92 protein-coding genes, 2 tRNA genes, 1 pseudogene and 2 other annotated features (1 of these 97 only partly in view) are annotated in these 100960 nt (G+C 38.6%); of the genes and pseudogenes, 27 read left to right on the plus strand and 68 right to left on the minus strand.

Annotation, left to right across the window (positions count from 1 at the left end; translation table 11 throughout):
- The 11 genes from RU93_RS03560 to RU93_RS03610 all read right to left on the minus strand — a co-directional run.
- Window positions 1-716, minus strand: partial view of a F0F1 ATP synthase subunit gamma gene (locus RU93_RS03560; protein WP_071874234.1) — the 5' portion only. The gene continues 196 nt to the left of window position 1, outside the view; the window shows 716 of its 912 coding nt (coding positions 1-716); the start codon lies at window positions 714-716; its stop codon lies beyond the left edge, outside the window.
- Window positions 717-731: 15 nt separating this feature from the next.
- Window positions 732-2288, minus strand: coding sequence for a F0F1 ATP synthase subunit alpha (gene atpA, locus RU93_RS03565; protein ID WP_071874235.1), 1557 nt, complete (start codon window positions 2286-2288; stop codon window positions 732-734).
- A gap of 24 nt (window positions 2289-2312) precedes the next feature.
- On the minus strand, window positions 2313-2855 hold the full coding sequence (atpH, locus tag RU93_RS03570) for an ATP synthase F1 subunit delta (protein WP_071874236.1): 543 nt from the start codon (window positions 2853-2855) through the stop codon (window positions 2313-2315).
- The gene (gene atpF / locus RU93_RS03575) at window positions 2842-3372 is read right to left on the minus strand and encodes a F0F1 ATP synthase subunit B (protein ID WP_071874237.1); all 531 of its coding nucleotides are present in this window, start codon (window positions 3370-3372) and stop codon (window positions 2842-2844) included. Before atpF ends, atpH begins: the two co-directional genes overlap by 14 nt.
- A 121-nt stretch (window positions 3373-3493) precedes the next feature.
- Complete coding sequence (gene atpE / locus RU93_RS03580; RefSeq protein ID WP_071874238.1) at window positions 3494-3706, minus strand: F0F1 ATP synthase subunit C; 213 nt, start codon at window positions 3704-3706, stop codon at window positions 3494-3496.
- A 33-nt stretch (window positions 3707-3739) separates the two neighbouring features.
- On the minus strand, window positions 3740-4462 hold the full coding sequence (gene atpB / locus RU93_RS03585) for a F0F1 ATP synthase subunit A (RefSeq protein WP_071874239.1): 723 nt from the start codon (window positions 4460-4462) through the stop codon (window positions 3740-3742).
- A 266-nt stretch (window positions 4463-4728) separates the two neighbouring features.
- Window positions 4729-5187, minus strand: a complete 459-nt coding sequence (gene smpB, locus RU93_RS03590; protein ID WP_071874240.1) for an SsrA-binding protein SmpB — start codon at window positions 5185-5187, stop codon at window positions 4729-4731.
- Window positions 5188-5214: 27 nt separating this feature from the next.
- On the minus strand, window positions 5215-7584 hold the full coding sequence (rnr, locus tag RU93_RS03595) for a ribonuclease R (RefSeq protein ID WP_211272549.1): 2370 nt from the start codon (window positions 7582-7584) through the stop codon (window positions 5215-5217).
- Window positions 7574-8314, minus strand: coding sequence for an alpha/beta hydrolase (locus tag RU93_RS03600; protein WP_071874242.1), 741 nt, complete (start codon window positions 8312-8314; stop codon window positions 7574-7576). The genes rnr and RU93_RS03600 overlap by 11 nt, the downstream gene beginning before the upstream one ends.
- Window positions 8315-8422: 108 nt before the next feature.
- The gene (secG, locus tag RU93_RS03605) at window positions 8423-8662 is read right to left on the minus strand and encodes a preprotein translocase subunit SecG (protein WP_071874243.1); all 240 of its coding nucleotides are present in this window, start codon (window positions 8660-8662) and stop codon (window positions 8423-8425) included.
- A gap of 124 nt (window positions 8663-8786) precedes the next feature.
- A complete protein-coding gene (locus RU93_RS03610) occupies window positions 8787-9806 on the minus strand; it encodes a Gfo/Idh/MocA family oxidoreductase (protein ID WP_071874244.1) in 1020 nt (339 codons plus the stop codon).
- 193 nt (window positions 9807-9999) lie between these two features.
- Between RU93_RS03610 and RU93_RS03615 the strand changes: the two genes are divergently transcribed.
- From RU93_RS03615 to RU93_RS03625, 3 genes are all read left to right on the plus strand, one after another.
- Window positions 10000-10884: a MurR/RpiR family transcriptional regulator gene (locus RU93_RS03615; protein WP_379952761.1), complete on the plus strand. Its 885-nt coding sequence runs from the start codon at window positions 10000-10002 to the stop codon at window positions 10882-10884.
- 183 nt (window positions 10885-11067) lie between these two features.
- Window positions 11068-12564, plus strand: coding sequence for a YfcC family protein (locus RU93_RS03620; protein WP_071874245.1), 1497 nt, complete (start codon window positions 11068-11070; stop codon window positions 12562-12564).
- A 32-nt stretch (window positions 12565-12596) separates the two neighbouring features.
- On the plus strand, window positions 12597-13931 hold the full coding sequence (locus RU93_RS03625; protein ID WP_071874246.1) for a M20 family metallopeptidase: 1335 nt from the start codon (window positions 12597-12599) through the stop codon (window positions 13929-13931).
- Window positions 13932-14450: 519 nt separating this feature from the next.
- Here the strand turns inward: RU93_RS03625 and eno are convergent.
- The 6 genes from eno to rpoN form a co-directional block, all read right to left on the minus strand.
- Window positions 14451-15752, minus strand: coding sequence for a phosphopyruvate hydratase (gene eno, locus RU93_RS03630; RefSeq protein WP_071874247.1), 1302 nt, complete (start codon window positions 15750-15752; stop codon window positions 14451-14453).
- A 100-nt stretch (window positions 15753-15852) separates the two neighbouring features.
- Complete coding sequence (tpiA, locus tag RU93_RS03635) at window positions 15853-16608, minus strand: triose-phosphate isomerase (protein ID WP_071874248.1); 756 nt, start codon at window positions 16606-16608, stop codon at window positions 15853-15855.
- A gap of 18 nt (window positions 16609-16626) precedes the next feature.
- A complete protein-coding gene (locus tag RU93_RS03640; protein ID WP_071874249.1) occupies window positions 16627-17817 on the minus strand; it encodes a phosphoglycerate kinase in 1191 nt (396 codons plus the stop codon).
- A 114-nt stretch (window positions 17818-17931) separates the two neighbouring features.
- Window positions 17932-18933 carry a type I glyceraldehyde-3-phosphate dehydrogenase gene (gene gap, locus RU93_RS03645; RefSeq protein WP_071874250.1) on the minus strand — a complete coding sequence of 334 codons (1002 nt, stop codon included), beginning with the start codon at window positions 18931-18933 and terminating at the stop codon, window positions 17932-17934.
- A 43-nt stretch (window positions 18934-18976) separates the two neighbouring features.
- Window positions 18977-20014 (minus strand): sugar-binding transcriptional regulator, encoded by a 1038-nt coding sequence (locus RU93_RS03650; RefSeq protein ID WP_071874251.1) that lies wholly within the window; start codon window positions 20012-20014, stop codon window positions 18977-18979.
- A gap of 188 nt (window positions 20015-20202) precedes the next feature.
- Entirely contained in the window at window positions 20203-21537 is a 1335-nt protein-coding gene (rpoN, locus tag RU93_RS03655; RefSeq protein ID WP_071874252.1) for an RNA polymerase factor sigma-54, read from the minus strand.
- A gap of 54 nt (window positions 21538-21591) precedes the next feature.
- On the opposite strand from rpoN, the gene RU93_RS03660 reads away from it, so the two are divergent.
- Window positions 21592-21663, plus strand: a tRNA-Arg gene (locus RU93_RS03660).
- A gap of 126 nt (window positions 21664-21789) precedes the next feature.
- Here RU93_RS03660 and rpoE read toward each other — a convergent pair.
- Window positions 21790-22401, minus strand: coding sequence for a DNA-directed RNA polymerase subunit delta (gene rpoE, locus RU93_RS03665; RefSeq protein ID WP_071874253.1), 612 nt, complete (start codon window positions 22399-22401; stop codon window positions 21790-21792).
- Between the two features lie 86 nt (window positions 22402-22487).
- Window positions 22488-22925 (minus strand): YwiB family protein, encoded by a 438-nt coding sequence (locus tag RU93_RS03670; protein WP_071874254.1) that lies wholly within the window; start codon window positions 22923-22925, stop codon window positions 22488-22490.
- Between the two features lie 104 nt (window positions 22926-23029).
- Here RU93_RS03670 and RU93_RS03675 point away from each other — a divergent pair, with 104 nt between their 5' ends.
- The 3 genes from RU93_RS03675 to yidA are packed head-to-tail and all read left to right on the plus strand — an operon-like array spanning window position 23030 to window position 26036.
- Complete coding sequence (locus RU93_RS03675) at window positions 23030-23851, plus strand: lipoate--protein ligase family protein (protein WP_071874255.1); 822 nt, start codon at window positions 23030-23032, stop codon at window positions 23849-23851.
- Window positions 23835-25196 (plus strand): HD domain-containing protein, encoded by a 1362-nt coding sequence (locus RU93_RS03680; RefSeq protein WP_071874256.1) that lies wholly within the window; start codon window positions 23835-23837, stop codon window positions 25194-25196. The genes RU93_RS03675 and RU93_RS03680 overlap by 17 nt, the downstream gene beginning before the upstream one ends.
- Before the next feature lie 24 nt (window positions 25197-25220).
- Window positions 25221-26036, plus strand: a complete 816-nt coding sequence (gene yidA / locus RU93_RS03685) for a sugar-phosphatase (RefSeq protein WP_071874257.1) — start codon at window positions 25221-25223, stop codon at window positions 26034-26036.
- Window positions 26037-26120: 84 nt separating this feature from the next.
- Here yidA and RU93_RS03690 read toward each other — a convergent pair whose 3' ends face one another.
- Window positions 26121-26567, minus strand: coding sequence for an NUDIX hydrolase (locus RU93_RS03690; protein WP_071874258.1), 447 nt, complete (start codon window positions 26565-26567; stop codon window positions 26121-26123).
- A 163-nt stretch (window positions 26568-26730) separates the two neighbouring features.
- On the opposite strand from RU93_RS03690, the gene gloA reads away from it, so the two are divergent.
- The gene (gene gloA / locus RU93_RS03695; RefSeq protein WP_071874259.1) at window positions 26731-27105 is read left to right on the plus strand and encodes a lactoylglutathione lyase; all 375 of its coding nucleotides are present in this window, start codon (window positions 26731-26733) and stop codon (window positions 27103-27105) included.
- Between the two features lie 162 nt (window positions 27106-27267).
- Window positions 27268-27978: a gamma-glutamyl-gamma-aminobutyrate hydrolase family protein gene (locus tag RU93_RS03700; protein ID WP_071874260.1), complete on the plus strand. Its 711-nt coding sequence runs from the start codon at window positions 27268-27270 to the stop codon at window positions 27976-27978.
- A gap of 132 nt (window positions 27979-28110) precedes the next feature.
- On the opposite strand, the gene RU93_RS03705 is transcribed toward RU93_RS03700, so the two are convergent.
- The 8 genes from RU93_RS03705 to zapA all read right to left on the minus strand — a co-directional run bounded on the left by RU93_RS03705 (window position 28111) and on the right by zapA (window position 37128).
- The gene (locus RU93_RS03705; RefSeq protein WP_084131161.1) at window positions 28111-29142 is read right to left on the minus strand and encodes an alpha/beta fold hydrolase; all 1032 of its coding nucleotides are present in this window, start codon (window positions 29140-29142) and stop codon (window positions 28111-28113) included.
- Complete coding sequence (locus RU93_RS03710; protein ID WP_071874261.1) at window positions 29135-30412, minus strand: ABC transporter permease; 1278 nt, start codon at window positions 30410-30412, stop codon at window positions 29135-29137. The genes RU93_RS03705 and RU93_RS03710 overlap by 8 nt, the downstream gene beginning before the upstream one ends.
- Window positions 30405-31304: an ABC transporter ATP-binding protein gene (locus RU93_RS03715; protein WP_071874262.1), complete on the minus strand. Its 900-nt coding sequence runs from the start codon at window positions 31302-31304 to the stop codon at window positions 30405-30407. Before RU93_RS03715 ends, RU93_RS03710 begins: the two co-directional genes overlap by 8 nt.
- Window positions 31305-31356: 52 nt before the next feature.
- On the minus strand, window positions 31357-33177 hold the full coding sequence (uvrC, locus tag RU93_RS03720; RefSeq protein ID WP_071874263.1) for an excinuclease ABC subunit UvrC: 1821 nt from the start codon (window positions 33175-33177) through the stop codon (window positions 31357-31359).
- A 111-nt stretch (window positions 33178-33288) separates the two neighbouring features.
- Window positions 33289-33603 (minus strand): thioredoxin, encoded by a 315-nt coding sequence (trxA, locus tag RU93_RS03725; protein ID WP_071874264.1) that lies wholly within the window; start codon window positions 33601-33603, stop codon window positions 33289-33291.
- Window positions 33604-33676: 73 nt separating this feature from the next.
- Window positions 33677-36043 (minus strand): endonuclease MutS2, encoded by a 2367-nt coding sequence (locus RU93_RS03730; protein ID WP_071874326.1) that lies wholly within the window; start codon window positions 36041-36043, stop codon window positions 33677-33679.
- A gap of 80 nt (window positions 36044-36123) precedes the next feature.
- Window positions 36124-36669, minus strand: a complete 546-nt coding sequence (locus tag RU93_RS03735; RefSeq protein WP_071874265.1) for a CvpA family protein — start codon at window positions 36667-36669, stop codon at window positions 36124-36126.
- A gap of 18 nt (window positions 36670-36687) precedes the next feature.
- Window positions 36688-37128: a cell division protein ZapA gene (zapA, locus tag RU93_RS03740; protein WP_071874266.1), complete on the minus strand. Its 441-nt coding sequence runs from the start codon at window positions 37126-37128 to the stop codon at window positions 36688-36690.
- A gap of 139 nt (window positions 37129-37267) precedes the next feature.
- Here zapA and rnhC point away from each other — a divergent pair, with 139 nt between their 5' ends.
- A complete protein-coding gene (rnhC, locus tag RU93_RS03745; protein WP_071874267.1) occupies window positions 37268-38194 on the plus strand; it encodes a ribonuclease HIII in 927 nt (308 codons plus the stop codon).
- Window positions 38191-39300 carry an NAD(P)/FAD-dependent oxidoreductase gene (locus tag RU93_RS03750; RefSeq protein ID WP_071874268.1) on the plus strand — a complete coding sequence of 370 codons (1110 nt, stop codon included), beginning with the start codon at window positions 38191-38193 and terminating at the stop codon, window positions 39298-39300. The genes rnhC and RU93_RS03750 overlap by 4 nt, the downstream gene beginning before the upstream one ends.
- Before the next feature lie 54 nt (window positions 39301-39354).
- Here RU93_RS03750 and RU93_RS03755 read toward each other — a convergent pair whose 3' ends face one another.
- The 6 genes and pseudogenes from RU93_RS03755 to RU93_RS03780 form a co-directional block, all read right to left on the minus strand.
- Window positions 39355-39834 carry a hypothetical protein gene (locus tag RU93_RS03755; RefSeq protein WP_143139412.1) on the minus strand — a complete coding sequence of 160 codons (480 nt, stop codon included), beginning with the start codon at window positions 39832-39834 and terminating at the stop codon, window positions 39355-39357.
- A 140-nt stretch (window positions 39835-39974) separates the two neighbouring features.
- Window positions 39975-40817 (minus strand): MetQ/NlpA family ABC transporter substrate-binding protein, encoded by an 843-nt coding sequence (locus RU93_RS03760; protein WP_071874270.1) that lies wholly within the window; start codon window positions 40815-40817, stop codon window positions 39975-39977.
- An 85-nt stretch (window positions 40818-40902) separates the two neighbouring features.
- Window positions 40903-41138 (minus strand) — a binding site (T-box leader).
- Between the two features lie 184 nt (window positions 41139-41322).
- A pseudogene (locus RU93_RS03765) lies at window positions 41323-41472 on the minus strand (UTRA domain-containing protein); the annotation flags it as partial.
- A 148-nt stretch (window positions 41473-41620) separates the two neighbouring features.
- Window positions 41621-41920, minus strand: a complete 300-nt coding sequence (locus RU93_RS03770) for a DUF1292 domain-containing protein (protein WP_071874271.1) — start codon at window positions 41918-41920, stop codon at window positions 41621-41623.
- A gap of 35 nt (window positions 41921-41955) precedes the next feature.
- Window positions 41956-42387 (minus strand): Holliday junction resolvase RuvX, encoded by a 432-nt coding sequence (gene ruvX / locus RU93_RS03775; protein ID WP_071874272.1) that lies wholly within the window; start codon window positions 42385-42387, stop codon window positions 41956-41958.
- Window positions 42384-42653, minus strand: a complete 270-nt coding sequence (locus RU93_RS03780) for an IreB family regulatory phosphoprotein (RefSeq protein ID WP_071874273.1) — start codon at window positions 42651-42653, stop codon at window positions 42384-42386. The genes ruvX and RU93_RS03780 overlap by 4 nt, the downstream gene beginning before the upstream one ends.
- Window positions 42654-42858: 205 nt before the next feature.
- Between RU93_RS03780 and RU93_RS03785 the strand changes: the two genes are divergently transcribed.
- Window positions 42859-43206, plus strand: coding sequence for a thioredoxin family protein (locus tag RU93_RS03785; RefSeq protein WP_071874274.1), 348 nt, complete (start codon window positions 42859-42861; stop codon window positions 43204-43206).
- 46 nt (window positions 43207-43252) lie between these two features.
- Here the strand turns inward: RU93_RS03785 and RU93_RS03790 are convergent, their stop codons facing one another.
- Window positions 43253-43897 (minus strand): redox-sensing transcriptional repressor Rex, encoded by a 645-nt coding sequence (locus tag RU93_RS03790; RefSeq protein WP_071874275.1) that lies wholly within the window; start codon window positions 43895-43897, stop codon window positions 43253-43255.
- A 195-nt stretch (window positions 43898-44092) separates the two neighbouring features.
- On the opposite strand from RU93_RS03790, the gene RU93_RS03795 reads away from it, so the two are divergent.
- The 3 genes from RU93_RS03795 (at window position 44093) to RU93_RS03805 (ending at window position 48297) form a co-directional block, all read left to right on the plus strand.
- Entirely contained in the window at window positions 44093-46027 is a 1935-nt protein-coding gene (locus RU93_RS03795) for an ABC-F family ATP-binding cassette domain-containing protein (RefSeq protein WP_071874276.1), read from the plus strand.
- A gap of 180 nt (window positions 46028-46207) precedes the next feature.
- Window positions 46208-47320, plus strand: a complete 1113-nt coding sequence (ald, locus tag RU93_RS03800) for an alanine dehydrogenase (protein WP_071874277.1) — start codon at window positions 46208-46210, stop codon at window positions 47318-47320.
- Between the two features lie 224 nt (window positions 47321-47544).
- Complete coding sequence (locus RU93_RS03805) at window positions 47545-48297, plus strand: hypothetical protein (RefSeq protein WP_071874278.1); 753 nt, start codon at window positions 47545-47547, stop codon at window positions 48295-48297.
- 101 nt (window positions 48298-48398) lie between these two features.
- On the opposite strand, the gene RU93_RS03810 is transcribed toward RU93_RS03805, so the two are convergent.
- The 7 genes from RU93_RS03810 to RU93_RS03840 all read right to left on the minus strand — a co-directional run bounded on the left by RU93_RS03810 (window position 48399) and on the right by RU93_RS03840 (window position 55575).
- A complete protein-coding gene (locus tag RU93_RS03810; RefSeq protein WP_071874279.1) occupies window positions 48399-49205 on the minus strand; it encodes an MBL fold metallo-hydrolase in 807 nt (268 codons plus the stop codon).
- Window positions 49206-49238: 33 nt separating this feature from the next.
- A complete protein-coding gene (gene yycI, locus RU93_RS03815) occupies window positions 49239-50105 on the minus strand; it encodes a two-component system regulatory protein YycI (RefSeq protein WP_071874280.1) in 867 nt (288 codons plus the stop codon).
- Window positions 50095-51420, minus strand: coding sequence for a YycH family regulatory protein (locus RU93_RS03820; RefSeq protein WP_071874281.1), 1326 nt, complete (start codon window positions 51418-51420; stop codon window positions 50095-50097). Before RU93_RS03820 ends, yycI begins: the two co-directional genes overlap by 11 nt.
- Window positions 51417-53249 (minus strand): cell wall metabolism sensor histidine kinase WalK, encoded by a 1833-nt coding sequence (walK, locus tag RU93_RS03825; protein WP_071874282.1) that lies wholly within the window; start codon window positions 53247-53249, stop codon window positions 51417-51419. The genes RU93_RS03820 and walK overlap by 4 nt, the downstream gene beginning before the upstream one ends.
- 5 nt (window positions 53250-53254) lie before the next feature.
- Window positions 53255-53959, minus strand: a complete 705-nt coding sequence (gene yycF / locus RU93_RS03830; protein WP_071874283.1) for a response regulator YycF — start codon at window positions 53957-53959, stop codon at window positions 53255-53257.
- A 202-nt stretch (window positions 53960-54161) separates the two neighbouring features.
- Window positions 54162-55019, minus strand: a complete 858-nt coding sequence (locus RU93_RS03835) for a DegV family protein (RefSeq protein ID WP_071874284.1) — start codon at window positions 55017-55019, stop codon at window positions 54162-54164.
- The gene (locus RU93_RS03840) at window positions 55012-55575 is read right to left on the minus strand and encodes a DUF1836 domain-containing protein (RefSeq protein ID WP_071874285.1); all 564 of its coding nucleotides are present in this window, start codon (window positions 55573-55575) and stop codon (window positions 55012-55014) included. Before RU93_RS03840 ends, RU93_RS03835 begins: the two co-directional genes overlap by 8 nt.
- 282 nt (window positions 55576-55857) lie before the next feature.
- Between RU93_RS03840 and RU93_RS03845 the strand changes: the two genes are divergently transcribed.
- Window positions 55858-56202, plus strand: coding sequence for a DUF898 family protein (locus tag RU93_RS03845; RefSeq protein WP_071874286.1), 345 nt, complete (start codon window positions 55858-55860; stop codon window positions 56200-56202).
- Between the two features lie 175 nt (window positions 56203-56377).
- Here the strand turns inward: RU93_RS03845 and RU93_RS03850 are convergent.
- A tRNA-Lys gene (locus RU93_RS03850) sits at window positions 56378-56450 on the minus strand.
- A 313-nt stretch (window positions 56451-56763) separates the two neighbouring features.
- Here RU93_RS03850 and nrdH point away from each other — a divergent pair.
- From nrdH to nrdF, 3 genes are all read left to right on the plus strand, one after another.
- Entirely contained in the window at window positions 56764-56988 is a 225-nt protein-coding gene (gene nrdH / locus RU93_RS03855; RefSeq protein ID WP_071874287.1) for a glutaredoxin-like protein NrdH, read from the plus strand.
- Window positions 56989-57111: 123 nt separating this feature from the next.
- Window positions 57112-59271 (plus strand): class 1b ribonucleoside-diphosphate reductase subunit alpha, encoded by a 2160-nt coding sequence (nrdE, locus tag RU93_RS03860; RefSeq protein ID WP_071874288.1) that lies wholly within the window; start codon window positions 57112-57114, stop codon window positions 59269-59271.
- A gap of 83 nt (window positions 59272-59354) precedes the next feature.
- Complete coding sequence (gene nrdF, locus RU93_RS03865) at window positions 59355-60320, plus strand: class 1b ribonucleoside-diphosphate reductase subunit beta (protein WP_071874289.1); 966 nt, start codon at window positions 59355-59357, stop codon at window positions 60318-60320.
- A 55-nt stretch (window positions 60321-60375) separates the two neighbouring features.
- On the opposite strand, the gene RU93_RS03870 is transcribed toward nrdF, so the two are convergent.
- Both RU93_RS03870 and RU93_RS03875 read right to left on the minus strand, forming a co-directional pair.
- A complete protein-coding gene (locus RU93_RS03870; protein WP_071874290.1) occupies window positions 60376-61356 on the minus strand; it encodes an aldo/keto reductase in 981 nt (326 codons plus the stop codon).
- Between the two features lie 219 nt (window positions 61357-61575).
- Window positions 61576-61848 carry a hypothetical protein gene (locus tag RU93_RS03875; RefSeq protein ID WP_071874291.1) on the minus strand — a complete coding sequence of 91 codons (273 nt, stop codon included), beginning with the start codon at window positions 61846-61848 and terminating at the stop codon, window positions 61576-61578.
- A 467-nt stretch (window positions 61849-62315) separates the two neighbouring features.
- Here RU93_RS03875 and RU93_RS03880 point away from each other — a divergent pair, with 467 nt between their 5' ends.
- From RU93_RS03880 to RU93_RS03890, 3 genes are read left to right on the plus strand one after another with little or no spacing between them, the layout of a single operon-like run.
- The gene (locus RU93_RS03880; RefSeq protein WP_071874292.1) at window positions 62316-64058 is read left to right on the plus strand and encodes an ABC transporter ATP-binding protein; all 1743 of its coding nucleotides are present in this window, start codon (window positions 62316-62318) and stop codon (window positions 64056-64058) included.
- Window positions 64045-65796, plus strand: coding sequence for an ABC transporter ATP-binding protein (locus RU93_RS03885; RefSeq protein WP_071874293.1), 1752 nt, complete (start codon window positions 64045-64047; stop codon window positions 65794-65796). Before RU93_RS03880 ends, RU93_RS03885 begins: the two co-directional genes overlap by 14 nt.
- Window positions 65797-65810: 14 nt before the next feature.
- Window positions 65811-66386 (plus strand): GNAT family N-acetyltransferase, encoded by a 576-nt coding sequence (locus tag RU93_RS03890; RefSeq protein ID WP_071874294.1) that lies wholly within the window; start codon window positions 65811-65813, stop codon window positions 66384-66386.
- A gap of 188 nt (window positions 66387-66574) precedes the next feature.
- On the opposite strand, the gene RU93_RS03895 is transcribed toward RU93_RS03890, so the two are convergent.
- From RU93_RS03895 to RU93_RS03935, 9 genes are all read right to left on the minus strand, one after another.
- Entirely contained in the window at window positions 66575-66838 is a 264-nt protein-coding gene (locus tag RU93_RS03895) for a type B 50S ribosomal protein L31 (protein WP_071874295.1), read from the minus strand.
- 97 nt (window positions 66839-66935) lie between these two features.
- Window positions 66936-68231, minus strand: coding sequence for a transcription termination factor Rho (gene rho / locus RU93_RS03900; protein WP_071874296.1), 1296 nt, complete (start codon window positions 68229-68231; stop codon window positions 66936-66938).
- A gap of 3 nt (window positions 68232-68234) precedes the next feature.
- Complete coding sequence (locus tag RU93_RS03905; RefSeq protein WP_071874297.1) at window positions 68235-69491, minus strand: UDP-N-acetylglucosamine 1-carboxyvinyltransferase; 1257 nt, start codon at window positions 69489-69491, stop codon at window positions 68235-68237.
- 192 nt (window positions 69492-69683) lie between these two features.
- A complete protein-coding gene (locus RU93_RS03910) occupies window positions 69684-70553 on the minus strand; it encodes a class II fructose-bisphosphate aldolase (protein WP_071874298.1) in 870 nt (289 codons plus the stop codon).
- Between the two features lie 267 nt (window positions 70554-70820).
- A complete protein-coding gene (glnA, locus tag RU93_RS03915; protein WP_071874299.1) occupies window positions 70821-72161 on the minus strand; it encodes a type I glutamate--ammonia ligase in 1341 nt (446 codons plus the stop codon).
- 31 nt (window positions 72162-72192) lie between these two features.
- Window positions 72193-72567 (minus strand): MerR family transcriptional regulator, encoded by a 375-nt coding sequence (locus RU93_RS03920; protein ID WP_071874300.1) that lies wholly within the window; start codon window positions 72565-72567, stop codon window positions 72193-72195.
- A gap of 274 nt (window positions 72568-72841) precedes the next feature.
- Complete coding sequence (gene hflX / locus RU93_RS03925) at window positions 72842-74095, minus strand: GTPase HflX (RefSeq protein WP_071874301.1); 1254 nt, start codon at window positions 74093-74095, stop codon at window positions 72842-72844.
- On the minus strand, window positions 74088-75020 hold the full coding sequence (gene miaA, locus RU93_RS03930) for a tRNA (adenosine(37)-N6)-dimethylallyltransferase MiaA (protein ID WP_071874302.1): 933 nt from the start codon (window positions 75018-75020) through the stop codon (window positions 74088-74090). The genes hflX and miaA overlap by 8 nt, the downstream gene beginning before the upstream one ends.
- Before the next feature lie 31 nt (window positions 75021-75051).
- The gene (locus RU93_RS03935) at window positions 75052-75570 is read right to left on the minus strand and encodes a hypothetical protein (RefSeq protein WP_071874303.1); all 519 of its coding nucleotides are present in this window, start codon (window positions 75568-75570) and stop codon (window positions 75052-75054) included.
- Window positions 75571-75770: 200 nt separating this feature from the next.
- Between RU93_RS03935 and clpP the strand changes: the two genes are divergently transcribed.
- Entirely contained in the window at window positions 75771-76352 is a 582-nt protein-coding gene (clpP, locus tag RU93_RS03940; RefSeq protein ID WP_071874304.1) for an ATP-dependent Clp endopeptidase proteolytic subunit ClpP, read from the plus strand.
- Between the two features lie 117 nt (window positions 76353-76469).
- Here clpP and RU93_RS03945 read toward each other — a convergent pair whose 3' ends face one another.
- Window positions 76470-78227 (minus strand): ABC transporter ATP-binding protein, encoded by a 1758-nt coding sequence (locus RU93_RS03945; RefSeq protein ID WP_071874305.1) that lies wholly within the window; start codon window positions 78225-78227, stop codon window positions 76470-76472.
- Window positions 78224-79957, minus strand: a complete 1734-nt coding sequence (locus RU93_RS03950) for an ABC transporter ATP-binding protein (protein WP_071874306.1) — start codon at window positions 79955-79957, stop codon at window positions 78224-78226. Before RU93_RS03950 ends, RU93_RS03945 begins: the two co-directional genes overlap by 4 nt.
- Before the next feature lie 447 nt (window positions 79958-80404).
- Here RU93_RS03950 and RU93_RS03955 point away from each other — a divergent pair, with 447 nt between their 5' ends.
- Together RU93_RS03955 and rnjA are read left to right on the plus strand one after the other, a co-directional pair.
- Window positions 80405-80617: a DNA-directed RNA polymerase subunit epsilon gene (locus tag RU93_RS03955; RefSeq protein WP_071874307.1), complete on the plus strand. Its 213-nt coding sequence runs from the start codon at window positions 80405-80407 to the stop codon at window positions 80615-80617.
- Window position 80618: 1 nt separating this feature from the next.
- Window positions 80619-82298 carry a ribonuclease J1 gene (rnjA, locus tag RU93_RS03960; protein ID WP_071874308.1) on the plus strand — a complete coding sequence of 560 codons (1680 nt, stop codon included), beginning with the start codon at window positions 80619-80621 and terminating at the stop codon, window positions 82296-82298.
- A gap of 297 nt (window positions 82299-82595) precedes the next feature.
- Here rnjA and RU93_RS03965 read toward each other — a convergent pair whose 3' ends face one another.
- From RU93_RS03965 to RU93_RS04010, 10 genes are all read right to left on the minus strand, one after another.
- The gene (locus tag RU93_RS03965) at window positions 82596-82796 is read right to left on the minus strand and encodes a cold-shock protein (protein WP_071874309.1); all 201 of its coding nucleotides are present in this window, start codon (window positions 82794-82796) and stop codon (window positions 82596-82598) included.
- A gap of 158 nt (window positions 82797-82954) precedes the next feature.
- Window positions 82955-83647, minus strand: a complete 693-nt coding sequence (radC, locus tag RU93_RS03970; RefSeq protein WP_071874310.1) for a RadC family protein — start codon at window positions 83645-83647, stop codon at window positions 82955-82957.
- A gap of 50 nt (window positions 83648-83697) precedes the next feature.
- Window positions 83698-84360, minus strand: coding sequence for an HAD family hydrolase (locus tag RU93_RS03975; RefSeq protein ID WP_071874311.1), 663 nt, complete (start codon window positions 84358-84360; stop codon window positions 83698-83700).
- A 12-nt stretch (window positions 84361-84372) separates the two neighbouring features.
- Window positions 84373-85620, minus strand: a complete 1248-nt coding sequence (locus tag RU93_RS03980) for a bifunctional folylpolyglutamate synthase/dihydrofolate synthase (protein WP_211272551.1) — start codon at window positions 85618-85620, stop codon at window positions 84373-84375.
- Window positions 85621-85824: 204 nt separating this feature from the next.
- The gene (locus RU93_RS03985; protein ID WP_071874312.1) at window positions 85825-87129 is read right to left on the minus strand and encodes a coiled-coil domain-containing protein; all 1305 of its coding nucleotides are present in this window, start codon (window positions 87127-87129) and stop codon (window positions 85825-85827) included.
- A gap of 399 nt (window positions 87130-87528) precedes the next feature.
- The gene (locus RU93_RS03990; RefSeq protein ID WP_071874313.1) at window positions 87529-90171 is read right to left on the minus strand and encodes a valine--tRNA ligase; all 2643 of its coding nucleotides are present in this window, start codon (window positions 90169-90171) and stop codon (window positions 87529-87531) included.
- A gap of 50 nt (window positions 90172-90221) precedes the next feature.
- Window positions 90222-90434: a binding site (T-box leader), on the minus strand.
- Between the two features lie 47 nt (window positions 90435-90481).
- A complete protein-coding gene (locus RU93_RS03995; RefSeq protein ID WP_071874314.1) occupies window positions 90482-91153 on the minus strand; it encodes a redox-sensing transcriptional repressor Rex in 672 nt (223 codons plus the stop codon).
- 342 nt (window positions 91154-91495) lie between these two features.
- Complete coding sequence (gene thiI, locus RU93_RS04000) at window positions 91496-92698, minus strand: tRNA uracil 4-sulfurtransferase ThiI (RefSeq protein ID WP_071874315.1); 1203 nt, start codon at window positions 92696-92698, stop codon at window positions 91496-91498.
- A gap of 11 nt (window positions 92699-92709) precedes the next feature.
- On the minus strand, window positions 92710-93852 hold the full coding sequence (locus tag RU93_RS04005) for a cysteine desulfurase family protein (RefSeq protein ID WP_071874328.1): 1143 nt from the start codon (window positions 93850-93852) through the stop codon (window positions 92710-92712).
- Between the two features lie 142 nt (window positions 93853-93994).
- Window positions 93995-95716: a septation ring formation regulator EzrA gene (locus RU93_RS04010; protein ID WP_071874316.1), complete on the minus strand. Its 1722-nt coding sequence runs from the start codon at window positions 95714-95716 to the stop codon at window positions 93995-93997.
- A gap of 292 nt (window positions 95717-96008) precedes the next feature.
- Between RU93_RS04010 and RU93_RS04015 the strand changes: the two genes are divergently transcribed.
- Complete coding sequence (locus RU93_RS04015) at window positions 96009-97358, plus strand: aspartate kinase (protein ID WP_071874317.1); 1350 nt, start codon at window positions 96009-96011, stop codon at window positions 97356-97358.
- A gap of 128 nt (window positions 97359-97486) precedes the next feature.
- Here the strand turns inward: RU93_RS04015 and RU93_RS04020 are convergent, their stop codons facing one another.
- Entirely contained in the window at window positions 97487-98329 is an 843-nt protein-coding gene (locus RU93_RS04020; RefSeq protein ID WP_071874318.1) for a Cof-type HAD-IIB family hydrolase, read from the minus strand.
- Between the two features lie 164 nt (window positions 98330-98493).
- Here RU93_RS04020 and RU93_RS04025 point away from each other — a divergent pair, with 164 nt between their 5' ends.
- Entirely contained in the window at window positions 98494-99462 is a 969-nt protein-coding gene (locus RU93_RS04025; protein ID WP_071874319.1) for an asparaginase, read from the plus strand.
- Window positions 99463-99495: 33 nt separating this feature from the next.
- On the opposite strand, the gene RU93_RS04030 is transcribed toward RU93_RS04025, so the two are convergent.
- The gene (locus RU93_RS04030) at window positions 99496-100245 is read right to left on the minus strand and encodes an acyl-ACP thioesterase domain-containing protein (RefSeq protein WP_071874320.1); all 750 of its coding nucleotides are present in this window, start codon (window positions 100243-100245) and stop codon (window positions 99496-99498) included.
- Window positions 100246-100960 lie beyond the last annotated feature (715 nt).

The raw sequence follows: 100960 nt of genomic DNA on the forward strand, positions 1-100960 counted from the left end.
GCATATTGTGGTAATAATTGCTTCAAAATTGTTTCTCTGGACGGTTCAAAAATATATTCTTGCTCGTATGAAACGGCCTCATCATGATTAATATCAATAATCGGTAACATTTTTTCAACCCGAAATTGACTAGTTAATGAGTTAACGTGATGATTATAGCAAACATAGAGTTCATCAAAGACTTCATTTTTAAACATTGTCGTTGTGAGTGAGACAATCTTACGAACTTCATCAAAACTTGGTTGATCCGACAAATGTCTTAATTCGTAAGCAACATTCACTCCTCTTGCTTTAAAGAAGTCCGCTCCAGTACCCCCAATTGCTAAAATAACGTACTCTTCTGGCGTGGAATGATCTTCTTCAAATATCGTCATCATTTGTTTTAAAATCGCACTATTATACCCACCAACTAAGCCTCCATCAGAAGTGATCACAATGTAAGCTGTCCGCTTTACCGGTCGATGAGCAAGCATACTTTGATAATTGATTTCCGTATCGTTGTATTCGCCCATTTGATACATCAATTCTTCTGGAAGTGTTGCCGTGATATGAGTGACGAGTTCTCTCACCTTTGAGGCGTAAATTTGAAAATTATTGGAATGTTCTTCTGATCGAGTCAATTTAGAAGCCGATACCATTTGCATCGCACGGGTAATTTGACTTGTTTTTTTCGTTGAAACAATTCGCTGTTTAATTTCATTTAAGGATGCACCCATTAACACTCACCTCTTTTATACATTTTCCAATGCAGCTAATTTTGCTTGTGTGGAACCCGCATTAATACTCGCTGCTAAAAATTGATTGCTACAAGTTTGAATCGCTTCATCTAACAATTCTAAGGACGGTAAATCTTTTGTTGTCCGAATCGTTGTGAGTAACTCTGCATGTTGGCTTTCAATAAAATCAAATAAACTTGTCTCAAATTCTAAAATACGATTGACAGGAATGGTATCTAAAAATCCATGTGTTAGTGCATATAAAATTAAAACTTGTTTTTCAACGGGCAATGGTGCATGTAATTTTTGTTTTAAGATTTCTACTGTTCTACGACCACGATTGAGTTTCGCTTGAGTCGCGGTATCTAAGTCTGAACCAAATTGAGTAAAGGCCTCTAATTCACGATAACTCGCTAAATCTAAACGGAGTGTTCCAGCTACTTTCTTCATCGCTTTAATTTGTGCAGATCCACCTACCCGTGAAACTGAAAGTCCTGCTGCAACCGCTGGACGAACTCCTGAGTAGAATAAATCACTTTCTAAGAAAATTTGACCATCCGTAATCGAAATCACGTTTGTTGGAATATATGCAGAGATATCTCCTGCTTGTGTTTCAACGAATGGTAAAGCCGTCATTGAACCGCCTCCTAAAGCATCACTCAACTTCGCAGCACGTTCTAATAAACGAGAGTGTAAATAAAAGACATCTCCAGGATACGCTTCGCGACCTGGCGGACGACGTAGTAACAATGATAATTCACGATAAGCAACTGCTTGTTTGGATAAATCATCAAAGACAATCAGGACATGTTTCCCATTGTACATAAATTCTTCTCCCATAGCTGTTCCCGCGTAAGGCGCAATGTACAGCAACGGTGCGGGTTGTGACGCACCGGCAGCAACCACAATCGTATAATCTAACGCGCCGTGTTGACGTAAGGTTTCTACTTGTGAACGGACAGTCGAATCTTTTTGACCGATAGCAACATAAATACAAATCATGTCTTGACCTTTTTGATTAATAATCGTATCAATGGCGATAGACGTTTTCCCTGTTTTACGGTCACCGATAATCAATTCCCGTTGTCCACGTCCAATTGGTACTAATGCGTCAATCGCTTTAGAGCCTGTTTGCATTGGTTCTGTCACCGATTGTCGTTGCATCACACCTGGAGCAGCTGCTTCTACTGGTCGAAATTTATCCGTTTTAATCGGGCCTAAACCATCAATTGGTTGACCTAGCGGATTGACAACACGTCCAATGAGGGCCTCACCAACGGGAACATCCATGATTTTCCCCGTTCTCTTCACGTGATCGCCTTCGCGAATGGTTTCAAAATCACCTAAAACAATAATCCCAACATCATTTGATTCTAAGTTTTGAGCCATTCCAAAAGCACCATTTGAAAATTCCAGCAATTCTCCACTCATCGCATTTTCTAAGCCATGTGCACGCGCAATTCCGTCACCCACATATGTCACAGTTCCAATTTCTTCTACTGATAATTTAATGTTATAATTTTTAATTTGTTCCTTAATTAAAGAACTAATCTCTTCTGCTTTAATGGACATTCACTTCACCTCTTCTACCCAGTCCTATTTACTTAGTGCTTTTTTTAACGTTTCTAATCGTGTTTTCACACTACCATCAATAATTTGATGCTTCATTTCTAGAATAACTCCGCCTAATATGCTCGAATCAATTTGCTCGTGAAACGCAACTGTCTCATAACCAAATTGCTGTGTAAGCTTCTTAGACAGTTGTTCTTTTTGTTTGCTTGTTAAAGGAACAACCGTTGTGACTGTCGCTTTTAAAATTCTTTTAGATTCGTAATATGCTTCTTCAAATGCATCAAAAATAAACGGTAATTCTAACAAGCGATGATTTTCCGTAATGACTAAAAGTGAATGACGAGTGACTTCTTCCATCTCTTGAAGCAATGAATGCAATAGTTGTTGTTTCTCGACTGTCGGAACATTCGGGTTATTCAAAATAAGGCTTAATTCAGGGACACCAACGATTACTTCTCGGAGGGTTTGGACATCGTGAAAAACGCTATCTAGCACTTGTTCTTCTTCCGCCAATTCAAACAATGCTTTACCATAACGTTTTCCAACGGTATATTTATCGAGTTTCATAATCTGAACCTAATCCATCAATATACTGATCGATTAACATTTCTTGATTTTCCAAAGAAAGCTCATGACTTAGAATTTTTTCTGCTAATTGAATCGATAGTTGAGCCACTTCTTGTTTTACTTCAACAAGCGCTTGCTCTTTTTCGTTTAATAGCGCTGCTTGGGCTTTTTCTTTCATCCGAGCAACTTCTTCTTTTGTTTCGTTTAAGATGACTTGGCGGTTAAACTCTCCCACTTGCTTGGCCTCTTTGACAATGGTCGCCGCTTCTAGTTGAGAAGCAGACAATCGTTGCATCATGATTTCTTCGTGTTTTTTCGCCTTCACACGCGATTCTTCAGCAGAATCTAAGTCGTGGTTAATTTGGTCTGCACGCTTTTGGAACACTTCCACAATCTGCTCCCAAGCAAATTTCTTAATCAACACTAATAGTAAAATAAAGGATCCTGTCACGACTACAATACTACTAATAGTGGTCTGATAGCCAACAGCATTCAATAATACTAACTGATTTAGCATCTGCTAGACACTCCTATCTCTATGCTTCTCCTTTTAATCAAATAAAAAAAAGAGACGCCGATTTTATATTTAAAAAAGCAGAAGGATTTTTTAAACCAATCGCTTCTGCTTTTCTTGTCTCTTAATTTAAAACAAGAAGTAAGGCAACCACTACTCCTAAAATGGGCACTGCCTCGATGAAGGCCATTCCAAGAATCATTGTTGAACGTAACTCACTTGAAAGTTCTGGTTGGCGAGCCATTGATTCTAATGTGGTTGAAACCACTTTAGAGTTCCCGTATGCTGCACCTAATGCCGATCCGACAATTGCTAACCCTGCTGCGATAAAATTCATAATATTTTCCTCCTATTAATAGTTCCTATTATTTTAATGATCAATTGCAATTTTATGACTTAAGAAAACCATGGTTAAAGTAACAAATACATAGGCTTGGATGGCACCAATGAATAGTGAGAAACCAATCCAAATCATTTCAAGTGGGACGGCTAGCGGTAAGGCAACCCAACCAATCGATGTAACCAATGAAACGATTAATCCTAAAAGAACCTCCCCTGCAAAAATATTACCATATAAACGTAATCCTAGACTAATAACATTCGTAAATTCTTCTAGCAATTTAATTGGCAAAATAAAGCTTACAGGCTTCAAATACGAATTAACAAAATAATTCTTTAATCCAAATCGTTGAATACCCATATAATGGGTAAACACAATGACTGTCATCGCTAATCCTAAGGTCACAATGGGATCGGCGGTTGGACTTTTCCAAAGTGAAATCTCACTTGGTGTCACAATTTTTGTGATTAATCCTATTTCATTTGAAACTAAAATAAATAAAAATAACGTAAAACCTAACAAATGATAATGATTCACTTCTTTTTTGTTTGGTAATTGACTACTTAATATTCCTCTAACAAAATCAACAATGTATTCCAGCACATTTTGTTTTCCTTTGGGTCGAATTTGTAAATTCCGACTGCAAATGAATACAAATGAAAAAATGAGAATACATGTCAACAATGTCATAATAATAATCGTCCCATCAAACCAAATCGGACCTATTTGAAACAGGAGTGAACGTTCTTCCAAAATCTTCACCTCTTTTCTCAAGTATCTTAAAACGAGCCTGTGGTTTGTTCGTTTTTTCTCATACTTATGATGACAATTGGTATCATACCACCATGATAGAAAAATTTCAAAACATTTTCAGCAAAACCCTACTATTATCCATTTAAAATTGTAATCGTAAATTTAAAAAGACACAATTTTGCTAATGATAAGTAAAATACCTACTACAAATCGAGATTTTTTCGTCGACGAACTCGGATTTTGTGCAAAAATTTCATTTACGATAACTAGCGGTTTTTCAGAACGCGTTGAATTTGACGATCTTGATCTTTGCGTTTCAAAGATTCTCGCTTATCGTAGTCCTTCTTCCCTTTCGCAAGTCCAATTAAAACTTTTGCATAACCATCTTTCAAATAGACTTTTAAGGGAACAATCGTCATCCCCGCATTTTTTGCTTCCGTTTCAAGTTTACGGATTTGACGTTTATGAAGAAGGAGTTTTCGTGTGCGCAACGGATCATGATTAAAAATATTCCCTTGTTCATACGGACTAATATGAACATTGAATAAATACGCTTCTCCGTTACGGATTCTCACAAAACCATCTTTCAAATTAATCCGACTATTGCGGATCGATTTAATTTCTGTTCCTTTTAAGACCACACCTGCTTCGATTGCTTCGACAATGGTGTAATCATGGCTTGCTTTTCTATTTTGCGCGATTACATTTCCTTTACCTTTTGGCATTTCGGACCCTCCAAGAGGTATTCAACCTCATTTCTTTTTATCGGTTTTTTTATGTTTCTTTTTAAGTGCAGAAGCGTAAAAAGGTTTCTTTTTCCCTTTTTTCTTCCCTGTTTTCTTTTTGCCTGCACCCTCCACTCGTTCTGGGGCTGTTTTGATTTCAAACTTAGGCTTCGCATTTGTTCGTGTACCCTTTTTTTCCTTGTTGCGATTTTTCATAAGAATCGGGGCAACTTCTGCTGCTTCAATTAATTCAAAATCAATTTCTCTTGTTTCTGGATCAGCTTTTCTTACCTTGATTCGAACTTTTTGTCCGATTTTAAAGGTCTGACCTGTTCGTTCACCGACTAATGCAAGATGATTTTCAACATAATGGAAGTAATCTTGGTGAAGAGTCGACATATGAATTAATCCTTCAATTGTATTTGGTAATTCAACGAAGAAGCCAAATTTCATGACTGAACTGATAACGCCATCAAATTCTTCATCAATATGATCTGCCATAAATTCTGCTTTCTTCAATGCATCGACTTCTCGTTCCGCATTGACCGCGCGACGTTCCATTTGCGAACTATGAAAGGCGATTTCAGGTAAATTTTCTTCCCAATAGCCTTGATTATCCAATGAATCATCCGTTTGATATGAACGAATTAAGCGATGAACAATTAAATCCGGATAACGACGAATTGGAGAAGTAAAGTGAGTATAATACTCTGCCGCTAAGCCATAATGGCCATAATTCTCTTCGCTATATTTTGCTTGCTGCATACTTCTTAACAACATCGTATTAATCACCATTGCTTCGGGCTTGTCTGCGACTTCTTCCACAATAGCTTGTAAGTCTTTTGGCGATACGGATCCTTTATTATTTTTAACAACAATTCCTAAAATAGAAGCAAAATCCATAAAACGTCGCATTTTTTCTTCTTTCGGTTCTTCGTGAATCCGATAAATGAACGGAAAGTTTTTTTGATTAAAATGCTTGGCTACCGTTTCATTAGCTGCTAACATAAAGGATTCGATTAAGCGTTCACCTACGCCTCTTTTACGAAACTCAATTTCTAACGGATGGCCGTCTTCATCAACGATCACTTTCGCTTCATTATCTTCAAAAGTAACTGCTCCACGGCGTTTACGCATTGCCTCTAATAAATGGTGTAAATTAGCCATCTCCTCAAACATTGGGACAAGTGTTTGGTACTGCTTGATAATTTCGGGATTTTCAGCTTCTAAAATTTCGTTGACTGCGCTATACGTCATGCGGGCAACTGATTGAATAACACTCTCATATATATCATACGTCAAGATATTCCCAAGTGAATCAATCTCCATCTCACAACTCATCGCAAGGCGTGGGACGTTTGGATTCAATGAGCAAATACCATTAGATAAGCGCTGCGGCAACATCGGAATCACTCGATCCGTTAAATATACACTCGTTCCACGCTCAAAAGCTTCTCTATCTAGCGGACTCTCTTGCGTCACATAATACGAAACGTCCGCAATGTGCACCCCTAGATAGTAGTTTCCATTTTCTAACTTTCGAACACTAATGGCGTCATCTAAATCTTTGGCATCTTCGCCATCAATCGTGACAATTTGCTCACCAATTAAGTTTCGACGATCAGGAAAATCTGCTGGATTAATCGTATCAGGGACTTGATTGGCTTGTTCTAAGACATCTTCCGCAAATTTTGTTGGAATACCATTCGCAACAACAATCGATAAAATATCCATTCCAGGTTCATCTTTATAACCAATTACTTGTTTAACTAACCCTTCAAAAGTCGTTGGATACTCTTCGTCAGGATAGTGAGTAATTTCCACAATTACAATACTGCCATCCATGGGCCGGATACCTTCAGCTGCAACAAAGACTTTAAACCCGGTTAATTTTTTATCTTTTGGTTTCACGACACCATATAAATCTGACTCTTTGATTTCTTCGTCCGAAAATAAGGTGAACTCCCCAACCACTTGGGTGAGTTTTCGTTCACGAATCTCAACGACTTGTCCTTCTGCCCCTTTTTCTTTAAAAGGATCTGCTGGATGCGTGATATCAATCGCTACGGTATCTCCTTCAAGTGCCATGAGAGTCTGTTCTTTTGCAATATAAATATCATCTTCTTCAGGGTCAACGTTGACAAAACCAAAGCCTCGTTCGTTTCGACGAAAGATTCCTTCAAGTAAGACTTCTTTTTGCGGAAGTTTAATTTTGCCTTTTTTCGTAAATATGACACTTTTTTCTTGTTCCAAGGTCGCAACCGTCTGAACTAAGACTTTAAAGTCAGCTCCTTTTTGCATCTCTACCCCTGTTGCTATTTCTTCGATTGAAAAACTTTTTTTCTTACTTTGTGCCATAAAGTGTAATACCTTTATTTTAATTGTTTCATTCATTATTTTCCTCATTCCAAGACAATCCTTCAACAAAATGAAGCACGTCTTTTTCAAATTCTTTTCGGTCAGGTCCCACTGTAATCACATGACCACTCTTAGGATACCACTGGACACTACAACGCGTTTGAGTGAACTTTTGTGCAGCGTGATAGACCGTGCTTGGTGTAATTAATTGATCGTTTCCAGCTTGTGCTAAAAATACAGGAACACGAATATCGGCTAGCTGTTGTTGGATACGAGCGGAATAGTGCTCAATCGCTGAGAGTTGTTTCAACGAAGCCGCTTTGATTTCTTCTAAATGATGCACTTCGGTTACATAATGACGCGCGTAAAGCATAAAATTCGCATGAATCGTCGTAGGCATCGGCGCTAATGGCGAACAAAATGCCCCACCACCAATGACATTTTCTTCTTGGAGCGCAGCCATCGCGTAGAGTCCACCCATTGATAACCCAAAAACAGCGATTTGTTGATAGCCAAGATTTCTTAAGAACGTTAATGCTTGCGTCGTATCCTCCCACCACGTTGATGGGTGCTCTGCTAAAATATCAGCCGGATTTTTTGTGCCATGTCCTGTAAATAATGGTGCATAAACCGTATATCCCTTACTTTCTAACATTCGCGCGAGCATACGAACATCATTATAACTCCCTGTATACGCATGCAATAGCAAAATCGCCTTGCTCCCTTTTGGAAAAAAAAGCGCTTCTGGAAATTGTTTTGATTGTTCCATTGAATGATCACCTCGCTTTATATTTTAACATAGAAGCCGCGGAATTACTCTTGCTAGGCTATATTGAAGATAAAAAAAGAACTTAGGACCTCGCCTAAGCTCTCGTTCTTATTTTCCGGATGATAACAACACTAATACAAAAAGTAAAATAATCCATACCGCACTTAAAACAGCGGTCGCACGTTGCATCACGGCTTCAAATCCCCGTGCTTTTTGCTTCCCAAAAAGTTGATCTGCACCGCCCGAAAAGGCACTTGCTGCACTATTTTGTTTGCTTGGTTGCATCAAAATGGCAATAATTAAGACAATGGACAGCACAATGACTGTTCCTAAAATAAAACTATACACTTGAAATCCCCCTTTACCTTAGTATCCGTCTTCTATACTTTAGCACAAGTTTTTTTTTTTGACTAGAGGAAATCCTATACACTCTTAAAAAGAAAACCTTTCAGCTCGTTTCATCCATCAATGATTACGCTTGATTCAATTGACTTCCTGTTTCTAAAATTTCTAATTGGCGAATGGTTTCTTCGTCTTTCACTAATTTATCTTTTCCTTCAATGATTGTTGCATAGAGCGCGTCATAAAAGCGACTATAATCGCCTACTTCAGAGACCACTTTCTCCTCGTGGTAGACACCTTGATCATCCATATATGTTAACGTGCCGTAATGTTCCGGTAAATCCACCCCAAAATCAGCATTTTCTGGCATATGGAAAAGTTTTAAGTGCTCTTCTTGCCGATCTTTTGTCGCTTTGACAAAACAGCCTTTTTTGCCATACACAACAAAACTTGGTCGTTCTTTCAAACGAAAGTAACTTGATTTGATCGAAACTTTCATCCCGCCGTAATTAAAATCTAAATCAAAGTAATCATTCATGCGCCCTTTTCCAAGTAATTGACGCACGTCATAATGAATCTCATCTGGGTCCCCAAAATAGGACAAGACTTGATCGATAGTATGACAACCGTGCGCATATAAATAACTGTCCATTTGCGAATACGTATGAGTATTCTCCGGTATTTCAGGACGGAAATAATCAAAGTGCATCTCTACTTCTAGAATATCTCCCAAAACACCACTTTCAATTACTTTTTGAACCGTTAGAAAATCGGAGTCAAAGCGACGGTTTTGATAACATTGAAGAAATAAGCCTTTTTCTTTAGCTAGCGCAAAGAGTTCTTTTGCTTGTGCTGCAGTTTCTGTAAAAGGTTTTTCAATTAAGGCGTTTTTACCATGTTCTAATAATAATCTTGCATAGTCATAGTGCATCTTTCCTGGTGTTGTCACAACGACTAATTGGATCTCTTCATCCTGTAAAATATCATCTAAATCCGTCGTATAATGAACGCCTTCAATGGGTGCCCATTCGTCTTTATGCGTCCGAGAATAAATCGTTTTGACGTTAATTTTATCCGCTAATTTCGTTGAAAAAGGTAAATGATAGCGATTTGTACTTTTTCCATTGGCAATATAAGCAATTGTTAACATATTAATTCCTCCCAGAATGAATGATTGTCTCTTTATTATAAGCGAGATTACTTGAAGTACAAGCCTTGGCCCCAATCTAGGTCTTCGTTATCAATTGTTTTGAAAAAAAGCCTTCTAGTTTAAACATTATGTTCAGAAACATAGCCTTTTTGTAGAGTCTCCGTTAAAATATAGAATGCGAGGAGGAAAACATATGATTACTATTTTAGACCAATTAAAAGAACAAGCACACTTTACCCAAACAGAAAAACGAATTGCCGACTATATCTTACAACATTTAGACGCCATTCCCGCTATCTATATTGAGGATTTAGCAAAAGCCACTTATACTTCGCACTCCGCGATTATTCGCCTCTGCAAAAAATTGGATGTTAGCGGTTTTCGCGAATTTAAAATAGCCATCTCAAGCATTGTGCATAGTCAGTTGCATGTCGCTGGTGAGGTCAATGCGAATTTTCCTTTTGATGAAAAGGATTCATCTCTCACAATTGCCAAAAAAATGGCGGATTTAACGATGGATACTGTCCAAAAAACATTCTTACAATTAGACGAAACAACCTTAGATCAAATCGTCAGCCAATTGGCCAGTGCCAACCGTGTCTTTCTTTTTGCTCGCGGAGATTCGCAAATCCGCGCGCGTGGCTTTCAAGCCAAACTCGTCAAATTAAATCGCTTCTTCATCCTAGCAGAAGATTACGCTGATCCATATTGGAATGCCGCAAGTTTGTCTTCTGATGATTGTGCGCTATTTATTTCGTACAGCGGCATTGTCGCTCAGTACCAACCAATTATGGAACATTTTCACAAAGAACATGTCCCAGCAATTTTGCTAACTGGTAATCGACATTCCGAATTAATACCATTTGCCTCTACGACTTTAGTGACAAGCCAAGAAGAATATGGTTTTGAAAAAATTAGTACCTTCTCTTCCCAAATTGCATTTGATTATCTTTTAAATACGATTTTTGCGGCCTTGTATGCAAAAGAATATCAAAAAAACATCTTAAACTTGAAGAAAAAGCAAGAATTATTTCGCCATAATCTCTTATCCGATGAGTCGCTTAAAATTGATGACTAAAGGCAAGTTTTTAAAAATCTGACGTTTTTTGAGGAAAAATGAGTAACTCTTTGACTAATTTCTTCTAAAAAAACCGATTAAAAAATTTCATTATGAAAAATGTCAAATTTCTGATACACTTTCGCTTTTTTTGTTATAAAATAGAGATGGAAGGGTTTTCAAAAATAGTTAGGAGGAGTTTTTATGAAGAAAAAAGCATTTGAGATGCCAACAGCTTACACAGTTCTATTTTTAATTACCATTGCGGTCGCCATTTTCACTTGGATTATTCCGGCAGGTAGTTACCAAATCGATCCCGAAACCGGGAACTTTATCGCTGGGACGTATGAACAAATTCCAAGGCAACCACAAGGACTTTGGGATGTCTTTATGGCACCGATTGTTGGAATGGTCGGTGATGCCAATACAGGAGGCGCCATTGATATTTCCTTATTCATTCTATTTATTGGTGGCTTACTCGGTATCGTCAACAAAACAGGCGCCTTTGATGCAGGTGTGGCCTCAATTATTAAGAGTCGAAAAGGCAAAGAAAAATCGCTCATTCCAATTCTGATGATTATTTTTGCCGTTGGGGGTACGACATTTGGACTTGCTGAAGAAACGTTAGCATTCTTTCCTATTCTAATTCCTGTCATGTTAGCAGTAGGCTTTGACTCAATCGTAGCCATAGCAGTACCACTGATTGGGTCTCAAATTGGCTGTCTTGCTTCAACCGTCAATCCATTTTCTACCGGCGTGGCTTCTGGTATGTTAGGAATTAGTCCGGGTGAAGGATTATTTTCCCGCATTATTCTCCTAATCATCTTACTAGCCATTAGTATTTGGTACGTCTATCGCTATGCAAGTAAAGTCGAAAAAGATCCTAAGAACTCCCTTTTATACGAACAACGAGAAGCCGATTTAGCTCATTTTAAAATGAATATCGAGGACATACAAGATATTTCAGCGAAACAAAAGCAAGTATTATTCCTTTTTGTTCTGACTTTTGTCATCTTAGTTGTCGGGCTCGTTCCGTGGTCGGCAATCAATCCGAATTGGACATTCTTTGAATCCTTTACGCAGTGGTTAGTCAATATTCCTGTATTAGGCGGATTACTTGGTAAAAGCATGGCGCCTTTAGGTACTTGGTATTTTTCTGAAATTACAATGTTAATGTTGGTGATGTCGATTGCGATTGCCTTTTTCTACGGCATGAAAGAAAAAGAATTCATCGATACTTTCTTAGGTGGCGCCGCTGATTTTGTCGGTGTTGCGATTGTCGTAGCTGTTGCAAAAGGAATTCAAGTTGTCATGAATGACGGTGCCATTACCGCAACGATTCTTCATTTCGGTGAACAAGGATTAGAAAATGTCTCTTCTAGTTTATTTGCTGTATTAGTTTACTTATTCTACATCCCGATGTCGTTCCTCATTCCTTCAACATCTGGTTTAGCCGCGGCTACCATGGGTATTATCGGACCGATGGGAGAATTTTCTGGCGTCGCAAAAGATGTCATCATTACCGCTTACCAAGCAGCATCTGGCTGGGCAAACTTGATTACACCAACTTCTGCGATTGTAATGGGTGCTGTGACGATTGCTCATACCGATTTAAGAGTGTGGTTTAAATTTGTCGGAAAATTAATGGTCATTATTTTTGTTGTTACAATGATTTATTTAGCTATCTTAGCAATATTATAATAAAATACTTAATAAAAGAAAGGTGAGGTTACATGAAAACATTGATTACAGAAACACACAAGCAACAAGCGATTTCGGCTATTCAACGATTAGTCAATATTCCCTCTTATTTACAAGAATCGGTTCCCGGTGCGCCTTTTGGCCAAAGCATTTTAGAGGCGCTTAAAGAATGCCTGACTCTTTTTCAAGAAGAAGGTTTCGAAACGTTCATCGATCCTGAAGGCTATTATGGTTATGCTGAAATCGGCGAAGGCGAAGAAATTTTTGGCGTTCTTTGTCATTTAGATGTCGTTCCAGCTGGCGACGTCTCATTATGGCATACCCCACCTTTTGAAGGCATCGTGGAAAACGAAACGATTTATGGACGTGGAGTCCAAGATGATAAAGGGCCAACAATTGCCGCGCTTTATGCAGTTAAAGCCATTCTCGATGCGGGATTGACCTTGAACAAAAAAATCCGTTTTATTTTCGGTACAGATGAAGAAAACTTATGGCGTTGCATGGCGCAATACCATAAGAATGAAAAAAGTATTGATTTTGGTATCGCTCCTGATGCACAGTTCCCGGTGATTAACGCCGAGAAAGGCTTGCTCCAAGTTTATTTAACAGGAGAAGGCACAACGGAATTCACCTTAGCAGGTGGAACAGCTTTAAATGTCGTTTCAGATACCGCTACCTATAACGGTGAGCATGCCGATGTCATCGCACAAAAACTCACTGAACTGGGTTATGATTTCACGCAAAACGAGCAAGAAATTATTGTCAAGGGAAAAGCGGTACATTCAAAAGATGCAGCACAAGGAATCAATGCCAATACACGATTAGCAACTGCGATGGCTCCTTTCTATGACCATGACGGTTTGAATTTCTTAGGACAATTAGTGAAAAACGATGCCCATGGAACAAGCGTAGTCGGTGAAATGTCTGATGAAGCGTCCGGTCCGTTAACTTTTAATGTGGCAACCGTTTCGATTGATGCGCATGAAACCAAAATCGGTATCGATATGCGTATTCCGGTCACCATTGATAAAGAGCGACTCGTTGAAAAACTAATCGAAAAAGCGAGTGAATACGGACTTACTTATGAAGAGTATGATTTTCTTGACGCTCTTTACGTCCCAGCTGACTCTGAATTAATCACCACCTTATTAGGTGCTTATCGTGACATTACCGGCGATATGCGCCCGCCTCAAGTTTCGGGAGGAGCTACTTTTGCTCGAACAATGAAAAACTGTGTCGCATTTGGTGCGATGTTTGCCCAAACCAAAGACACCATGCACCAACCAAATGAAGCTTGGCCATTAGCTGAAATGGAACAAACCATGGTCATTTATGCAGAAGCGATTGCTCGTTTATGTTGTGAATAAAAATCTGGCTGTATAACTTTTAGTGTTGATGACTAAAATTCGTATTATTCCTCAACATTTTTTTCGGAATAGATCATTTTTTTGATGATAGACTCATCGCTTAAATATTTTCTTTTATCATTTCTTTCATTGTTTGACGAAATAGACATCAAAATGATATTCAATACTAGCGGACCGGAGAAAAACGCCTTGTGTCAGCTGCGTCAAAATACGAAATGTGAATGACTCTAGGTTTGTGCTTGAGCACTTGCCTAGAGTTTGAAGCTTTCGAGCTGAGCGTCACTCCAAGGCCTGATACTGTATCCGTCACTCGCTTTGCTCGAACGGCTTCAGCAATGGCAGGCTCGAAGCGGTCTCGCAACCCCCACACAAGGCGATTTTTCATAGGGTAGCGCGAAATGTCATCCACATTATTTGAAGAACCAAAAATCTTTCTTCATCAACACTAAATACGTTATACAAAAAAACTTCTCCTTTTTCCGATTATTAATCAGAAAAGGAGAAGTTTTTATTTAACGATTATTTGTTTTTTAAGTTATAGAAAGCGTCTAAACCTTTGTAGACTGCTACTTCACCTAATTGGTCTTCAATACGTAATAATTGGTTGTATTTTGCAATACGGTCAGTACGTGATAAAGAACCAGTTTTGATTTGACCAGCGTTTGTTGCAACAGCGATATCAGCGATTGTTGCGTCTTCTGTTTCACCAGAACGGTGAGAAACAACAGCAGTGTAGCCAGCTTCTTTCGCCATTTCGATTGCTTCAAAAGTCTCAGTTAAAGTACCGATTTGGTTAACTTTGATTAAGATTGAGTTTGCAATGTCGTTTTTAATTCCGCGAGATAAGATTTCAGTGTTTGTAACGAATAAATCGTCACCTACTAATTGAACTTTGTCGCCTAAACGTTCAGTTAATAGTTTCCAACCTTCCCAGTCGTTTTGATCCATACCATCTTCAATTGATAGGATTGGGTATTTATTAACTAATTCTTCTAAGTAGTCAACTTGTTCAGCTGCAGTGCGTTTTGCGCCGCCTTCGCCTTCAAATTTAGCGTAGTTGTAGATACCGTCTTCGTAGAATTCAGCTGATGCACAGTCAAATCCTAAGTAAACATCTTTACCTGGTTCTAAACCAGCTGCTTTAATCGCTTCTAAGATTGTTTCAACACCGTCTTCTGTACCAGCAAAACGAGGTGCGAAACCACCTTCGTCACCTACAGAAGTTTCTAGGCCACGAGATTTTAAGATTTTAGCTAGGGCATGGAAAATTTCTGCTCCCCAACGTAATGCTTCTTTAAATGATGGTGCGCCAGTTGGTAAGATCATGAACTCTTGGAATGCAATCGGTGCATCAGAGTGAGAACCACCATTAACGATGTTCATCATTGGAGTTGGTAAAACTTTTGTGTTGAATCCGCCTAAGTAGTGGTATAAAGGAATTTCTAGGTAGTCAGCAGCTGCACGAGCAACAGCGATAGAAACACCTAAAATAGCGTTAGCTCCTAATTTACCTTTGTTTGGAGTTCCATCTAAAGCGATCATCGCTTTATCGATTGCCATTTGATCACGAACATCGTATCCGATGATTGCTTCTGCAATTGTGTTATTTACGTTGTCAACAGCTTTAGAAACACCTTTACCTAAGTAACGAGCGCTATCGCCATCACGTAATTCAACGGCTTCATGTTCACCAGTTGAAGCGCCTGACGGAACCATTCCGCGACCAAACGCACCTGATTCTGTATAAACTTCTACTTCGATTGTTGGGTTACCACGTGAGTCTAAGACTTCGCGAGCGTAAATATCAGTAATAATTGACATATTATGTCTCTCCTTTAAATTGTTTTATCTTAAGGGGGATTCCCTTGCGATTAGTTTTATTGTAATGAATTTTCTTCGATACTGCAAATGAAAGTTGAAACTATTTAACAGCTTCTAATAATGCTAAGAAAGAAGCTGGAACTAAACTTGCTCCACCGACTAAAGCACCATCGACGTTTTCTTTTGCCATGTATTCAGCGATATTTTCAGGATTCACAGAACCACCGTATTGAATACGAACAGCTTGAGCAACGGTTTCGCCGTAGATTTTCTCAACTGTTTGACGGACAACGCCACAGATTTCGTCAGCAATGGTTGCATCTGCTGATTTACCTGTACCAATAGCCCAGATTGGCTCATAAGCAATCACTAAGTTCGAAACTTGCTCATCGGTTAAACCTTCTAAACCTGCTGTAATTTGTCCTTCAATCCACTCAGCCGTTTGACCTGCTTCGTAAGTTTCAAGTGACTCACCACAACAAAGAATAGGTGTCATCCCATTTGCAAAAATTGCTTTCGCTTTTTTGTTAATATCAGCATCTGTTTCATGGAAATACTCACGACGCTCAGAGTGACCAATGATCACATATTGTACGCCTAAATCAGCAATCGCTGCTGGAGAGTTTTCGCCAGTGAATGCGCCTGTATTTTCCCAGTAAGCATTTTGTGCAGCAATTTTCACATCAGATCCTTTTAACTCTTCTGCTAGAGAAGCTAAGAATAATGCTGGTGAGCCGATTACAGAATCAACCGCATCATTTGAAGGGACTGCCCCTTTCACTTCTTTTGCAAAGTCAACTGCTTCAGCTAACGTTTTATTCATTTTCCAGTTTCCTGCAATAATTGGTTTACGCATAGAATTTGACACTCCTTATTATTTGTCGTTGATTGCTGCTAATCCAGGTAATGTTTTACCTTCTAACAACTCTAAACTTGCACCGCCACCAGTAGAAATGTGCGTAAATTGATCGGCAAATCCTAATTGTTCTGCTGCTGCTGCTGAATCGCCACCACCGATAATAGTTGTTGCGTCGGTTAAGCTTGCGATTGATTCACAAACACCAATCGTTCCTTTAGCAAAGTTAGACATTTCAAACACACCCATTGGGCCGTTCCAAACAACTGTTTTTGCGTCTTTTAAAATATCCGCAAATAATTCAACTGTTTTCGGTCCGATATCTAAGCCCATTTGGCCTGCTGGTACATCGCCTTCATGAATTTCTGTTGGTTCGTCATTTGAAAATGCTGCACAAGTCACAGAATCAACTGGTAAAACAAGTTTGTCGCCTGCTTTTTCGATTAATTCTTTTGCTAATTCAACTTTATCTGCTTCAACTAATGAATTCCCAATTTCCATTCCTTTAGCTTTGTAGAATGTGTAAGTCATACCGCCACCGATTAAGATTTTATCTGCTTTTTCGATTAGGTTTTCAATAACACCAATTTTATCAGAAACTTTTGCGCCTCCAAGAATTGCCACCATTGGACGTTGTGGTGCAGCGACGACATCGCCGATAAATTTGATTTCTTTTTCCATTAAGAATCCAGCAACCGTTGGAATCCCTGTTGAAGCAATTCCCACGTTTGATGCATGCGCACGGTGAGCCGTTCCGAATGCGTCATTGACAAATACATCGCCTAAAGAAGCCCAGTATTTACCTAAATCCGAATCATTTTTGCTTTCTTTTTTACCATCAATATCTTCAAAACGCGTATTTTCAAAAACAACGACATCGCCTGCAGCCATGTTCGCAATTGCATCTTCTAATACTTCGCCACGAGTTTTAGGTACGAAAGTCACTTCTTTATCTAATAATTCGCCTAAACGCTTCGCAACTGGTGCTAACGATTTACCTGCTTTATCTTCTTCAGCCTTTACACGACCTAAGTGAGAGAATAAAATTGCTTTTCCGCCATTTTCTAATACATAGTTAATGGTTGGTAAAGCTGCTTTGATACGAGTGTCGTCAGTGATGACACCATCTTTTAAAGGAACATTAAAATCTACACGTACTAGGACTTTTTTGTCTTTTAAATCGATATCTTTTACTGTTTTCTTAGCCATTAATGATAGCCTCCTAAAATTATCTGTCGCATTAAATTTATCTATCTGATAAAAAAAGCGGGGAAGCGCGCGCTTCCCCGCTTTCATACTAGCTATTGGATTCTGTAAGGAATCTTATAAGTTAGCGAAGTATTCTAACGTACGTACTAATTGTGCTGTGTAAGACATTTCGTTATCGTACCAAGATACTGTTTTAACTAATTGTTTGTCGCCTACAGTTAAGACACGTGTTTGAGTTGCATCAAATAATGAACCGTAAGTGATTCCAACGATATCAGAAGAAACGATTTCGTCTTCGTTGTAACCATAAGATTCGTCAGCTGCTGCTTTCATCGCTGCGTTTACTTCGTCTGCTGTTACTTCTTTGTTTAATACAGTTACTAATTCAGTTAATGAACCAGTTGCTACAGGAACACGTTGTGCTGCGCCATCTAATTTACCGTTTAACTCAGGGATAACTAAACCAATTGCTTTAGCTGCTCCTGTTGAGTTTGGAGTAATGTTTTCTGCTGCTGCACGTGCACGACGGAAGTCACCTTTAGAGTGTGGTCCATCTAAAGTCATTTGGTCACCTGTGTAAGCATGGATTGTTGTCATTAATCCTTCAACAACACCAAATTTGTCATTTAAAACTTTAGCCATTGGTGCTAAACAGTTAGTTGTACATGAAGCACCTGAAATAACTGTTTCTTTACCAGTTAAGATATCATGGTTAACGTTGTAAACGATTGTTGGAACATCGTCTCCGCCTGGTGCTGAGATAACAACGCGTTTAGCGCCTGCTGCTAAATGTTTTTCAGCTGCTGTTTTAGAAGTGAAGAATCCTGTACATTCTAAAACGATATCTACGCCTAATTCGCCCCATGGTAATTCTTCAGGGTTACGGTTTGCTAAAACCTTAACTTCTTTTCCGTTCACGTTGAATGAACCTTCGTGCACTTCAACAGTTCCGTTGAAACGGCCTTGAGTAGTGTCATATTTTAATAAGTGAGCCAACATTTTTGCGTCTGTTAAGTCATTGATTGCAACTACTTCAATTCCTGCTACATCTTGAATACGACGGAAAGCTAAGCGTCCAATACGTCCAAATCCGTTAATACCTACTTTGATTGTCATTTAAAATTTCCTCCTTATGATATAAATCATAAAAATTTTATTTTTAAAGGGATAACCCTTTTAAAATCTCATTTGCGGCGGCTTCATCAGTGATGAGCCACGTTTGTTTTGGTGCGTTTTTCATATATGCGTGAATGGCTTTGGCTTTACTTTTGCCACCAGCGACAGCAAAAATATATGGAATATTTAAGATATCTTTCAACTGTAAGCCGATTCGAGGAATTCGATACACGATTTCGCCCGATTCATTGAAAAAGTAACCAAACGATTCTGCAACAGCATTTTTTTGTTTTAGCATGAGCAGTTCTTTTTCAGTCATCTTTCTTCGAGCTGCCATGTGAATTGCCCTTCCAATACTATGAATAACACAATTCGCTTCACTAATCAAGTTCAAAACCTCCAAAATCGATGGTTCTTGTAAAAGTGAATCATATGTGGCCGAACTTAATTGTTCGGGGACAAAAAGCGATCGATAATTCCCTCTTGTTCGCATGGCCATCACGGCACTGACTGAATTCGCTTGGACATTTACATACTCACCAATACCACCTCTCGCCGGTACAAACATGTTGTGGCGATTATGGGTTTCGAGAATGGAAAGATTTTCGGCAACATTCGCCATCGTTGTGCCACCCATCACGGCGATAATATTTTCCCCAATTGGTAATTGCTTGTTTAAGGCATCCCATAAAAGATGACCAAACTCTTCAATTACTTTTTCTTGGCGATCACTATCTCCTGGAGTGATAATACAGCGACTAATACCAAAATAATCAGCTAAGCGACGTTCTAAGCGGTCCATCCCAAACAATTGATCCATTAAATGTCCTAATTGATGATAGACTTCTTCGCCTTTTGAGGTGAGCTTCATCCCACTTTTTGATGTTTCAATGAGTTCCAATTTTTTTAACGAATCAGTCTCTGTTCTAAGTACTCGCTCTGTAACGGCCAAATTATCTGCCAAAACACGTCTACCGACTGGCTGCATCCAATAAATATTTTGTAAAATGCGATACCGTTCTTGAATTGTAGTTAATATTTCTGGAGCGATGGCTTCCATCACTCTAAGATCTTCAAGCATTACACAACCTCCGTTGGACAGCTTTAGTCCCATATAGACTCAACACGACCCAGATAGAGCAAAAAAAAGAATTCCTCGTTATTGTTGTTGTCCCTCACAACATTAATTTTAGCATAATCCAACCTTTCACGCAACTAATTCCATTAAAAAAACCATTCGAAAGAACAAAGATTGTCCTTTTGAATGATTTAATCATATCTTTTACGTTTACTTGATCCCGGGATTCCTAATTGTTCCCGATATTTTGCGACTGTCCGACGAGAAATATCAACACCTTGCTTAACCAAGGCTTCTACGATTTTTTGATCTGACAATGGTTTTTGTTTGTTTTCTTGTTGAATCATTTCCTGAATCCAGGTTTTTACTTCATCTGTTGAATTTTCTTCTCCATCTTTTGACGTAATTTTTGAACTAAAGAAGTGCTTCAATTCATATACCCCAAATGACGTGGCTATATATTTCCCATTCACAGCTCGACTAATGGTCGATTCGTGGAGTGCCAATGCTTCGGCAATTTCTTTTAAAATAAGAGGCTTAATCGGTCTTTCTGGCTTTAAAAAGAAATCTCTTTGATGGTTCACAATAAATTGTCCCACCCGATAAATCGTATTTCCTCGTTGTTCCACCATTTTTTTTAACGATTCAAAATTTTGCTTCTTTTCTTTTAAGTACTGTGCGACTTCGACATCCCCGCTTTGTTCCATTTGCTTAAAGTACTGTTCTTGAAATCTTAGTTCAGGGATACTGTGCTTGTTTGAGAGCAGCTGTAGTTGCCCTTCGCGGTTTCGGACTGTTAAATCTGGGACAATATATAAATCTTTTGTGTCCTCAAAGACTGCGCCTGGTGTCGGAGTTAAGTGTTGAAGATAATCAAAAACTTCTTGCACCTCTTTCAAGGTAATATTAAATTTTTTCGTAATTCGGTCCCATTTACGTGCGACGAGATCGTCAAACGACTCTTCTAATATGATATAAGCTAAGGCAGGAGATTGATCATCTCGTTCTGTCTGGAGCATTAGTGACTCCTGCAAATTACGTGCGCCGACCCCGGCAGGTTCTAATTGTTGGATGAGTGTTAAAGCATCCAGCATCTGTACAAAATCACATCCCGTTTGTTTTGCGGCTTCTTCAAGCGTAATAGTTAAAAAACCATTCAAATCGATATATTCGACTAAAAACAATACTAACGTCCGTAAATAAGTATCGCGATAATTCAAATGAATTTGTTCGATTAGTGATTCAAATAATGAGACGGATGTATCCGGGATTTGAGTTAAATAATCCGCCGTTTCATGCGTGTATGTTTTAGCGTACTCGTTCAAATTGGAATCCGTTGGTTCAACCGATTCGACCAATTCGATTAGCGGATTTTCTAATGATTCATTCTCAATAAACGCACGTAGTTCTTCTGTCGAATAATGCAATATTTGAATCGACTGTTGCAATTGTTGTGTCAATGCTAACTTTTGCGTCTGATTTTGCTTTTGCTGTTGGCTTTGAGTATACTGTTGTTGAAATTTCATTGGATTTCCCCTTGTAATTATTCTGAAAGTTTGCTAATCTATTTAGAGTAATGCGCGCCCTTAGTGTAGTGGATATCATACAAGATTCCGGTTCTTGTGACGGGGGTTCGACTCCCTCAGGGCGCATACTATCGCTATCAGAGTTAGTATACTTCACTTTGTGTTCTTTGACAAAGTGAAGTTTTTTTCTATGGCTGCGAAAAATGAAACAGGCCACTCTCTTTTTGTCAGAGAGTGGCCTGTTTATACGACTTATAACTCGTATTCCTCTTCGTCTTCGTCGTCTTCCTCATCAACTTCTAAGTCATCTTCATCAATGATGGTTAATTCATCTTCGATTCCACCCGTAAGTTCTTCGTCTTTATCTGCGCCAATTTCTTGTAAATCAGAATTGTAGGCTTTGATTTCAACGTCTTCATCTTCGTCTTCATCTTCAAACACATCATCATCTTCATCGACTAAATCAGTATCTTCTGGATCATCATCATTGTAATCAATCGCATCTTCATCACCAGTGATAAAGGCATTGACTTTTTTACGTTTCTTACGGCGCGGTTTGTCTTCATCTTCTTCGTCTTCTAAGCCATGGTTAATTTCTTCATCGATTGAATCAATCGCATACCATGAACGTAAGCCCCAACGATTGTCTCCTAATGAAATAAAACTACCATTAATATTTAAATCTGTGTAAAATTGCGCTAAGGAATCACGAATTTCACTATCAGATTTCCCTAAATATCCTTGAATCTGATTTACCAAATCAGAAAAATCCATGACATCTGTTTTTTGCTCTAAAATCGCATGCGCTACTTCAATCATTGATAATTCATCTTTATTTACGCCTTCAAATACATTAATCTCCACTCGGGACACGTCCTTTCACAGTCTATTCTTAATCATACAAAAATGTTTTAAAAAAAGCAATTTATTCTTGCAAATTAATCAAACTCTTAGCTAGTAAATTCTAAGTACAGCTCATATTCGCCGATTCTCTCATTCGCCATTAATAAATCGTACTGTACTCGAATTTTCCCAGCGGTTGGATAGTCAGTCAAACTCACATGCAAATCCTTGGTATAGACTTGAAAAAACATACTGCCATAAGGTGTTGGATATTTTGTATCCGTCATTTCCTGATACTGAAATTTAAACCGTAAGCGACTATCGGTGACACGTGTTAATTGCACACTTTCATCTGGCGAAATTTTGACAGTTACCGGAACAAACGTCACACCATCTTCTTGTGGTTCTTGATACCGAATATACAAATGATGACCGACACGAACGACTTGTCCCACTAGTTCAAACAAAAATTCTTCGATGGCTTCTCCTTGTATTACCTTGGTTTTTAAAAAAATATTGACATTCATGCCATTTTTCAAGCTCATGATTGCCTCCTTCGTTTTTTTCTCTTTCTTTTCAACAGATTTTCTCTCATCTTTCGTATATAATAAGGATGAACACTAAAATCATGTAAAAAAGAGGTATTTTTATGCAACGACTTATTTTCAATCAAATCACTCCGGCCAAAGAACAATCTTTTTTGCCTTTTGCACTCACTGATATCTTTACTGAATTCGTTCATTCAAATCATATAGAAATTATTCATTTTTGGCAATTAGAAAATACTTTCATTTTAGGAATGAAAGATACACGAACACCTTTTGTTGAAAAAGGAATTAAAAAAATCATCGAACACTCTTACGTTCCGGTCATCCGTAACTCTGGCGGATTAGGTGTCATTGCCGATGAAGGGATTTTAAATATTAGTTACTTGTTCCCAAAAACAGCAGATAGTGCCTCTACCGATCACGCATATGAAAAAATGGTTTCCTTGACGCAACAAGCTTTTCCCGAACTTCAAATCGAAGCTTATGAAATTGCTAGCTCCTATTGTCCTGGAACTTATGACTTAAGTGTCAATGGTCAAAAAATTGCTGGCATCGCTCAACGGCGCATCAAAGAAGGAATTGCTGTGATGATGTATTTAAGTGTCAATGGCAATCAAACGGCTCGAGGAAACCTCGTCCGAGAATTTTATCAGCAGAGTTTGGATCCACTTCGACCTGATAATAGTTATCCTAGTGTTGATCCAAATAGCATGGTGACCTTAGAAACGCTACTTGAGCGCCCGATTTTAGTTAACGAAGTGAAAGAACGTTTCGAAGCATTATTCCAACCAACTGATCGTTTAGATGACCCCTTTGAGTGGTTAAATCACCATCAATTAGAAGAGAAATTCGAGCAGAAATGGTCAGGGATGGTCAAACGAAACCAAAAAATTCAGGAGGTTAAAGATGAATACTCCTTATAAATACCAAACACTACCGGTAGAAAAAGTCTTTCGTGATCCTGTGCATCAATATATTCATGTCCAACATCAGGTTATTCTTGATTTAATTGATTCTAAAGAATTTCAACGTTTACGCCGCATTAAACAACTCGGTACGGCTTCCCTTACTTTTCACGGGGCCGAACATAGTCGTTTTTCGCATTCATTAGGAGTCTATGAAATTTCTCGTCGCATTTGCGATATCTTCCACCGAAATTATTCCGTTGAGAAAATCGGAACTGGTGGTTGGGATGACGGGGAACGGCTGATTACGCTTTGTGCAGCCTTACTACACGATGTAGGACATGGTCCCTATTCTCACACTTTTGAACATATCTTTCAGACGAACCACGAAGCCTTAACCGTTCAAATTATTTGTTCACCAAAGACAGAAATTTATCAAATATTAAATCGTGTGGAAGCAGGATTTCCTGAAAAAGTAGCGAGTGTCATTCAAAAAAAATATCCGAATCCCCAAGTGATCCAAATGATTTCTAGTCAAATCGATGCCGATCGGATGGATTATTTATTGCGCGACGCTTACTTTACAGGGACAGAGTATGGTACTTTTGATTTGACGCGGATTTTACAAGTCATTCGCCCCTATCAAGGGGGCATCACTTTTGGAATGAATGGTATGCATGCTGTGGAAGATTACATTGTCAGTCGCTACCAGATGTATGTTCAAGTTTATTTTCACCCAACTTCCCGTGCCATGGAAGTGATTTTAGAACACTTATTACAACGTGCGAAAGAAGTGTATCTCGAAAACAAAGAAATTTTCAGCAATCATTCCCCACTTTTAATTCCATTTTTGGAAAATCATTTTACGATGGATGATTACTTACGCCTAGATGATGGCGTATTAAACACGTATTTTAATCACTGGTTAGATGAATCCGATTCCTTATTAAAAGATCTTTCCTATCGTTTCTTAAATCGCAAGCCTTTAAAATCTTGTCGCTTTGATAAACAAAATCAAGAAAAATTGCTGCAAACGATGCGTTCACTTGTCGAAAAAACAGGCTTTAATCCGACTTATTATACAGCGGTCCATTCAAGTTTTGATTTACCGTACGATTTTTATCGTCCGGAATCCAATAAACAGCGCACGCAAATTGAATTACAAGAAAAAGATGGTACTTTGGTGGAACTATCCAAAGTCAGCCAACTCGTTGAAGCCTTAGCAGGCCAAGGTCAAGGTGATCAACGGTTTTATTTCCCGAAAGAGATGGTTGATTTCTCCTTGCAAGACAACTATGATTTATTTAGTGAAACCTACAAACAGTTTAACGCTCATATTCATAATGGCGCGTTAATCGAATAAAAAGATTATTGGAGGATATACAACATGTCGATCAAATTAATTGCCATTGATATTGATGGTACGTTATTAAACAGCCAACACCATTTAACCAATGAAGTGAAAGAAACACTTAAGAAAGCGGAAGAAAAAGGCGTGAAAATCGTCCTTTGTACTGGTCGACCATTAACAGGCGTGCAAGATTTAATCGCTGAACTTGACTTATACAGTGATAATGACTACGTGGTGACCTACAATGGATCGCTTATTCAAAAAACGAAAACAAAAGAAGTCGTTTCAAAATTCGAACTGGCTCATGAGGATTATTTAGCAATTGACGGCTTAGCACGCAAATTAAACATCCATTTACATACGGAAACAGAAGATACGATGTTTACATCTAATCGTGATATTAGTCGCTATACCGTATTAGAGTCACATTTAGTCAATATGCCGTTAAAATATCGGACACAAGAAGAAATGACAGAGGACTTAACCATCATTAAAATGATGATGATTGATGAACCGGAATTGTTAGACCAAGCCATTACGTTGATCCCGGAAGAATTTTACGAACGCTATACCATCGTCAAAAGCACCCCCTATTTCTTAGAATTTTTAAATAAGAAAGTCGATAAAGGTGCCGCGATTCATCTACTTGCCACTCATTTAGGTATTGAAGCCAGTGAGGTCATGGCATTAGGGGACAATGAAAATGACTTGCCGATGATTCAGTACGCTGGGCTTGGCATTGCGATGGGCAACGCTACTGAAAATGTTAAAAATGCTGCAAGTTTCATCACGACTTCTAACGACGAGCATGGGGTGGCTGTAGCGATTGAAAAGTTTGTCTTAAATGGATAAACCATTTTTCGTAGTGAGTTAACTCTAAATGATACGCGAATAAAATCATAAAAAAGCTAAACTAGGAGTGTAATAGCTCCTAATTTAGCTTTTTTGCTTCAGCCACTGTTCAACTGCCCAACGGTGACTGCCTCTTTTTAATAAAGTCAGTGCTTCACTAGGTGTCACCCAATGAAGACGATTGGTCTTTTCTGTCGGTTCTGCTACTTTTAGCCACTTTGTTACTTCATAAAAATAACCTGGATGATAAAAATGAATTTGTCGATGACGCGAATAAAAATATTCAATGGCTTCCCCAAAGTACGCACCAATTTCAACGACAAAACCTAATTCCTCTAACATTTCGCGATTAATCGCCTCGACGTGATTCTCTTCTTTTTCAATTTCTCCACCCGGTAAAAAATAGGCGCCATTGGGAGCTTGGACCAAAATGATTGTTTCTTGATTCTCCTGAGGTACTACAACATAGGCCCCATATCTTGCTTGATAGTCACAACTAATTTTTCGTTCTCCAAAAGTTGGTACCTCCATCTTTGTCACTCCCATTTCTTTTTCTTTATCTTAACGAAATTCTAATAAATAAACAAGCGTTTTCTCATGAAGTATTTACCTAAAATATCTATTCAAAATTCTAACGTTCAAAAGGAAGATATGTTATGATTGAGTTATGATATTTTGAAAGGATGATTCATCAATGAAAATGGCTCATACATGTGTCCGTGTCAAGGATTTAGAAGCTTCTGTCGCGTTTTATCAAAAAGCATTCGGTTTTGAAGAAAGTCGTCGACGCGATTTCCCAGAAGCGAAATTTACGTTAGTTTATTTAACGTTACCAGGTGATGGATACGAATTAGAATTAACGTATAACTATGATCATGAGGCTTATGATTTAGGGAATGGTTACGGTCATATTGCTATCGCGACAGAAGATGTTGCAGCGTTACACAAAAAACACCAAGAAGCAGGATTTGAAGTGACTGATCTAAAAGGGTTACCTGGGGTTCCGCCTTCTTATTATTTCATTATTGATCCCGATGGTTATAAAGTCGAAGTCATTCGTGCCGACTAGTCAATCTAAAAAAACGAGTACTATGCTGGTGGATGAGCAGTATTCGTTTTTTTCTATGCTATTTTCGTGACAATAATATAGAAAAAAGAATGCTAAACTGATAAAATATTAAAGAATGACACGCCGTTGTCATTCTTTTTTTAGTTTAAGAGGAGGAATTTGATGAAACCTAAAATTGGGATTGTGGCCAATGAGCGTTTTTTCTTAACAGATAAAATTGATTTTTGGATGTCTTATACAAGTAAAGGGTATATTGAGGGAATCAAAGACGCAGGTGGTTTAGCCTTTATTATCCCGATTGATGATGCAAGCCACGCCAAAGAATACATTGATACTATTGATCGGCTGATTTTAGCAGGCGGCCAAGATGTCGCGCCCCACTTCTATCAGCAAGAAGCGACGCCCTTAATAGGAGAAACCAATGAAGCCCGTGATCGCTTTGAAATCGCCTTAATTCACGAAGCAATGAAACAAAGAAAGCCCATCTTAGGAATTTGCCGGGGCATGCAGCTAATTAATATCGCTTGCGGCGGGACCGTCTATCAAGATTTATCGTTGCTTCAGACAGACACGCTTACTCATGTCCAAGAACAATCCATGGCACAACCAAGTCATTCGATTTACGTGGAAAACAAGAGTTGGCTTGCGACGTTCTTACCCGCAAACTACGAAGTGAACTCTGCCCATCATCAAGCAATCGACCAATTGGCGCCAGGCTTTAAAATCAGCGCTCGCGCAACAGATGGGGTAATTGAAGGGATTGAAGCAATCGATGCTAACCAAGAAATCTATGGTATTCAGTGGCATCCTGAGCTGACACGTGAAAAAATCACCGAAGAACAAGCCATTTTCAATCGTTTCATACAAGGATAAAGAAATAAAAGATGCAAAAAAAGACATTTTTTTCTAATAAAATGGCGTGAAGTTTCCAAAAACGCAGAATTCGATCATCACTCATTCGTATAGCTAAGGGGCTGTGACAAACGTCACAGCCCCTTACTTTTATTAATCCCCTTCAAAAAAGGCGAGAATTCGTTGATAAATCAGTTCATTCTCAATTTCATTTAGAACTTCATGTTTCATATTTGGAAATTCAATCATTTCAATTTGACGGTACCCAATCGCTGCGAGCGTTTGTTTGGTATCCAACAGTCCTTTAACGCCCCCGGTAATCTTCACGTCATCGGCGCCACTCAAACTCAAAATGGGTAAATCAGGATTTTGACAAGTATATTTCTCGATTTGTTTTAAGCCATAATCGGCAGTCCAGATAGTCGTTACGCCAATATTGTCATAGCCGGCAATGATTTTAGGATCTTGATTCACTTTGGCAATTTGTTCTAAATCATTCGTTAACCAACTCTTATCTGTTTCACCATAGCCGGATAATTTTTTTAATATCCAAGAATGTTGTTCTTCCCCAACAAATCGATTCGCAAAATCGGCTAATTTTAGACCAACTGGCGCTAATTTTTGGTAACAAACTGTCCCTGTTAATAATAGCTTGTCGATGTCTTTATCATGTTCTTGTAAGTAATTCCGCGCTAGGATCGACCCGAAAGAATGACCATATAAATACACAGGAAGATCCGAATATTGTTGTTTTGCAAAATGAGTAATCGCGACTTGATCGTCAATCATGCGCTCCACACTTGGCATATGTCCCCGTGGATTGCTTGAATTCGTTGATTCTCCGTGCCCTCGGTTATCGCTTGTCACCACGATATAGCCATTCTCGGCTAAATAATTCGCAAAATCTTGGTAACGATCTTTGTGTTCTAAAATCCCATGAATGATTTGAACAATCGCTTTTGGTACTTGACCTGTTTGTTGCGTTACCGTTAATGCTAGTGGTAGTCCATCATCCGCCATTAAAAACACTTCTTTTTGTATGACACGAGAGGGCGTATCTACTGTTTTTTTCTCTTCTTTTAGCATTTCTTTATCTGGTTCATTACGAAATAGAAAATAAGTCAATCCAACACTTACACCAATGAAACTTGCAGGAATTAGCATTTTTTTCCATTTTTTATTCATGATCTTGAACGCCTCCACTTTTATTTTTCGTCATTAAACTGACTGATTGTTTCAGTGCAGCAAAAATGCCATTATCGTTATAGACGAGCACGTTGGCTTTATACATTCTTTCAGAAAAAATAATTAAACCAACGATGCTTAAGACTAAAATCATTAAAGATAACAAGACTTCACCCGTGGAAACAAAGTTGTTTGCTAAGCGAATTGGCATCGTATAAGAAGAAAAGAAGGGAATAAACGATGTGACACGAATCACCAGATGATCAGGATTAGCCATTCCTAAACTCAACCCAATCATATAACCCGCTAAGGATAAATAGGTGACGGGTAAAATCGCTTTACTGACATCTTCGACTTTACTCACTAATGACCCACAAAGTGCCGCCAGTACTGCATATATCAAAATGCCTAATATCAAATAAAGCAGTGTGTAAGCTAGAAACTCTCCTAAAATATCGCGAATCGAAAATTCTGCTAAAAAAACTTGGACCGTCGAATTATTTTTTAACCAATAAAAACCGAGACCAATACTTACGGCATACACCACGATTTGCGTCAACGCAACCAGTAAAATTCCAGCTAATTTCCCATAAAAGTGACTCCGTGCTGAGACACTTGATAAAATGACTTCCATGATGCGCGTTCCTTTTTCAGAAGCAATCTCTTGGGCAATGATACTTGCATACGTGACAATAAAAATAAAAAGTAAGATAGTTGTGGCCATTCCGACAACTAAACGAATACTGGTAAAATCTTCTTCGGTATTCATTTCGCCATTTTCATTAAATGTAATTTTTTGTACAGAAAATGGGACCGAAGCATTTAAAGAAGCGACTTCTTCTTCAGACAATCCTAGAGCTTTTGCTCGCAACGAAGATTGTAATTGGTTGAGTTGCTGATTTAACGCCATTGTGACTTGTGGCATGGTATTTGAACTATAAAATTCGCCATTGATTTGATCTTTTTCCACCGATAGCAAAAGCAATCCATCAATTTCTTCTTCTTTTAATTGTTCTTCCCCTTGTTCTTTGGAATTTAAAACGGTCATGGAATCGAGAACGGTTTGAACTTCTACTGTATTTAAAAGATCCGAATCTCCTTGAACGACGACTCCGATCGTATCTCCTTCTTCGGTGGCATTGTCGGTGACTTGGTTGATGATGTATAGTCCCGCTGCAGCGATAAAAGGCACTAGCAACATGATAATAAATGAAATCGAACGGACATTTTTACGATACACATCTTTTGTAATAACCCAAAATTTAGACATTCGCTTCCCCTACTTTCTGTTTAAAAATTTCTTCTAAAGTGGGTGGTTGTTGATTAAACATCGGAATATAACCATCGGCTGTCGCTAGTCGAAAAATTTCTTTTCCGACTTCGGGATTTGATAACGTGATTTCTAACGTCTGATCTTCTCGCTCGCGCACGTCAGTCACACCGTCTAACAAGGCAATCTCATCTCGCGTGAGGGGGGATTCCAAAAAGACTTTCGTTCGACCAAATGATTCACGAATTTCATGAACCACACCATTTAAGACGGACTTCCCGTTATTTAACATCACTAAATGATCACAAATTTTCTCAACATGTTCCATATTATGACTTGAAAAAATGACGCAGGACCCTTGTTTTTTTAAAGAAAGAATTCCTTCTTTTAACAACTCCGCATTCACCGGATCAAGGCCACTAAAGGGTTCATCTAAAATGATTAATTGAGGCTCATGGATTAAGGTCGCAATTAATTGGACTTTTTGTTGGTTTCCTTTTGAGAGCGTCTTAACTTTATCTGTTTTTTTACCTTTTACTTGAAAGCGAGAAAGCCATTCATCGATTTTAGGTTCAATTTCTTTTTTCGTTTTGCCCCGTAATTGCGCAAAATAAATCAATTGATCCTGAATTGAAACTTTCGGATAGAGCCCACGTTCTTCTGGCAAATAACCGATAATATCATAATCATTTTTTCCGATTTTTTTCCCATTCCAAAGTATCTCACCTTGATTGGCGGTTAAAAAATCTAAAATTAAGCGAAAAGTCGTTGTTTTCCCGGCGCCATTTTGACCAATAAGTCCCATAATACTCCCTGGTTCAATTTTAAAGGACAGATGATCGACGGCGTAATAGTCTCCAAACGTTTTCGTTAAATTTCTCACTTCTAACATTTTTTCTCCTCCATTCTAACCCGCTGAATTTGTACCAATTAAGCATAACATATTATTTTTTTCTTGTACTCATGCTTTCGTCGGATTTTGACGTTTCCTCACGACGAACAGCCTGATAGACATTCATCGCTACTTGTTGCGGCAACCCAATTGCAACTAACGCTTCAATATCAGCGGCTTGAATGTTTTTCATCGATTTAAACGCCTTTAATAACATTTTTTTGCGTTTAGGTCCTAATCCTTCAATATCGTCTAACTTCGACGCAAAGCTATTTTTACTTCGAAGTTGACGATGAAATGTAATCGCAAAACGATGCACTTCATCTTGGATTCGTTGTAACAAGAAAAATTCGGAGGAGTTACGCGTGAGTGGTATCGGATCCAACGCTTCCCCGTAAAGTAGTTCACTCGTCTTATGTTTCTCGTTTTTAGCTAAGCCCGCAACAGGCAGGTCAATTCCCAGCTGATTTTCTAGAACGTCTTTCGCGATATCCACTTGTCCTTTACCACCATCAATTATAATTAAATCCGGCAACGGTAAGCCTTCTTTTAAAACTCTGGAATAGCGACGATAGATGACCTCGCGCATCGAAGCATAGTCATCTGGACCGGTGACCGTTTTAATTTTATATTTACGATACTCTTTACGAGCAGGTTTCCCATCGATAAAGACAACCATCGCCGAAACAGGGTCCGTCCCCATAATATTTGAGTTATCAAAAGCTTCAATTCGAATCGGCATCGGAATGTTCAAGGCGTTGCCAAGTTTTTCAAGCGCGCCAATGGTTCGCTCTTCTTGTCGATCCATTAAATCAAATTTTTCTGCGAGTGCCATTTCCGCATTTTTATTGGCCAAAGCCACTAACTTTTTCTTTTCGCCACGTTGCGGTCGAAGGACTTTCGTTGCAACAATGGCCTCGACGCTCAATTGGTCAATATCCATGGGTATCAAAACTTCTTTTGGTGTCATATGTTCGGCTTTTTGATAGAACTGCCCAATAAAAGTTAAAAAATCCTCTTGCGCCTCATTATAAAAAGGGAAAATGGAGACATCCCGTTCAATTAATTTACCTTGTCGGATGAAAAAAACTTGTACACACATCCAACCTTTATCCACGTGATACCCAAAAACATCGCGATCGAGTAAATCACTATTGGTCATTTTTTGTTTCACCATGACTGTTTCAATCGCTCGAATTTGATCCCGGTATTCCGCCGCTTGTTCAAAGGCCATTTCTTCGGCGGCTCGGTGCATCTTAGTCGTTAAGGTTTCTTCAATTTGAGTGTAATTTCCGTTAAAAAACTGCTTAATGTCTTCCGTGATCCCTTTATAGACCGCTGGATCAACATCAAAATAATACGGACATAGACACTGCCCCATATGATAATACAAACATGGTCGTTTCGTGTTCCCAGGGCCGCATTTTACGAGTGGAAACAGCCGATCGAGTAATTTCTTAATCTCATTAGCTGCCCGTACATCAGGATATGGACCGAAATAGAGCGCTTTATCCTTTAAGACTTTACGAGTGATAAGTAAACGGGGATATTTCTCATTCGTTACTTTAATAAAAGGATAGGTTTTATCATCTTTTAACATAATATTGTATTTCGGATCATTTTTCTTAATTAAATTGATTTCAAGCAATAACGCTTCGACGTTTGATTCTGTCACAATATACTCAAAATCAACAATCTCACTCACTAAACGAGTTGTTTTGGTATCGTGACTTCCAGTGAAATAGGAGCGTACGCGATTTTTTAAGACTTTGGCCTTTCCGACATAAATAATCGTCCCATTTTTGTCCTTCATCAAGTAACAACCAGGTTGGTCGGGTAATAAAGCCAGTTTATGTTGAATTTGTTCATTCATTGAATTCATCCTTCTCTAACATTTCTTCCTAATTAAGTATAACATGAAGCATCCTCAGACGAAAAAAAGAGCCTAAAATCACAGGGATTTTAAGACTCTTACACTGAACTTTTACAAGTAAGGGGCAATCATTGCTTCTAATTGCTCTTTATTTTGAACACCGATTGCTTTTTCAACGACTTCGCCGTCTTTTTTCAAAATTAATGTCGGAATACTCATCACACCAAATTCAGCTGGCGTTGCTGGGTTTGCATCCACATCCATTTTCGTGATTTTGAAGTCTTCTTCATCATATTTTTCACTTAATTGATCAAGAATAGGTGCTTGCATGCGGCAAGGACCACACCACGCTGCCCAAAAATCAATTAATACTAAGCCTTTATCGGTTTCTTGTGCAAAGGTTGCATCTGTAATTTCTTTTGTCATTTCATAACCTCCATTTTATGTTGAAAGTATAGCACCAAATTTCTTTTTTGCCTACAATCATGCTTGCTTTTATTTATTTAAACGTCACAATCGTCGCACCGTTGCCCCCTTGATTCGCCGGAGCAAATGCAAAACTCTTCACGTTGCGATGATTTTTTAAGTATTCGACAATTCCTTGGCGCAATACGCCTGTGCCTTTTCCATGGACAATCGTCACTTGTGGATAATTGGCTAACAGGGCACTATCGATATATTGATCAACCTCTGCTAAGGCCTCTTCATAACGTTTGCCTCTTAAATCTAGTTGCGCATCGACATGTGCTTCTTGACTGGAGCGAACGGTTGCAACGACTCTATGACTTGTTTCTTTCGCCGGCGCAAGCGGTTCAATCTCTTCTTCTGAAATCGTCATTTTTAAAATACCAAGTTGCACTTGCCATTGATTATCTCCTACTTTTTTTAACAACTCGCCGCGTTGACCAAAGGATGTGACCATCACGTCATCGCCGACTTTTAGCTTTTTAGCTGCTTTCGCCTTTTGGAGCACTTTATTTTTTTGCAAATGATCTTCAGGATGACTTAAGTTCGCTAATTTTTGTTTGGCATCAATTAGCTGATGCTCTTTCACTTTCGACTGGCTTCCGAGTAATTGCATATGCCGAATATCCGCAATAATTTTTTCGGCTTCTTCTTTTGCGGCTTCAATCATCGCATTGGCCTCTTTTCGACCTTTGGCTAATTCTTTTTCCCGTTCTTCATAAAACTCACGGTGAGCGATTTTTAAATCAGCTTGGATTTTTTCGGCTTCTTCTAATGATTGACGCAGCTCTAAATACTCTGTTTCGGCCATCTTACGACGATTCTCCAAATCAGCAATCATCTCATTTAAGTCTTGACTCTCACCGTCAATAATTTGTTTCGCCGATTCAATAATAAAAGGGCTCAAACCTAAGCGACTCGAAATTTCAAACGCATTACTTCGACCGGGCACCCCAATTAATAAGCGATACGTTGGACTTAACGTGTCGACATCAAATTCCATCGAGGCATTAATGGTCCCGGGGCGATTGTACCCATAGACTTTTAATTCAGGATAATGTGTCGTCGCCATGACATACGTTGAGCGCGCACCCATTTCATCTAAAATCGCAATCGCTAATGCCGCCCCTTCTTGAGGATCAGTTCCTGCCCCTAACTCATCAAAAAGGACTAAACTATTCTCATCAGCTTTACTTAAAATATTCACAATATTTGTCATATGAGAAGAGAACGTCGATAAATTTTGTTCAATCGATTGTTCATCCCCAATATCCGCAAACACTTCCTTGAAAATCCCCATTTGACTCTCTTGGGCGACTGGTAACGGCAATCCTGATTGCCCCATTAGCTGCAACAAGCCTAATGTCTTTAACGTAATGGTTTTCCCCCCAGTATTTGGTCCGGTAATCACGATCGCTTGGTAGTCTTTGCCGATGACAATGTCGTTGGCAACTACTTTTTCCATTGCAATCAGGGGATGACGTGCTTGTTTAAAGACCACGTAGTTTTGAGCGTTAATTGCTGGAACAATACCCTTAATCGCTTTGGCAAATCGGGCTTTCGCATTCATGAAATCAAATTTCCCGATAACAAACGCATTGTGAATAATTTCTTTGCGTGCCGGCACAAGGGCAGCTGAAAGTTCGGATAAAATTCGCGTAATTTCATTTTTTTCGGCAATTTGATGCTGTCTTAGACGATTATTTAATTCGACAATTTGTTTTGGTTCAATAAATAATGTCTGTCCAGAAGCACTCTGATCATGGACGACCCCACCAAACATGCTGCGATACTCATGTTTAACAGGAATCACGTAACGTTCATTCCGCATGGTGACAATTGCATCACTTAAATAGCGCGCCTGATTGCCTCGAATCAAACCATCTAATGTCTCACGGATACTCTGTTCGCTTCGACGAATTTGACTACGAATTTGACGTAACGCATCTGACGCATCATCGGTCACTCGACCATCTTCATCAATCGCTATTTTTAACCGTCGTGTCAGTTCAGGTAAATGCGTTAATTGTTTGGCCCAATCATACAAACGAGCAAATTCAAGCTCCCCTTCGACCAAATCGTCAATAAAACGATTAACTTCACTCGTCGTCGTGAGTACGCGCGTTACTTGTGCAAGTTCATGACCGTTTAAATCCGCCCCAATTTCAATGCGTTTCATATGGGGACGAATGTTTTCAATTTTGGGAATTGGAATGCCTCCACGTAATCGCTGAACTTTTAAAGCATCAAGCGTCTCATCAAGCCACTGACGAATGACCGTTTCATCGGCAACGGGTTCTAACGCCGCTAACTCTTCTTGCCCTTGGGCTGTCACTAAATAAGGCATCATCATCTGTTTGACTTGTTCATATTCTAATGTATTTAAAATGCGTGAATTCAACTCACTCACCTATCTCTCTTTAAAATAAAAGAAGTAGCTACCGCTTAACGAAAACGACCTACTTCTTTCTTATTCTTTTCTTAAATCAAATCAATAATCCACATTTGATTAAAATAATTGGCTAGTATCGGACTCTTCTCGACAATCCACCGTGGGACACTTCCCGCTTTAAACAAGCCTTGAATCGCATCAAGTGGAATCAGCGTTAACAACTTAAAAATCAAGAAAATCCAGACGTAAGCGATGATCACATTTAAAAAACCGGCAATCAATCCGTCAACTTGAGGAATAAAGCGTGTATAACGCAACCCGCTCGCAAAGATGCCCACGAATTTGGTTAGTAAATGTCCAATAAATAAAAAACCCATAAAAGCGACTGCCGCATAATAAGCTTTATCTAAATCAAACGATTGCTCTTGTGTGAACAACGCCATTTTCGTATCTGGTGAAACCGATAAATAAGGAAGGAGTAACGAAATTCTTTCGCCCCATGGTAAAAAGAGCTTTTGAGCGACTAAAAAAGACAGAAAGAATCCTCCGGAATAAACAAGTTGCAAAGCCACTCCTCTGCGGCTACCGCCGTAAAATGCTGCTAACAAAATTAGTAAGACGACTAGTCCTATCATTGCTCAGCTCCTTTTCTGCTAACGTTTCGCTGTTTTATTTTGAATTGTACGTTTTCGTTCTTCATTCAATATTTGTTGTGCTTCCATATGATTGCGAATTTCAACATCGCCACGACCAGTCCGTTCTAAGACTTCTTTGGCCTCAATTTCAATCGCTTCAATGCGCTTTAGACGATTTTCTAATTCGATTGATTTTAGTGCCTGTTCTTTTAAGCCAATCATTTTTTCTCTGATCGTTAACAGCTCTTCTTGCTTTTTCAATTGATCGGAAATCGCGTTCACTGCAAGTAAGATTGCTGCTTCTTCTTGACTTGTTTGAGGCGCCATTTGTCGAATTTCTTGTAATTGTTCATTCACCAGTCTCGTTACCCGATCCATATGTTGGCTCGTTTCTTGCCCAATAATCGTATACGATTGATTCGCAATGACTGCTTTGTATCTTATTTTTGCTTTGGCCATCGAGCTTATCCTCCTAAAAAAACTACTCCTAAACATTATAAAAGAAATTTTCCTTTTTTGCTACGTGCTTTAGCTTTTTCTTTGATTATTCTTCATTTTTGTATGGTAAACTATAAAAAAATAAAGAAAGAGGTTGTCTATGAGTCACGTTGTTATTCAATTACCCAAAAATCAGCTGGCCACCGTCCAAGCTTACTATCATAAAAATCAAATAAACAAATCAGTGCCCTACACCCAGTTTATTGCTAAAAAGAATGGGACAACGATTACCGCCTATACTTCCGGCAAAATTTTATTTCAAGGAGGTCAAGCCGAACAAGAAGCCCAACGTTGGCAAAACTTGGCTATCACTCCTGAAGAAAAAAAAGTAAAAGCGGCTACGATTCTACCAAAAAACATCGCGGAGAAAAGTTTTATTGGCAGTGATGAAGTCGGTAACGGGAGCTACTTTGGTCCGTTAATCGTTTGTGCGGTGTATGCTGCAAAAGAACACTTACCTAAGCTAAAACAGCTAGGGGTAAAAGATTCAAAAATGCTAACCGATCATGATATTACGGCTTTAGCACCCAAAATTAAAGAGATTGTGCCCTTTAAACTCTTGGAAGTGACACCTCAAAAATACAATGCCATCCAGCCAAAATATAATGCGGTCCATATGAAAGTCGCACTGCATAATCAAGCGATTCAACTACTGCTCGAGCAGATCCAACCCGAGCAACCCGAAGGAATCTTAATTGATCAATTTACACCAGAAAACAATTATCGCAAATATTTAAAAGGTGAGAAGAACCCCATTACTGAGAACCTTTATTTCATCACAAAAGGGGAACAATATCATTTAGCTGTAGCCGCCGCGTCTATTTTATGTCGCGCAAAATTTTTAGAAAGTTTAAGAGTCGGTTCGTCCGAATTAGGCATCGTGTTACCTTCTGGCGCCGGGACACGTTCAGATCAAGTGGCAGCCACTATTTTAAAACGTGGGGGCCTTCCCTTACTCGAGCAATACGCGAAACTCCACTTTGCCAATACTCAAAAAGCGCTGAAGTTAGCGAGGATGAGCGAATGAAAAAGATAGCCATTATTGGGGGTGGCATCGTTGGTTTGACACTCGCAAATTATTTAGATACAACACAATTTGCCATCACTCTTTATGACGATGAAATCGGGCAAGCCACTCGTGCCAGTGCCGGTATCATTTCTCCTTGGGTTTCGAAGCGTCGAAATAAAAAATGGTATCAACTAGCAAAAGACGGTGCTGCTTTCTTCCCAAAATTAGTCAGCGATTTTCAGTTAGATGAGTCCATTTATACACGATGTGGAACGCTCATTTTACGCCAAGAAACGCAATTAGAAGCTCTTTACGATTTTGCCCAAACACGAAAAGAAGAAGCCCCTGAGATGGGCAACATTACCTTACTTTCAAAAGAAGAAACGAGCCTCGAACTCCCACTCTTAAAAGAGACGCCAGCTTTAAAAATAAGTGGTGGTGGACGACTAGATGGGAAAGCTTATTTGGCGCGCTTGCAGCAATTGGCGATTGATAAAGGCTTGTCCATCGTAAAAGAGCGGGCAACTTTAACTAAAAAAGGAAGCGATTGGGTCGTTACGACAGCTACACATAGCGATACATTTGATTTAGCAATCATTACCGCTGGCCCATCCTTAAAACCAATCTTGGGGCCTCTTGGTTATCACGTTGATATTCGTCCCCAAAAAGGACAACTTTTGGAATTTCAAACACCTTTTCTTGAAAGTGAGCAGTGGCCTGTTGTCATGCTCGATGGTGAAGCTGACTTGATTCCTTTTCAACAAGGAAAAATTTTAATTGGTGCGACACATGAAAACGAGGCCTTGTGGGACCTCAGGCCTACAAAAGAAGCCTTTGAACAATTGTGGCACCACAGTCAGTCCTTTTTAAAAAAAACGGAGGAATTCCTCACTTCTCCCTATCAATACCGCATTGGAACAAGAGCTTATACTTCTGACTTTGCACCCTTTTTCGGGTCACCTTCGGAAGATGATACGCTCTTTGTCGCTAGTGGGTTAGGTTCTTCTGGTTTAACCGTTGGACCTTTCATTGGTTACCTACTGGCTCAACGTTTAAATACGAATGCTTGGTCCGTCGAGGCTTATCAAAAACCAATTAGCAATTATCTGAAAAAAGTAGAATAAGCAAAAAGAAGCTGCCTCCATTATTTTAGCGAGGCAGTTTCTTTTTTAGGTAATTTAATAGATATCATCAATTGGAAAGTCGATTTCTTCTTCCTCATCATCTTCCCCTTCCGCCTCATGGTACTCAATACTATAGGCGACTTCTTCTGAAAGAGGGGCGAAATCGTTTAATTGTGTTAACCCATTTTTTTCTAAAAAATCCAAGGTAAATAAATCTGGCGGAAACATTTCAAGCACTTCAACCTTGCAATACTGCGATTGTTGGTTAAGGTAACTGTTGTCGTAGTATTTCCTTTCGATTGCAGGCAAGATTGCTTGATTGATTGCCGTGACTCGTAGTTGATACATCAGTGCATCAAATGGGGCTTTCAGATAGACATAGATTTCATCGTCCGCCGTGACATTTTCTTGCATTGGCAAAGAAAATATCGGCAGCTGACGCAATGCTTTTACTAAATCAATTTTTTCGACTTCACAAACCATGAACCATTTAGACATCGACCAGACACCCTTTCTCGTCTCTTGTGCTTTCATCCATTTTACCACACAACTCGCAACCGAGAAAACGTTAACACTAATCCTACACAATCAAAATCGTCATTCATGTCAAGAGGACAAAAAAAGTGTTAGGCAAAATATCCATGCCTGACACTCTTTTTTTTCAGTCATTCATTTTAGAATAATGGAACGACTGCTCCTTTGTAAGTATCGTTGATAAAATCACGAACTTTATCTGTTTTTAACACTTCGATTAAAGCTTTCACTTTATCAGCCTCGACATCTTCTTTGCGTACGACTAAGACGTTCCCATAAATTTCGGCTGCTTCTGAATCGATTGCTTCTGATGCTAAAGCGTCATTTTGGACGTCAAAACCTGCTTCTAACGCATAGTTCGCATTGACAACGGCAAAGTCAACGTCTTGAACGGAACGGGCTACTTGTTCTGCTGCTAATTCTACAATTTCAAGATCTTTTTCATTTTTTGTAATATCACTCACAGTTGCAGTAATGCCTGAGCCCTCTTTTAATTCAATCAAGCCGTTTGCTTCAAGTAAAAGCAATGCCCGACCACCATTCGTGGCATCGTTTGGAATTGAAATTTGCGCACCCTCTTTAATGTCTGCTAAATCTTTCGTTTTACCTGCATAAATCCCTAGTGGCTCAAAATGAATTTTAGCAACAGGCGTAATTTCTGAACCTGTTTCTTCTTTATAACTATCTAAATAAGGTGTATGTTGGAAGAAATTCGCATCGACATCCCCTGCATCTAACGCTGGATTATATAGTGGATAGTCATCTAAAATGGTAACCTCTAGCTCGAAACCTTTTTCTTTTAAGTCCTCTTTCACTTGCTCTAATATTTCTGCGTGTGGTGTAGATGTCGCTGCAATATTAATGACTTCTAATCCTTCAGCACTTGAGCCCTCTGCATCCGTCGCTTCATTGCCACAAGCGGCTAAACCAACAAGTGCTGCACCAAGTAAACCAAATTGAATGACTTTATTCCATTTTTTCATATCCATTTTCCCCTTTTTTTTCGAATTTTTCTTAAATATCATTCCGATAAAACAAAAAAAGTCCTTTTACGAGTTTAGAGACTCGTAAAAGGACGAATGATCGCGGTACCACCTTTTTTTGGAAGTTCACACTTCCCTTTACCCTACATGCTTAACTTAGCAAATAAGTGTTCAAGATAACGATTGAACCTTTCGAAACCGCCTACTTATCGACGATTTATCCTTCAAGACCATCTTCATTCTTTCTTGTATCGTTCTTTTCACCAACCAGAACGTCTCTACAACACGCGAAAAAATTACTCTTCTTTGCAACGGATGAATATTTAAGTTATCTGTACTTTACATGAGAACTTTCTCATTGTCAATAAATAAAATCAAATTTAATCTGACCGGAGCAAAAGTTTATCTAAATCGGAACGAACTTCTCGACGAAAAGCGTTAAATCAGCTACTTAAATAAAGGAACGTTCACTACATAAAAACAGTACACTCTTCTATTTTCTTCATCAATCTCTGGTTAGCACAACATCAATTGAAAATTCGTCATACCGATGAACAGAAATAGAATACTCAAAGGCTGCCCCTGTATCGAGATAACCAATTTGTTCAGCAACCGCTACAGGATCGCCCTCTTCCAAGTTTAGATAGCCAGCCTCAAAAGTGATCACAAGAATCAAAAGAAAAAACAGTTGAAAACTTCGTAAAACACCTAAATATTCAGTAGATGGCATTCAAAATGGCATTCAGTTTAGAAAATAAAAAAGCTGAACCCAATGATATCAAAGGTTCAGCTCACTATTAAGTCTATTCTTCTTCTTCGGTCATGAACGTGTTGAAGACTTCTTCAATCATATCCCATTCTTTGTCTGTTTCGATTTGTTCTAAACTACCTTCTGTGCCGTCTTCGTTTTCAACGAAAGCGTAGGCTTGTAGTTCTACTTCTTCATCTTCTGGAATACCAGCTGGGTATAATAGGACATAGTTACGTCCGAATTCTTCTTGGCCATCTACGGTTAAAAGAATTTCGTATAACGTTTCGTTTCCATCTTCGTCAACTAATGTAATATGTTCGTGTCCTTCGTGATCATGTGTATGTTCTGTCATTTCTTTGTCCTCTTTTCTTTTATTTAGCATTCATTTTAGATGAATTTGTTACCAGAAGCATCTAAATAATTTTGTAAAATCATTACTGCTGCGACTTTATCAATCACTTTTTTGCGTTTAGCGCGGGAAACGTTCCCTTGTTCAACAAGCATGCGTTCTGCTTGGACAGTCGTTAATCGCTCATCTTGATACACAACATTAATGTGGTAAAGTTCCTCTAATTTCTTCCCGTAATCAAGGGACGCTTGTGCCCGAGGACCAATCGAATTGTTCATATTTTTTGGCAAGCCAATACAAACGGTTGTGACTTCGTACTCATCAATCAATTGCTTCACGCGCTTATAGCCAAATTGACCTGCAGCTTCATTGATTTTAATGATTTCAATCCCTTGTGCCGTCCACCCCATCGGATCACTAATCGCAACGCCAACGGTTTTAGAGCCTACATCTAAGCCCATAATTCTCATGTTAAATGAACCCCATGGTCTTTTAAGTAATAACGAATTAAGACTTCTAAAATTTCGTCACGCTCATGACGGCGAATTAAATTGCGAGCTTCACGATAACGGGGAATATACGCTGGATCGCCAGAAAGTAAATAACCGACGATTTGATTAATTGGATTATAGCCTTTTTCTTCCAATGCGCGATAAACAATCGCTAATGTCTCACTTACTTCTTTTTTGCGACTATCATCAAAGTCAAAACGAACTGTTTCATCGGTAAATCCCATAAAGCAACACCTCTTTCTCCAAATAAACTCGTTCTTCTTCTATCTATTGTACTAAACCTTTAGGAAAACTACAAACATAATTAATTGATTTTCATAATCAGTATAACAACTGTTTGTGAGGAAAATGTGAATTTTTTTGATAAAAAACATTTCAATTGACAAACTTGTCTTTCCTGAGTAATGTTCAGGAAAAGGAGTGTTTTTTATGAAGAATCTATCCCTTGCGGATACACTGGCCATCATTGAGGAGGGTTCGTTGGTGTTACTCTATCTTTCCATGCCGAACTGTTCCGTTTGTCACGCGGTTCAACCTCGTATCAAGCAGATGTTTGAAGACACTGACTTACCCATGTTGGCGCTTGATGCTTTTGAAGTGCCCGAAGTAGCAGGAACGTTTCAAGTGATGACAGCCCCGGCGATTCTTGTTTTTTATCAAGGAAAAGAAGTTCATCGCCAAGCGCGCTTTATTGATTTTGATCGTCTTCAAATGATTATTCAAAATTACCAAGCGATTACGGAACCGACTAATTATACCGATCTCTTTACAAATTAAAAAACTTCCATGCTTTGAAAACAAAAGCATCGGAAGTTTTTTCGTTTTATTCGGATGGCGCGATTCCACCAGAGTGTAGAAAATAAATGAGTGTTTGAAGTTCTGTTGTCAGATCGACGTTTTGAACAAGCACGTCAGTTGGTGCGGTGATACGCGCTGGGGTGAAGTTCAAAATCCCTTTAATCCCTGATGTCACTAAATCATTCACAACATCTTGGGAATGTTCAGCTGGAACCGTTAAAATCGCAATGTCGATTTGTTGAATGCCAATTTGTTCTTTCATATCACTCATCGGATAAACAGGAATGCCATCGACAATCCGTCCCACGATTTCAGGATTCACATCAAATGCGGCACTGACACGTATACTATTGCTTTGATGAAATTTATATTTCAATAAGGCACTCCCTAAGTTCCCCACTCCAATTAAAGCAACGTTTGTCATTTGATCATCATTTAACGTTTTAGAGAAAAAGAGCATTAAATCATTCACATCATACCCATAACCGCGTTTGCCTAGTTCACCAAAGTATGAAAAATCACGGCGGATTGTGGCACTGTCGACTTGGACTGCTTCACTTAATTCGGTTGAAGACACTTTCTTCTTACCCGCATCATTTAAGATACGTAAATAACGATAATACAAAGGCAGACGTTTCGCTGTTGCCTTTGGAATTTGATTTTCTTTCAATTAAAAGACCTCCATTTGTGAAAAGTTCACTATTTCAACTACCATCATATCAAATTTGTCTGTCAAAAGGCAATTGCCATGCTCAAAATTTGTGATTTTTTTCAAATTTTTTTTTCACAGTCGCGACACATGAAAATATATGATAAACTAGCTTAAAATCACATGATTGATGGAAATGGAAACGAGGGTTATTTTATGATTTTATTACAAGGAAACCAGATTGCTCGTTTATTTGGAGCAGAGGTTTTATTTGAAAATATTCAATTTGAAATTCATTCACACGCTAGAATTGGTTTAGTAGGTCGCAATGGTGTTGGTAAGTCGACACTACTCAAAATAATCGCAGGTTTGGAAGCGCCGGATCAAGGTGTCATTACGAAAACAAAGTCATTAACAATGGGGTACCTTGCACAAAATACAGGTATTGCGTCGCACGCAACCGTGTGGGATGAAATGCTCGATGCTTTTCAAGAAGTGCGACAAATGGAAAGTCGGATGCGCGAAGTCGAACAGTTAATTAGTACAACGGATTTGGAGACACCAGCAGGGCAACGGCTCTTAAAAGAGTATGATCATCTCCAACATCTTTTTGCTGAGAGCAGCGGTTATAGTTATGAAAATGAGATTCGATCGGTTCTTCACGGTTTTAAATTCGATGCTCAGTTCTACGATCAAACAGTCGACTCGCTCTCAGGAGGACAACAAACACGTCTCGCATTGGCCAAAATGTTATTACAACAACCCGATTTACTTATTTTAGATGAGCCGACCAACCACTTAGACATCGAGACGTTGGATTGGTTAGAAAAATATTTACAAAATTACAAAGGTGCACTATTAATTGTTTCCCATGACCGTTATTTCTTAGATGAAGTTGTCAAAGAAATTTACGAGATTAGTCGCTCTAAGATGACACATTATAAAGGAAACTATAGTCGCTTCCTCGTATTGAAGGAAGAACAACTCGCCCTCGACTGGAAAGCGTATGAAAAACAACAGTCTGAAATCCACAAACTAGAAGATTTTGTGGCACGTAATCTTGTCCGTGCTTCAACGACAAAAAGAGCGCAAAGTCGACGAAAGCAATTAGAAAAAATCAATCGGTTAGACCGCCCAAATGGGGATGAGAAATCCGCGAATATTTTATTTGATATTGATACCCCTTCTGGCAATGTCGTCCTACAAGTTCAAGATGCGGCCATTGGTTATGAAAAAGAACAAATCTTAGCCAACAATATTCAACTAGATATCCGTAAAAAAGATGCGATTGCGTTGGTCGGACCAAACGGGATTGGTAAGTCGACACTGTTAAAATCAATTTTAAAACAACTTCCCCTTCTTGCAGGTGAGATTCATTATGGCACGAATGTTACGATTGGTTATTACGATCAAGGGCAACAACAATTACATTTACAAAAGTCCATTTTAAAAGAACTTTGGGATGACCATCCGACCACACCTGAGGTTAAAATTCGCTCGGTGTTAGGGAGTTTCCTTTTTTCTGGAGAGGATGTTGACAAAACAATCGGTTTACTTAGTGGTGGCGAAAAAGCACGGGTTGCTTTGGCCAAACTAGCTATGAATCACGAAAACTTTTTAATTTTGGATGAGCCGACCAATCACTTGGATATCGATAGTAAAGAAGTGTTAGAAAATGCGCTAATCGACTACGAAGGAACGATTTTATTTGTTTCCCATGACCGTTATTTTATCAACCGTATTGCGACAAAAGTCATTGAGCTTTCAGCAGATGGTAGCCGTTTATATCTTGGTGATTACGATTACTATTTAGAAAAAAAACAAGAAGAAGCAGAAATCGCTGCACTAACAGCGGCTCCAGAAGTCGTAGAGACGACGATTTCTAAAGGAAAACAAACCTTTCAACAAAGTAAGGAAGAACAAAAAAAGATTCGTCAGCTGAAACGAAAAGTCACCACTATTGAAGAAGAATTAGTAGTAATTGAAACAGAAATCAGCCATTTAGAAGAACAAATGACCCAGTCCACTGTCTTAAATGATCATTTGAAATTGCTCGAAATCCAAAAAACAATGGAAGAAAAACAACAAGCACAAGAACAATTACTATTAGAATGGGAAGAAATCAGTCTTGAACTAGAGTCCTTCGAGTAATTTCTACTTGTTCAAACGATTCAAAAAAGCATCCACTTTTCGGCTATCGCTGCAAAATGGGATGCTTTTTTACTTCTTAAGTTTTTTCAATAAATTTTCTGAATCTTCTTGCAGTCATTGTAATTTCGCTTCTTTTCCTCTATACTTTTTAGTAAGCTAAAAATATTGGAGTGGGTATAAATGAAAATTGGAATTTTAAAAGAAATTAAAAACAATGAAAACCGAGTCGCATTACCTCCTGCCGGCGTTTATGAGCTCGTTCAATCGGGCCATGAAGTCTTTGTTGAAAAAGGTGCCGGTGAAGGCTCCGCAATCTCTGATGAAGCTTATTTAGAAGTTGGTGCCATTATTTTAGATGAAGCCAAAGATGTATGGGCAAGTGAAATGGTTTTAAAAGTAAAAGAACCACTCGAAGAAGAATATCAGTATTTTAGAGAAGGATTGATCTTATTTACCTACTTGCATCTTGCTGCGAATAAGAGCGTTACAGAGGCATTAATGGCCGCTAAAGTGACCTCAATTGCGTATGAAGGTGTCCGCTTAGATAATGGGACGCTCCCTTTACTTGCACCCATGAGTGAAATTGCTGGAAGAATGGCTGCCCAAATTGGGGCTCAATTTTTAGAAGGTCCATACGGTGGAAAAGGGATTCTACTCGCTGGCGTACCCGGCGTTCGTAAAGGAAATGTCGTGGTGATTGGTGGGGGCGTTTCCGGAACAAATGCTGCCCAAATCGCGTCTGGATTTGGAGCAAATGTTACTGTCTTAGATATCAATGTCAATCGTCTAAAAGAATTAGAAAATCAATTTAATGGACAGATTAATACGCTTTTATCAAATGCCTTTAATATTGAACAACAACTTTTGACTGCCGACTTAGTGATTGGTGCCGTGCTCGTACCTGGTCGTAAAGCGCCGACTTTAGTTTCGCGTGAAATGGTCAAAAATATGCCTGATAAATCAGTGATTGTCGATATCGCGATTGATCAAGGCGGTATTTTTGAAACGAGTGCTTCTGCCACTACTCACGATCATCCAACTTATGTAGATGAGGGTGTTATTCACTACGCTGTTGCAAATATGCCGGGTGCCGTTGCTCAAACCGCAACCTATGCTTTAAGCAACATGACCTTACCTTACATCAAACAAATTGCAAACGAATCGTTCTTAACAGCAATCCAGGAAAATATTGCCTTGTACCGTGGCGTTAATACGTATCAAGGACACCTAGTGGAATTAGGGATTGCAGATGATTTATCTCTTCCCGGAACACCATTAGAAACACTGATTTAATCTGATTAAAGACCTAAAAAACAAAGAGTGGCGAGAATTCTCGCCACTCTTTGTTTTTTAGGTCTTATGCTTAGTGAAAAACGGTGGTATAACTTTTCACTTTGATGCGCGTTTTAATCATCAATGATTATTAAAAAATGGTAAGTAAATTTAAATAATGATGAAAAAATTAAATAACAAATGTATAATATCATTAAAAATAGATTAAAAAAGGAGTGTTGTCAATGTATCAGACTCACGATTCCAAGTCTCCCCGACCATACAAAAAAAAATATTTCCATCCTTTACCTTCTTTTTTACCTTACTTCGAGAGTGACGGATTTAACCAAATGAATATCCACCACCTCCTAAAAACCTATTCTCCCGCCCCGATTCTCTACCGTGATTGTGATATTTTAGGCTTAATTCCTCTAGAAAGCGACAACTACCGTCACACATTTATTCTTTACCAAAATAATTTCGCTTATGTCAATCGTCCACCCTATCACATTATCTCCCAACTTTTAAAAGAAGAAATTGAAATGGATTTTGAAACATATCGTAAGGCCTTTCAACAACTGTCTAAATCAAAAACTACCGTTATCCCTTTTGCGACGGGTAAATATAGCTTAATTCCCTTAGGTCCTGTTCGGTCAAAAATGACGATATGGATTAATCCAGGTCAACTAGTACGTATGGAACCCCAAAAAATGAAAACGCTTTTATACATGACGAATCATTTTACCATTAAATCGGATCGACTGACTCGAAGTTTAGCCACTCGATTATCAAGGGGTATGTTTTTTCAAGCTGTTTTAAAACGTGAATTAGATGAGCATTCTCGATACTCTCATATGCACTTATTAGATTATTTAGATTTACCTTCGACAACAGTAACCCGTGAAATTATTGGAGACAGTCGTTTCAAGGATATCCCGTTTAACAAAGGTGATTTTCATAAATCTTATGAAAAACTATCTATTAAAAAAGATGATTGACTGTATTAGTCCCTCATCTTTCTTTGTGACTTTCTTTATACAATTGTCGAGGCTTCTTAAGTAGTAATAAGTAGCTGACGAATTATCGATAAGTACGCATCCTAAATTGAAAACAGCTCACTCGCTTGATTTGGATCGGTATCATATATTTCAAACGCTTGCCCCACCGCAAATCCTTGTTCTCTCAAAATACCTTCCATTGTTAAATGAGCAAGTTCTTTCATATTATTTTCTCGACTTAAGTGTCCTAGATAAATACGCTTTGTTTGATCCGTCAATACATCTGCTGCAACAAGTGCCCCATCTTCATTGGAGAGATGTCCGTAATCCCCTAAAATTCGTTGTTTTAAATTCCAGGGGTATGCCCCCATTCGGAGCATTTCTAAATCATGGTTGCTTTCCATTAAGTAAGCATCGGCACCTTTTAGTAATCCTCTTAAATAATCGCTACAGTAGCCCGTATCTGTCAAAATCACAAAGGAGCGATTCGCTTTATGAAAACGATAAAATTGGGGTGCTGCTGCATCATGAGAGACACCAAAACTTTCAATATCGATGTCTCCAAAGGTTAAAACTTTTCCCATTTCAAAATGGCATTTTTGTTCGGTTGGAACAATGCCAATTAAAGGATCCATCGCTTGCCATGTTTTTTCATTGGCATAAATATCTAATTTGTATTTTCTAGCTAATACACCTACCCCGTGAATATGGTCACGATGCTCATGAGTCACAAAAATAGCATCTAATTCTTCTGGTGTTTTTCCAATCTCCTGTAATAATGAGGTGATTTTCTTGCCACTTAGTCCAGCATCCACCAAAATTTTCTTTTTCTCACTTTCGATATATAAACTATTACCAGAACTGCCACTGGCTAAAACACTAATTTGAAATGCTGCTGTTTGATCCACTTATAAAACCTCACTATTTCTACATATTCCACGTTATTGATTTTCAACCGTTTGAACGACTGAATTGGTCACAATTCGATTGGTAAATCCATTCACTAATTCGATACGAGTCTTCCCATCGGTTGTTTCGATTGCGACAAACCATGTTGGTACATAAATAGCTTGTCCCCTTACTTTTAATGTCATCTTATAGGCTAATTGTCGCCACATAATGGTCGAATTGACTGGAATTCGATTATTCACATATAATGTATTAATAATATCACTTTCTGAATAAACGAGCATCGCTTCTCTTAGCGGAGCTAAATCAGATACGTGACTTTGAACATATTTCGTTAATAGCCATTGATCTTCTACTCTTTCTAAAATCATCGTTAACCGCCCAGAAGCGTCATTTAAAGGAATGTCCTCATAAAATTGCCCCGTCACAATTTCAGAGTAATCGTCAGCTATAAATGAAGCATCTGCTAAATACTGATACTCTTTACCAAACAAGAAAAGATCAGTACGTGTCAAAATATCATCAATCGTTTCAGCATTAATTTGGCTTTCATTATCCAATATAACAGGAGTTTCAAGCGTGTGGGCTAAATTCCCCCCAGCAATTGTAGTTTGTTTTTCTAACAATTGAGGCTTATTTAAACGTGTTCGTTCATCAAGTAACGCTTGGTTAAAATCTGTTTGAACACCACTTAAATAATATCCTTGCAATTTATCATTTGAAAATTCCTCTTCATATCGAATATTTTCAGAAGACAATCGTTTTTGAATCGGGATTGTTTCATTTGTTCGATAAGTAATATTTTGCTCAATTTTAGCCTCACGATAAAGATTGAAAAGGAACAAATTGAGACCTAAAAAAGCAAAGAAAAAAATCCATTCAATTCGCTTAAAATCCATTTGGCGCCTCCTCTTCTTCCTCCGCAAGTAACTGGAATAACGCTTCGTAACGATACCACTGATTATCATATTTAATATACCAATTAGGAATCAGGTCGACAACACCTGTATCTTCTAAATTCTTCCATTGATAACCAATTAATAAACTCTCTACTAAGGTCGTATCTAACCCTTTATAATAGAGTGTTTCAATCACTTCTTGACTGGAAGGTAATACCACTGATTCTTCTGATGGAATCGGTATTTGTAAGGAATTCAAATTTGCTTGAATTGTTACACGAACCGCGCTGCTCTCATTTGACTCTTTAAAATCAAAGGCAATTTGAGCTTCGTGATTTTCGCCAAAAATAGGGAATCCTTCTACAAATGTTCGATAATCAATAGCATTATCTAGTTGATCAATGACCCGGGTTGAACCATAACTGGCTCCAATTTTTTTGATTGAATCAAAACTAGTTAGAAAAATATCAAAGGGGCGCGTTGTATTGGCTTGCCCTTGAAATTGAATAATTTCTTGATCTTGCTTAATCGTTAAAGAATTACCACCCTCATACAAATATGTATCAAAAACGGAACTATTACTACGCACACTCTTAGGATTTGAGAAGAAAGCATCGCGGAACATCGTATACGGTTGCGTTGAAGAAATATAACTATATTTTTTTAACTCTAAAGTATCTTTGGTTAAATAGTGATTTTCTAAAAACGTGCGGGTCTTTTCGAGAGGAACCCACTTCACATTGGCGTATTCAATTTCTGAAGAAAAGTTTGATAAGTTATCTTCCAACGTCGCTTCGACCACTGTCAATTCCTGATTATTTAAAAATCGAATCTTCTCTTCTTCAAAGTCGACTTGCACACTCGAAAAAGCTGCCGTCTTTTCTTGATCATCCACAAGCGGAATACTTAAATCAAACAATTCAAGATAGGTATTAAAAGGAAAAGAAAAGGCGTAAAATAGTTCCATTCCCGATGTCATGGTGGTTGCTCGTTGATAATCCGATTGCTTCGAATAAGTCGTGACTTCCCCTTCACTATAAGTTGTCTGGTGTAATTCTTTTTGAATTGCTTTTAATAGTGCTTCATTTTGCGTTTCTTGATTCGTGTCTTCTTTTTGATATCGTAGTTTTAATGGTAAAAAAACTTCTTCTTTTGTCTTTAAAGATGTTTCTTCCGTCCGATTGTTACCTAAACTTTCTTCAAGAGAAGTTTCATGACTAGCAGGACTGACCCAAATCAAATAGGTTAAATAAAAACTCAGACCAATCATCAGAATTAACATTCCATGTAAGATTTTATCTGTGATTCGATTCATTCCCACCACTCCTCTTCGTAAGGTTCATATGGCAAACTGACGTAGAAAGTAGAGCCTTGATTTTCTCGACTTTCGACCCAAATCGATCCGCCATGTGCTTTCAACACTTCTCTTGAAATGGCCAAACCGAGCCCAGTTCCACCTTGTTGTCTTGCTCGCGCTTTATCTACTCGATAGAAGCGATCGAAAATTTTATTCAAATCTTTTCTTGGGATACCCATCCCTTCATCCGTAATACTTAAGATAATATGATTATGCGTCTCGATTAATCGAACGGTAATCGTGCCACCATCAGGAGAATATTTAATAGCATTATTCATAATATTATCAATTACTTGGATTAAGCGATCCGTATCGATTTCTAGCCATAGATCACGTTTCGTAAATTCTCGTTTGATCTGATAATCTTTGTCCTGACTGGTCACCATCATATCAAAACGATCCAAGACGAAATTGACTAAATTATTAAAATTTACCAATTCCATTTGCATTTGTGCATTTCCACTGTCCATTTTCGATAAATTCAGTAAATCGTTAATCATCCGAATCATGCGGTCGGTTTCTTCTAGCGTAACTTGTAAGAAATGGGGTGCGATTTCAGGATCTTTCCACGCGCCATCTTCAAGTGCTTCTAAGTAACTACGCATACTAGTTAATGGTGTTCGTAATTCATGCGAAACATTCGAAACAAAATCTCGACGCTCTTGTTCGGTCTTTTCTTGTTCCGTGACGTCATGCAAGACCGCAACAAGACCAGAAATAAACCCTGACTCCCGGCGAATCATCGAAAAATCCACGCGCAAAATCAAGTCTTGGACATGTGGCACAGGAGACGGCCGTTCGATTAACATTTCTTTCGTGTTTTCTAATAACGAACGCAGACTATATTCCTCGTCAAGTTGAAATAATGTCAAAATCGACTGCCCGATTGCGTCTTCTTGTTTCAAGCTTAATAATGATAGCGCCATTTCGTTAATCGTAATGACCTTCCCTCTTCGATCGGTGGCCACGACGCCATCTGTCATATGGGTTAGAACGCTATCTAAGCGATTTCGTTCGGCTTCCATCGCCTCTTGTGTCTCTTCGATTCGCTCAGCTAATTGGTTAAAACTTTCCGCCAGTTGGCCAAGTTCATCTTTTGCGTTAATTTCAACTTTATGACTATAATCACCGCGTGCAATCCGCAAAGCTTGTTCTTGCATTTCACCAATGGGTTGCGTGATGGAGTGAGCGATTAAGACCGAAACGACAATCGCAATCGCAATGGCTAAAAGCGTTGCCGTCACAAAAATCACCGCGATATTTGAAATTTCTTGATATTGTTTTTCCAAATCACTACGGATATAAAGTGTTCCGACAACGACTTCCCCGGCTGATTGGACTAAGCGAATGTTGATTAAGACACGTTCACCTGTCGTTTCATCGACGGCTGCGAAATTTTTATCTTCGTATTGATCAATATAGGAATCGATACTCTTTTTCCCGATGGAACTTCGATCATTAACATTGGTCGTTGCGCGAATAATTCCTTTTTCATCGACAACCCGCATCTCTAAAATATCAGGCGATTCACTACTATCTAAAATCCGTTGAATTTCATTATTAATGTCTTCTTGATCGCTATCTTGTTGACTTAAATACGTACTAACCGTCCCTGAAATCGTCTCTGCTTGTGTATTCATGGAGGATTTAAAATTATCAATCATTGAACGCTCTAAACCGCGAATAAAATACGCCCCGATTATCTGGATTGAAATAACTAAAATCAAGATAATTGTCAGGGCGATTTTAAAGTTCACTGATTGAAAAAAGCGAACTTTTTTTTTCATTATACTTACTCCTGTTCTGGGTTGCGTAAGTAGTAACCAACCCCACGTCTAGTCACAAGATAGTTTGGATGACTTGGACTATCTTCAATTTTTTCTCTTAATCGACGGACTGTCACATCGACCGTCCGGACATCACCAAAGTAATCATAGCCCCACACCGTTTGTAGCAAGTGTTCACGCGTCATGACTTGTCCAAGATGTTTGGCTAAATAATGAAGCAATTCAAACTCGCGATGTGTGAGTTCAATCGTGCTACCGTGTTTCGTTACCATATAAGCATCCGGGTGAATCACTAAATCGCCAATCTCTAAATCCGTTGTCACAGGAACTTCAGTGCCTTTTCCCACACTAGATCCGCGGCGTAAATTAGCTTTCACACGCGCAATTAATTCCCGATTTGAAAAAGGTTTTGTAACATAATCATCCGCACCTAGTTCGAGTCCTAACACTTTATCAATTTCTGAATCTTTGGCTGTAACCATAATAATTGGCATGTCATACGTTTTGCGAACTTCACGCGCCACTTCTAAGCCGTCTAATTTAGGTAACATCAAGTCTAATAAAATTAAATCTGGTTCAACTTCTTTGACTTTCTCAAGTGCTTCTTCACCATCATAAGCGGTAAACACTTCGTAGCCTTCTTTGGTTAGATTAAACTTCACAATATCAGAAATTGGTTTTTCATCATCTACAACTAGTATTTTTTTCATAAAAATCCCTCATTCTTTGTCAATATATTTTAATTAGGTGACAATCAATCTCTATTATTATACATGATTTTTTTTAATGTTTCATTAAAAGGTCGCTTTCTCTTACTTTCTTAGAAAAAAATAAGAAAAAACAACACAAATAGCCTTCGCTAACTACTTGCCGCAATGAGGCAAAACGAAGGCTGTTGATTGTTGCTTTTAACTAGCGAATGACTTGAATCCCCATTCCTAACAAGCCTGGACCCGTATGGACCACTAAAGCGGGAGAGATCGTACCAAATAAAATTTCTTTGGCATTTGGGAATTTTGCCTCTAATTTCGCTTTTAACTCTAACGCTTCAGGCATTGCATCGCCTTGAGCCACCGCTAAGCGAAAATCTTGATGATTGCCGACAAACTCTTCGACAATTTCGACCAGCTTATCAATGCTGCGTTTGCGTCCTCTTGATTTTGCAACGGTATAATAGACCCCGTCCTCATTACAAGAAATAGTTGGATTTAATTTTAGAGCCGTACCAATCAGCGAAGAAACTAATCCAATTCGTCCACCTTTTTGTAAGTATTCTAAAGTAGCAACATTAAATAAGACTTTATTTTGTTTAGTTTCTTTTTCGAGTTGCGCAATGAGTGGTTGCCATGCTGTGTCGGCCGCAATTAATTCTGCTGCCCGAATGGCTTGCAAACCCGCCCCAATCCCAATACTTTTCGTATCAAGAACATACACGTCGATTTCTGACTCTGCCTCACCTAATAAACGCATCACATTATACGTCCCACTAAGTCCACTAGAGATGGTCACAATTAAGACTTTTTCAAACCCATCAGCTTTAATTTGATCAATCGTTTTTTGAATCGTTTGACCATCTGGCAGCGACGTGCTCGGAATTTCTTCTGAAAAACGTTGATACACTTCTTCCGGCGTAATATCGATTTTATCGGTGTACGTCCGATTCTTATAAATAATTTGTAAGGGCACCATATAAATGCCATACGTGTCAATCACGTCTTGTGGGACATCGGTACCTGAATCCACTAATAAAGCAATTTTTTCTTTATTCATTTTCTATTCCTTCTTTCAAATAACTTGTTTGGAGTGCAATAACTTTTTCTGCCAATAATTTATTGGCGAAAGCCTTTGAGGCACTATAAGCTGCTAAAAATTGAATTTCATCGTTTTCTGATTGATCATTTCTCTTTTTGTGCCCCGTCGCTTGGGCACAAACCTGTTGAATCGCGGCCTCCTGTATTTCACAATAAAGATTGTACGCTTGTCGAATGCCAATCATTTTTCCTTGAAATAATATCCCTTGCTTGACTTCATTAATTGTCAATACTTGCTTTAATAAGGTAATCGCAATCAAAAAGGCAACATGTTTACGCGTATATCTTTTTTTCTTCGGCGGAGGAATCATCCCATTTTTCACATAATTATTCACCATTGAAGCCGTTAATAATGTATGTTTATCTGAATGGATGACTGGCGATAAATAGTGATCGACTAGGGTAATAACTTGATCCATATACAAGTCAAGTTCAGGTAGTTCTTCCCAACGTGGCAAGTGAAATGACCACAACGATTCTCCCCAAGCTGACATCTTATGTTCTAATTCTTCCAATAAAAACCCCTTCTTTTATCATTCATTCGATTTTAATAAACTGATAATCTAGTTTTTAAAACTAGATATATCTTACCATAAATTGCTTCGTTTGAACATCAAAACAACACGATTTTAAATAAACGATTTATGCCACATTTGACTCTTGCCTGACGAAAATCCAGCCAACTTTTCAACTGATTTTTTTTGATTTCTCCAAGTTGTTCTGGAAGATGACCTTTCTTTCGCTGCGTAAGTACGATAAAATAAGAAAATCAAGGAAAGAATTAAAGGAGTGATACTATGCAACGTTCCCATTTCGATGGCGGCCTATTCAGTTACTTTGGCCATTCATTACTAGCGGGACTGATGATTTTATTTTCGGGCGGATTATTGACCCCTTGGGCAATTGTTTTGATGCATCGATGGAAAACCAGACACACGGTTATTGATGGTTATCGCCTGGAGTTTTACGGTACCGGGATTGGGTTGTTTGGGCAATGGATAAAATGGGTACTCTTGACCATTATCACACTTGGAATTTATGGATTCTGGTTACATCTCAAACTGGAACAATGGAAAGTCAAATACACCACTGTTGGGGAAGTCGTCTACGCTACAAAGATTGAAGAGGAACTCGATTTTTAATATTTTACAAGGAGCCACAATAGTAGTCATTTCTGACTAAAAAAAAGACGCTTCTGGTGATTGCCCTTAGAGGCAGTCGCCAGAAGCGTCTGAATGTAAAAAAATGAAGCCGCGAGAATCGTTTTCAAAATGCTTGCGCACCAACAATTCTCCGGCTCCGTGGGTTTGGCACCCATGGGGCGTGAGGGATTCGAACCCGCGACCCATTGATTAAGAGTCAATTGCTCTACCAACTGAGCTAACGCCCCGCTAAACTACTCTAATAGAATAGCACTCTCATTTGAAAAATGCAACGCTTTTTGTGCGTATCGTTTTACCTGATTGTCTAATGATTTTCTTCACAAGTTTATTTTTTTTCGACTAATTTCTCGTCTTTTGGGTGCTTAAAAGGCTCATGAATCATAGGTTCTATGAACAAAAAACTTTTAAAAAACCACAACAATTAGCGTCTCCCTTCTTCACAAACACAATATATAGTGTTTTTCCATTGACTTCCTACTAAATAAAGCTATACTATTATTTATAAGATTTAACAGTCAATGATTTCAAGGAGGAACAAAAATGAATATTAAATTATTTTCAAAAAACAACTGTATGCAATGCAACATGGCAAAGCGTTTCTTAACCGATAACCATATTTCTTTTGAAGAAATTAACTTAGATAACGAACCTACCGCAATCGATTGGTTAAAAGAGCAAGGATTCCAAAGTGTTCCTGTAGTTACGAGTGAAGCGAAAACGATCGTTGGTTTCCGCCCTGATTTATTACGCCAATTAGCTTCTTAAGATAGTCGAGCTGAAAAGTTCTTTTAAAATGTCACTAGATGTTGGATTTGTCTGTCGTAAGACTTCAAATCCTTCTTTTTATGCTCAGACCCACCCATTAATTAGAAAAGGTTGTGTACAAAGATGAGTCTTAAATCCATAAAAGATGTCACCTATTTTAAATTGAATAATGAAATTAATCGTCCTGTAAATGGACAGATTCCGTTACATAAAGATAAAGAAGCACTTGAAGCATTCTTTGCCGAAAATGTACGACCAAATACCAAAACGTTTGATTCAATTGAGGATAAAATCAATTACCTTATCGAAGAAGATTATTTAGAAGCAGAATTTATCGCTAAGTATTCGATGACGTTTATTGAGTCCCTTTATACATTTTTAGCTGAACAAAACTTCCGCTTCCAGTCATTTATGGCTGCTTACAAATTCTACGGTCAATATGCGTTAAAAACCAATGACGGTGAATCCTACTTAGAGACTTATGAAGACCGGGTAGCTTTTAATGCCCTTTACTTTGCAGATGGCGACGAAGAATTAGCACTAACGTTAGCGGATGAGATGATTCATCAACGCTACCAACCAGCAACACCCTCTTTCTTAAATGCAGGACGCAAACGTCGTGGCGAATTGGTTTCTTGTTTCTTAATTCAATTAACGGATGATATGAACTCTATCGGTCGTGGCATTAACTCTGCCTTACAATTGTCTCGAATTGGGGGCGGTGTAGGGATTACACTTTCAAACTTGCGTGAAGCAGGCGCGCCAATTAAAGGCTATGCGGGTGCCGCGAGTGGTGTGATGCCCGTCATGAAATTATTTGAAGACAGCTTTAGTTATTCCAATCAATTAGGTCAACGTCAAGGAGCCGGTGTCGTCTATTTGAACGTTTTCCATCCAGATATCATCTCTTTCTTATCAGCGAAAAAAGAAAATGCGGATGAAAAAATGCGCGTGAAGACTCTTTCTCTTGGTGTCATTGTGCCAGACAAATTCTATGAACTAGCTCGTAAAAATGAAGTGATGTATTTATTCAGTCCTTATAGTGTTGAAAAAGAATATGGCGTACCTTTTTCTTATGTTGATATCACCAAAGAGTATGACAACCTTGTTAACAACCCTCGGATTACCAAAACGAAAATCAATGCGCGTGAGTTAGAAGATGAGATTTCAAAATTACAACAAGAATCTGGCTATCCATATATTATTAACATCGATACCGCTAACCGTGCGAATCCAGTTGCTGGCAAAATTATCATGAGTAATCTCTGTTCTGAAATTCTTCAAGTTCAAGAACCTTCGTTAGTCAACGATATTCAAGAGTTTGAAGTGATGGGAACAGATATTAGCTGTAACCTTGGTTCAACGAATATCGTAAACTTAATGGAAAGTCCTGACTTTGGTCGTTCCGTGCGTGCGATGACCCGTGCGTTGACGTTTGTAACAGATGCTTCTGATATTGACGTGGTCCCGTCTATTCAACACGGAAATAAAATCAATCATACAATTGGTTTAGGCGCGATGGGCTTACACACCTACTTTGCGAAAAATCAAATGGAATATGGCTCACCAGAATCAATTGAGTTTACCGATATTTACTTTATGCTCTTAAATTACTGGACTTTAATGGAAAGTCATCAAATCGCGAAAGAAAAACAAATGACATTCCATAACTTTGAACAATCTAGTTATGCTGATGGTTCTTACTTCACCGATTACATCAATGCTGACTATACACCAACTTTTGAAAAAGTTGCAAAATTGTTTGAAGGAGTTACCATTCCCTCAAAAGAAGACTGGGCAGCCTTAGCAGCAAACGTGAAAGTCGATGGTCTTTACCACCAAAATCGCTTAGCGGTTGCACCAAACGGTTCTATTTCGTATATTAATGATACAAGTGCAAGTTTACATCCGATTACACGTTTAATTGAAGAACGTCAAGAAAAGAAAATCGGGAAAATTTACTATCCAGCGGCTTATTTATCCAATGAGACAATCAACTACTATAAATCAGCCTATGATATGGATATGCGCAAAGTCATTGATGTGTATGCGACTGCGCAAAAACACATTGATCAAGGAATGAGTATGACGTTATTTATGCGTTCTGAAATTCCAGAAGGTCTTTATGAATGGAAAACGACATCCAAACAAACGACAAGAGATTTAAATATCTTACGTCACTACGCCTTCAATAAAGGAATTAAATCCATTTATTATATTCGCACATTCACAGATGATGCGGAAGAAATCGGTAGTAACCAATGTGAGAGTTGTGTCATTTAACCGCTAAAAAGACACGGCAACTTTGAAGCTAGCGGGTTTTCCCTAGCTTCTTTTTTATTTCAAATTAAAGGAGGCCACCTTCCATGGCAAAGACGTATTACGCAGCAATTAACTGGAACGAAATTGAAGATATTATTGATAAATCTACTTGGGAAAAACTAACGGAACAATTTTGGTTAGATACCCGTATCCCACTTTCCAACGATTTGGATGATTGGCGTAGTTTATCGGATGCGGAAAAAGAAATGGTCAGTCACGTGCTTGGTGGCTTGACGCTCCTTGATACCGTCCAATCAGAAAGTGGAATGGCTCAATTAAAAGATGCGGTTCGCACACCACATGAAGAAGCGGTATTAAATAATATTGCTTTTATGGAATCCGTCCATGCGAAAAGTTATTCTTCCATTTTTAGTACCTTAAACACGAAAGCCGAAATCGAAAAAATCTTTGAATGGGTCGATACGAATCCTTACTTACAAAAAAAGGCTGAAATTATCAATGAAGTTTATAAAAATGGCTCAGATTTACAAAAGAAAGTCGCCAGCGTCTATTTAGAAACGTTCCTTTTCTACTCTGGGTTCTACACCCCTCTACATTATTTAGGGAACAATAAATTACCCAACGTAGCCGAAATTATCAAATTAATTATTCGTGATGAGTCCGTTCACGGTACTTATATTGGCTACAAATTCCAATTAGGGTTCAATGAATTACCAGAAACGGAACAAGAATCACTGAAAGAATGGTTATATAACTTACTCTTTGAACTCTATGAAAACGAAGAAAAATATACCGCAGAACTTTATGATCATATTGGTTGGACGGAAGAAGTCAATACCTTCTTACGTTACAACGCGAATAAAGCACTCATGAACCTTGGACAAGATCCGTTATTCCCGGATACTGCCGATGATGTGAACCCGATTGTGATGAACGGTATTTCAACCGGTACGAGCAACCACGACTTCTTCTCGCAAGTAGGTAATGGTTATTTACTAGGAACCGTTGAAGCGATGCAAGATTCCGACTACCTCATTGGGCTTGATTAATTAACTATTTAAATAAACAAAAAGTCGATTTGCTCTTGAGCAGATCGACTTTTTGTTAGCGCGCACCAACCACTTGATGAGGCAAATACGGCTCTTCTAAGAATGCTACTTGTTCTGGTGTTAATGTCACATCAATTGCAGGTAACGCATCCAGTAAATGACTTTCCTTCGTTGCGCCAATAATTGGGACCGTGACTACTTCTTTTTGCATTAACCAAGCCAGTGCAACTTGTGCCCGTTTCACGTCCAGTTCTTCAGCTACTTGCGCCACACGTTCAACAATGACACGATCTTGATCCATCGTTTGATCATATTTCATTTTGGATGTTTGATCGGTTAATGAACGCTTCGTATCTCCGGTCCAATCGCGAGTCAGCCGACCAGAAGCTAACGGACTGTATGGGGTTATCGCAATTTTTTGATCCTCACAAAAAGGAATCATTTCTCTTTCTTCTTCACGGTATAACAGATTCAAATGGTTTTGCATGGAGACAAACTTTGTCCAACCATGTTTTTCCGCAATAAATTGCGCTTTGGCAAACTGCCACGTATACATCGCTGAAGCACCTAGATAACGAACTTTACCTGCTTTGACGAGATCATGTAGTGCTTCCATCGTTTCTTCAATTGGAGTCTGATAATCCCAACGATGAATAATATACAAATCAATATAATCCATTCCTAAACGTTTTAAACTTTCTTCTACTTGGAAAAAGATTTCTTTTCTTGAAAGGCCGCCACTATTAGGGGCTTTTTTCATCGGCATATATAGCTTTGTTGCCACCACTAGTTCTTCTCGTTTGCCAAAATCACGTAAGGCTTCCCCCAAGACTTCTTCACTACGCCCGAGCGAGTAAATATTGGCGGTATCAAAGAAGTTAATCCCAAGATCTAACGCTTTTTTGATCACCGGACGACTTTCTTCTTCTTCTAAAATCCAGTTATGAATCCAATTAGTTGGACTTCCAAATCCCATCGCACCCAGACATAGAGGTGAGACATCCAGACCCGTATTGCCTAATTTGATATATTCCATAAAAATCCTCCTTTAAAATCATTGCTCTTGTTATTGTATCAAAGAAATCAAATCGTGCACGAAAAGAAGATTCGCATTCCCCTTAAAATGAGGCCATGCATGCCACTTTTCTTTAATCTTTTACTCATTTTAACACAAATAAATGCCTTGTTTTGTCATTTGATAAAATAACAAAAAGGACATTTCTATTTATTGTTTATTTTTAAAAGAAGCATTCCATTAATATAAGCGTGTCCCTTTTTCTAATAAACTTTCTAATGTGGCGATATCTGATTCAGAGTAGAGATTGTAGCGACTCTTTTTAGCTTCAATCATCATCAACGCAAAGACCTTTTTGTCTTTGTCTATTGAATCGTCAAAACTATCGTATGAAATACGAGGATACTGGAGACGTAAATCTTGAAGCAATTCTTCCCGACTTTCATACATTTTAACGTACTCAAATTTTCCACTCTCATGTAATTCGGAAACGACTTCTTTAAATCTTTTCATTCGTAATCCCACCTTCTTTTGCTTAACTCATTCAATGAGCGAGAATAATCTCTTTGCCCATCTTCTATTCTAACACAAAGAAAAAAAGGTCTCTCTCTTATCCATAAAATAACATTTTCTTCAAATCTATTCGCGATCTTTTTTTATTTCTTCATTTCTTTTTAATTTTTATGCTTTACAACAGACGTTATCTATAGTAAATTGAAGCTATCAAAAAAATTAGGAAGGAGTGTTCATCATGAAATTACTTTTCATTCGCACAGCTACATTACCACCATTTCATATGAATCATCGAACTCCTTTACAATTAGGTAACCTTTAGGGGAAGTAGACTCTTTTCGTCTATTTCGCTCATATAAGTAAACGTTTATGCCTAGTATTGTTCAGTCGGCCGATGAATAATACTAGGCTTTTTTGTGTACTTTTTTATCTATTTTTTGAAAATATTAGAAAACGAGGAATCATTTATGTTAACAATTTTTTGGTCTTATATTAAAAAACACCCTTATATTTACAGTCTTGCTACGGTATTTGCATTACTCTCATCAGGGCTTGCCATCGTACCGAATTATCTCATTCAACGTTTTATCGACGCGATGGTCAATGAGACGTTAACGAATCAAAACTTAGGGACATATTTAGCCCTTTTCTTGGTTAGTATTGTGCTGATTTATCTCGTCGATATTACTTGGGTTGTCCTATTATTTAGTCAGTCTTATCGCTATCAAAATACGTTACGCAAACAACTCTATCAACGACTTTTGCAATTACGCACACCGTTTTATGAACGCTTTCGCTCGGGTGACTTAATGACACGAATGACTAGTGATATTGAATTTTTAGGTGATACGATTGGCTATGGCTTTATGCTAATTGTCTCGAATGTCACTTGGGCACTTAGTATCTTTACGATTATGGTTGTCACCATTTCTTGGCAAGCAACTGTCATCAGCACACTACCACTTGTTCTTTTTGCTTGGGCAGTTTTTAAATTATGGCAAAAAGTCGACGTCCTTTACGAAGCTAATCGCGATGCGGTGGCTACTTTAAGTAATGAGGTCTTAGAAGTCGTCGATGGCGTCCGTGTGATGCGGGCATATGGTAAAAAAGAATTAGAACAAACACGCTTTCAAAAACGAACATCTGAAGTACTAGAAAAAGCCAACCATCTCGTTCTTTATAACGGCGCGGTGGGACCCATTGCCAAATTATTTACCGGTTTAAGCATGGCACTCGGGCTAATGTATAGTGGTTATTTAATTAGTCAAGGTCAGATGACGATTGGACAACTGATCTCGTTTCAAATTTACTTAGGGATGTTGAGTGGTTCAATCTGGGGATTATCAGATATCGTTTTAGTCTATCAGCAAGGCAATGTTTCCTTCCGTAAAGTCGAAGAAATTCTAACTGCCGATGATTTAGTGGAAAAAAATGGTCATCAACCCCTAACAGGTATCGAAAACATTACTTTTTCAGATTATTCGTTTCAATACCCGACAAGTGACACGCCAACGATTCAAAAAATTAACTTAGACATTCAACAAGGTGAAACATTGGGAATTGTTGGGCCAACTGGAAGTGGCAAGACAACGTTGATTCGTCAGCTCCTGCGTCAATATCCGGCAAGTTCCACCGGCAATTTACAGATCAATCAGCAAGAAATTCAACATTATGCCATTTCAGACTTAGAAAAACTGATTGGTTATGTCCCTCAAGAGCATGTTCTTTTTTCAAAGAATGTTGCCTATAATATTGGTTTTGGTAAACACCATGCGACAGACGAAGATATTTTAGATGTGGTGGCGTCTGCCGATTTCACCAAAGATGTCGCACGAATGCCAGAAGGATTAGAAACATTAATTGGTGAAAAAGGCGTGTCGATTTCTGGGGGACAAAAACAGCGGATTTCTATCGCACGTGGATTAATTCGCCAGCCAGAATTACTGATTCTAGATGATTCTTTGTCTGCCGTTGATGCGAAAACGGAACAAGCGATTATCGAAAATATTCAAGCAATTCGAAAAAATAAAACAACCATTATCATTACGCATCGCTTATCGGCTGTTGCAAACGCGCAAAAAGTGATTGTGATGGATCAAGGGGCCATTACCGAGTACGGGACCCCTGATGCGTTACTGCGTCAAAAAGGCTGGTATTATCAGCAACACTTGAAACAACAATTGGAGGACAATCAACATGAAAACATTTAAACGACTCCTCAGCTATTTAAAAGATGAACCCCTTTTTTATGGACTGGGGTTCATCCTTTCCATCATCTCAGCTGGATCGACTATTTATACACCCATGATTGGCAAACAAATCATTGATGTCATTTCAGAAAATGTTAAACAAAATCAACCGGTCTCTTACGAATTCTTGATTCAAAAATTTGGCTGGTTCATGCTCATCACGGTGATTAGCGCGCTCACAAGTTATAGCAGCTTCTTACTCTTTGCTTTTGCTTCAAATCGCGTTAGCAAAAACATTCGCGATCAAGCGCATGAAAAAATGCAGCAGTTACCTATTTCCTATTTTGATGACAAACCGGCCGGGAAAATTTCGGCACGCATCGTGAATGATACCGAGGTTTTACGTAATAGCTTTTATCAAAACTTCAGTAACCAAGTACTGATTAATCTCTTAATGGTTATCGGAATTTATATCGCACTCTTTCTCGTTAGTCCCGATGTGGGTCTTGCGTTACTCTTACTCTTACCGTTCTTTTTCGTTTGGCAACTGATTTATATTCGCATCGCGACACCGATTAATAAAAATTGGCGAGAAATTATTAGCGAGTTAAACAGTTTAACTGCAGAAATCATCCAAGGGGTCTCGATTGTTCAACTCTTCCATCAAGAAGAGAAGATGTTAGAAGAGTTTGAAGAAAAAAATCAAGCTTGGCTGGATAACCGTATCCGCTCGATTCGACTGGATGGGATTTTATCTTGGGATTTTTCAACTTTTATTAAAAATATTGTCATGTTTTTCTTGCTCCTTTATCTAGGTACACAGTTTACGAGTGGTTTTTTAGGGTATTCGATGGGAACGATTTTTATTTTAATTAATTACCTTTCGAGTTTATTTGATCCAATTCTCAATCTCGTACGGATCATGCCTACGCTACAACAGGCCTTGGCGTCTGGTGAACGGGTGTTTGAATTACTTGATGAAGCGATCGAAACCGATAGTACGCAACCATTAGCCTTTTCAAATGGTGAAATTACCTTTGATCACGTGACGTTTGGCTACGATGAACAAAATCAAGTGTTAAAAGATATTCACTTTAAAGTGAACCCTGGAGAAACGGTGGGCCTTGTCGGACATACCGGTTCCGGAAAAAGTTCCTTAATTAATTTACTCTTTCGTTTTTACGATCCTCAAGAAGGTGCCATCTTAATTGATAATCAACCGATTGCAAAATGTAATCGTGAAAGTGTCCGGGAAAAAATGGGAATTGTCTTGCAGGAACCTTACTTATTTAGTGGCACAATCGCAAGCAATGTCAGCATGCAAGATCAAAGTATTACCGATGAAATGATTATTCAAGCCTTAGAGAAAGTCGGTGCGCATCCCTTACTTGCCAAACTCCCACAAGGAATCCATGAAGAAGTCATTGAAAAAGGCCAATCGCTTTCTTCAGGAGAACGGCAACTCATTGCCTTTGCCAGAACACTTGCTAAAAATCCGAAGATTCTCATTTTAGATGAGGCCACGTCACATATTGATACTGAGACAGAAGCCATTATCCAAAATGCGATGAACGTCGTGAAAGAAGGTCGGACTACGTTTATCATTGCCCATCGCCTATCCACGATTCAACAAGCCGATCAAATTTTACTACTTGATCAAGGCGAAATCAAAGAGCAAGGAACGCATGCGCAGTTGCTCGCTTTAGATGGGCAATACGCCCAGATGTATCGCCTACAAGCGAAATCCGCACAAGGATAAGGAGGAACGGATTCATGGTCAAAACACTCAAAACACCTCGGCTAACGTTACGACCGTTAACCCTCGATGATGCCGAAAAGATGTTTCAAAACTGGACGCATTCAGTCAATGCAACAAAATACTTAACTTGGCCACCCCATAGCAATCTCGAAGTTACAAAAGACCGGTTACGCCAGCGAATAACAGAAGCGAATGAGGAATGGGGAATTGTTGACACCCAGACACAAGAACTGATGGGCGTCATTGATGTGGTTGGCGAAACTACTGAGACGCAGACAAAAATCATCGGTTATGTCTTAGGTGAAAAATTTTGGAATAAAGGTTACATGACGGAAGCTTTAGAAGTAGTCATCGCCTATTTATTTGACGCCACAGCGGTCAATCGTATTGAAGCAACCCACGATATCGCCAATCCTGGTTCCGGAAAAGTCATGGAAAAAGCCGGCATGACCTTTGAAGGCATCTTACGACAAGCGGCTCGAAACAATCAAGGAATTGTTGATATCGCCATCTACAGTATTTTACGAGCAGATTTGGAAGAACTAACCGATTCAACAGATACAAGTTCGGTGCCTCCGTTGAAGCAATAACTCGATTTACACGTAAGGAACGTGCAACTTACATCCATCGATTGTTATTCTTGCACATTTCAGCCAATACAAAAGCGCCAGAACGACAATCAAGTCGCTCTAGCGCTTTTCTTTTCCATTTTCCACAAAAAAAAAACAGATTACATTTGGAATGTAATCTGTCAAAAATTGATAACTCAATCTTTTTATTATTCTGCAGCGTTTGTGTCTTTGATACCGTATTTTTTGTTGAAACGGTCCACACGTCCGTCTGCTTGTGTGAATTTTTGACGTCCAGTATAGAATGGGTGTGAGTCAGAAGTAACCTCAGCACGGATTAATGGGTATGTATTGCCATCTTCCCATTCGATTGTTTCTGAAGAATTTTTTGTAGAACCTGTTAGGAATTTGAATCCTGTTGTTGTGTCTAGGAATACCACTGGATGGTACTCTGGATGAATATTTGGTTTCATAATGCTTTCTCTCCTTTGCCCTGATCCATTTGCTGTATCAGAGTTGATTTTGAATTTACAACATGAATATCTTAACACGTTTCGTTTTTAGATGCAATTATCTTTTTTTGATTCGTTTAGTTATTTTTTCCCCAAACGATAATTCATTCAATGTTTTGAGGAATTCCTCATTATTCTTCGTTTTTTTCATCCATTGAACGAACTGTTCCGTATATTCTAATGATTCGCCTTGCATATTGTTACGTAACTTCCACGTATCTTCTAATTGCTCTACAGTCATTAATAACTCTTCTTTACGCGTACTTGATTTTTTCAAATCAATTGCTGGGAAGATTCGACGCTCGGCAAGTTGTCTAGAAAGATGCAACTCCATATTCCCTGTTCCTTTGAATTCTTCAAAGATGACGTCATCCATGCGACTACCCGTATCTACTAGGGCTGTGGCCAAAATCGTTAAACTACCGCCTTCTTCAATATTTCGCGCAGCACCAAAGAATTTCTTCGGCTTGTATAAGGCCGCAGGATCAATTCCCCCACTTAACGTTCGACCGCTTGGTGGGACAACTAAGTTATACGCTCTGGCTAGACGCGTTAAACTATCCATTAAGATGACAACATCGCGTTTGTCTTCTACCAGACGCATCGCACGTTCTAAGACAAGTTCAGCCACTCGTGTATGATTGCTCGGTTGTAAGTCAAACGTGGAAGACACGATGTCCGCTTTAATACTTCGTTCAAGATCGGTTACTTCTTCTGGTCGTTCATCAATTAATAAGACAATTAATTCAACGTCCGGATGATTCTCCGTGATGCCATTTGCAATCTCTTTCAGAATACTCGTTTTACCCGCTTTTGGCGGTGCTACGATTAATCCCCGTTGCCCAAATCCAATGGGGGAAAACAAATCAATCATTCGGGTAGACAAACGTCCTGGTGTTGTTTCAAGTTTGATCTTTTGATTTGGATATAGCGCGGTTAACGCTGGGAAGTGCGGCCGTTCTTTTGCTTCTTCAGGATCTTTTCCATTGACACTTTCAACATGCATCAATCCATAGTAACGTTCCGATTCTTTTGGCGGGCGCGCTTTTCCTGCTACTTTGTCGCCATTTCTCAAGCTGAAACGACGAATTTGAGAATTAGAAATATAGATATCTTCTGCACTCGGACCGTAATTAATCGGTCTTAAAAATCCATAGCCATCTTGACCGACAATATCAAGGATTCCTTCCATATAAAAGAAACCTTGCTTTTCAGCCTGTGCACGAATAACGGCCAACGAAAGTTCTTTTTTATTCATTTGACTGTAGTAAGGAATTTTTAACTCTCTCGCATACGTATAGATTTCTTTTAATGTCCGGTGTTCCAATTCCGCCATTGTTAAATAATCAGCCATCGTTTACTCCTCAATCATTTTGATATCTGCACCAAGGGCAGTTAATTTATCAATTATATTATCATAACCTCTTAAAATGTGATCGACTTTACTAATTTTTGTTGTACCGGTTGCCATTAAGCCCGCAATGACTAAACATGCGCCGGCTCTAAGATCAGACGCCATCACGTCCGTTCCTTGCAAGGCATCTGATCCTTCAATTAGGACCACATTTCCTTCAATGCTTGCTTTAGCGCCCATGCGAACAAGTTCCGGAATATGATTCACCCGTTTCGGATAAATCGTATCCGTCACTTCTGACATTCCTTGCGCTTTTAATAATAATGGCGTTAACGGTTGTTGTAAATCTGTCGCAAAACCTGGGTAAGGATAGGTTTTTAGCGAAATGGCTTTTAAATCTTTCGCCGGGTAAACGAAAATACTATCTTCGCCCACATCCATTTTGACGCCCATTTCTTGTAATTTCGAAATAAAACTATCTAGATGCTCGTAAATCACATTTTTTACTGTGATGCCATTTCCTACGGCAGCAGCTAAGGCTAAATACGTTCCCGCTTCAATCCGGTCTGGAATAATCGAATGGCGACAACCATGCAACTCTTCAACGCCGTCAATCCGTATTTCATTCGTACCTGCACCACGAATCTTGGCACCCATATTATTTAATAATGTTGCCACATCAATAATCTCAGGTTCTCTTGCGGCATTTTCAATAATCGTACGACCTTTGGCACGAACAGCGGCTAACATCACGTTAATCGTCGCCCCAATCGAAATCATATCCATAAAAATTCTCGTACCGACAAGTCCATCGCCACTACGTAAATACATCGCACCATGTTCATTCGCCACTTCAGTCCCTAGTGCTTCGAACCCTTTGATGTGTAAATTAATCGGGCGTGGGCCAAGATTACAACCACCTGGAAGTCCGACAACACCTTCACCAAATTTGCCAAGTAACGCACCCATAAAATAATAAGAAGCTCGCAAGCTATTGATTTTACCGGTCGGCATCGGAATCGAGACAATCTCTGTTGGATCAATTTCTAATTGGTTATTGGCAAATTTCGTTTTCACGCCCATAATTTCTAAAATTTCAATCAAGGAATGGACATCTTTAATATCAGGAACGCCTTCTAAAATAACGGGAGAATCCGCTAAAATTGCTGCAGGAATCAGTGCAACGACACTATTTTTAGCTCCACTGACAGTGACTTCACCCGTTAACGGTTTATTACCTTGTATCATTATTTTTTTCATTTAAGTTCACCTATTACTTTTCAATTAATTATTTCAATCTTTCCTATCTTAGCATATTTTACTAAAAGAAAAAAGGTACGAGTGTTTTTGTTCACAACTCTTAGAGGTTTCTCTCATTTTAAACAAAAACAGTCAGTAAAAAAGGCCTTAAACATACCATTAGTATGCTTAAGACCTTTTTTTATTTTTTAATTAAGCTTTGTTTGCTGAACCAAATAAATCGATATGAGCTTCTGCTTCTTTCACGATTGCTGCTTTACCTGGTGCTAATAGTTGACGAGGATCAAATCCTTTGCCTTCTAAATCTTTACCAGCTTCAATGTATTCACGAGTTGCTTTTGCAAATAATACTTGGAACTCAGTGTTTACGTTGATTTTTGAAACGCCCATTGAGATTGCTTTCGCGATTTGATCTGCAGGAATTCCTGATCCACCGTGTAATACTAATGGCATATCTTGGCCAACTGCATTCGCAATTGCTTGTAAGTGATCAAATGCTAATCCAGTCCAGTTTGAAGGATATGCACCGTGAATGTTTCCGATACCACAAGCTAGGAAATCAATTCCTGTATTTGCGATTTGAACACATTCGTCGATATCTGCTAATTCACCAGTACCGATGATTCCATCTTCTTCTCCACCGATTGAACCAACTTCACACTCAACAGAAACGCCTTTTGCGTGTGCTTTTTCAACAACATCTTTAGCTAATTTTAAGTTTTCGTCAAATGGTAAGTGAGAACCATCAAACATCACTGAAGTGTATCCTGCTTCGATACATGCTAAAGCTGCTTCGTAATCGCCATGGTCTAAGTGAAGTGTCACTGGAACAGTAATGTTCATTGACTCAATTAAATCTTTAACCATGTTTACGACTAATTTGTAGCCGCCCATGTATTTTGCAGCGCCCATTGAAGTTTGGATTAAAACTGGTGCTTTCTTTGCTTCTGCTGCTTGTAAAATCGCTTGCGTCCACTCTAAGTTGTTTGTGTTAAAAGCTCCAATTGCATAGCCGCCTTTACGAGCTGCCTGTAAGATTTCAGTTCCTGATACTAATGGCATAATAATTTCCTCCTAGTTTTTAGCTAAACTTATTTGTCAAGAATTATGATTCTCAACCAACGCCTTTATTTTAGCAAAGTTTCAAGACTTTTACTAGTCAATCTAAACATTTTACTTGTTTTTTCATAATCAATTAAGAAGGATGGCGTTTTATCTAAGGAAACTTTCAGAAAATAACCATCATTATAGTCTATTCTTCCTGATAAAATCATTGAATGCAAACAAAAGCCGCTTGACTCCTGTATGTCAAACGGCTTTTACTTATTCTTAATAGAGTTCTAAATATTGTTCTCTTTCCCATTCAGAGACAGTTTGACGATAAGCTGCCCATTCCATACGTTTGGCTTCATTAAAGTTACCATAAATATGTTGTCCCAAGGCATCAATCATGACTGGATCTTTACGTAAGGCTTTAATCGCATTGTGAATCGTTGATGGTAAGTCATAGATTTGTGCCGCTTCACGCTCTTCTTCTGTCATCACATAAATATTACGATCGACAGCTGGTGGCGGCGTTAAATCGCGGCGAATACCATCTAGTCCTGCTTCTAACAAGACTGCCATCGCTAAGTACGGATTAGCCGTTGGATCGACAGAACGTAACTCAAGACGTGTGGATAGCCCTCTCGCCTCTGGAATACGAATCAGTGGAGAACGATTATGTCCAGACCAAGCCACGTACACAGGCGCTTCAAATCCTGGTACTAAACGTTTATAAGAGTTAACCGTTGGATTACATACGGCAGTGAAGGCCCGTGCATGATCTAACAACCCTGCCATAAATTGATAAGCCGTCTTACTTAACTGTCTATCACCTTCTTCATCAAAGAAGGCATTTTCTTTGCCTTTAAATAATGACATATTACAGTGCATCCCAGAGCCTGCAATCCCATATAACGGTTTCGCCATGAACGTTGCATGAAGGCCGTGTTTTCGAGCAATCGTCTTCACAACTAATTTAAAGGTTTGAATATTGTCACACGCTTCAATCACATCTGCGTATTTAAAATCAATTTCGTGTTGTCCAGGGGCGGTTTCGTGGTGAGAAGCCTCGACTTCAAAGCCCATTTTTTCTAACTCTAACACGATATCACGACGACAGTTTTCCCCTAAGTCCATTGGTGAAAAATCAAAATAGCCACCCTTATCATTTAGGTCAGTCGTAATCTCGCCTTCTTCATCTAACTTAAATAAGAAAAATTCTGGTTCTGGACCTAAGTTAAAGGAAGTGAAGCCTAAGTCATTCATACTCTTTAAGATTCGTTTTAAATTGCCACGAGGATCTCCCGCAAAAGGCGTTCCATCTGGATTATAAATATCACAAATTAACCGTGCAACCTTCCCATGTTGGTTCTCCCAAGGAAAAATTAACCAAGTTGATAAATCAGGATAAAGATACATATCGCTTTCTTCAATTCGAACAAACCCTTCAATCGAAGAACCATCAAACATCATTTTATTATCCAAGACTTTTTTTAATTGACTGATTGGAACTTCCACATTTTTGATTGTTCCCATAATGTCGGTAAACATTAAACGTAAAAAACGAACGTTCTCTTCTTGTGCGTGTTTGATAATTTCGTCAGCAGTGTAGTCGATTCTTGGCATTTTTTCCATCCTCTTTCATTAATTAAAAGTTTTAAATTCTAGGGTTTTTCTGGAAAGGATTACTATGGGATAGTCCTCCTTGCGATAATAATTCATCATAAAAAATACGACGAACATCTTTATCGGTTAACGGTTGTTTCACTTTTGTCTCAACTTCCTCTTCTTTCATTTCATAAAGCTTTTTAATTCCAGCCATATTGAGTCCATCCGAGAGGTAATCTTTAATCTCAAGTAAGACATCAATATCATTCAAAGAATACATTCGGCGATTCCCTTCACTTCTTTCTGGGTGAATTAAATCTTGTTCCTCATAATAACGAATCTGTCGCGCGGTTAAGTCGGTCAATTTCATGACTGTTCCAATAGGAAACACAGACATTGATCGGCGAAATTCTTTCTCTTGCATGATTGCCTCCCTTGTTATTCTCGATTAAATAGTTGATGATAGAAAAAATATACCAACTCCATTCCTTCTTGTCAACCGCCTATGTCATATAATCTAACATGAAAAGCAGTTTTTTTTTACTTTTTTACATTCTCCATGGAAAATCTGCCCAAAAATGATGGTTATTGTGTTGTTCATCATCGAAATGATGATTTACTAGCGCTAACTCGTACCAATTTCTTAGTTCATTTCGCTTAAAAAAAAAAAGACGCCCTAAGGCACCTCTTTTTTTATATCAATTGTCTTCCATTAACCGAATGGCAAAAGAATAAGGTGGCGCGAAACCTTTGGCTACGTACCGTTGGGTTTCTGGATCAAAATCTGCTGTGACGAGTAATGTTTCTTTTTTAAGTTGATTCAAGGTATTTCCTTCATGAGAAGCGACGGTCAACGTATAAGGTTGTAAAATTTCCATTATGGATAATTTAATGGCTTGACTTAATTGTTCTTTGCCACTCAAACTTTTCGCTGAAATTAAGACACTAGGAAATAACGTTGGAACAAATGTAGCGGGGTTCATTTGATCCGCTTTGTTATAAACGGTTAAAACAGGAATACCTGTTAAATCAAGTTCCTCCATTAATTTTAGGACGGTTTCTTCGTGTTGTTGACGATTATCAGAGCTGGCATCAACGACATGCAGCAAGAGATCCATATTACGACTTTCTTCTAAGGTCGAATGAAACGCATTGATTAATTGTGTAGGTAAATCTTGAATAAAGCCTACGGTATCAGTCAATGTTACTTCAAACCCTTCCGGTAAACGCCACTTTTTAGTTAATGGATCTAATGTCGCAAACAATTGATCTTCTTCATAAGTCTGCGCTTTTGTTAAAGCATTTAAGATCGTTGATTTCCCGGCATTCGTATAACCGATTAGTCCGATTTGGAAGGTATCATTGGTTTGACGTTTTTGGCGTGTCCGAGTCCGATGCGCTTCAACTTCTTTTAATTCCTTTTTGATGATGGTCACTTTGTTGCGAATATGCCGACGATCGGTTTCTAATTTCGTTTCACCAGGTCCCCGCGTCCCTATCCCGCCGCCTAGACGCGACATCATTTTCCCTTGTCCCATCAAGCGTGGTAATAAATATTCCAATTGAGCTAACTCTACTTGTAGTTTTCCTTCTTTAGAACGGGCACGCATCGCAAAGATATCTAAGATGACTTGCACGCGATCAATGACTGGAATGCCTAAAGCATCGCCAATCGTTTGACTTTGACGAGGGGTTAACTCATGATTAAAGATAACCAAATTCGCCTCGTAGGTTTCAATTAACGTCACCAATTCGGCTATTTTTCCTTTTCCAATGACCGTTCGACGATCGATTTGGGGTCTTTTTTGCGTTAAAGAAAAAACAACTTCACCTTCGGCTGTTTTCGTTAAATTCTTTAATTCGAGCATGGACTCCTCAAAATACTGATAATTCCCCTCATGCTCCACACCCACTATGATCACACGTTCTTTTTCTTGTTTCGTTTCAGTCATGTTGCTTCACTCCTTTCAACCAAGTGTTGATTTGCTCTTCTAAGGTAACAATTGTTTCTGGTGCTTGAACTAAATCGAACCAATGAGGCGCCATGCGATTTCGGAACCAAGTCAACTGTCGCTTCGCGTACCGTCTGGAATGTAGTTGAATTTCTTCAATCACTGTTTCTAGTGGAACTTTCCCTTCAAAATAAGGAAAAAATTCTTGATAACCGATTCCTAATGCTGCTTGTGATTCAGGAAAAGCCAGCAGACTGCGTGCTTCTTCCATTAACCCTTGCTCCACCATTTGATACACGCGCTGATTAATCCGTTCATATAGCAAAGTGCGATCTGTGGTCAACCCAATTAAAAAATCATCATAGCATTTTTGGGGTGTTTCTTTTGGCGCAATAATACTTCGCCCGGTTAACTCAAACACTTCAAGCGCACGGATGACTTTGCGTTGATTATTAAAATGTATTTTTTCAGCTGCTAGTTCATCCTTCACTTTTAATTGTTCCCAAAGTGCGAGATTTCCATGATTTTGCGCATATTGTGTATACTTTTCTCGTAGTTGGTAATCGTCTACTTCCTCTTTTTTTCCTAATTGATAATCATAAATCAGTGCTTGAACATACAGTCCTGTGCCACCTACCACAATCGGCAACTTCCCACGACTCGTGATTTCGTTGATTTTTTCTCGTGCTTTTTTTTGAAAATCAGCCACCGTATACGTTTCATTTGGTTCATATATATCAATCAGATGGTGCGCAATCCCATCTGCTTCATCGGCTGTCACTTTAGCCGTGCCAATATCAAGCCCACGATAAACTTGCATTGAGTCTGCATTAATAATTTCGCCATCGTATTTTTTAGCTAGTTCAATACTAAGCGCGGTTTTTCCTACAGCGGTAGGGCCAACAATCACAATGATTTTATCCATTCTTTTTCTCACATTATCTCCTATTTTAACCTTATCCTTTATATTTAAAAAGTAGTAACGGTTCATTTGTTAAGCGGGTTAATTGATTTTTTCGTTCATAAATCATTTCAGTCATCTTATCAGATAGTTGTTCCATCAAGACACGGCCACCTTTAAACGTATAGCCGCCCAACGAAACAGTTTCAGTCGGCGATAACACAACTTTCCGCGTTGAAATTTGTTTAAAAAATTCATCTAAAAAGTAATTCGGTAAATAAAAACTATTATGGGCCGCAAATGACTGTAAGTAAATATAGTCATCGACCGTAATGTAACAATCATCGAACGCGTCAAAACTCACGTATTCGTCCATCATCACCATTCGTTTTTCTAAAATCTCAATGACTTTTTTATTTAATGCAAGCAGCGTTTCGATTTCCTTGACTTTGTGTTCCAGTAATCGCTGTTTTTTTTCTTTTCGCTCTAAATAGTTCATTTGAATATAAAAACCAAGAATTACCAGAAGAGCACCCGTAAGCACGCCACTCATACCGATCACAAACATTGCCATTTCAACCATTCCTTCCTTTGATTCTCTTCCCCCATTCTACCATATCTTCTTCCCTTTTTTAATCTTTTTTATTTGACCTTTATTGACCTTTCCGTTATAATTTCCTTAGCTAAATAAGCAACGAAGCTATGTAAACAGTCATCAATATGATATGCTATAGTTAACATTTAGCAAATATTAATCAAGGAGGATTTTTTCCTATGAACTTAATTCCAACAGTTATCGAACAATCTTCTCGTGGCGAAAGAGCCTACGACATCTATTCTCGTTTATTAAAAGACCGCATTATTATGCTGAGTGGTCAAGTAACCGATGATTTAGCGAACACGATTATCGCTCAACTTCTTTTCTTAGATGCGCAAGATTCAGAAAAAGATATCTATCTTTACATCAACTCTCCTGGTGGTAGCGTGACAGCAGGTTTAGCGATCTTTGATACAATGAACTTTGTCAAAGCCGACGTCCAAACAATCGTAATGGGAATGGCTGCATCAATGGGTAGCTTCTTACTTGCCGCTGGTGCAAAAGGTAAACGTTTTGCCTTGCCAAATGCAGAAGTCATGATTCACCAACCATTAGGTGGCGCTCAAGGACAAGCAACTGAAATTGAAATTGCTGCGCGCCATATTTTAAAAACCCGTGATCGCTTAAATAAAATTTTAGCAGAGCGGACTGGCCAACCAATTGAAGTAATTGAAAAAGACACAGATCGTGATAATTTCATGTCTGCTGAAGAAGCAAAAGCTTACGGTCTTGTTGATGAAGTCATGGTAACAAAATAATAATAGCCGATAGCACAAAAGCAGGTCTCTGATGAATCTCAGAGACCTGCTTTTATTTAATCAAACTGACTCAAATTCCAGTTGGAAATAATCGCGTTTCATATTTTCATTCACCAATCATTCCGCTTCTTCTGAAAATTGGCTATTATAAAGGTCGGCATAAAAGCCGCCTTTTGCAAGTAATGTTTGATGGTTTCCTTGTTCAATAATGGATCCTTTGTCCATGACTAAAATTAAATCTGCATCACGAATAGTCGATAAACGGTGAGCAATAACAAAGCTTGTCCGGCCTTCCATGACTTTGTCCATCGCTTTTTGAATCAAAGCTTCTAAACGAGTATCCACAGAACTAGTCGCCTCATCCAAAATTAAAATCTTTGGATTCGAAATAACCGCACGCGCAATCGTCATTAATTGTTTTTGTCCTAGTGAAATATTATCGCCTTCAGAATTAATAAACATTTCATATCCTTCAGGCATGGTCCGAATAAAGTGATCGACATTCGCCGTTTTCGCAGCATCCACGACTTCATAATCAGTTGCGGCTAACTTCCCAAAGCGAATATTATCCGCAATGGTCCCTTCATAGAGCCAAGCGTCTTGTAGAACCATCCCAAATAAAGAGCGGACATCACTGCGAGCCATCTTTTTCGTATCAACCCCATCAATTTTAATCGCACCAGCATTTACATCATAAAAGCGCATCAACAAATTAATAAGGGTGGTTTTCCCTGCACCAGTTGGCCCGACAATCGCCACTGTTTGACCTGCCTTTACCGTAAAATTCAGATCTTTAATCAGTGGCTTATCAGGCGAATAAGCAAAGTCCACATGCTCAAAAGTAACTTCCCCATGAAAGACTTCTGGTAAAGCCTCATCCACTTCATTTTCGATTTCTTCGAGCTCATCTAAAATTTCAAAAACTCGTTTAGCAGAAGCAGAGGCACTTTGTAACACTCCAGATAACTGCGTAATATTTCCCATTGGTTGGCTCACTTGCCAGATATATTGAATAAAGGCTTGTAATTGACCAAGGACAATCACCCCACCAATCACATAAAAGCTTCCGACTACCGCAATAACGACATACGCTAAATAGGCTGTTAACTGAACGAGTGGCATCATCAACCCTGAGATAAAGGCGGAGCGAAATCCGTAATATTGTAATTTGCGGTTAGTCTTTTTAAAGCCTTCAAGTGCCGCTTGTTCACGTCCATAAACTTTTAAAATACTAAAACCTGTCATACTTTCTTGAACATAGCCATTCAATTCACCGAGTGCATTTTGCATCTGATTAAAATCTGGTTGTGATTTATTCACGATCAATTTTGAGATAATCATTGAGATCGGTATCATCACCATCGCTAAAAGCGTCATAACGGGATTAATATAAAACATCATCGAAATGGCAATTAAAATGCTCAAAATGGCATTTACAATCCCAATGAGTGCTTGTTGCATCGCGCCACTCACCGCATCAACATCATTTGTTACCCGTGATAAAATATTCCCTTGTTGATTTTTATCAAAATAAGAAACGGGTAACCGATTGATTTTAGACTCTAAATCATGACGTAAATCTTTCATTGCAGATTGTACGACATTGGTAATGAGAATCCCGGCGGATAACTGTGAAATCGCATAGCCCAAGCCAATCAATAAAATCCAGATAAGGGTTTGTTTGATGTAAGCAAAGTTTATGACTTCACCTTGCGAAACATTTCTCGCAATTTCAGAGGTCGGTAAACCAGAGACATAGGGTAACAATCCATTAAAAGCGACAGTCGCAACGGTAAAAAATAATACAAAATAAAAACCAATTCGATATGGTTTTAAGTAATTAGCCAATCGCTTCAACGCAGAAAAGTTTCTCATTTTAACAACTCCTCCTCTGACAATTGTGATGCCGCAATATCGTAGTAAATGGCACAATTTTTTAGTAATTCTTTGTGCGTCCCAATTCCCACAACATCACCTTCATTCAAAACGATAATTTTATCGGCATCCATAATCGTGCCCACACGTTGCGCGACAATTAATGTCGTCGACTCCGTTGTTTCCGCGCGAAGTCGTTCCCGTAAACGAGCATCCGTTGCGTAGTCTAGCGCAGAAAAACTATCATCGAAAATGAAAATTTCCGGTTGACGGATAATCGCTCGAGCAATCGCTAAACGTTGCTTTTGTCCGCCAGAGAAATTACTGCCTCCTTCTGAAACGACCGTATCTAACCCATTGGGTAAACTCAAGACAAAATCCGTTGCTTGCGCAATATCTAAGGCTCGCAACATTTGTTCCTTTGTAGCATCTTCTTTTCCGTAGCGTAAATTATCCGCAATTGTTCCTGTAAAGAGCACCGCTTTTTGCGGAATGTACCCGATTTTTTGACGCAACGCTGCTAGTTGATACTCACGAACATCCGATCCGTCAATTAATACGTGACCTTGACTGACATCATAAAAACGAGGAATCAACTGAATAAGCGTTGATTTCCCACTACCCGTACTGCCAATAAACGCCACGGTTTCACCTGGACTTGCCGTAAAACTAATATCTCGGATTACCGGTGTTTGCGAAGGTCCCGGATAGGCAAACGTCACATGATCAAAAACTAACTCCCCTTTTGTTGCTGTGGTTGTAATGCCGTTTGGATTGTCTTTAATCAATGGTTCCGCATCAAACACATCTTGAATCCGTCCAGCCGAAACTGCCGCCCGCGGATACATCATAAAAACAGTGGCAAATAACATAAACGAAAATAACGCGTGGAAGATATATTCGATAAAAGCAATCAAATCGCCTACTCGTAAATCGCCGGTACTAATCTGCACGCTACCAGACCAAATAATTAAGACCATCACGATATTAAATAAAAAGAAAAAGGCTGGTTGTGCCACCGACATTAAACGAAAGAGCTTTTTCGAACTCGTCGCATACGCATCATTGACTTCTTCAAAGCGTTTTTCTTCGAATCGTTCATTCACAAATGCTCGAATCACACGTAATCCCGATAAATTCTCTCGTAAAATCCCGTTAATACGATCAAGATTTTTTTGCTGCATTTTCGAAATAGGTTCAGAGTAAATGGCGATTGCTACGACGCCGCCTAATAAGAATGGCAGTGAACCGAGAACGTACCACCCAAGCGATGGACTCGTCCGGACGACCATGTATAAACTGACGATAAACATCATCGGTGCTGTAAACCCAATGCGTAAAATATTTTGCATAAATAACATAATCTGATAGGCATCGTTGGTCACGCGCGTAATCAAGGATGAAACCCCAATTTGTTCGTATTCATTATGAGAAAACTCTTGTACCGTTTCGAATAGGTCATCCCGAATATTCTCAATCATATTTGTTGTAATTCTCGATGTAAAATAACCTAACAAAATATTTAATGCGACACCAAAAACGACGACGCCCAACATTAAAAGGCCCATATTTTTAACATAGTTCGTATCATTTTGAGTAATTCCTTTGTCAATCATCAACGCAAGTAGCGTTGGTAATCCTAATTCAACTGAAATAAAGCCGAATACAGAAATAAAATTGAAAAATAATAGTTTCTTTTGTTTCATTGCATAACGCCACATTAACTTCAAATAAATCCCTCCTTTAATTGTCTCTCCTTTTAAACTATAACAAATCTCATCAAAACGATAAAGCTTTTTCAGAAAATTGTCATTTTCATTCTTTTAATCACATGCCTCTCTAACCACCTAACTAAATGATTATCACTCATTCATTTAGCAACCGATGACGATCAATTGGATGAATGACTGCAATTAACTAGTCTTTCTATACTTCTTTTCATTTGTATGATAAAATAAAAACAAATCCTGTATATCCATACAGAAACGTTCGGTTGAATTACAATAAACGCCTCCAGAAAGTAAAGACGAGACTTTCTCTTTTTTCTCACTCAATGTCTGAAAAAAGCCTATTCACGTTCAATTCTACTAAAAAAGGTCTCACAAACCCGACCTTCATTTTGGTGCGTTAAAAAATCCAGCCTTAAAAACTGCGACGCAGATAAAGGAGAGTATCATATGATTTATAAAGTTTTTTACCAAGAAAGCAAAGAACAAAACCCAAAAAGAGAGCAAACAAAAGCACTTTACATTGACGCCGAAACTGAGGTGCTTGCACGACAATTAGTTGAGGACAATACCCCATATAATATCGAATTCCTTCAACTTCTAGAAGGCAATCATCTAGAATACGAAAAAGAAAATACAGACTTCACCTTGACGGAGTTTTAAAATGAAAGTTTCACTAAAAAACAACGAAACTGGTGTCTTTGGCATCGGTGGTCTAGGTGAAATCGGGAAAAACTGCTATGGGGTTCAATTCCAAGATGAAATTATTCTGATAGATGCAGGAATTAAATTTCCTGAAGATGAATTACTTGGGATTGACTATGTGATTTCCGATTACAGCTATATCGTTCAAAATTTATCAAAAGTTAAAGGGTTAATCATTACCCACGGGCACGAAGATCACATTGGTGGTATTCCTTATTTACTTCGTCAAGCCAATATCCCTATTTATGCGGGTCCTTTGGCACTTGCTCTCATTACCAATAAATTAGACGAACATGGTCTACTCCGCGACGCGACATTAATTGAAATCAATGAAGATACCGTGATTCGTTTCCGTAAAACATCGATTAGTTTTTTTAGAACGACTCACAGTATTCCGGATGCCCTAGGAGTTGTTGTCAAAACACCTTCTGGAAATATTGTAGCTACAGGAGATTTCAAATTTGATTTTACGCCGGTTGGAGAACCTGCTAATTTACATAAAATGGCTCGAATAGGGGAAGAAGGCGTTCTATGTCTTCTATCTGATAGTACGAATGCCGAAGTTCCTACTTTTACGAAATCTGAAAAAACGATTGGCGCTTCCATTATTCGAATTTTCGAAAAAATTGAAGGTCGCATTATTTTTGCTAGTTTCGCTTCAAATATGTTCCGTTTACAACAAGCTGCTGATGCCGCTGTTGCAACAGGTCGTAAAATTGCGGTGTTTGGTCGTAGTATGGAAAATGCGATCGTTAATGGTCAAAATTTAGGCTATATTAAAGTTCCGAATGGTACTTTTGTGGATGCTTCTGAGATCAATCGCTTACCTGCGAATGAAACGATGATCTTATGTACCGGTTCCCAAGGTGAACCAATGGCTGCCCTTAGTCGAATTGCGAATGGGACGCATCGCCAAATCCAAGTCCATCCAGATGATACAGTCATTTTCTCTAGTTCACCTATTCCAGGTAATACAAAGAGTGTTAACCACTTGATTAACTTACTCCTCGAAGCTGGTGCAGAAGTCATTCATGGAAAATTAAATAATATCCATACTTCTGGACACGGTGGACAAGAAGAACAAAAACTCATGTTGCGCTTAATGAAACCAAAATTCTTTATGCCGGTGCATGGCGAGTTCCGGATGTTAAAAATCCATACTCAACTAGCACAAGATACTGGCGTGCCAGAAGACCATTGTTTTATTATGGAAAATGGTGACATGTTAGCCTTAACGGCAGACTCTGCGCGGATTGCTGGCCACTTTAATGCCAACGACGTTTACGTAGATGGTAGTGGTATCGGTGATATTGGGAACGTCGTCTTAAAAGATCGTCGCATCCTTTCTGAAGAAGGGCTCGTTTTAGCCGTCGCGACTGTCGATATCGAAAGCAAAGAAATTTTAGCAGGTCCAGATATTTTATCTCGTGGTTTTGTTTATATGAGAGAATCTGGTGAAATGATTAGCGAAGGGCAAACCGTTTTATTCAATAGTCTTCGCGAAGCCTTACAAGAACCAAATTGTACAGAATACAAATTAAAAGAAGCGATGTCAGCTGCTCTTCAACCGTTCCTTTTTGAAAAAACAGAACGACACCCGATGATATTGTCAATGGTTATGACACCAGACAGTATCTAACCCTTCTATTTTGATAAAAAAGCGTTTCGGCGCAGCTTATAAAAAATAAAAAACGCAAGTGAATGGTATAAGAATCCTTAATTAGACTAACGGCTAACGTAAAGGATTCAACACATACCATCTTCTTGCGTTTTTTTTGTGGGCTTTGCTAAGCTCTCCGAGGAAACTTAGTGAAGAAGCTTTGTTTGAATACCATCATCGAAACTAACTGACGGACAATTCATCGATTCTCTTGCTCGTCATTTTTCTCTAAAAAAAGAAACGAGGGTATCGTACCCTCGTTTCTTTGTTGTTTAATTAGGCTTTGTTCACATTTGTAGCTTGAGGACCGCGATCTGATTCTTCAACATCAAATGTTACTGCTTGTCCTTCTTCTAAAGTTTTGAAACCCTCACCTTGAATAGCTGAGAAGTGTACAAAAACATCACTTCCGTCTTCGCGAGAGATAAACCCAAAACCTTTTTCTGCGTTAAACCATTTTACTGTTCCATTCTCCATGAAAATAACCTCCTAGTGCTACTGCACAATAATTCGTAACCTTTGTTTGTCATCAATATAGCGGTCAAACTTGATTAGTTAACTTCTACTTGCGAAACAAAATTACATCTCTCATTTTACACGTATGACTCTCATTTTGCAACCATCTATTCATACGTTTACATTCGTTCCCAAAGTCCTTCTTCCCGCAAACTCACGTAACTCTTATCGCCAATGATCAAATGATCTAACAACTCAATTCCCATCATTTCGCCACATTCTTTTAATCGTCGCGTAAATTGCCGATCATTTGACGAGGGCTCTGGATTGCCGCTCGGATGGTTATGGGCACAAATAATGCGAGCCGCACTGTGCCGGACAGCACCCCGAAAAATTTCTCTTGGATGCGCAATTGATTGATTCAAAGAACCGATAAATAACGTTTGCTTATGAATAATTTCATTTTTAGTATTCAAATATAAACAGATTAAATGTTCTTGTTGATAGTCTTTTAAATCTTCCATTAATTGAAACGCTAAATCCATGCTCGTGCGAACCGTTCCATACTTCGGTTGTAACGATTGATGAATCCGACTACCAAATTCCATCATCGCTTTTAATTCAATCGCCCTGATTTTCCCAACACCTCGAACCATTTGTAGTTCTTGTAAGGTCGCTGCTTTTAATTCATAAAGACTAGGGAAAGCTGCCAGTAATAATCCAGATAATTCCATCACATTATAAGGGGCGGAACCGGTTCGTAGTAAAATTGCGAGTAATTCTTGATTCGATAATGCTTGTTCGCCATATTCAATTAAACGCTCTCGCGGTAGCGAACTTTTAGGTAAGGTAGCTATTAATTTTTTGCTCATGTCAAAACTCCTTTACGTATTCTCAAAATAAGATACGCAAAGGAGCAGGTTCACATTTCTAAAAATGCCGGAACTTCTAATAAACTTGGTAAAATATGAGTCGTTTTAGCTTTCGTTGCGGGTGTTGGTTCAATTAAATCAGGAACCATCACCACATCAAGCGTCGCACGGTGAGCGGCCAAAACACCATTTTGAGAATCTTCTAATACTAAGACTTCTTTTTTCGGTAAGCTCAAAAATTGGTGGGCTAATTGAAAAATTTCCGGATCTGGTTTAGCTCTTTTCACATTTTCAAATGAAAAAATTGCTTCAAATTCCTCGCGAATCCCTACTTTATTTAATAAAATATCGATGATTCGCCGTTGATTACTCGAAGCGATGACCTTGGAAATACGCTTTTTATTTAGATACGTCAGAAGTTCCAAAGCCCCTTCTTTTAAGTGTGCTTCGCCATTTTCAAACATCTCAATTCCCCGGTTAAAGGAGCGCGTAATAAATTGGTTCACCTTCTCTTGACCAAAATCTGTATCATATAAATCGTGATAGATACGCCATAATTCATCATCGCTAATTCCAATGTAACCGTGATACGTCGCTTCATCATAAGGAATCCCCATCACATCAGCGACTTCTTGCGTCGCTTGATAGTAGAGGCGCTCCGTATCAAATAATAGTCCATCTAAATCAAAAATAATTCCTTGATAGGTTGGCATTGTTTTTCTCCTTTAGTGGTTTAATAAGAACTGACGGATTTCTGAAACAAAATAAAGGGAACCGGTGATTAAGATTAAATCGTCTGCCATCGACTTTTCTAAAAGATCTGCTAAGCCCAATTGCCAAGCAGCCGCTGTTTTAATCGAAGTGACACCACTCATTGATTTTAGTTTTTCGATATGGAGCGCTTTAGGATGATCAAAGGTTGTCACCAAGAGTTCGCTACTTGGTATCCGAGCTAATTCCGCTAGCATTTGGGTGATGTCTTTTGTTTCTAACGCAGAAAATAAAATCCATATTTTTCTTTGAGGAAATTCTCTCATAACATTTTCAACCAAGCGTTTCATCGCATGATTATTATGTGCCCCATCCATCACAATAAACGGTTCATCACTAATTTTTTCCATTCTGGCTGGCCAGTGTGTTTGTGCTAAGCCATTTATAATCCATTCTTGTTTGATTGGAATCTGTTTCAAGTGACAATACGAAAAGAATAATTCAATCGCTAGACTCGCATTCTCAATTTGATGTTCCCCTAGCAAAGGTGTTTTGATATTTTTAATTTTTCCCGCTTCATTGTAAAAATCAAAAATCTCGCCCCATTTTGAATCCGGTCCTTGATAGTCGACTTGATAGTCTTCTTCAAAACATTTTATGGGCGCATTTTGCTTCATTGCGATATCTTTAATGACTTTTAAAGCCGCTTCCTCAATTTTACCTGTTACTAACGGAACATTCGGCTTAATAATCCCGGCTTTTTGAGTCGCGATTTCTTCAAGTGTCTCTCCTAAAATATCTGTATGATCCATTCCAATTGTTGTAATGGCCGTTAAGATTGGTTCAATGACATTGGTTGAGTCAAGTAACCCACCTAACCCGACTTCAATAATTGCGACATCAACTTGTTGCTCTTGAAAATAATCAAGGCCCATCACCGTTAATAACTCAAATTCTGTGATTCCCGTTACCGCTGGCTGATCATCCAGCAAGGCCACGAAAGGTTGGTATTTGTTGACGAGTCGAATAATCGCCTCGTCTGGAATCCATTGTCCATTAATAGCGATTCGTTCATTAAAGACTTCAATAAATGGCGAGGTAAAGGTTCCTACCGATAACCCAAGTTCTTGTAACATACAACTTAAATAACTCACCGTCGAACCTTTCCCATTCGTTCCGGCAACGTGAATCATCTGTAAATTTTGTTCAGGATTGTCAATTAGTTCAAGTAATGCTTTTACGCGGTCCAACCCAGGTCTCATCCCAAAGGGTAAGCGACTATGTATCCATTCGATGGCTTCTTCTACTGTTTTTATCACACTCTTCACCTCTTCATTATTATACCAAATCTCCTATAGAAGTCATGCACAAAAAAGAGCAATTAGGTGGCGACCCCTACAATTTAGAGTAATTACTCTAAATTTCGGAGGTCGCTATCCAACCACTCTTTTTTATTAATAACGAAATTAACGGGCAAACCAAATCGCTAAATCCGAATTGGCACTCGCACTCTCACACGTTTGCCACGTTACGGTTGCTCCTTGAGATTTTAACGTCGGATAGGCACTATCATCATTCGGTACATGACGCATCACATGAAAAATCGTATACGTTTGACCATCGAGTTGAATCGTGTCACCCACTCCTAGCTGCCAAATAGCACTGCCGGCACTACTCGCTTTTTCTATCAAATAGTGGGATGGATCTTCAACCCATTGGTAAATATACGGTGTCCATTGGGGAACGGCTCCTAAACCTGAAAATGATTGAACGTCAAAGTGGTTGCCATTAAAATTAAAACCATCCGTTCTCACTTCTTGGACTGGTGCTGCATCTGGAATCGAAGGAGCGGCTTGTCCATTTGCCGCCGGTGTTGATGTCGCCCCTGCTGGAACATCTTGATTAGGTGCATTTGTCTGTGAATAACCATTTTGTTCAATCTCAGTAATGGTTGTTTGCGAAGCGTTCGCTACTGCTCGATTAACGTTTTCTAGGGCAATTCGTTCTTTTTCAGCTTTTTCTTGTGCTGCTTTTTCTTGTGCTGCTTTTTCTTTCGCCACTTTTTCAGCTAGCCCTTTTTCAAACTTACGTAAAGCATCTTCGAATCCGGCTTGTTCTGATTCAGGAACGACTTGTTTTACTAAATCACTCAATATTTGAACATTCTTTTCACTATATTGTTGATCATTTTTTAGTAGCCATTCTTTCACTGCATTTTTCGTTTCAAATTGCTTGATTGCAAATTCAATAACTGCTTCAGACTGCTCTTTGACGAGAGTCGCTTGGGGATTTTCTTTTACTTTTATCGCAATCGCCTCGATTTCATCCAACGTAACGTCTTCTTTTAACTTCGCTGTCTGATTTAAATCTTCTGGCGTTAATATTTTTGTTTCAAACAAAGAATTCTGTAATTCATAAATCTGTGTAAGATTCGATAAGTCGCTCAATTTCTTTGCAAGATTATCGTTTTGTTGACGAACTTTTTGAGCACTTTTGGGGGCTAAAGCCGTCATTCGTCCTTCAATGGTTCCTAGTTTTATTGCCTGATTCTCGATTATTTTCTTGGCTTCACTAACAAGGATAAACCCTTCTTGTTTATCCTGTTGGATTTCCTCGATGGAATGGTGGATCATCACTTGTTCTGCGATTAAGTCTTTTTTTAACTTTGCATCTTTGACTGATTCTGCATAAACATATGCACCTGCTGCTGAACTAATGACAATTGACACGGTAACAATAAACTTAAAAATCATTTTATTTCTTCGATTCATGCTTTTCATTCTATTTGCCCGTTCTTCACGGTATTTTCCTTTCTTATGAGAAATATTCTAAGTGAACTTACAAAAAATCTGTCCCAGCCCTTCAACAAAAAAATCCTCATCCGATCAATACTTGTTCTTTTTATCACAAAAAAACTATAAAAAAAAGAGTTTATGAATGATGCCTGTCTCTTTTTCGTTGTACCTCTCTCTTTTTAACACAAATTTCAATACTGTTCTTGTTTTTTAAGTAACAAAACAATGATAGGATAGTTAAAAACCGCTTTCAATTGGCATTAATTGTTAAAAAAATGAGTTCAATGCGGAATTTTATCCTTCTATCTATTTTATAAAAAAAAGAGCTTCAAATCCTGGTTCTACAAACAGGACTTGAGGCTCTTCACGTGTCGCTTAATTTGATTGCTTTAATTGCGCAATGCGATCGCTCGTTGATTTTTGTTTCTCTAAATAATCTTTTTCTTTTTCTCTTTCTTCTTCCACTACAGCTGCTGGTGCATTCGCTACAAAGCGTTCATTCGCTAATTTCCCTTGAACGCGTTTCACTTCTTGCGTCCATTTCGCTAATTCTTTCGTTAAACGTTCGATTTCTTCATCGATATTAATTAAATCAGCAAGTGGTAAATAAATTGTCGCTCCCGTTAAAATTGCTGACATTGCCAGCTCTGGTGCGTCTATTTGATTTGCAATGACTAACTCTTCTGGATTACAAAAGCGTTCAATATAATTGATATTTTCTTTTAAGAATTGATCAATCTCTGCATCGCTCGTGTGAATCAATAAGGTAATCTTTTTGGATAACGGTGTATTTACTTCTGCTCGAATATTGCGGACCGAACGAATCAATTCTTTCAACGTTTCCATCCCAGTTGTTGCTGTCTCATCAATCCATTTTGCTTCTACCGTTGGGTATTGTGCCACCACTAATGAATCACCTTGATGCGGCAGATTTCCCCAGATTTCTTCGGTCACAAATGGCATAATTGGATGTAAGAGACGTAGACTTTGATCTAACACGTGAACAAGAACGCTCTTATTCATCATTTTCGCCGTCTCATCTTCTCCGTAAAGTGTTTCTTTACTCATTTCGATGTACCAATCACAAAAATCATCCCAGATGAAATTGTACAATTGACGGCCTGCTTCGCCGAATTCGAAACGTTCAAATAAATTCGTTACTTTTTCAATTGTTTCATTTAGACGACTTAATATCCAACGATCCGCGACCGTTTTTTCGCCTTGTAAGCTCAAGTCTTCTAGCGTGAGCCCTTCCACGTTCATTAGAACAAAACGTGATGCGTTCCAAATTTTATTAATGAAGTTCCAAGCCGCATCCATTTTTTCATAGCTAAAACGCATATCTTGACCTGGTGATGACCCATTAGATAAAAACCAACGTAAAGCATCGGCTCCGTATTGATCAATAATTTCCATTGGATCAATTCCGTTACCTAACGATTTACTCATTTTACGACCATCTTCTGCCCGAATTAAACCGTGGATTAAGACATTGTCAAATGGACGTTCGCCAGTAAATTCTAAACTTTGGAAAATCATACGACTTACCCAAAAAGCAATAATGTCATATCCTGTAACGAGTGTGTTATTCGGGAAATAACGTTGATAGTCTTCACTATTTTCGTCCGGCCAACCCATCGTTGAAAATGGCCATAATGCTGAGCTGAACCAAGTATCTAACACGTCTGGATCTTGCTGCCAATTTTCATGATCGGCAGGTGCCTCCATCCCAACGTAAACTTCTCCTGTTTCTTTATGGTACCAAGCAGGAATTTGATGTCCCCACCATAATTGACGTGAAATGACCCAATCATGAATATTTTCCATCCAACGTAAGAATGTTTGATTAAAACGTGGTGGGTAAAACTCGACCGCATTATCGGAAGCTTGATTTTCAATTGATTCTTTCGCTAAAGGCGCCATATTTACGAACCACTGCGTTGAAAGACGAGGTTCAACTACCACTCCTGTTCTTTCAGAATGGCCGACACTATGAACCATTTTTTCAATTTTCACCAAACGACCCATCGCTTCTAAATCTTTGATGATTTGTTTACGAGCAGCAAAACGATCAAGTCCTGCGTAAATCCCCGCTAATTCGTTCATTGTTCCATCGTCATTCATCACATTCACGCGCGGTAAATCATGACGATTCCCCACTTCAAAGTCATTCGGATCGTGAGCAGGTGTAATTTTTACGACCCCTGTCCCAAATTCTCTTTCCACGTAGTCATCTGCAATAATTGGAATTTCTTTATTGACTAATGGTAAAACGACCATTTTACCAATTAAGGCTTGATAGCGTTCATCTTCTGGATGAACCGCAACAGCCGTATCTCCAAGCATTGTTTCTGGGCGTGTCGTCGCAATTTCTACCACTCCTGAGCCATCTGCCAAAGGATAAGACATATGATAAAATGCCCCTTCAATGTCTTTATGAATCACTTCAATATCCGATAAAGCCGTCCGTGCTTGAGGATCCCAGTTAATAATATATTCGCCACGATAGATTAAGTTTTTGTTGTACATTGTCACAAAGACTTTTCTAACCGCTTCAGATAACCCATCATCTAACGTAAAACGTTCACGACTATAATCAAGAGATAGCCCCATCTTCGCCCACTGTTCACGAATATGATCGGCGTATTCTTCTTTCCAACTCCAAACTTCTTCCACAAACTTTTCTCTACCTAAATCATAACGAGAAATTCCTTGTTCGCGTAATTTTTCTTCAACTTTTGCTTGTGTTGCAATACCGGCATGATCCATTCCTGGTAGCCATAACGTATCAAACCCTTGCATCCGTTTTTGACGAATAATAATATCTTGTAACGTCGTATCCCATGCATGTCCTAGATGTAACTTCCCTGTGACATTTGGTGGGGGGATTACAATGGAGTATGGTTTGGCTTTTTTATCGCCACTTGGTTTAAACAACTCTTTATCTAACCATTCTTGATAACGACCGGCTTCAACTTCATTTGGTTGATATTTTGTTGATAATTCTTTTTTAGTCATTCTTTCTCCTCCTCTTAAACAATAAAAAAAATCCTAAGATGTCTAAAACATCTTAGGACGTAAATTACGCGGTACCACCTAAATTGTAGCCTTATGCTACCTCTTAACGCGTGAGTTAACGATCACGATTCGTTTGATTTTACTGCAAATTCAAATCAAAAACTCCCAAGCTACCTTCACTAATCATGTTGAGAATCTTCCAGCAAATGATTCCCTCTCTTTAAAACAACGATTTAGCTACTCCTCTTGTTCAACGTCTTGATTTATTCTACAATGAAGACATTTGAATGTCAATGCGTTTATTACCTACTTATTGCTCGTTAAAATGAACTGCGGGCATTTTATAGTGATTTTGATTATCAAAGAAAATAAGTGTCAGAAGTTCCGTTGTTAGATCAATATATCGTACGTTCACCTCATCGGGTACTGTTACTCGATCAGGTGCAAAATTTAAAATTGCAGTAATGCCACTTTCAACAATCACATCAACGGCTTCTTGTGAGTGGTGACTAGGTACGGTCGTAATCGCAACCGTCAAACCGTTTTCTGCCACTTTTTCTGCTAGTTCATCCATACTATGAATGTAGTAACCTTCAAATACCGTCCCAATTAACGAAGGATCACTGTCAAAAACACACGTGATATTCAAATTCTCATTTCGTCTAAAATTATTTTTTAATAACGCCTTGCCTAGATTCCCGACACCCACAAGCGCAATATCTTTCTCCTCCTCCGTCGCAAGGAGATTGCTAAACACCTCAATTAAAAATGGCACTTCATAGCCATAGCCACTACGACCTAATTCCCCTAAGTAGGAAAAATCACGACGGATGGTAGCTGAAGGAACATGAGTGATTTCAGCAAATTCTTTTGATTTGATTCGAATAACACCACTTGATTCAAGTGCTTTTAAATTTCTTAAGTATGATGGTAAGCGTTTCGCTGTTGCTTTAGGCAACTTTTTGATTTCTTTCACTTCCATATTCCCACCTCTTTGTTAATAAGTTCACATAAAGTGTACCACGCCATTCTCGAATTCGCAAGCAAAGATTGAATGAATTTTCACAAATTAAAAAAACAACATCTAGCTCTACATCAAACACTCTTTTTATCCTTAGTTCTCGTAGTCAAAAGAGGGATGGTTAAGGTCGTGTTATGGATTAAAAGTATAGAAGTTTGGATCTAGGATGCTATTTTGAAATCTAAACGAGTCCTCATTCTTTCATATAAAAAAACGTTAGAAAGAAGAATTCAATCCCTCTTTCTAACGCGTAACATTTTATCTATCTCTCAGTTTTACTTTTTTAAACTTGAAAATACAAGTTTATAATAAATCAGAAAAATCTTCTTCTACTTGACTAGCCGAAATATCACTATGAACCAAATTTGCCATCGAACGCGCGATCATGCCTTCGATATCTAAACGTTGTTCGTATTTAGGTACTTTCTCAAGTTTCGGGCGTGTTTTAGGTTGTGGTGGCGCAAAAATCGTACAACAGTCTTCAAAAGGTTGGATCGACAATTCAAAGGTATCAATTTTTTCTGCCATTTGAATAATCTCTAACTTATCCATTGTCGCAACCGGACGAATAATCGGTGTATTCGTCACTTCATTGATCGCAACCATACTTTGTAACGTTTGTGAGGCAACTTGGCCTAAAGACTCGCCATTGACAATGATTAAGCCTTTTCTTTGCTGGCGAATCGCATCTGTTAAGCGTAACATCATCCGTCTTGTAATCGTCATCCAGTAACCTTGTGGGACATGTTTTTTAATTTCTTCTTGAATTTCTGTAAACGGTACTTCAATGAAATGAATCGAACCAACATACGGCGTGAGTTTTTTCGCTAAATCTTTTGCTTTTTGTAAAGATTGTTCACTTGTATAAGGAGGACTAGCAAAGTGGACGGCTTCAATTTCGACACCACGCTTCATCGCGAAGTATCCTGCTACGGGCGAATCGATTCCTCCAGATAGCATCAACATTCCTTTTCCAGCTGTACCTACTGGTAAGCCACCTGCCCCTTGTATCATTTCGTAAGACAAGTACGCACCTTCTACGCGAATCTCCACGCGTAAGTTAATATCTGGTTGTTTCATTTGCGCCTTAATGTCAGGGAAAATATCGACAATCGCGTTTCCTAACGTCAAATTCAGCTCATTTGTGTCTTGAATAAAATCATGATCACTACGCTTAGTTGAAATTCGAAACGTTTCTTTGCCTGTATAAATTTCTTGCATGATTGCTTGTGCGGTTTGCTTAATCACTTCAATGTCTTTTTCAACACGGATACTTGGTGAAAAAGTTTGGATACCAAAAATTTTCGTGAGTAGCGGAATAATTTCATCACTATCTTCGCCATTGAGCAGTAAATGCATCCGATCTCTCTCTGCTATTACTTTGACTTTTGGAAAATCAATTAAACTTTTTTGAACGTTTAATGATAAGCGGTTAATAAAGGTCCTGCGATTTTTTCCTTTGGTTGACAATTCGCCATAACGAATCATAATTTCTGTATATTTCACTTGTAATCTCCCTAACTAATTTTATCGAATTTTTGATATAGATGATGAAACACAATTAAAAACTGTTCGACTTCGGCAATCGTATTGCTTTGATCTAAACTAATTCTGACGGCTGTCGTCGCAGAAACACTTGGTATTCCCATTTGTGATAACGTACTATATTTAGGTTGTTTCCGACTGGAACAAGCACTCGTTGTGGATAGAAAAATTTGTTTTTGTTCCAGTGCATGGACTAAGACTTCACCGCGAATTCCTTTTAAACCAAAACAAAGAATATGAGAAGAAAAAGCCGTTTCTTGAGAAAAAAGTGTGACTTTCTTGTATTGACTTAAGGCATCGTAAAGGTATTTTCTCAATTGTAAAACATGTGTTGGCATCGCGAGATTTTTTTCAAATACGATTCGCAAACTGCGTGCCATCGCCACGATTCCAGCAATGTTCTCAGTGCTACTCCGTTCATTGTTTTCTTGTCCACCACCGGTTAATAATGGCGCCAGTTTTCTTCCTTGTCGCCAATAAATAAATCCGACACCTCGCGGACCATGGAATTTATGCGCGGAAAAAGTCGCAAAATCAACTCTGGAAGTTAACCACCTGTCTTGTGCCACATGACCAATCGCTTGCACACTATCCACATGAAAATGTATTTTGGGATAATTTTCTAAGAGCTGACTGATTTCTTGAATCGGTTGAATCGCGCCAATCTCGTTATTAACAGCCATCACCGAGACAAGAATGGTTTCTTTTTTGATTAGCTGTCCGAGCGCTTGGACATCGACAAATCCTTGATTCGTAACTGGAGCAAAACTCACTTCAAAACCTAATGTTTCAAGTTGCTTCGCTGTTTCACGAACGGAAGGATGTTCGATACTTGAAAGAATAAGATGCTTCCCAAATTGACGTTTTTCAATCGCAGTGCCTTTCATTACCCAATTATTTCCTTCTGTCCCGCCACTTGTAAAATAAATTTCTCCTGGTGTTACCGATAAGAGGTCGGCGATTTGTTTTCTTGCCTGCTGCAATAAACGATTGGCTTGATTCCCTAACTCGTGAAGACTTGAAGGATTCCCCATAATCCTTTGACTCGTTTGGACATAAGTATTTAAGACTTCTGGGTAAATCGGTGACGTTGCACTATGATCAAAATATATCATTTGTAACATTTCCTTCCTCATTTAAAATACGTTCTTATTATAGAGTTTGAGAGCGGTACTTTCAAGTGATTGAAGTCACCCCTCTTCTCAATAAAAAAACTATTTTGAACTTCTATCAGAAGAATTCAAAATAGTTTTAATGTTAAACTAAATCACGATGATTAAAGTAAAACCCTTCTAAACGGGTAAACGCTCCTGGTTCGACACGCTCTAAGCTCGTTGCAATTTCGTCTAATGCATCTTGATAACGATATTCTTCATTAAACAAGACTAAACCATGTTCAATCGCTGCTTTCACCTCAGGATGAGAGTGACGGTAACGATTTGCATATTGCATTAACTGTTCTGTTAAAGCAGCTGCATCGACTAATTCTTTTGTACGGGTATCTAAAATAACTAACTCTTCTTCACAAATCGCTACAAGTTTATTGACTTCATCGATATTGATTCGAATTTTATTTAATGATTTTCCTAATTCTTCCACTCGGTCAGTTGTTAAGAAAAAGAATTCTAAGTAATCACCCGGAAGACCAGGTAACCGTTGTTTTTCAACAAAACGTTTTAAATTCCGTAACTGAAGTTCGAATGCCTCAATTTTTTCTTGGGCAACTTTTTCATCTTTGCGTAATTCTCTTAAAGACTCATCAATTTCAACTTGTTGATTTTCGATATCATCTAAAATATGATAAGCATCTTTATAAAATCCTTGAATTTCAGAATAAGGAATTTCGTTACTTTCTAATTGCGGTAAGTAAATACCATGACGGCGAACCAACTCATCAATCTCTGTTTGGAAGCCACGAACTCTTCCTAATTCATTATGATTCAACGTATAACTTTGCGAAGTATGATCAATTTCAATCAGTAATTGACGGTTATTTTTCATCGAGTGGTTAATATACTCTTCAATCACTTGACGATTTTTTAAAACATATTTCTTCGCATCAATTTCACGTTCCATAACCGTATAAAGCGTATCAATTTCGTGTGCAGTGTCTCGATTCGCAACTTCAACTGCTGCAACTTCAACTTTAGCTAAATCAGCCGTTGAATTTTCGATGCGGCGAGCGACACGGTGAATGTCATTTTCAAAATTTTCTTCAGGGAACTTGAATTTCTCTTCCAATAATTTTTTATAGCCGTCCTCAATTTCTTTCAATTGAGCCGGGAAGGTTTTATTCAACTCTTCATATACGACAGGGATACGTTTCATTAAGTCCTGTAATTCATAGGTATGTTTTTCTGCTTCTTCCAGTACTTCTCTCGCTTCTACTGGATCACCTGAAGTATTCAACGTCACAAATTGTGTGAATTCAATTTCGATATTCTTTACTTGTTTTTGTAACTCTGCATATGCCGGACCGTAAGTAGCGCCTTCTTCACGCAGATTCTTTTTCAATTCTTCATAAACATCTAATGCTTGTTGGACTTGTAAAGAATTTCGTTCTTCGCTTTCTCGAAGCTCTTTTAAGCCTTGTCGAATCGCTTTGACTTCTTCTTCCATCATTACAAGGGTTTCTTCCGCATCTTTGACCGCGGCTTGTCCTTTAAGGAAGCGGAATGTTTCATTGAGATTCTCAACTTCAAAAATTTGACTTTCTAATTCTGCAAAAGAGGCAGTTGAGAGATCTGTCCATTTTTGACTCCACTCTCTAAAGGTATTTTGACTTTGACCCACCAAGTGCATTTTTTTCACTTCGTCTACTTCTTCAATCACAGGTAAATCAAACAGCTCTTCTTTCCGTTTCTCTAAATCATTGAGCTTTTCTTGATTCTTCCTGCGCATAAAAAAGCCGACCCCATACAAAACCGCTACGACTGCGATTATGGCGATGACAATTCCGATGATTACTTGACTCTCCATTCAAAATTCCTCCATTTTACTCCAGCATTGATTTAAAAATTGTGATAGTCACAAATTATTTTAATTAATTATTGTAATATTCCATAAAAAAAGCATCTAAGCTAAATTATAGCACAAAGAAATTCTTCAAGCACTAGTAAGAAGCAAAAAAAACAAATTTATTGGAAATTCATTTTCGAGTTTCAAGATGATTGTAAAATCCCTCTCATTTTCCCAAAAATTTGCTGAAAAACACTTGATTTATTTGGGTTTTAAAGGTAATCTATTAAAAATTGATGGGAAGAGGATTAGAATGAAAGTGATAAAATTTGGTGGCAGTTCACTCGCCACAGCACAACAAGTAGAAAAAGTCGTTCGCATTATTGAAGCTGATACTGAACGTCGATTTGTCGTCGTCTCAGCTCCAGGAAAACGAACACCAGAAGACACAAAAGTAACGGATTTACTCATTGCTGTCTACCAAGCACGTCTTGCAGAGCAACCGATTGACAATATTGTTGAAAAAATTTATCAACGATACGTCGAAATCGCTGCTCCGTACCAAGTAGAACCAATCATTTTAGCAGATATTTTAAATGAATTAACGAATTTAAATCACCTTGCAATTGAAGACAACCCGTACTTTCTAGATACTATTTTAGCTACCGGTGAAAATTGCAACGCTCAACTCATTGCAAGTGTTTTGCGGGCACAAGGAATGGCAGCACGTTATATTAATCCACAGGAACTGGGAATTATCGTAACACCCGAGCCACAAAACGCTCAAATGATTACGAAATATTATCAAACCATTCATCAATGGGCCCATTCTGAAGAAATTTTAGTGATCCCTGGTTTCTTTGGATATACAGAAGATGGAAATATTTGTACCTTCTCTCGCGGGGGCTCAGACGTCACGGGTGCGATTGTCGCTCGTGGAGTAAAAGCCAGTCTTTATGAGAATTTTACGGATGTCAATGGTATTTATGCCGCTCATCCAGGGTACGTTCATGAACCAGAAACCATTACCGAAATTACTTATCGGGAGATGCGCGAACTGGCTTATGCAGGCTTCTCTGTTTTCCATGAAGAAGCTTTAATGCCTTCTTTTAAAGCAAATATTCCGGTCGTCATTAAAAACACAAACAATCCTAGTCATCCTGGAACACTCATTACAACTAAACGAACCAATCTAGAAAAACCAGTCGTAGGAATTGCGAGCGATGAAGGTTTCTCCATGATTTATTTGAGTAAGTACTTAATGAACCGTGAAGTTGGATTTACCTTACGTATTTTAGAAATCTTTAGAGACTTTAATTTAAACTACGAACATATTCCATCCGGGATTGATGATTTGTCAATTATTCTACGTTCGAATCAATTGACAGCAGAACTGCAAGAAGAGCTACTACGTAAAATTGCTTATGAAATCGATCCGGATGAACTCCGTATTACACATGATCTTTCATTAGTGGTCGTAGTGGGCGAAGGTATGAAACATCGCGTTGGTAGTATGGCCGAAAGTACAGCAGCATTGGCGCGTAAAAACATTAATATTGAAATGATTAACCAAGGTTCTTCTGAAGTGAGTATTATGTTTGGTATTCATAAAGAACGAGAAGTCGATGCCATTCGGAATCTTTACTACACATTTTTTGATTAGTTGCCAAAAAGAAGGAAAGACAGACGTCACTCACGTCTAGCTTTCCTTCTTTTATTGATTTCAATATTTGAATCATTTCATCTTCCTATCAAAAAAGTCTAATCCGTGCGTTCTACAAATTACTCGTCTTACTTGTCAATCACATCAAAATGTTGCAGCGCTTTTTCGATTCCGTTGCGGTCATGGCTATCTGTCACGTAATTGGCACTTTTTTTCGTTTTAAGATCACCATTTCCCATCGCAACGCCTAAGCCGACTGCTTGTAACATCTCGATATCATTTAAATAGTCTCCAAAGGCCATCGTCTCTTCTAATAAAATTCCTTGATCGGCTAAGAAGAATTGAATGCCTTTCACTTTGGATCCGCCTTTAGGTACAATATCGACCGCAAACGGATTGGATCGCTGAAAATCACAATTCGGTAACGCTGCTTGTAATTTCTCATGTTCATACTCAGCCCCAAGCATCATACATTGATAAATTGGTTCCTGTAAAATGGCTAAATTCGAATACCGATTTTTACGTTTGTTAGGACTATACTTTTGTAAAATCAATTTCATTCGACGAATTGGAAAGCGACTTGGAATAAAACGAATCATCTGCCGAACAAAACTAGATTCGCCAATTCGCATCGTTAAACTACCTTCCGTCCGTGTTTTACCACCAAAAACGAGTTGACGAGAATGATTATTCGCAAATGTTACAATGTCGTTGATGACACTTTTTTCAAATGCTTGTGCATAGATAACTTTCTCTTTCGTGTAGACAAGTTGACCGTTATACGTTACAAACATATCTAAATTTAAATCTTTCACAATTTTCTTTAAACTGTTTGGTCCTCGGCCGGTCGAAATGCCACATAACACGCCATTTTTTTGAGCTTGCATAATGGCTTTTTTAGTGCTTTTTAAAACTTTCCCATTACTCGCTAATAACGTGCCATCTACATCAAAGAAAATAGCCTTAATCATTCTCCCACCTCCTTTTTTTTCTTACTAATCATACCAACACGAATCATGAAACTCAAGTTTAAAACCATTTTTTACTCTTACGAATCAAATATAATCACATTTTTTTAAAATATCCGTTACAATATTATTAGCCAATCATTTTTAAGAAAGCAAGGTGCTCATAAATGAAAAAATTATTAATTTTACACACTGGTGGAACGATTGCCATGCAAGAAGATCCTACCACAGGCGTCATCCAAACGAAACTCCATCACCCTTTGCTAGAAGCGACATTATCACTTCCAATTGAAGCCACTATTCATACAGAAGAAATGTTCAATTTACCTAGCCCACACATTACACCTTTTCATATGTTGCAATTAAAGGAACGCATTCAACAAGCAATTTCCGAAGAGTTTGACGGAATCGTCATCACTCATGGGACGGATACCTTAGAAGAAACAGCCTTTTTCCTGGATACTACGATTGAAACCCCCGTCCCGATTATCATTACCGGTGCCATGCGCTCCAGCAATGAACTAGGCAGTGATGGTCTCTATAACCTTTTGAGTGCGATTCGCGTAGCAGCACATCCAGAAGCTGTTGGTATGGGCGTATTAGTGGTGATGAATGATGAAATTCATACTGCAAGATACGTCACGAAAACACACACTTCAAACGTAGCGACTTTTTTAAGTCCGACGCTAGGACCTGTGGGATTAATCAATAAGAATCATATTTTCTTCTTACAAAAATTGCTAGAAAACCCTCACTTAGATGTTAAGACCGTTGATGGTTTAATTCCAATTGTTAAAGCATACGCCGGGATGCATGGTGAATTGCTAGATGCTCTAGCTCAAACGAACATCGATGGACTTGTGATTGAAGCATTTGGAGCTGGTAACTTGCCACCTGAGACGACGAAACCACTCCAACAAATGATCAAACAAGGCATACCTGTCGTGCTCGTTTCACGTTGTTTTAATGGCGTCGCTGAACCTGTCTATCATTATCCAGGTGGTGGGAAAGAATTAAGCGATATAGGGGTTATTTTTTGTCCCAATATTAGTAGTCAAAAAGCACGCCTCAAGCTACTCATCGCACAAAATAATCAGCTCTCCCCTTCACAATTAAGTGAATTTATGGAAAATTAAGAAAAGAAACCTTAGGAAAAGCGGTGCAAAGCCCTAATCTAAGGTTTCTATTTTTTTCCATTCTATTTGTGCGCGACAACAAATCTCATCTTTGACTGAAATTTCATGTAAAGTTGTTACATGATTATCTTCTTCTTTCTTTTCGAAAACGCTTTGGCTTTGGCTGCCGTACAAAATCTCTTTTTCGAAACGAACCCGAATTTTTGTCGGGATAAAAGTCGTTAGAAAATCAAAACCTAAAGGAGAAAATAACCATTGAAAATAGACTGCATTATTGACGTGTTTATTCTCATCAATATCATAAAATTGCGATGTCACAAGCATGGATTCACCCTCTTCAACAGGCAGAATCGATTCCATTCGTTTAATCGTCGTTTGTTTTTCAGTCTCATAAGGTACAATGATTTCATCTTGTACGCGAGCAAGCTTTCTGGTCGTTTGATTCATTAACGCAAAGACAGATTCAATTTCAACGAGCAACTGACCTTCTTGATCAAACACCCAAAAGCTACGGTAACAAAAGAAGCGATTATAAGATTTTGCCTCTGTTTTAAAGACTAAACTTTCACCCACTCTTGGAAGTCGCTCCAACGAAATTAGATAATCGGTAATAATCCAATTTAAGCCGATTGAATGGATATAATCTGTTCCGCGATTCAATAACGCACTTTGTTGCTCCGATGACTTAATGGCGACGGCCACTAACATCGAGACTGTCATCGTCCCTGTAAGATCACACTCATAATAAGATACTTCATGGGGCATTTCATAGACTAAACCCATGTTTTCCACCTCTTTCATCAATAGATTCTATTTTACCTTTATTATTTACAGAAAACAATCCTCTTTTTCATTGTTCTCTCATTATCGGATGACGTCCCTTTATCCATCTTCCAAAAACAGATATAGTTGAATTTCTACTCCTCATCACTACAATCAAAACGACTTCGTAAATTTGATTTCTAGCAAAGAATTCTTGCTCCTATTTTTCAAAAAACATGTTCCTGATTAGAATGCGAGTGAAAAATACTAAAAAGACCGATATACCAATCATTCGAGTATATAAATAGGGTGCATAACTTTTAGTATCGATGACTGAAACACGTGTTATTCTTCCACCCTTTTTTTCGGATCGTTTATTTTTTTGATGATGGTCTCATCGCTAAATTACTTTCTTCTATCATTTAATTCAATTCTTGACAAAGTAATCACCAAAAGAGAGTCGATACTAGCGGACCATAGAAAATGCCTTGTGTCGGCTGCGTCCAAAGACGACATATGAGTGACTCTCGGTAAGGGCTTCAGCAACATAGGAACCTAGGCTCAAAGCGGTCTCACAGCTCCACCCGCAAGGCCATTTTGTGTAGGGTAGCACGAGTTTCCAGCAGCACCATTTGGCGAAGAGCCATTATTTCTTACACATCAAAAAAAGAAGTATTTTCAATTAAGAAAACACTTCTTTTTTAAGACTCCGGCAGTAGGACTCGAACCTACGACA

This window comes from Enterococcus aquimarinus (assembly GCF_001885765.1).
Taxonomy (GTDB): domain Bacteria; phylum Bacillota; class Bacilli; order Lactobacillales; family Enterococcaceae; genus Enterococcus_I; species Enterococcus_I aquimarinus.

What these genes read in the sequence shown, in the direction of transcription:
- atpA (WP_071874235.1), bottom strand. Translation starts at nt 2,288, where the DNA reads ATGTCCATTAAAGCAGAAGAGATTAGTTCTTTAATTAAGGAACAAATT.
- atpH (WP_071874236.1), bottom strand. Translation starts at nt 2,855, where the DNA reads ATGAAACTCGATAAATATACCGTTGGAAAACGTTATGGTAAAGCATTG.
- atpF (WP_071874237.1), bottom strand. Translation starts at nt 3,372, where the DNA reads ATGCTAAATCAGTTAGTATTATTGAATGCTGTTGGCTATCAGACCACT.
- atpE (WP_071874238.1), bottom strand. Translation starts at nt 3,706, where the DNA reads ATGAATTTTATCGCAGCAGGGTTAGCAATTGTCGGATCGGCATTAGGT.
- smpB (WP_071874240.1), bottom strand. Translation starts at nt 5,187, where the DNA reads ATGCCAAAAGGTAAAGGAAATGTAATCGCGCAAAATAGAAAAGCAAGC.
- RU93_RS03600 (WP_071874242.1), bottom strand. Translation starts at nt 8,314, where the DNA reads ATGGAACAATCAAAACAATTTCCAGAAGCGCTTTTTTTTCCAAAAGGG.
- RU93_RS03610 (WP_071874244.1), bottom strand. Translation starts at nt 9,806, where the DNA reads ATGTTAACAATTGCTTATATTGCCAATGGAAAAAGTACAAATCGCTAT.
- RU93_RS03615 (WP_379952761.1), top strand. Translation starts at nt 10,000, where the DNA reads ATGATTACTATTTTAGACCAATTAAAAGAACAAGCACACTTTACCCAA.
- RU93_RS03620 (WP_071874245.1), top strand. Translation starts at nt 11,068, where the DNA reads ATGAAGAAAAAAGCATTTGAGATGCCAACAGCTTACACAGTTCTATTT.
- RU93_RS03625 (WP_071874246.1), top strand. Translation starts at nt 12,597, where the DNA reads ATGAAAACATTGATTACAGAAACACACAAGCAACAAGCGATTTCGGCT.
- eno (WP_071874247.1), bottom strand. Translation starts at nt 15,752, where the DNA reads ATGTCAATTATTACTGATATTTACGCTCGCGAAGTCTTAGACTCACGT.
- tpiA (WP_071874248.1), bottom strand. Translation starts at nt 16,608, where the DNA reads ATGCGTAAACCAATTATTGCAGGAAACTGGAAAATGAATAAAACGTTA.
- RU93_RS03640 (WP_071874249.1), bottom strand. Translation starts at nt 17,817, where the DNA reads ATGGCTAAGAAAACAGTAAAAGATATCGATTTAAAAGACAAAAAAGTC.
- gap (WP_071874250.1), bottom strand. Translation starts at nt 18,933, where the DNA reads ATGACAATCAAAGTAGGTATTAACGGATTTGGACGTATTGGACGCTTA.
- RU93_RS03650 (WP_071874251.1), bottom strand. Translation starts at nt 20,014, where the DNA reads ATGCTTGAAGATCTTAGAGTGATGGAAGCCATCGCTCCAGAAATATTA.
- rpoN (WP_071874252.1), bottom strand. Translation starts at nt 21,537, where the DNA reads ATGAAATTTCAACAACAGTATACTCAAAGCCAACAGCAAAAGCAAAAT.
- RU93_RS03670 (WP_071874254.1), bottom strand. Translation starts at nt 22,925, where the DNA reads ATGAGCTTGAAAAATGGCATGAATGTCAATATTTTTTTAAAAACCAAG.
- RU93_RS03675 (WP_071874255.1), top strand. Translation starts at nt 23,030, where the DNA reads ATGCAACGACTTATTTTCAATCAAATCACTCCGGCCAAAGAACAATCT.
- RU93_RS03680 (WP_071874256.1), top strand. Translation starts at nt 23,835, where the DNA reads ATGAATACTCCTTATAAATACCAAACACTACCGGTAGAAAAAGTCTTT.
- yidA (WP_071874257.1), top strand. Translation starts at nt 25,221, where the DNA reads ATGTCGATCAAATTAATTGCCATTGATATTGATGGTACGTTATTAAAC.
- RU93_RS03690 (WP_071874258.1), bottom strand. Translation starts at nt 26,567, where the DNA reads ATGGAGGTACCAACTTTTGGAGAACGAAAAATTAGTTGTGACTATCAA.
- gloA (WP_071874259.1), top strand. Translation starts at nt 26,731, where the DNA reads ATGAAAATGGCTCATACATGTGTCCGTGTCAAGGATTTAGAAGCTTCT.
- RU93_RS03700 (WP_071874260.1), top strand. Translation starts at nt 27,268, where the DNA reads ATGAAACCTAAAATTGGGATTGTGGCCAATGAGCGTTTTTTCTTAACA.
- RU93_RS03705 (WP_084131161.1), bottom strand. Translation starts at nt 29,142, where the DNA reads ATGAATAAAAAATGGAAAAAAATGCTAATTCCTGCAAGTTTCATTGGT.
- RU93_RS03710 (WP_071874261.1), bottom strand. Translation starts at nt 30,412, where the DNA reads ATGTCTAAATTTTGGGTTATTACAAAAGATGTGTATCGTAAAAATGTC.
- RU93_RS03715 (WP_071874262.1), bottom strand. Translation starts at nt 31,304, where the DNA reads ATGTTAGAAGTGAGAAATTTAACGAAAACGTTTGGAGACTATTACGCC.
- uvrC (WP_071874263.1), bottom strand. Translation starts at nt 33,177, where the DNA reads ATGAATGAACAAATTCAACATAAACTGGCTTTATTACCCGACCAACCT.
- trxA (WP_071874264.1), bottom strand. Translation starts at nt 33,603, where the DNA reads ATGACAAAAGAAATTACAGATGCAACCTTTGCACAAGAAACCGATAAA.
- RU93_RS03735 (WP_071874265.1), bottom strand. Translation starts at nt 36,669, where the DNA reads ATGATAGGACTAGTCGTCTTACTAATTTTGTTAGCAGCATTTTACGGC.
- zapA (WP_071874266.1), bottom strand. Translation starts at nt 37,128, where the DNA reads ATGGCCAAAGCAAAAATAAGATACAAAGCAGTCATTGCGAATCAATCG.
- rnhC (WP_071874267.1), top strand. Translation starts at nt 37,268, where the DNA reads ATGAGTCACGTTGTTATTCAATTACCCAAAAATCAGCTGGCCACCGTC.
- RU93_RS03750 (WP_071874268.1), top strand. Translation starts at nt 38,191, where the DNA reads ATGAAAAAGATAGCCATTATTGGGGGTGGCATCGTTGGTTTGACACTC.
- RU93_RS03755 (WP_143139412.1), bottom strand. Translation starts at nt 39,834, where the DNA reads ATGAAAGCACAAGAGACGAGAAAGGGTGTCTGGTCGATGTCTAAATGG.
- RU93_RS03760 (WP_071874270.1), bottom strand. Translation starts at nt 40,817, where the DNA reads ATGAAAAAATGGAATAAAGTCATTCAATTTGGTTTACTTGGTGCAGCA.
- RU93_RS03770 (WP_071874271.1), bottom strand. Translation starts at nt 41,920, where the DNA reads ATGACAGAACATACACATGATCACGAAGGACACGAACATATTACATTA.
- ruvX (WP_071874272.1), bottom strand. Translation starts at nt 42,387, where the DNA reads ATGAGAATTATGGGCTTAGATGTAGGCTCTAAAACCGTTGGCGTTGCG.
- RU93_RS03780 (WP_071874273.1), bottom strand. Translation starts at nt 42,653, where the DNA reads ATGGGATTTACCGATGAAACAGTTCGTTTTGACTTTGATGATAGTCGC.
- RU93_RS03785 (WP_071874274.1), top strand. Translation starts at nt 42,859, where the DNA reads ATGAAGAATCTATCCCTTGCGGATACACTGGCCATCATTGAGGAGGGT.
- RU93_RS03795 (WP_071874276.1), top strand. Translation starts at nt 44,093, where the DNA reads ATGATTTTATTACAAGGAAACCAGATTGCTCGTTTATTTGGAGCAGAG.
- ald (WP_071874277.1), top strand. Translation starts at nt 46,208, where the DNA reads ATGAAAATTGGAATTTTAAAAGAAATTAAAAACAATGAAAACCGAGTC.
- RU93_RS03805 (WP_071874278.1), top strand. Translation starts at nt 47,545, where the DNA reads ATGTATCAGACTCACGATTCCAAGTCTCCCCGACCATACAAAAAAAAA.
- yycI (WP_071874280.1), bottom strand. Translation starts at nt 50,105, where the DNA reads ATGGATTTTAAGCGAATTGAATGGATTTTTTTCTTTGCTTTTTTAGGT.
- RU93_RS03820 (WP_071874281.1), bottom strand. Translation starts at nt 51,420, where the DNA reads ATGAATCGAATCACAGATAAAATCTTACATGGAATGTTAATTCTGATG.
- walK (WP_071874282.1), bottom strand. Translation starts at nt 53,249, where the DNA reads ATGAAAAAAAAAGTTCGCTTTTTTCAATCAGTGAACTTTAAAATCGCC.
- yycF (WP_071874283.1), bottom strand. Translation starts at nt 53,959, where the DNA reads ATGAAAAAAATACTAGTTGTAGATGATGAAAAACCAATTTCTGATATT.
- RU93_RS03835 (WP_071874284.1), bottom strand. Translation starts at nt 55,019, where the DNA reads ATGAATAAAGAAAAAATTGCTTTATTAGTGGATTCAGGTACCGATGTC.
- RU93_RS03845 (WP_071874286.1), top strand. Translation starts at nt 55,858, where the DNA reads ATGCAACGTTCCCATTTCGATGGCGGCCTATTCAGTTACTTTGGCCAT.
- nrdH (WP_071874287.1), top strand. Translation starts at nt 56,764, where the DNA reads ATGAATATTAAATTATTTTCAAAAAACAACTGTATGCAATGCAACATG.
- nrdE (WP_071874288.1), top strand. Translation starts at nt 57,112, where the DNA reads ATGAGTCTTAAATCCATAAAAGATGTCACCTATTTTAAATTGAATAAT.
- nrdF (WP_071874289.1), top strand. Translation starts at nt 59,355, where the DNA reads ATGGCAAAGACGTATTACGCAGCAATTAACTGGAACGAAATTGAAGAT.
- RU93_RS03870 (WP_071874290.1), bottom strand. Translation starts at nt 61,356, where the DNA reads ATGGAATATATCAAATTAGGCAATACGGGTCTGGATGTCTCACCTCTA.
- RU93_RS03875 (WP_071874291.1), bottom strand. Translation starts at nt 61,848, where the DNA reads ATGAAAAGATTTAAAGAAGTCGTTTCCGAATTACATGAGAGTGGAAAA.
- RU93_RS03880 (WP_071874292.1), top strand. Translation starts at nt 62,316, where the DNA reads ATGTTAACAATTTTTTGGTCTTATATTAAAAAACACCCTTATATTTAC.
- RU93_RS03885 (WP_071874293.1), top strand. Translation starts at nt 64,045, where the DNA reads ATGAAAACATTTAAACGACTCCTCAGCTATTTAAAAGATGAACCCCTT.
- RU93_RS03890 (WP_071874294.1), top strand. Translation starts at nt 65,811, where the DNA reads ATGGTCAAAACACTCAAAACACCTCGGCTAACGTTACGACCGTTAACC.
- RU93_RS03895 (WP_071874295.1), bottom strand. Translation starts at nt 66,838, where the DNA reads ATGAAACCAAATATTCATCCAGAGTACCATCCAGTGGTATTCCTAGAC.
- rho (WP_071874296.1), bottom strand. Translation starts at nt 68,231, where the DNA reads ATGGCTGATTATTTAACAATGGCGGAATTGGAACACCGGACATTAAAA.
- RU93_RS03905 (WP_071874297.1), bottom strand. Translation starts at nt 69,491, where the DNA reads ATGAAAAAAATAATGATACAAGGTAATAAACCGTTAACGGGTGAAGTC.
- RU93_RS03910 (WP_071874298.1), bottom strand. Translation starts at nt 70,553, where the DNA reads ATGCCATTAGTATCAGGAACTGAAATCTTACAGGCAGCTCGTAAAGGC.
- glnA (WP_071874299.1), bottom strand. Translation starts at nt 72,161, where the DNA reads ATGCCAAGAATCGACTACACTGCTGACGAAATTATCAAACACGCACAA.
- RU93_RS03920 (WP_071874300.1), bottom strand. Translation starts at nt 72,567, where the DNA reads ATGCAAGAGAAAGAATTTCGCCGATCAATGTCTGTGTTTCCTATTGGA.
- hflX (WP_071874301.1), bottom strand. Translation starts at nt 74,095, where the DNA reads ATGACTGAAACGAAACAAGAAAAAGAACGTGTGATCATAGTGGGTGTG.
- miaA (WP_071874302.1), bottom strand. Translation starts at nt 75,020, where the DNA reads ATGGATAAAATCATTGTGATTGTTGGCCCTACCGCTGTAGGAAAAACC.
- RU93_RS03935 (WP_071874303.1), bottom strand. Translation starts at nt 75,570, where the DNA reads ATGGCAATGTTTGTGATCGGTATGAGTGGCGTGCTTACGGGTGCTCTT.
- clpP (WP_071874304.1), top strand. Translation starts at nt 75,771, where the DNA reads ATGAACTTAATTCCAACAGTTATCGAACAATCTTCTCGTGGCGAAAGA.
- RU93_RS03945 (WP_071874305.1), bottom strand. Translation starts at nt 78,227, where the DNA reads ATGAGAAACTTTTCTGCGTTGAAGCGATTGGCTAATTACTTAAAACCA.
- RU93_RS03955 (WP_071874307.1), top strand. Translation starts at nt 80,405, where the DNA reads ATGATTTATAAAGTTTTTTACCAAGAAAGCAAAGAACAAAACCCAAAA.
- rnjA (WP_071874308.1), top strand. Translation starts at nt 80,619, where the DNA reads ATGAAAGTTTCACTAAAAAACAACGAAACTGGTGTCTTTGGCATCGGT.
- RU93_RS03965 (WP_071874309.1), bottom strand. Translation starts at nt 82,796, where the DNA reads ATGGAGAATGGAACAGTAAAATGGTTTAACGCAGAAAAAGGTTTTGGG.
- radC (WP_071874310.1), bottom strand. Translation starts at nt 83,647, where the DNA reads ATGAGCAAAAAATTAATAGCTACCTTACCTAAAAGTTCGCTACCGCGA.
- RU93_RS03975 (WP_071874311.1), bottom strand. Translation starts at nt 84,360, where the DNA reads ATGCCAACCTATCAAGGAATTATTTTTGATTTAGATGGACTATTATTT.
- RU93_RS03980 (WP_211272551.1), bottom strand. Translation starts at nt 85,620, where the DNA reads ATGAGACCTGGGTTGGACCGCGTAAAAGCATTACTTGAACTAATTGAC.
- RU93_RS03985 (WP_071874312.1), bottom strand. Translation starts at nt 87,129, where the DNA reads ATGAATCGAAGAAATAAAATGATTTTTAAGTTTATTGTTACCGTGTCA.
- RU93_RS03990 (WP_071874313.1), bottom strand. Translation starts at nt 90,171, where the DNA reads ATGACTAAAAAAGAATTATCAACAAAATATCAACCAAATGAAGTTGAA.
- RU93_RS03995 (WP_071874314.1), bottom strand. Translation starts at nt 91,153, where the DNA reads ATGGAAGTGAAAGAAATCAAAAAGTTGCCTAAAGCAACAGCGAAACGC.
- RU93_RS04005 (WP_071874328.1), bottom strand. Translation starts at nt 93,852, where the DNA reads ATGATATATTTTGATCATAGTGCAACGTCACCGATTTACCCAGAAGTC.
- RU93_RS04010 (WP_071874316.1), bottom strand. Translation starts at nt 95,716, where the DNA reads ATGGAGAGTCAAGTAATCATCGGAATTGTCATCGCCATAATCGCAGTC.
- RU93_RS04015 (WP_071874317.1), top strand. Translation starts at nt 96,009, where the DNA reads ATGAAAGTGATAAAATTTGGTGGCAGTTCACTCGCCACAGCACAACAA.
- RU93_RS04020 (WP_071874318.1), bottom strand. Translation starts at nt 98,329, where the DNA reads ATGATTAAGGCTATTTTCTTTGATGTAGATGGCACGTTATTAGCGAGT.
- RU93_RS04025 (WP_071874319.1), top strand. Translation starts at nt 98,494, where the DNA reads ATGAAAAAATTATTAATTTTACACACTGGTGGAACGATTGCCATGCAA.
- RU93_RS04030 (WP_071874320.1), bottom strand. Translation starts at nt 100,245, where the DNA reads ATGGGTTTAGTCTATGAAATGCCCCATGAAGTATCTTATTATGAGTGT.